Below are 115,343 nucleotides of genomic sequence, written 5' to 3'. Positions count from 1 at the left end.
GATCGCGCCCTGGCGCACGGTGATGACGGGCGCGCCGAACGTCACAGCCGAGTCGACGTCGTACGCGCCGCCGTACACCGAGTGGTGCGCGACCACGCCCTCGTCGTCACGGGACACGCCCACGGCGTCGACCGCGAGGCCCGAGCGGCTGCGTGCCGCGAACCGTGCGGCGGCTTCGCGGCCGTCGAGCGAGTTCGAGACGAGCACCGCGTCGGGCTGCACGAGCCGGGCCGCCGCCTCGAGTGCGTCGGCGGCGGGCACGGTGAGCGTGTCGCCGCCCGGGGCGAGCAGCACGCGGCCGGCGCCGAGGGCGGCCGCGTCGCGAGCGAGCGCGTCGGGGTCGGCGCCGGAGCCGGCGCCGCCGTCCCCGCCGCCGACGATGAGCGCGACGGGCGTGCCCACGGCGGCGGCGGCGCCGAGCAGCCCGGCGGAGCTCTTCGCGAGCGCCCCGGCGGGGGTCACGTCGAGCAGCACGAGGATCGAGTCGGGTGCGTGGTCGGTCATCGGGAGCTCCGTCGGTCTACGCGAGTCGGTTCTGGATCAGGAAGTCGGCGAGCTGCACGCCGGCGTCGCCGTCGTCGACGATCTTCACGCCGGCCTGCCGGGGCGGCCTGGGGGCGACGCGCAGCATGATCGAGCGGGCCGCGTCGGGGTCGTCGGCGTCGACGCCGAGGTCGGCGAGCGCGAGGGCGTCGAGCGGCTTCTTCTTGGCGGCCATGATGCCCTTGAAGGTCGCGATCCGGGCGTCGGGCAGCGCTTCGGTGATCGACGCGACGGCGGGCAGCGCGGCCGACACCCGTACGGTGGCCCCGTCGGTCGCCCGCACGCCGCGGATCTCGCCGTCGCCGATCTGGACCGAGTCGAGCCCGGTGACGTTCGGCACGTCGAGGAGTTCGGCGACCATGGCCGGCAGCACGCCGCCGACGCCGTCGGTCGACCGGTCGCCGGCGAGCACGAGGTCGAATCCGACGCGCCGGATCGCGGCGGCGAGCACCTCGGCGGTGAGCCCGAGGTCGGCGCCGAGGAGCGCGTCGTCGACCACCTGCACGGCCGAGCCGGCGCCGATCGCGAGCACCTTGCGCAGCGTGGTCGCCGCGGACGCGGGCGCCATCGTGAGCGCGACCACCTCGGTGCCCTCGTGCGCGTCGGCGTAGGCGAGGGCGACCTCGAGCGCGCGTTCGCCGATCTCGTCGAGCACCGGGTCGCTCGCGTCGCGCCGGGCGAGCCCGGTCTCGAGGTCGAGGACGCGGTCTCCGTAGGTGTCGGGCACCTCTTTCACCAGGACGACGATCTTCATCGCGGAGTTCCTTCCTTCGCGTGGGCGGTGTCGCGGGGCGCGGCGGTGTCGCGGGGCGCGCCGGTGTCGTGCTCGAGTGCCGCCGCGGCCGCGTCGAGCAGGGCGGGCACGCCGTGTTCGAGCCGCGGACCGAACGTGTCGCCGGGCCGCTGGCCGTCGAGCCAGCGGGTGCGGATCGCCTCGCAGAACACGGCGGCCTTCCACAGCGCGAGGGCTTCGTACCAGGCCAGCTCCGAGGCATCCAGCCCGGTGCGTTCCTCGTAGCGTGCGACGAGCTCGGCGCGGGTGGGGAAGCCCGGTTCGGCGGTCGCGGGGGTGAGGTCCATGACGGTGGATGCCGCGGAGTCGGCCCCGCCCGCACCGGGCTCGGTGTACGTGGCGGCGAGATAGCCGAGGTCGGCGAGCGGGTCGCCGAGGGTCGCCATCTCCCAGTCGAGGATGGCGGCGATCTCGCCGGGCGCGGCGAACATGAGGTTGCCGAGTCGGAAGTCGCCGTGCACGACCGAGGCCCGCTGCGATACGGGCAGACGCTCGGCGAGTCGGGCGGCGAGCTCGTCGACGAGCGGCAGCTCGCGGCGCGAGACGGACGGCCACAGCGAGGCGAACCGGGACACCTGCCGGGCGAGGTACCCGTCGGGGCGGCCGAGCGCCGCGACGTCGTCGTCGAGCGGCACGGCGTGCAGGTCGGCGAGCGCGTCGACCGCGGCGTACGCGGTCGCCGCTCGCGCCTCGGGCGTCTCGTACCCGGCGGGAAGCGACGTGGTGAGCACGTCGCCGTCGACGTAGTCCATCAGGTAGAACGGTACGCCGAGCACGGCATCGTCGTCGCATACGGCGAGGATGCGCGGCACCGGCACCCCGTGCGCGGCGAGCGCGGCCTGGATGCGGGCCTCGCGGAGCATGTCGTGCGTCGACGGCGGCAGCGGCGGTCGCGGGCCGCGGCGGAGCACCAGCCGCCGCCCGCCGCGGTGCAGTTCGAAGGTGACGTTCGACTGGCCGTCGCCGATGCGCCGCCAGGCGAGGGCGCCGGGGGCGACGCCGAGGTCGTCGAGGCGGCGGTCGAGCGCGTCGACCACGAGCAGGGGCGGGCGGTCGCAGGCGGATGCCTCGTCGGCGGTCTGCACGACGTCGAGGCCGTCGGGGAGCGAGGTGAGCCCGGTCATGCGCCCGCCTCGCTCGCATCGCGCGCGCCGGCGGGCACGTCGAGCCGCGGCGCGCCGGCCTCGCGCTCGCGGCGCCGCCGTGACGACGCGCGGCGGGCGATCGCCATGCGGTGGGTCTCGCTCGAGCCGTCGTAGACGCGGAACGGGCGCACCTCGTTGAGCCAGGCGATGAGGGGGAGCTCGAGGGTGACCCCGTCGCCGCCGCAGAGCTGCACGGCCCGGTCGATGACGCGGTACACGGCCTCGGCGCAGTGCACCTTCGCGATGGACGAGAGTGCGGCGCCCGCCCGCTCGTCGACGGTCAGCGCTCCGACGGCCCGGTCGATGATCGCGTCGCACGTCGCGAGGTCGATCTCGGAGTCGGCGATCAGCGTCTGCGCGATGCCGAGGTCGGCGAGCCGGCTGCCGAACAGTTCGCGCGCGCCGACCCGGTCGAGCGCGGTGTCGTGGGCTCTGCGGGCGAGCCCGAGCCAGCGCATGCAGTGGGTGAGTCGCGCGGGCGCGAGCCGCACCTGCGCGTGCCGGAACCCCTCACCCGGGGTGCCGAGCACGTCGGCGTCGGCGACGAACACGTCGTCGAGGTCGACGTGCGGGTGCCCGCCCGTGATCGCGGTCTCCATGGTGCGGATCCGGTGCCCGAGGGTGAGGCCCTCGGCGCCCATCGGCACGAGGAACATCGTCGCGGCCTCGGGCCCGAGCTCGGGGGTGCGCGCCATGACGATCGCGAAGTCGGCCTCCTCGGCGCCCGAGATGAACCGTTTGCGACCGCTGACGACCCAGCCGCCGTCGACCCGGCGGGCCGAGGCGGCCAGCGCGGCCGGGTCGGAGCCGGCGCCCGGGTGCGGCTCGGTCATCGCGAAGCACGAGCGGGTGAGCCCGGCGGCGAGCGGGGCGAGGTAGCGCTGCTGCTGGTCGTCGTCCGCGATGCGCTCGAGCAGGTACATGTTGCCCTCGTCGGGGGCCATGCAGTTGAGCACGGCCGGCCCGATCAGCGAGTAGCCGGCCTCCTGGAACACGGGCGACCACTCGGCGAGCGGCAGCCCGCCGCCGCCCAGGCGGGCGGGCACGTGCGGGGCGAAGACCCCGGCCTCGCGGGCGGCGCCGCGGAGCGCGGCGAGCACGTCGGCGGCGAGCGGTGTGCCGGCGGGCGGTTCCGCGGGGATGACCGCCTCGCGGATGAACGCACGCGTGCGCGCGCGGAGCGCGGAGGCATCCGCCCCGGCGTTCACGCCACGCCTCCCGCCGCGAGCAGGCCGCCGTCGAGCGTGAGCACCTGGCCGGTCACCCAGGCCGCCTCGTCGGAGCAGAGGTACGCGGCGGCGGCCGCGGCATCCTCGGGCTCGCCGAGCCGGCCGAGCGGGTAGCGGGCCGCGACGCCGGGCTCGTCGTGCTCGTACAGGGCGCGCGCGAAGCGGGTCTTCACGACCGCGGGTGCGAGCGCGTTGACGCGGACGCGCGGTGCCAGCTCGACCGAGAGCGTCGTCGTGAGATGCGATACGGCCGCCTTGCTCACGCCATACCAGCCGATGCCCGGCGAGGGCACCTGGCCGGTGACCGACGAGAGATTGAGCACCGCGGCGCCCGGCCGATCGCCGAGGCCGGCCGAAAGCGCCTCCTGGGTCCAGCTGAGCGTGCCGAGCACGTTCACCTCGAGCACCTTGCGCGCCGCGTCGAGGTCGAGCTCGGCCAGCGGCCCGTACAGCGGGTTGATGCCGGCGTTGTTCACCAGCACGTCGACCCCGCCGAACGCGTCGACCGCGGTGCGGATCGCGGTGCGCCGGTGCTCGGGGTCGTCGGCACGGCCGGCGACGGTGCGGATGCGCCCGGCGAGGCCGGCGGTGCCTGCGCCGTCGTCGGGCACGTCGCGCCCGCCCAGCGCCTCGCGCCCGACCAGCGCGTCGCGGGCGGCGGCGAGGCCGGCGGTGCCTGCGCCGTCGTCGGGCACGTCGCGCCCGCCCAGCGCGTCGCGCCCGCCCAGCGCGTCGCGGGCGGCGGCGAGGCCGTCCTCCGAGCGGGCGGTGAGCAGCACCCGGGCGCCCTCGTCGAGCAGTCGCGCGGCGATGGCGAGCCCGATGCCCCGGCTCGCCCCCGTCACGACGGCGACGCGGCCCGCGAACCGTGCGCCGGGTGAGCCGGCGGTCTCCGTGATGGCCATGCACGCTCCCTTGCGTTCCTAATCGAAGATAAACGATTCGTTGCGCATCCCCGGTGAAACGTGGCATCCGCATCGCAGTTTTGAATATGATATAAAAAAACTCGTCGTTCGGGTCAACTCCGAACCGAACCCCCGCAGATCGAGGAAGATCGGAATCACATGGCCGGTGTCATCGGACAGCGCGACCTCTACGAGGACGAGCACGAACAGTTCCGCGAGATCGTCGACGCGTTCGTCGAGCAGCACGCCCGACCGAACGCCGACCGCTGGGATCGCGAGGGCCGCGTCGACCGCGACCTCTTCACGAAGGCCGCCGAGGCCGGCATCCTCGGCTTCGGCATCCCCGAGGAGTACGGCGGCGGCGGCACCGACGACTTCCGCTTCAACGCGATCATGGGCGAACAGCTCGCCCGCAATCCGGTGTCGTCGGGCATGGCCGGCATCGCCCTGTCGAACGACATCGTCATCCCGTACTTCACCGACCTCACCGACGACGCGCAGAAGGCGCGCTGGCTGCCGGGCATCGCCGCGGGCGAGCTCGTCGTCGCGGTCGCGATGACCGAACCGGGCACGGGCAGCGACCTCTCAGGCATCCGCACCAGCGCGGTGCGCGACGGCGACCACTACGTCGTGAACGGCTCGAAGATCTTCATCTCGAACGGGCAGAACGCCGACCTCGTCGCCACCGCGGTGCGCACGGGCGACGACCCGCACCGCGGTCTCAGCCTGCTCGTGATCGAAGCCGACACCCCCGGGTTCACCCGCGGGCGCAACCTCGAGAAGATCGGGCTGCACGCGCAGGACACCAGCGAGCTGGTCTTCCAGAACGTGCGCGTGCCGGTCGAGAACCTGCTCGGCGCCGAGGGCACCGGCTTCGCCGCCCTCATGCGCAACCTCCCGCAGGAGCGCATCTCGATCGCCGCCGCCGCGGTCGCCTCCAGCGAGGGCGTGCTCGAGCGCACCATCGCCTACGCGAAGGAGCGGGAGGCGTTCGGCCGCCCGATCGGCTCGTTCCAGAACACCCGGTTCGAGCTCGCCGACATGGTGACCGCCACGCGCGCGAGCCGCGCCTACCTCGACCACTGCCTGCGGCTGCACAACCGCGGCGAGCTGTCGGCCGAAGACGCGGCCGCGGCGAAGTTCCTCACCACCGAGCAGTACGTCGACATCGTGAACCGGTGCCTGCAACTGCACGGCGGGTACGGCTACATGCGCGAGTACCGCATCGCGCGCGACTACGAGGACGCGCGCATCACCACCATCTACGGCGGCACGACCGAGATCATGAAAGAGATCGTCGGCCGGAGCCTCGGACTCTGAAGGGCGGAGCAACCATGACCGACGCGTACATCTACGACGCGGTGCGCACACCGCGCGGCCGCAACCGCGGCGGCGCGCTGCACGGCATCAAGCCGGTCGACCTCGTCGTCGGCCTCATCGACGCGCTGCAGGAGCGCAACCCGTCGCTCGACGCGCAGCTCATCGACGACATCGTGCTCGGCGTCGTCTCGCCGGTCGGCGAGCAGGGCGGCGACATCGCGCGCACCGCGGCCCTCGTCGCCGGGCTGCCCGAGACGGTCGCCGGCGTGCAGCTCAACCGATTCTGCGCATCGGGCCTCGAAGCGGTGAACACCGCGGCGCAGAAGGTCGCGAGCGGATTCGACCAGCTCATCCTCGCCGGCGGCGTCGAATCGATGTCGCGGGTGCCGATCGGCTCCGACGGCGGCGCGTACGCCCAGGACCCGACGACGAACTACGACCTGTACTTCGTGCCGCAGGGCATCGGCGCCGACCTGATCGCCACGATCGAGGGCTTCAGCCGCGAGGACGTGGACGCGTTCGCGGTCGAGTCGCAGCGCCGCGCCGACGAAGCATGGCGCAACGGATGGTTCGCCAAGTCGGTCGTGCCCGTGAAAGACCAGAACGGCGTGACCGTGCTCGACACCGACGAGCACCGCCGGCCGGGGTCGACCGTCGCGACGCTCGCCGAGCTGCCGCCCGCGTTCGAGCGCCCCGGCGCCGAGGCGGGTTTCGACGCGGTCGCGCTGCAGAAGTACCACCACGTCGAGCGGGTGCGCCACGTGCACACCGCCGCGAACTCGTCGGGCATCGTCGACGGCGCCGCGCTCATGCTGATCGGCAGCCCCGAGATCGGCGAACGCCTCGGGCTCGCCCCGCGCGCCCGCATCGTGTCGACCGCGGTCACCGGCTCCGACCCGACGATCATGCTCACCGGCCCGACGCCCGCGACCCGCAAGGCGCTCGAGAAGGCCGGGCTCACGGTCGACGACATCGACCTGTTCGAGCTGAACGAGGCGTTCGCGTCGGTCGTCATGAAGTGGGAGAAGGACCTCGGCATCCCCCACGAGAACGTCAACGTCAACGGCGGGGCGATCGCCCTGGGGCATCCGCTCGGCGCCACCGGCGCGATGATCCTGGGCACGCTGCTCGACGAACTCGAGCGGCGCGACCTGCGTCGCGGGCTCGCGACGCTGTGCGTCGGCGCCGGCATGGGTATCGCAACGGTCATCGAGCGGGTGTGAGGAGAACACGCATGAGCATCACGAGTGAGATCGTCGACGTGTACGCGGGCTACGCGTGGGACGTCGACGCGGACGGCATCGTCACCATCACGATGGACGACCCCGACAGTGCGGTGAACACCATGAACGCGCACTTCACCGCCGCCCTGGAGGCGACCGTCGACCGGCTCGAGGCCGAGCGCGACGCCATCGCCGGCGTCATCCTGGCGTCGGCGAAGAAGAGCTGGTTCGCCGGCGGCGACCTCAACCTGCTGCGCGCGGCCGACCCGGCGCGCTCGGCGGAGGAGACCGCGCACATCGAGCACGTCAAGTCGCTGCTGCGCCGGCTCGAACGACTGGGCAAGCCCGTCGTCGCGACCCTGAACGGCACCGCGCTCGGCGGCGGCCTCGAGGTCGCCCTCGCCGCCCATCACCGCATCGCGGCGAGCGACGTGCGCGGCGCGCAGTTCGGCGTGCCCGAGGTGTCGCTCGGGCTGCTGCCCGGCGGCGGCGGCATCACCCGCCTGGTGCGCATGCTCGGGCTGCAGAAGGCGCTCGCCGACGTCATCCTGCCGGCGACGCGGTTCCGCGCCGACGACGCGCTCGCGGTCGGCATCGTCGACGAGCTCGCGCCGCTCGCCGAGCTCGACGCCCGGGCGCGCGCCTGGATCGCCGCCAACCCCGCGCCCGTGAAGCCGTGGGACGAGAAGGGCTTCCGCCTGCCGGGCGGTGCGCCCACCTCGCCGTCGCTGGCGGGGATGCTCCCGGCCATGCCGGCACTGCTGCGCAAGCAGCTGAAGGGTGCGCCGATGCCCGCGCCGCGTGCGGCGATGGCCGCCGCGGTCGAGGGGGCGTACGTCGACTTCGAGACCGCGTCGACCATCGAGACCCGCTATCTCGTGCAGCTCATGCACGGGCAGGTGGCGAAGAACATGATCAAGGCGTTCTTCTTCGACCTGCAGCACATCAACGCGGGCGGCAGCCGCCCCGACGGCTACCCCCGGTTCACCGCGACCAAGCTCGGTGTGCTGGGCGCGGGCATGATGGGCGCGGCGATCGCGTACGTGGGCGCGAAGGCCGGCATCGAGGTCGTGCTGAAGGATGTCTCGCTGGAGGCCGCCGAACGCGGCAAGGACTACGCCCGCGCCCTCGAGGACAAGGCGCTCGCGCGCGGTGCGACCACCGCCGAGAAGTCCGAGGCGCTGCTCGCGCGCATCACGCCGACCGACGACCCCGCCGACTTCGCCGGCGTCGACATCGTGATCGAGGCGGTCTTCGAGTCGGTGCCCGTGAAGCAGGAGGTGTTCCAGCAGATCCAGGACGTGGTCTCGCCCGACGCCGTGCTCGGCTCGAACACCTCGACCCTGCCGATCACGCTGCTGAGCGAAGGGGTCTCGCGACCCGACGACTTCATCGGCATCCACTTCTTCTCGCCGGTCGACAAGATGCCGCTCGTCGAGATCGTGCGCGGGCGCAACACGAGCGACGCCGTGCTCGCGAAGACCTTCGACTTCGTGCAGCAGATCCGCAAGACCCCGATCGTCGTGAACGACGCGCGCGGATTCTTCACCTCGCGCGTGATCGGGCGGTTCATCGACGAGGCGGTCGCCGCGGTCGGCGAGGGCGTCGAGCCCGCCTCGGTCGAGCAGGCGGCGCTCCAGGCCGGATACCCCGCCGGGGCACTGCAGCTCCTCGACGAGCTGACGCTCACGCTGACCCAGAAGATCCGCAACGAGACGCGTGCGGCCGACGAGGCATCCGGAGCCGTGTGGGTGCCGCACCCGGCCGAGGCCGTCGTCGACTGGATGGTCGACGAAGCCGACCGCCCCGGCCGCCGAGCCCGCCGCGGGTTCTACGAGTACGACGCCGACGGCAGGCGGGTCGGCCTCTGGCCGGGGCTGCGCGAGCGGTTCGGCTCGGGTCGCACCGTGCTGCCGCTCGTCGACCTTCAGGAGCGGATGCTGTTCGCCGAGGCGCTCGACACCATCGCCTGCCTCGACGCGGGCGTGCTGACGAGCGTGCCCGACGCGAACATCGGCTCGATCTACGGCATCGGGTTCCCCGCCTGGACGGGCGGCGTGCTGCAGTACGTCAACCAGTACGAGGGCGGGCTGCCGGGCTTCGCAGCCCGTGCCCGCGAGCTCGCCGCCGCCTACGGCGACCGATTCCTGCCACCGGCCTCGCTCCTCGCGAAGGCCGACGCCGGCGAGACGTACGAGTAGGCCGCCATGCTGAGCACGCGATTCACTGAGGCGTTCGGCATCGAGCACCCGATCGTCCAGGGCGGCATGATGTGGGTCGGCCGCGCCGAGCTCGCCGCAGCGGTGTCCGAGGCCGGCGGCCTCGGCATGATCACCGCCCTCACCCAGCCGACGCCCGCCGACCTCGTGCAGGAGATCGAACGAGCCCGGTCGCTCACCGACAAGCCGTTCGGCGTGAACCTCACGATCCTGCCCTCGATCAACCCGCCGCCGTACGACGAGTACCGCCGCGCGATCGTCGATGCCGGCGTGACGATCGTCGAGACCGCGGGGTCGAGCCCCGAGCCGCACATGGAGATGTTCCGCGACCACGGCATCAAGGTCATCCACAAGTGCACCAGTGTGCGGCACGCGCTGAAGGCCGAACGCGTCGGCGTCACGGCGGTCTCGATCGACGGGTTCGAGTGCGCGGGGCATCCGGGCGAAGACGACGTGCCCGGGCTGGTGCTCATCCCGGCGACCGCCGACCGGCTGAGCATCCCGTTCATCGCCTCGGGCGGGTTCGGCGACGGGCGCGGACTCGCGGCCGCGCTCGTACTCGGCGCCGACGGCATCAACATGGGCTCCCGGTTCATGTGCACCGTCGAGTCACCGGTCGCGCAGGCGGTGAAGGAGCGCATCGTCGAGGCGACCGAGCTCGACACCAACCTCATCTTCCGCAGCCTGCGCAACACCGCGCGGGTCGCGAAGAACGCGGTCAGCGACGAGGTCGTCGAGATCCTCGCGAACGGCGGCGAGTTCGCCGACGTGCGCGAGCTCGTCGCGGGCGCCCGGGGCCGCACGGTGTTCGAGCAGGGCGATCTCGACGCCGGCATCTGGACGGTCGGGCTCGTGCAGGGACTCATCCACGACATCCCGACCGTCGACGAGCTCGTGCGGCGCATCGTCGAGGAGGCCGAGCGCGTGCTGCAGGTGAAGACGCTGCTGACGGTGTGAGGGGCGCCGCGGGCGCCGGGTCAGTCCGACCCGGTGCCCGCGGTGCGCCGCACCATGTCGCACGCCGTGCGCACGAGGTCGTCGAATGACCGGGTGCGGGGATTCCACCACTCGACGACCCAGTTCAGCGCGCCGAGCAGGAGCAGGCGGAACACGTTGATGTCGAGGTCGGCGCGCACTTCGCCCGACTCCTGAGCTTCGACGAGCAGGTCGCGCCACATGCGGCTGTAGAGCGCCTCTTCGGCGGCGGGCCGCACGCGCAGGTGCTCGGGCACGTGCCCGGCGTTGCGGATCGATGCGGTCGCGTAGTCCGAGATCTCGAGTTCGTAGCGCAGGTGCGCCTCGACCGCGGTGAGCAGGCGATCCATCGCGGTCGCGGTGGTCGGCATCGCCGCGATCTCGCTCTCGACGTGGGTGCGCACGCTGTTGGCGCCCGCCCACATGACCTCTTCGACGAGTTCGTCGCGCGAGCCGAAGTAGTAGTAGATCGCGGGGGCCTGCACGCCGGCCGCATCGGCCACTTCCGAGAGCCGGGTGCCGGCGTAGCCCTTGCGGGAGAGCACCGCGGCGGCCGCGTCGAGGATGCGCTCGCGCGTGCGCGCCGACTTCGATGTCGCGATCGTGGACTGCTCGTCGGCCATGCCGCTCCTCTCCCAGGGCATTCTAATCGAGATTCGAAAACATCTTGCCTCGCGCCGCGCCCGCGTCTAGCATGTGATTCGCCATTCACTTATTCCAGCTCGACGGAGAGTACGGAGACCCGGCCATGACACTGCTGCGCGACGCCCCCGACGCGGGCGAATTCACGACCCGCCGCCCCACCGACGGCACCGCCGTCGCCACCTACCGCACCGCGGGCGAGGCCGACGTCGCCGACGCCGTCCGCCGCGCCCGGGCCGGTGCCGAGTTCTGGCGCGCCGAGGGCTTCGCGGGGCGCCGGCGGCACCTGCTGCGCTGGAAGGCGGCGATCGCGAACCGCGCGGGAGAGCTGGCCGACCTCATCGCCGCCGAGACGGGCAAGCCCGGCTCCGACGCACTGCTCGAGGTGATGCTCACCCTCACCCACCTCGACTGGGCGGCCAAGCACGCCGAGGGCGTGCTGAAGCGCCGCAAGGTCAAGGCCGGCGTCATGAACTACAACCAGCACGCCAGCCTCGGCTACGAGCCGTACGGCGTCATCGGCGTGATCGGCCCGTGGAACTACCCGCTGTACACCCCGATGGGCTCGATCTCGTACGCGCTCGCCGCGGGCAACGCGGTGGTGTTCAAGCCCAGCGAGCTCACCCCGGGCCCGGCGACCTGGATCGCCGAGCGCTGGGCCGAGGCGGTCGGGCACGACGTGCTCACCGTCGTCGTCGGCGACGGTGCGACCGGTGCGGCGCTCGTCCGCGGCGGCGTCGACAAGGTCGCGTTCACCGGGTCGTCGCGCACCGCGAAACGGGTCATGGCGGCGTGCGCCGAGCGACTCGTCCCGCTGGTCGCCGAGTGCGGCGGCAAGGACGCGCTCATCGTCGCCGCCGACGCCGATCTCGACGCCGCAGCCGACTTCGTCGTGTTCGGCGGCATGGGCAACGCCGGCCAGACCTGCGTCGGCGTCGAGCGGGTGTACGTGGTCGATTCGGTGCGCGACGCGCTCGTGCAGAAGGTCGTCGAGCGCGCCGAGCGGCTGCGGGTGCGCGACGAGTCGCCGCACTACGGCCCCATGACGCTCGGTTCGCAGACCGACGTCGTCGCCGGCCACGTGCGCAGCGCCCTCGAGGCGGGCGGCCGTGCCGTGCTCGGCGGGCCCGAGAGCATCGACGGGCGCGTCATCGACCCGATCGTGCTCGTCGACGTCGACGAGCAGAGCCCTGCGGTGCAGGAGGAGACGTTCGGCCCGGTCGTCATCGTGAACACGGTGCGCTCGGTCGACGAGGCGGTCGAGCGCGCGAACGGCACGGCCTACGGCCTCGGGGCGGCGATCTTCACGAAGGATGCGCACCTCGGCCTGCGTGCGGCCGAGCGACTGCGCGCCGGCGCGGTGACGATCAACTCGGTGCTCGGCTTCGCTGCGATCCCGACGCTGTCGTTCGGCGGCGTCAAGGAGTCGGGCTTCGGTCGCATCCACGGTGCCGACGGCCTGCGCGAGTTCAGCACGGCGAAGTCGATCGCCCGTCAGACCCGGAAGGCCGCGCTCAACCTGCTGAGCTTCGACCGCTCCGAGAAGGACATGCACCTCGTCGCCCGGCTCATCCCGATGCTGCACGGCCGGGCGAAGTAGCCGGTGCCGGCCGTTCCCGCCTCACGCTCCGAGCGCGGCGTTCAGGAACGGTCGGATGCGACGGATCGCCTCGGCGGGATCTTCGCGCCGCAGCGTCACGCTGAGGTCGGCGACCACGTTGAAGCCCGCGTGCACGAGGAACTTCGCGTCGCGTGCCGAGAGCTCGGGTCGCACGCGCCGCAGCACCTCGACCCATTCGGCGACGTGGTTGCGTTGCAGCGTGCGCAGGCGGCGCTGGTCGTCGGGGTCGAGGGCGGCGACCTCGGCGGTGTAGACGTCCATCAGCTCGCGGTCGCGTACGGCGAAGCGCAGGTACGCGTTGGACAGGGTCGCCAGGGCATCGGCCGGATGCTCCCTGGCGAGTGCGTCGTCGGCGGCGGCGGCGAGCACGGCCGCCGCCTGTTCGCAGGCCGCGCGCAACAGGTCGGACTTGCCGGCGAAGTGGCGGTACACCCCCGACGGGGTCAGGTCGACCGCGCGCGCGATGTCCTCGATGGTGACCTCGTGGTAGCCGCGCTCGGCGAACAGCGAGATCGCGGCCTGCACGAGCAGATCCTTGCGGCGGCGCGGGCGCACGCCGGGCCCCTCCGCGTCGATGGGGGGCGCATCGTCGGCCGGAGCAGGATCGACCGTGAGCGACCGGCGGGCCGTGTCGGCGAGCAGCGAGCGGATCGCGCCGGTCGGCGCGGCGGTGCGGTGGGTGGTGATGGACGCGATCGCGCTGAGCGCCGCCCTCGAGGCGAGGTCGAGCAGTTCGGGGCTCGCGTCGGGCCGCAGCACCGCGAGCGGGTCGGCGACGCGGTGCCGCAGGGTGCGCAGGTCGTCGTGCAGTCGTGCCCGGTCGTCGTCGGTCAGGTACCGGCCCTCCCACCGGTAGATCCCGCCCGAGGCCCGCGAGTCGATGGTGGTGCTGATCGTTGCCGCGAGGATGTCGCCGAGTTCGCGCCGAGCGGAGGCCGGGTCGGCGTGACCCCCGGTCGCGGCTTCGTCGGTGGCCTCGACGAGCCCGTGCGCGAGGGCCAGGGCCGAGGTCGAGAACAGCACGTACTTGTTCGGGAAGTGCCGGTAGAGCGCGGGCGCCGAGATGCCGACGGCGTGCGCGACCTCCTGCATGCTCACGCCGTGGTACCCGCGCTGGGCGAAGGCGACCGCGGCCGCGGCTTCGATCTGCCGCCGGCGGTCGCGGGGCCGGCGTCGTCGCTCGGCCGGCGCCGGGGCGGGGGTCGGGGCGGGGGTCGGGGCGACATCGGCCGGTGCGTCGGTTCGCGCGGCCGCGGTGCTGTCGTCCATCACGTCAGGATATCGTCCGCCATCCGTTCGCCCGCCACGATCGAGAATGTGAATTTCGATTCACAAAACTCCGTGACATCCGCGCCTTCTCTTGGCATACTCGGAGCAGGACGCGGTGAACCCCCCTTCCGCGACCCCTGGACAACGTGTACGAAGAGGTGCCCGATGAACGACCTGTCCCACACCATCCCCGCCGCGGCGCGTCGCAACCACTGGATGAACCAGGTGCGCACCCACGCGACCATGCGGCCGGATGCCACGGCCTTCAAGTTCCAGGGCGCGGTGACGACCTGGCGCGAGACCGCCGAGCACATGGACGCCATCGCCGCCGCCCTCCAGCGGCGCGGCGTCGGCGCGGGCGACCGGGTGCTGCTGCTCACCCTGAACCACCCGCAGGTCGTCGAGTCGGTCTTCGCGATCAACGCGCTCGGCGCGATCGCCGTGCCGATCAACGTGCCCCTCGCCCCGCCCGAGATCGCCTACATCGTCGACGACGCCGATGCCGACGTGATCCTCGTCGACGCGCCGCTGCTGCCGCTGGTCGGCGCGGTGGGTCAGCTCACCGACCGGCTTCGCCGCGTCATCGTGATCGGCCCGGCCGCCGAGGGCCAGGAGACGCTCGCCGACCTGCTCGCCGAACCGGTGGGCGACTTCGTCGCGCCCGATGTGCCCGAGGATGCGACGGCGCTCATCATGTACACGTCGGGCACGACCGGTCGGCCGAAGGGCGCGATGCTCGACCACCTCAACCTGTTCTCGCAGGCGGTCACCTGCATCCGCACGAACGCGGTCGTGGACGAGTCCGACATCTCGTTCATGACCGCGCCGCTGTTCCACATCGCCGGGCTCGGGTCGATCGCGCCGAACTTCATCGTCGGCATCCCGACCGTCATCCACCCGCTCGGGGCGTTCGATCCGGTGGAACTCCTGGATGCGTACGAACGTGAGCAGGCCACGATCGTGTTCAACGTGCCGCAGCAGTGGCAGGCGATCTGCGCCGTCCCGGGCATCCACGAACGCGACCTGAAGCTGCGCATCATCAGCTGGGGTGCGGCGCCCGCGTCCGAGACGGTGCTCCGCGCCATGTCCGAGGCGTTCCCGAATGCGACGAACATCGCGGTGTTCGGTCAGACCGAGATGTCGCCCATCACCTGCGCGCTGCGCGGCGACGACTCGCTGCGCAAGCTCGGCTCGGTCGGCCGGCCCATCCCGACCGTGCAGTACCGCATCGTCGATGCCGACTTCAACGACGTGCCCCGCGGCGAGGTCGGCGAGATCGTGTACCGCGGCCCGAACCTCATGAAGGGGTACTGGCGCAAGCCCGACGAGACCGCGGCCGCGTTCGAGGGCGGCTGGTTCCACTCGGGCGACCTCGTGCGACAGGACGACGAGGGCTTCGTGTGGGTCGTCGACCGGCTGAAGGACATGATCATCTCGGGCGGCGAGAACGTGTACAGCACCGAGGTCGAGAACGTGCTGTTCGCCCACCCGAAGGTGCTCGATGTCGCCGTCTACGGCCGCGCCGACGAGCAGTGGGGCGAGGTGCCCGTCGCCGCCGTCGTGCTGAAGCCCGGCGAAGACGAGCTCACCGTCGGCGAACTGCAGGAGTGGCTCACCGGCCGCCTCGCCCGCTTCAAGCAGCCGAAGGCCGTCGTCGTGGTCGACGCCCTGCCGCGCAACGCGGCCGGCAAGGTGAACAAGGTCGCCCTGCGTCAGAACGACCTGGTGTCGACGGCCGCGTAACACGACGAGACGCGCGCGGCGTGGCATCCGAGGGGGACGGATGCCACGCCGCGTCGTTGCGCCTAGGGTCGAATCCATGACTTCCATCGACGACCGCGACGCCGCGATGAGCGAACTGCTCGGCATCCGCTCGAGCATCGACAACATCGATGCAGCGCTCATCCACCTGCTCGCCGAGCGGTTCAAGTTCACGCAGCAGGTCGGCCGCCTGAAGGCACGGCACGGGCTGCCGCCGAGCGACCCCGACCGCGAGAAGCGCCAGATCGCGCGCCTGCGCGCACTCGCCGAGGACGCGCACCTCGATCCCGCGTTCGCCGAGAAGTGGTTCAACTTCGTCGTCGCCGAGGTGATCCAGCATCACGAGGAGCTCGCCGGCGGAGCATCCGCCGCCCGCACCGAGCCGGGGGCGCCTGCGTGATCAGCCGCGAGCTCGCGGTCGCGCTGAAGCGCGCCGGTCTCGTCTGGCATCCCGAGTCGGGCGACCGCTTCCAGGTCGACCTGCCGGGCGGCGTCGAAGTCGACCTCGACGCCGACGTCTTCACCGTGAGCGAGATGACGATCGAGTCGCACCGCACATCGGCCGGCACCATCCTCGGGTTCAACGGCACGACCGAGTGGGCGCTCGACTCGCTCACCCTCGAGGACGCGGTCTGGCTGCCGCGCGAAGACCAGCTGCGCGAGCTGCTGCGCGGCACCTTCCGGTCGCTGCGCCGCCTCGACGACGCGTTCGAGGTCGAGGTCGAGATCGCGGGCGAGCGGCTGCGATACGAGCATCCGGATGCCTCGGAGGCCTACGCGATGGCGCTGCTGGAACTCGTGTCGCGGTCGCGATGAGGCGCCCGGTTCGCGGCACACTGTCAGGCAGTCAACAGGGCCGTCGCAGGTCGCCTGAATAGCCTGCTGATGTGGGGTTTCCAGACCCTACCAAGGTCGCCCCACGCGTATGGAGGCTGGGATGACCGAGGCAATCGTCCTGACGAGGGACGACAAGAAGCGCAACACGCGGGCGTGGGTGATCGCGATCGCGATCCCGCTGGCGATCGTGCTGGCCGCCCTCATGGTCTACCGGGCGTCGTTCGCGGCGTTCATGGCGACGACCGCGTCGGGCGAGAACAACTGGGCGACCGGCGACGTGCGCATCGAGAACGACATGACGGGCACCGCGGTCTTCAACGAGACCAACCTCGCTCCCGGTGCGACGGGTACGAAGACGGTCACGGTGACGTACAAGGGCTCGATCCCGACGGTCGATGTCCGCATGTACGCAGAGAACCCGACGGGAACGCAGGATCTCGCTGCGGACATCAACCTCACGATCAAGAATGAGGACGCTCAAACGGTGTTCGCAGGGACGCTCGCCACGTTCCAGCTGCGAACGACGTGGGCCGAGGCGGAGGACGGTGAGGTCGAGTTGACGACCGCATCCGGCGACACCGAGAAGTACACGATCACGTACGAGGTGGCGGAAGGCGCGCCGCAGGGCAAGACCGCGTCGGTCACGTTCGTGTGGGAAGCCCAGGGATAGTGAGCTGAGCTGAACACCGTCACGGCCAGGGCTCCGAGTCCCCGGCAGCGGACTCGGAGCCGCACGCCGATCTCGCTGCTGCCCTGGCCGTCGGTCGTGCGCATCGCGCTCAGTCGCGCGCTCGTCACCCTGGTGGCGACGCTCGCGGTCATCGCGGTCGTGCCGCAGGTTTTCGGCCTCACGGCCACGACCGTGATGAGCGATTCGATGGCGCCGGTCATCCGCGCCGGCGATGTCGCGCTCTCGCTTCCCGTCGAGCCCGATGTCATCGCGGAGGGCCAGGTCGTGCTGTTCCCGGATCCGTCGGGGGCGGACCGACTGATGCTGCACCGCGTCGCCGACATCGACGACGACGGGATGCTCCGCACGAAGGGCGACGCGAACGAGAGCGCCGATTCGACGCTCGTCGACCCGGCCGACGTCGTCGGCGTCGGCGTCATCCTCGTGCCGCTCGTGGGTCTGCCGGTCGTGTGGGCGGCCGCCGGTGCCTGGTGGCTCGTCGCACTCGTGGTCATCGTCATGGCGGTCGCGTTGCGCGGCATGGTCCGCCCGGTCGCCGAACCCGATCGGCGGAACCGCTCGCCCGTGCGGCTCGCGCTCGAGCTGACCGCGGCCGCGCTCACGGTCGTGCTGGGCGTGGTCCTGGTCTGCGCAGGAGTGGGCCGTGGTGCGTCCGCCGCCTGGACCGCGCAGACCGCGACCGGCGTCTCGACATGGGAGATGGCCCGGCCGCCCGCCGCCCCGTGCGAGATCACCGCTCTCGACTGGTCGCCTTGGGGTGGCGGGCCGGGCGGCGGAAACATGAGCTTCAACGTGAATACCTCAGGTTCCGAAGTGATTCCCGGGGGCTGGGAGCTCACCTGGTCGTTCCCGGGAGACCAGCAGATCACCGAGACCGACTGGGTCGACTCGTACACGCAAACGGGCCACGACGTCGTCTGGGTGGGTCCCGCGGAGAAACCCATTGGGCCAGGGGACTCGGCCAACGTGGGAATGCGGCTCTATTCGCAGAGCGGCGACTGGTCGCAGCCGCCTACGGACTTCAGGCTCAACGGAACCTCCTGTACGGTCGTGCACGCCGAGCCGGCCCCCTGACCCGGCACCGGAGCTCGACCCGGTGACGTCCGACGTGCTGGCGCTCGCCGTCCGAACGGATCGGTGGGCGTCATGACTGCGAACCTCGACCGCGTCGAGCATCGGCGGCGGGGCATCCGCTCCTGGGTGCTCGCGCTCGCGACCCCGCTGGCGATCCTCCTCGCCGCCTTCCTCGTGTACGCCGCCGGACGGCGAGGAGTACCTCATCGTCGAGTACCTGGTCTTCGTCTGGGAGGGCAGAACCGAGTGAGGCATCCGCACCTTCCGTGAGGATGCTTCATCCGCGTAGCGTGGGGCATGGCCGGCGGGGGCCGGTCGAACATCGACTCAGGGGGAACAATGGCCGATACCATGCGCGCCGCCGTCGTCACCGAACTCGGCGAACCGCTCGAGATCAAAGACGTCCCGATCCCGCAGCCGGGGCCGGGCGAGGCACTCGTCCGGCTCATCACGTCGGGGGTGTGCCACACCGATCTGCACGCCGCGAACGGGGACTGGCCGGTGAAGCCGAAGATCCCGCTCATTCCGGGGCACGAGGGGTACGGCGAGGTCGTCGCCGTCGGCCCCGGCACCACCGAGCTGAAGGTCGGCGACAAGGTCGGCAACGCCTGGCTGTGGACGGCTTGCGGCGTCTGCGAGTACTGCCGTACCGGGTGGGAGACGCTGTGTCCGAACCAGCAGAACGGCGGCTACTCGGTCGACGGCAGCTTCGGCGAGTACATGCTCGTCGACCAGCGGTTCGCCGCCCGCATCCCCGACGGCGTCGACGAGGTCGAGATCGGGCCGATCCTGTGCGCCGGCGTCACCGTCTACAAGGGCCTCAAGGAGACCGAGGTGAAGCCGGGCCAGTGGGTCGTCATCTCGGGGATCGGCGGGCTCGGGCACATCGCGGTGCAGTACGCGATCGCGATGGGCATGCGGGTCGCGGCCGTCGACATCGACGACGAGAAGCTCGCGCTCGCGACCAGGCACGGCGCCGAGGTGGTCGTGAACGCGGCGACGGATGACCCGATCAGTGCCGTCCAGGAGCAGATCGGGGGCGCGCACGGCGTGCTCGTCACGGCGGTGCACACCGAGGCGTTCGGGCAGGGCGTCGGCATGGCGCGTCGCGGCGGCACGGTGGTGTTCGTCGGGTTGCCTCCGGGGGAGTTCCCGGCGTCGATCTTCGATGTGGTGCTGCGTCGCATCACGATCCGCGGCTCGATCGTCGGCACCCGGCAGGATCTCGCCGAGGCGATCGACTTCTACGCCCGCGGGCTCATCCACCCGACGGTCTCGTCGGTCGAGTCGCTCGACGACATCAACGACATCTTCGAACGACTCGAGGAGGGCAAGGTCGAGGGCCGCATCGTCATGAAGTACTGAGGCGCCTCGGCGGGGTGCGACCTACCATCGGGGGATGGACGTCGCGGAGCAGGTGCAGGGGCTCGTCGCGCGTGCGGCCGCGCGTCTGCAGGCTGCGGGTGCGCGCGACGAGGCGCTCGCCTCGTTCGTTCCGGCGCGCCGCGTGCTCGGGTTTCCCAGAGCCGAGCGGATGTCCCGTGCAGGACGGGTGTGGCGACTCGGTGTGCTGCTCGTGACCGACGACGGGCGGGTGCTCGGCACGGGGCGGGTCGTCCGCGCCGAGCCCGAGGTGCGCCGCAGCGTCACCGCGAACTCGGTCGCCGAGCAGCGCGCGTACCGGGTCGCCGCGATCCGGGGCGGGTTCCGAACGGGCGAGACCGTGAACTTCGATGCGGTGCCGATCGACCTCGACGAGCTCGCGCGCTCCGGAGCATCCGGGCCGTTGGTGCTGGGCGACCGCGACCGCGATCGCGAGGTGCTCGTGCGCTGGAGCGCGACCGACCCGACGGCGCTCGCGCCCTTCGAACGCTACCTCGCGGAGCGGGTCGACCTGCTCGTGCATCCGCCGCAAGGCTCTTGACCTCACCGCGGGTCGACCGCGCTCAGCTCTCGCGCAGCACGACGACCGCCCCTGCGGGCACGACGGCGCGCCCGTCGTGACATTCGCCGGTGAGCAGGTCGGTGCCCGTCGCATCCGCCCAGCCGGGCTCGTCGCCGTGGTTGATCAGGAACAGGTACGATCGCCCGCCACCGGCTCGCCGTACCGCCTCGATGCCAGCCGAGACGTGCGCGACCGGCTCGACGCCGGTCTCGGTGAGCAGCCGGTCGAGCAGGGCGTCGAGGCCGGAGCGGTCGAGGTCGGTCGCGACGTACCAGGCGGTGCCGCCGCCGGGGACAGCGCGCCGGGTGACGACGGGCACGCCTGCGAGGTCGCCGTCCGCGGCTCGGGCGACGACCTCGGCGTCGACGACGGTGAGGTCCTCCGCCCAGCGTGTTCCGCGCCATCCGGTGTCGAGCGCGAACGACTCGCCGTCGTCGAGCGGCACGAACTCCTCGCCGCGCACCCCGAGCAGGTCGCGGAACGCGCCCGGATACCCGCCGAGGCGCACGCGGTTGTGCTCGTCGACGATGCCCGAGAACCAGGTGACGACGACCGTTCCGCCGGCACCGGCGAACTCGGCGATCCGCGCGACGTGCTCGTCGGAGACGAGGAAGAGCCCGGGCACGACGACGAGGTCGTAGTCGTCGAGCGGATGCCACGGCGTGACGATGTCGACGGTCACCGCCCGGTCGAACAGGGCGTCGTGCACGGCCCGCGCGGTGTCGGCGTAGCCGGCGCCGTTCACCGGCTTGAGCCCGCTTCGCAGCGCCCACCCCGCCTCGTCGTCGTGCAGCAGGGCGACTCGGGCGCCGGTCACGCGGGTGCCGGCCACCTCCGCAAGGCGGCCCACCTGGTCGCCGAGGGCGCGGATGTCCCGGAACCGACGTGAATCGGCGCCCGAGTGCGGCACCATCGCCGAGTGGAACTGCTCGGTGCCGAACCGCGAGGCCCGCCACTGGAAGAACAGCACGCTGTCGGAGCCGCGCGCCACATGCGCGAGCGCGTGCCGGGCGAGCTCGCCCGGCCGCTTCGCCCGGTTGATGCGATGCCAGCTCGCGGCGCTCGCCGCGTGCTCCATCAGCATCCAGGGGCCGCCGTGCGAGAGCCCGCGCATCCGGTCGCCCGCGAACGCGAGGTCCTGGTGGCGGCGAGGATCGGGCCCGTACGTGTAGTGGTCGTTCGCGACGAGGTCGACGTGCTCGGCCCAGCGAGGGTAGTCGACGACGTCGGGGCCGAGGCCGACCATGAAGTTCGTCGTCACCGGCACGTCGGGCGTGTGCCGGCGCAGTACCGCGCGCTCGGCGAGGTAGCAGTCGAGCAGCGCCTCGGACGAGAAGCGCTCGAAGTCGAGGAGCTGGCCCGGGTTGTGCGCGGTGCGCCCGCTCGGGGTCGTCACCTCTTCGATCGAGGAGTAGCGGTTGCCCCAGAACGACATGCCCCAGGCCTCGTTCACCCCCTCGACCGATCCGTACCGGTCGAGCGTCCACCGCCGGAACGCGTCGTTCGACACCGCGCAGTGGCAGCGCGCGTTGCCGCCGCCGAGTTCGTTGCCCACGTGCCACATCGCGATCGCCGGGTGACCGGCGACGTGCTCGGCGAGTGCGTCGACGAGTCGCAGCGCGTACTCGCGGTACACCGGCGACGAAGCGCAGAACCCGTTGCGGCCACCGGGCGCGAGCGGGTGGCCGAACTCGTCCTGCGGCAGAATCTCGGGGTGCAGCCGGTGCAGCCACATCGGCACCGACGCGGTGGGGGTCGCGAGATCGACCCGGATGCCTCGCTCGTGCGTCAGATCGAGCAGGCCGTCGATCCACGTGAAGTCGAAGGCGCCGTCGCGCTGCTCGTGCCGCACCCACGAGAAGACACCGAGGGTGACGAGGTTCACGCCGGCATCGCACATCAGGTCGAGGTCTTCGAGCACGGTCTCGTGCGTCCACTGCTCGGGGTTCCAGTCGCCGCCGAACGAGATGCCGGGGGTGGGCCATGCCGTCATCGGGGCTCCTGATCGTCGTCGTCCGGAGCGGGCGCCCCGATCGACGAACTTACTTCAGTGCATTAACGAAGTCCAGTTCCGACGGGCTCGGGTCGCGACGGCAGAGACCGAGGAGCGAGCTCCGACTGCAGTACCAGCGCGGCAACACCCACCGCCGCCGCGTCGGCGAGGTGGGGCGAGAGCCCGATGCGCACCCGGTGCACCGAGCGGGCGAAGAACTCCGCGTCGATGCGCTCGCGCACCCGCGCCAGGTACAGCGAGCCGGCCACCGCGAACGCCGGGCCCGCGAGCACGAGCGAGTCCAGGTCGAGCACGTTCGCGAGCGCCACCGCCTGGTCGGCGATCGCGTCGACGCTCGGCTCGAGCAGCTCGAGGGCGAGCGGGTCGCCGAGCACTGCCGCCGTCGACACCGCGGTGAAGTCGTCGAACGGGTCATCCGCCCCGTCGTCGAGCTCGAAGGCGCCTGACCGACCGGAGGCCAGCGCCGAACGGGCCGCGGCAGCGACGGCGGCCGGGCTCGCGATCGCCTCGATCGGCCGGCGCACGCCGTCGGCGCCGCGCACCGAGCCGATCTCGCCGGCGTTCGAACTCGCGCCGCGGTAGACCGCGCCGTCGAGCAGGATCCCGGCGCCGATGCCCGCGCTCATGAACAGTGTGCAGTGCGCCGCCGACCCCTCGATGGTGCCGACCCAGAAGTCGCCGAGTGCGGCCGCCGTCGCATCGTTGTCGACCACGACGGGCAGCCCCGACGCCCGTTCGAGCGCATCGCGTAACGCGACCTGCCGCCACCCGCCGAGGGTCGGGGGCGCCACGATCGCCCCCCGGTCGAGGTCGATCGGGCCGGGGGCTGCGACGCCGACGCCGAGCACCCGCGCGCGGTCGATCGCGAGCGCGTCGAGGAGGTGGTCGATCGTCGCGGCCAGGTCGGCGATCGCCGCTTCGGCGGAGGGGGCCGCGCCCGCCGCGGTCAGACGCCCGACGATCGCGCCCGAGGCGTCGACCACGACGTACGTCGTCGCCACCGCGCCGAGCTGGATGCCGAGCGCGAACCGGGCCCGCGGATCGAGCTCGATGAGCACGCGCGGTTTGCCCCCGGTGGACTCGCCGCGACCAGACTCGACGACGAGTCCTTCGTCGATGAGCTGTCGCACGACGTGCGACATCGTCGCCTGCGTGAGGCCGGTGCGATCGGCGAGCTCGACCCGGCTGATCGGACCGGCCGACCGGATGAGGTCGAGAATGAGTCCCCGGCTCGTCGCGGCCGGAGACGTGATGCGGCGGACTGCCATCTGACCCCCGGAAACGTCGCGATCAGTCTATATTCAGCAGGTCAGGCGGACAGGAGGCGACATGGGCGTCGAGCACGCGGCACGGCATCGGCCGACCATCGGCATCGTGCTGCAGCGGTCGCGCCATCGGCGCACGGAGGATCCGTTCTACACGCAGTTCGTCGAAGGGCTCGACGAGGGGTTCGCCGCCTCGGGCGCGCGGGTGCTGCTCGCCATCGCCACGACCCCCGAGGAGGAGAGCGAGCTGTACCGGCGCTGGAGTGCGTCGGGGGCCGTCGCCGGCGTCGTCGTGGTCGACCTCGTCGAGGGCGACCCGCGGGTCGAGCTGGTGCACGCGCTCGGCATGCCGGCCGTCGTGCTGGGTGAGGTCGAGGTGCCCGCCGGCGTCGCCGAGCTGAAGGTCGACAACCACGGCGAGATGCGCGAGGCGGTGCGGCATCTCGCGGCGCTCGGGCACCGGCTGATCGGCCGGGTCGCCGGGCCACCCGAACTCGTGCACAGCCGGGCGCGCACGCGCGGGTTCGATGAGGCGCTGGCCGAGCACGGCATCGCGGGTGTCGTCGAGGCATCCGACTACAGCGCCGAAGGCGGCGCCGCGGCGACCCGGCTGCTGCTGGCCGCGTCGCCGCGCCCCACCGCGATCGTCTACGACAGCGCGGCGATGGCCGTCGCCGGCCTGGAGGCGACCCTCGAGGCGGGCGTCGAGGTGCCCGGCCAAGTGTCGCTGCTCGCGTGGGACGACTCCGACCAGTGCCGGCTCGCCGACCCGCCGATGTCGGTCATGACGCGGGACACGCCGGGTCTCGGGCGAGCGGCGGCCGAAGCGCTCGCGGGGCGTCTCGCCGGGCGACCGGCCGTCGTGCGCGACGCGCTGCTCGCGCGCATCGTGACCCGCGGCACCACCGGGCCGGCCCCGACCTGAGCCGCACCCGCTCACTCGACCGCGACCGCGTGCAGCACGAACGCCTGCATCGGCCAGAGCGTCGGCGGCTGCAACCCGACGTCGACGAGCAGTGAACCCGGCAACTCGACACCGCCGGCGGAGTACCACTCGGGCGTCCAGAACCCGTGCCGGTCGGGCCCGATCTCGTTGCGCACGCGCACCCGGTACCGTCGGTCGCGGTGGAGCCCGTCGAGGCGGATGGTCTCGGGCTGCGCGTCCTCCAGCGTCGCGACGGTCGCGACGGTGAACACCGCCTCCGATCCATCGAGTGCCACCGCGCCGGTCATGCGCAGGGCCGGATCCGAGACATCCGGATGCACCGCGACGCCCGTGTGGATCAGCCCGCGCAGCTCGCGGTAGAGCCCGGCCCAGCGGGTGATCGTCGCCACCTCGTCGGCGTCGCACTCCGAGATGTCCCACTCGAAGCCGGCGGACCCCATGAGGCTCGTCGCCAGCCGGAACGACAGGTCGGTGGCGCGGCCCGAGCTGTGCGAGACCGCGGGGCCGACGTGCCCGCCGACGAGTTCGGGCGGCAGCAGCAGCTGGGTCCAGCGCTGGATGTCCTGTCGCTCGACCGGGTCGTTCGAGTCGCTCGCCCACACGCGGTCGGCCACCTGGAGGATGCCGAGATCGGTTCGCGCGCCGCCCGATGAGCAGGACTCGATCTCAAGGCCCGGATACCTCGCCTTCAGCTCGGCCATCAAGCGCCACGCGGCGAGGGTCTGCTCGTGGGTGCCGGGCCGGCCGTCGTGGACGGTGTCGACGAGATCGCGATTGTGATCCCACTTGATGAAGTCGACGCCGAGTTCGGCGACCAGCGCATCGAGCTGCCCGAGCACGTGCTCGTACGCCTCAGGACGGGCGAGGTCGAGGACGAACTGCGTCCGCCACGACAGGTGCGCGGGCGGCGGGACGTGCGCCGGGTCGTGCAGCAGCCAGTCGGGGTGCGCCCGGGCGAGGTCGGAGTCGAGGCTCACCATCTCGGGCTCGAACCAGAGCCCGAACTCCATGCCGAGCGCGTGCACGTGGTCGGCGAGCGGGCCGAGACCGTCGGGCCACACCGTGCGGTCGACGACCCAGTCGCCGAGCCCGCGGGTGTCGTCGCGGCGGTCGTGGAACCAGCCGTCGTCGAGGACGAATCGCTCGATGCCGACGCTCGCGGCGAGGGTCGCGAGTTCGGCGAGACGGGCGGGGTCGTGATCGAAGTACACGGCCTCCCACGTGTTCAGCACGAGCGGCCGCGGGTTGCTCGGGTGGTTCGGGCGAGAGCGGAGGTACGTGTGGAACCGGGCCGACAGCCCGTCGAGGCCCGCATCCGACCAGGCGAAGAAGGCGACCGGGGTCTCGTAGGCCTCGCCCGGTGCGAGACGGATCTCCTCGGGGCGCAGCAGCTCGCCCGCCCCGATCTGCGCGGTCGTGTCGTGCAGGCGGTCGGTGCGGGAGGTGACGTCCGCGCTCCAGCCGAGGTGCACCGACCAGAGTTCGCCCGATCGGTTCGCCGGCGTCGCGTCGCGCGCTGCGATGAGCACGTGCGGCGCGTCGTGACCGGTGCGGCCGCGTCGGGTCTGGCGCACGTTCGAGCCGCGCGGCATCGGCGCGGTGTGCGGCACTTTCTCACGCGTCCAGCGGCCGGCGAACTCGGTGAGCGAACGCACGCCCTTCGGCACCGGCAGGATTGCCTCGAGCCAGGCGACCGACACGACGCCCTCGCCGGTGTTGGTCAGCCGGTGGCGCACCGTCACGACGCCACCCGGCTCGATCGCCAGTCGGGTCTCGAGGGCGAGGCCGGGGCTCGACGCGCGCACCACGGCGACGTTCGCGCATGCCTCGCCGGCGAGTCCGGCCGCGCCCTCGACGTCGATCGCGTCGATCGTCCAGCGGGGGAACACCGGCCGCCCGTCTCGGGTGGCGACCAGCCCGGGGCGCCCCGACCAGCCGTCGGACTCCTGCGGCACGATCGGCACCAGCCACGCGGCATCCAGGGTTCCAGGCGCCGTCTGGCGCACCGACGCCCGCACGAGCGCGTCGACATCGGCGCCGGAGAGCGGCCCGGGGTCGGCGCCCCAGTGCACGACGGCGGGCAATCCGCTGCCCGAGGGAGCGAGGACGAGGCCGACGCCGTGCGCGCGCAGGACGGCGGTGCCGGACGAGTCGGTGGTGGTGGTCACGTGAGCTCCTGGTAGGCCGGTCGGGTGATCGGTCGGTGGCGGGGGAAGGGCACGAGCGCGTCGGCGGCATCGTCGGGGCCGAAGGCCGATTCGAGCACCGACGCAGCGGCGCCGAACGCCACGGCCTCGGTCGTCGACGTCGAGGCGGTCGCGGTCACGACGTGCAGGGCGCGGGCGAAGAACGACCGATCCAGGGCGTCGGCCACGGCGTCGCGGTAGACGGGCAGCATCCGCCCGTAGCCCGGGCCTGCGAGCACGACCGAGTCGAGGTCGAAGAGGTTCGCCAGCGTCACCGCGCCGGTCGCGATCGCTCGAGCCGAGTGCTCGATCAGCTCGTGCGCGATGCGGTTGCCGTCGGCGGCGGCATCCGTGATGAGCCGGAAGTCCGTGGCGATGGACGCCTCGGTCCCGGTGAGGCCGAGCCGCTCGCCGAGGTCGGTGTCTGCGATCGCGCGTTCGACGACGGCGTGCGGCCCCGCGATGTTGTCGAGGCATCCGCGGTTGCCGCAGGTGCAGAGCGCGCCTGCGTGGTCGATGGTGATGTGCCCGAGTTCCACGCCGTTCGACGACGAACCGCGGTACGCTCGCCCGCCCACGACGACACCGCCGCCGATGCCGCCGGCGAGGTAGACCACCGCATAGGTGGCGGTGGGCGGCATGCCCCCCGACCACAGTTCGCCGACGGCGACGGCGAGGGCGTCGTTCTCGAGCGCGACGGGCAGGCCGGTGAGGTGCTCGAGCACTCCGCAGACGTCGGTGCCCTGCCACTCGGCGTCGACGTACCCCGATCGGATCCGACGGGTACGGCGGTCCTGGGGGCCGTAGCTGCCCAGGCCGATGCCGAGAATGCGCTCGGGCGGCACGCCGACCGAGTCGACGAGGTCGGCGATCCGTTCGGCGAGCGATACCAGCGTCTCCATCGGAGACGGTCCGAAGCCGGCGCCGTCATCGCGCGCGACGACCCGGCCCGCGAGGTCGGTCAGCACGATGTGCGACCCGTGGCGGTCGAGGTGGACGCCCGCCGCGTAGCGGGCGGCAGGGTCGAGTTCGAGCAGACGTCTGGGGGTGCCGCCGCGGGACTCGGCGAGGCCCACCTCGGTGACGAGCCCCTCGTCGATGAGCCCGCGCACGATGCGCGTGATCGACGCGCCGGCCAGGCCGGTCGCGTCGGCGAGTTCGGTGCGGCTCACCGTTCCCCCCGCGCGGATGGCGCGCAGCACGAGGCTGCGCGTCGACCCGCGCTCATCGGTTCCCGCCATGGCACCTCCTCGTCCACAGGCCGTCGAACTATCTTGACGAACTTAATTTACTCACGTAAGAATGGCCCGGGGCAACCGCCCCCATCAAGGTGTCAGAGCCGATGCCTCGCTCGCACCGGCGCGACAGAAAGGACGATGATGTTCCTGCGTCACCTCGCAACACGCCGCCGCCGGGCTCTGCTCGCCGGCGCCGCCTTCGCCGCAGCGGCCACGCTCGGCCTCGCCGGCTGCACGGGATCCGCGGCCGGCTCCTCGAGCGCCGCCGACACGCTGATCGCCTACACCGGCCAGTCGGGCGACTACCAGATCAACTTCAACCCGTACGCACCGACCAACATCGGCGGTCGCGGATCGATCTACGAAGGCCTGTTCTTCATCAACAAGGCCGGCGGCGGCGAGCCCGAACCGCTGCTCGGCACCGAGTACTCGTGGAACGACGACGGCACCGTGCTGTCGATCACGCTCCGCGACGACGTGACCTGGACCGACGGCGAAGCGTTCGACGCCGACGACGTGGTGTTCACCCTCGACATGCTCCGCGAGAACGAGTCGCTCAACACGACCGGCTTCGACGGCGTCGCCGAGAAGGTCGACGACACCCATGTCACGGTCACCTGGGACCAGCCCGCGTTCATCTCCGGCCCCGATATCCTCGGCGGCGTCTGGATCGTGCCCGAGCACATCTGGAAGGACATCGACCCCGCCACGAACGTCATGGAGCAGCCCGTCGGCACCGGGCCGTTCACCCTCACGAACTTCAAGCCGCAGGCGTTCACCCTCACCGCGAACCCCGACTACTGGGGCGGCGAGCCGAAGGTGAAGAACGTGCGCTACATCTCGCTGTCGGGCAACACGGCCGGAGCCGACGCGCTCGCCGCGGGCACGATCGACTGGCAGACCGGCCCCGTGCCGAACATCGACGACGTCGCCGGCCACTACCCGGGCTACGACTCGGTGACGATCCACCAGAGCCAGATGGTGCTCGGCGCCTGCGCGAACGTCGACCTCGGCTGCACCGGCCCGCAGACCGACCCCGCGGTGCGTCAGGCGCTCTACTACGCCATGGACCGCACCCAGCTGAACTCGCTCGCGTTCACGAACACTGCCGCCGACATGTCGCCGACGTTCGCGCTGCTCGACTCGCAGTCCGACACGATCTCCGACGCGATCACCGAGCCCGTCGCACCGTCGACAGCCGACGCGGCGAAGGCCGGCGAGATCCTCGAGGCCGCCGGCTGGGCGAAGGGCGACGACGGGATCTACGCGAAGGACGGGCAGAAGCTCTCGCTCACGATCGAGACCGTCTCGGGGTGGACGGACTACATCACCGCGCTCGAGACGATCACCCAGCAGGCGAAGGACGCGGGCATCGAGGTGAACGCCGCCCAGTCGTCGTGGAACGAGTGGACCGACAAGAAGTCGAAGGGCGACTACCAGCTCGCCATCGACTCGCTCTGGCAGGGCCCGGCGAGCGACCCGTACTACGTGTATCACTACTTCTTCGAGTCCACGGCGACGGCCGCGGTCGGCGAGGCCGCCGGCAACAACTTCGCGCGTTACTCGGTGCCCGAGGTCGACGCGGCGCTCGAAGCGCTGTCCACGATCGACCCGGCGGACGCCGACGCGCGACAGCCGTACTTCGACGTGATCCAGCAGCACATCGTCGAGGACATGCCCTACATCCCGATCCTGACCGGCGGTACCACCAGCGAGTACCACGCCGACAAGTTCACCGGCTGGCCGACCGAGGACGACCTCTACGCGGTGCCCGCGGTGTGGTCGAGCCCCGACAACGCCGAGGTCTTCAAGCGCCTCGCCCCGGCCGGGGAGTGAGCATGTCGCTCCCGAGGAGGATGCAGGTCGCCCGATGAACTACGTCCTGCGCAAGCTGGGGTTCTACCTCGTCGCACTCTGGGCGGCGCTGACCCTGAACTTCATCATCCCCAGGCTGATGCCCGGCAACCCGGTCGACATCCTGCTCGCCAAGCTCCAGCAGCGCGGCGGCACGGTGACCGAGTCGACCCGGCACGCCTACTCGCTCCTCCTCGGGGGCGATACCTCGGAGCCGTTGCCGGTGCAGTACGTGCAGTACCTCGGCAACGTGTTCCGCGGCGAGCTCGGTGTCTCGGTCGCGTACTTCCCGACGCCGGTGACGACCGTGATCGGCGATTCGCTGCCGTGGACGGTCGCCCTCGTCGGCATCGCGACGATCATCGCGACGGTGATCGGCGTCGGTCTCGGCGCGTTCGTGGGCTGGCGGCCCGGCACCTGGCTCGACTCGCTCGTGCCGGCCACGACGCTGCTGGCCGCGGTGCCGTACTTCTGGCTCGCGCTCATCCTCGTGTACGTGTTCGCGACGACCCTGCACTGGTTCCCGAGCCAGGGCGGCTACGACGTGGTGCTCGACCCGGGCTGGAGCTGGGACTTCATCGCGTCCGCCGTCCAGTACGGCGTGCTGCCGGCCGCGACGATCGTGATCGCGTCGCTCGGCGGCTGGCTGCTCGGCATGCGCAACATGATGGTGTCGACCCTCTCGGAGGACTACATCGTCACCGCGGAGGCGAAGGGGCTCTCACGCGGCCGCATCCTGCGCACGTACGCGGCCCGTAACGCGGTGCTGCCGTCGATCGCCGGGTTCGCGATCTCGCTCGGCTTCGTGGTGTCGGGTTCGATCGTGACCGAGCAGGTGTTCTCATACCCCGGCATCGGATCGAAGCTGCTGTCGGCCGTGACGAGCAACGACTACGCGCTCATGCAGGGCATCTTCCTGTACATCACCCTCGCGGTGCTCGGCGCGAACCTCATCGTCGACCTGCTGTACGGCGTCATCGACCCGCGCACGCGCGCTCGGTCCTGAAGGAGGCATCGACAGATGACCAACATCCAGACGGATGCCGCGGCCGCCGTCGGCGCGGCCCCCGACCTCGACGAACTCGCGGCCGACTCGCCCCAGCGCTCCCGCTCGGCGTGGCGGTTGATGCTTCCGACGCCGACTCCGGCGCTCATCACCGGGCTCTCGCTCATCGGCGCGATCGTGCTGTTCGGGTTGCTCGGTCCGTTCTTCGTCGGCGACCCGTCGGCGATCCGCGACATCGGGATGACTCCGCCGAGCGCCGAGTTCTGGCTTGGCACCACCCAGACCGGGCAGGACGTGTTCGCCCAGCTCGCCTACGCCACCCGCGGGTCGCTCACGATCGGCTTCATCGTCGGCATCCTGGCGACGCTCATCTCCGCGGTGGTCGGCATCCTCGGCGCCTACTGGGGCGGCGTGGCCGACGAGGCGTTCTCGCTGCTGTCGAACGTGTTCCTGGTCATCCCCGGTCTGCCGCTGGTGATCGTGCTCGCCGGCTTCGTGCCGCGCGAGGCGCGGGGCCTGTGGACCATCGCCGTGGTGCTCGCGATCACCGGTTGGGCCGGTGCGGCGCGGGTCCTCCGTGCGCAGACGCTGTCGGTGCGCGCCCGCGACTACGTCGCCGCGGCCAAGGTCGCCGGGGAGCCCGCCTGGCGGGTCGTCGCGATCGAGATTCTGCCGAACCTGCTGCCGGTGCTCGCGTCGCAGTTCGTGTTCGCGGTGATCGCCGCGATCCTCGGCGAGGCGGGGCTGTCGTTCCTCGGGCTCGGCGCCTCGAACGCGTCGACCCTGGGCACGATGCTCTTCTTCGCGCAGAACGGCTTCGCACTGCCGCTCGGCGCCTGGTGGTGGTTCGTGCCGCCGGGGCTCGTGATCGCCCTGTTCGGCACCGGACTGTCGCTCGTGAACTTCTCGATCGACGAGATCATCAACCCCAAGCTCCGCAACGTCCGGCTCCACCGTCGGCGTGCGCGGGCGGCACGTCGTGCGGCTCGTCGCGGGGCATCCGCCCGCGGGGCATCCGAGCAGGCGAAGGAGCCGGCATGACCATCGCGACCTCCATCGACGACACCGCCGTCACCCGGGCCTCCGGCGGCGATGAACGCGCGGTCATCCGGGTGCGCGACCTCAGCGTGACCTACGAGGTCGAGCATCCCGTCCGCGCGGTGCGCGACGTGAGCTTCGACCTCATCCAGGGCGAGATCCTCGGCCTGGCGGGCGAGTCGGGGTGCGGCAAGACGACCCTCGCCTACGCGATCAATCGGTTGCACAAGCCGCCCGCCGTGATCTCGTCGGGGTCGATCACCTTCCACGACCGGTCCGGAACCGACATCGATCTGCTCGGCCTCGACGAGCGCTCGCTGGAGCAGTTCCGCTGGGACAAGCTGTCGATGGTGTTCCAGGGCGCGATGAACGCGCTGAACCCGGTGATCAGCATCCGGGCGCAGCTCGAGGACGTGCTCATCGCGCACCGGCCGCGGATGCGCCGCGCCGAGCGCCGGCGGCTCGCTGGTGATGTGCTCGACCGCGTCGGGGTCGGCCGCGACCGGCTCGCCTCGTTCCCGCACGAACTGTCGGGCGGCATGCGCCAGCGCGTCATGATCGCGATGGCGTTGCTGCTCGAACCGCAGGTGATGATCATGGACGAGCCGACCACGGCGCTCGACGTGGTCGTCCAGCGCGAGATCCTCCGCGAGATCGTGCGCCTGCGCGACGAACTGGACTTCGCGGTCATCTTCATCACGCACGACCTGCCGCTGCTGCTCGAGATCAGCGACCGCATCGCGGTCATGCTCGACGGCGAGATCGTCGAGCTCGACACGGCCCGCCGCATTCACGACGAGCCCCGGCACCCGTACACCAGGAAGCTGCTCGGCTCGTTCCCGAGCCTGACCGGCGACCGCGGGTCGTTCATCCGCACGGGGGCCGCGATCGACGACGGCGCATCCGCGGCATCCACCGACGAAGGGCAGGACGCACGATGACGAGCGTCGAGGTTCGCGACCTGACGAAGGTCTTCACCGTGCGAGACGGCCTGAAGCGGCGGCGGCTCACCGCAGTCGACCGGGTGTCGTTCGATCTGCGGCCCGGCCGCACCGTCGCCCTCGTCGGCGAGTCGGGCTCGGGCAAGTCGACCATCGCCCGCATGCTCGCGCGGCTCGAGAAGCCCACCTCGGGCACGATCGATGTGCGCCTCGAGGACCACACGCCCGTGCTCGGCTCGATGTACCGCCGACATGTGCAGATGGTGTTCCAGGACCCGTTCGCCTCGCTGAATCCGTTCCACACCGTCGAGCACCACATCGCCCGGCCGCTCATGCTGCACCACCGGGCGACGGGACGCGAGGCCGTGCACGAGCGGGTGCTGCACATGCTCGAGCGCGTCAATCTCGAGCCGGCGGATCGGGTCGCGGCCCGCCGACCGCACGAGCTGTCGGGCGGGCAACGCCAACGCGTCGCGATCGCGCGCGCCCTCGCGCCGGGCGCGCAGGTGCTCATCGCGGATGAGCCGGTGTCGATGCTCGACGTCTCGATCCGCCTCGGCGTGCTGAACCTGATGGCGCGCCTCCAGCGTGAGGACCACCTCGCGGTGCTGTACATCACCCACGACCTGGCGACCGCGCGGCACTTCTCCGACGAGGTGCTCGTCATGTACAAGGGCCGCATCGTCGAACGCGGCCCGAGCGACCGGGTCATCCTCGACCCGCAGCATGAGTACACGAAGCTGCTCGCCGCGGCGGCGCCCGACCCCGAACGCGCGGGCGCGCTGGTGCGCGACGGTGGTGCGCCCGACCGGTCGCGGCTCGACAACCGGGTCAGCTTCGACCACCACACCGGGCAGTGGACGAGTCTCGACGGTGCGTCCGTGCCGCCCCTCGCCGCAGCATCCTGACCGTTCGGCCGCAACGGCCGACCTCTCGTCCCACCCCATCGCACCATCGGAGGAGGATTCCCCCATGCACTCGCTCTCGCTCGACGGCGCCTGGACCGTCACCGCTCTCGGCTCGGCGGCGCGCTCGCCGATCCCGCCCGAGGTGACCGCCTCGTCGTTCCCGGGTGCCGTGCCCGGCGTCGTGCACACCGACCTCGTCGCCGCCGGCCTCATCGCCGACCCGTTCGACGGCGACCACGAGGCATCCCAGCAGTGGATCGGCGACACCGACTGGCGTTACGAGCGCACGTTCACCTGGGTCGAGCCGGGCGGCCCGGCCGCTCCCGCCGAGCGCGTCGAGCTGGTCGCGCACGGACTCGACACGGTCGCCGAGATCCGGCTGAACGGGCGGCACGTCGGCCACGTCGAGAACCAGTTCCGCACCCATCGAATCGACGTGCGCGAGCTGCTCGTCGAGGGCGAGAACACGATCACCGTCGACTTCACCGCGCCCGTGCCCGAGGCGGAACGACGCTCGCGTGCGACGGGCGGCGAGTTGCCGCACGTGAACCACCACCCGTACAACGCGCTGCGCAAGTCGGCGTCGAACTTCGGCTGGGACTGGGGCATCGACGTCGCCACGGTCGGCATCTGGAAGCCGATCGCGATCGAGGCGTGGTCGGGCGTACGCATCCTCGGCGTGCGCCCGCTCGTGGACGTCACGGGGCGCACCGGCATCTTGACGACGCACGTCGACCTCGCGCGCGGCGACGAGGGCCGCGGCGAGCCTGTCGAGGCCACCGTGATCGTCTCGCTGGCGGGCGTCGAGGCGGCGCGCGGGTCGGCGCGGGTCGCGTCATCCGGGGTCGTGGTCGTCGCGGTGCCGGACGTGCGCCGCTGGTGGCCGCTCGGGTTCGGCGAGCAGCCGTTGTACGAGGTGCGGCTCGAGGTCGCGACGACGTCGGGGCAGACGGATGCCTGGACCGGCCGGGTGGGGTTCCGCACCGTCGAGCTCGACACCTCGGCCGACGAAGTCGGCAGCCGGTTCGTGCTGCGCCTGAACGGACGCGACGTGCGGGTGCGGGGTGCGAACTGGATCCCCGACCACGCGTTCGTCACCGAAGTCGACCGTGATCGCATCGATCGCCGCATCGCCGACGCGGTCGAGGCGAACCTGAACCTGCTGCGCGTGTGGGGCGGCGGGCTCTACGAATCCGACGACTTCTACGACGCGTGCGACGAGGCCGGGATCCTGGTCTGGCAGGACGTGCTGTTCGCGTGCGCGGCGTACGCCGAAGAGAAGTGGCTCCGCTCGGAGGTCGAGGCGGAGCTGCGCGACAACGCGACGCGGCTCTCGCCGCACCCGAGCCTCGTGCTGTGGAACGGCAACAACGAGAACCTCGTCGGGTATGCCGAGTGGGGGTGGCGGGCGCGGCTCGGCGGCCGCACCTGGGGCAACGGGTACTACCGGCGTATCCTGCCCGAGCTCCTCGGCGAGCTCGATCCGACCCGGCCGTACACGCCGGGAAGCCCGTTCTCGTTCTCCGACTACCTGCACCCGAACGACGCGTCGAACGGCACGGTGCACATCTGGGACGTGTGGAACGAGCGCGACTACACGGCGTACCGCGAATGGCGGCCGCGGTTCGTCGCCGAATTCGGTTTCCAGGGTCCGCCCGCCTGGTCGACGCTCACGTCGGTCGTGCACGACCAACCGCTCGACCCCTACGGGCCCCAACTGCTCGTGCACCAGAAGGCCGACGACGGCAACGGCAAGCTCGAGCGCGGGCTCGGCCCGCACCTGCCGGTGCCTGCCGTCGTCGACGGGCGCGGCATCGAGGACTGGCACTGGGCGACGCAGCTCAACCAGGCGCACGCGGTTCAGTTCGGGCTCGAGCACTTCCGGTCGCTCGCGCCGCTGAACACGGGCGCGATCGTATGGCAGCTCAACGACGACTGGCCGGTGGTGTCGTGGGCGGCGGTCGACTTCGCCGAGCACCGCAAGCCTCTGTGGCATGCGATGCGCGCGGCCTTCCGGCCGCGGCTGGTCACGATCCAGCCCGATCAGTCAGGGGCGGATGCCTCGGATGCCTCGTCGCGGCTCGTCGCCGTGTTCCTCAACGAGACGGATGCCGCGTGGTCGGGCGAGGTACGCGCAGAGCGGATCTCGTTCGACGGCGACGTGCGCGCGGCGCACCTCGCGACGGTGGACATCGATGCGTGGGGCGTCGCGCGACTGCCGCTTCCCGAGTCGGTCACGGCGACCGGCGACCCTGCCGGGGAGGTGCTCGTGGTCACGCCCGCCGACGGCTACGACCGGGCCCTGTGGAACTTCGCCGAGGTCGTCGACCAGCGCCTCGACCCGGACGCGGTCGAGCTCGTCGCCGACGGAGCATCCATTGTGGCGACCGCGCGGTCGTACGTGCGCGACCTGACCCTGCTCGTCGACAAGGTCGACGCGGCCTGGCACGTGGATGCCGGACTGGTGACGCTGCTGCCGGGCGAGCCGGCGACGTTCACGGTGACAGCGCGGTCGCACACGTCGGAGCAGCCGGCTCCCGTCGACGCCGCACGGGTGCTCGACGCGCGGGTGGTGCGCTCCGCGAACGAGTTCGGGCGGGCGGTGCGGCGGGCCTGATCCGGATCGCCGCGATCTCCCGCAACCTCTTGACCCCCGTTCGGGGGGCGTGTCAGGATCGCGCCCAATGTGCGCCACTTCCGCGCACGGTCCGACCACACGATGGGAGACCCGAATGAGAAGAGCAAGCACGATCGCTGCCACATGCGCAGCAGCACTGGTCCTGACGGCGCTGGCGACGACGCCGGCGGGCGCGGAGACCGCAACCGAGGACGGCGAACGCGAGTTCGTCGTCCTCTTCGCCGAGGGCACCTCCGCCGAGGCGCAGGTCGCCGCGGTCGAGGCCGCCGGCGGCACCGTCGTCAGTCAGAACACCGACGTCGGCGTCGCCACGGTGACCACGACCGAGGCGGGCTTCGCCGATGCCGCCGCGGAGCAGCGCGCGATCGAGGGCACCGCCCAGAACCGCGTCATCGCCGACGTGCCCGAGGGGCGGAAGGCGAGCGGAGAGGCGCAGAAGCAGGACGCCGCCGAGCAGGACGTGCGAGCCGATGCGGGCGCCGACGCCGGCGCGACGGCGACCGAGGCGGCCGCCGACGCCGCAGCCGGCAACGGCAACGGCAAGGGAAAGGGCAGCGGCAACGGCCACGGCCACAGCCAGCCCGAGGCGCCCGCGGCCGACCCGCTCGCGTCGCTGCAGTGGGACCTGCAGGCGATCGACGCCACCGTCGACGGCTCGTACCGGTACGAGCAGGGCAAGGGCGTCCTGGTCGGCATCCTCGACACCGGCGTCGACGGATCGCACCCCGACATCGCGCCGAACTTCGACGCCGCGCACAGCCGCAACTTCACGGTCGACATCCCGGTCGACGCGAACGGCGACGTGGTCGACGGCCCGTGCGAGGAGGAGTCCGACGGCTCCTGCGAGGACCCGGCCGACGTCGACGAGAACGGACACGGCACGCACGTGGCATCCACCATCGCGTCGCCGCTGAACGGCGTCGGCATCGCGGGCGTCGCGCCCGAGGCGACGATCGTGAACCTCCGCGCCGGTCAGGACTCGGGCTACTTCTTCCTGCAGCCGTCGGTCGACGCGCTCACGTACGCCGCGAAGCTCGGCGTCGATGTCGTGAACATGAGCTACTACGTCGACCCGTGGCTGTTCAACTGCACGAGCCACCCGGCCGACTCGCCCGAGGACCAGCAGGAGCAGCGCACCATCATCACGGCGATGCAGCGGGCGCTCGACTTCGCGCGCATCAGCGGGGTCACGCTCGTGTCCGCGGCGGGCAACGGGGCGACCGATTACACGAAGCCGCTGACGGATGCCGGCAGCCCCGACTTCGCCGACGTGCCCGGTGAGATCGCCTACACCCGCGACCTGCTCGACCCGGCGTCGTGCACCTCGATGCCGTCGGAGGCGCGTGGCGTGATCTCGGTGTCGAGCACGGGGCCGTCGAGCCGCAAGGCGTACTACTCCGACTACGGCAACGGGTACATCGACGTGGCCGCCCCGGGCGGCGACGTGTACGACACGGCCGACGGCACGCGCGACTATGCGGCCGGCATCCTCGCCGCGTACCCCGCGAACGTGGCTGCGGCCGAGGGCGCGATCGACGAGAACGGCGAGGTCGTGGTGCCGTGGGCGGTGAAGAGCTGCGACGCCGAGGGCGCGAACTGCGCGTACTACCAGTACCTGCAGGGCACGTCGATGGCCTCACCGCACGCGGCGGGCGTCGCGGCGCTCATCGTCGGCAAGTACGGGGTGAAGGACTTCCTCCGCGGCGGCACCTACCTGCCCGCGGCACTCACCCAGGCCAAGCTCGAGCGGTCGGCGGTGGAGACCGCGTGCCCGGTTCCGGCGGACTTCACCTACACCCGTACGCTGCCCACCGGCCAGGTGGTCACGGCCACCCACACCTGCGAGGGCACGGCCGCGCAGAACGGGTTCTCCGGCAAGGGCGTCGTGAACGCTCTGCGTGCGATCGGGCGGTAGTCGCGCTCCGCTGAACGAGCGCACCGGATGCCTCGGGCTCGCGCCCGGGGCATCCGGTGCGTCTGCGCGGCCGGGTGGACCCGGCTCAGCGTTGCGCGTTGTTGATCGCGTCGGCCGCCAGGTTCTCGAGCAGCCGGTTGTTCCCGTCGTACGAGAATGAGCCGATCGGCTGGGTCGCGGTCGACACCATCCGGCCGAGTGGACTCGCAATCAGGGGGTGGACAGTTGGCATGCCCCCAAAACGAGGGAATCCGGGGGACGTCGTCCCGTTCCGGTCAGGACTCGGTTCGGTCGAATCCGTACACGGTGATCGACGGCAGGCTTCCGGCCGCGATGAGGTCGAGCACGTGCCGCTCGTGGTGCACGACGCGGGCGGGCAACGCGTCGAGCGCGAACCAGCGCAGCTCGTCGGCCGTCGACTCGCGGAGTTCGGGCACCCCCTGCCAGTCGCGGCATCCGAAGAAGAAGTCGACGCGCTGCTCGGTGGGCCGGTCGTCGCGACCGCGTCGGTGCATGGTGGTGAGCGGTGCGAGCGCGTCGGATGCGATCGTCACTCCGAGTTCTTCGGATGCCTCGCGCACGGCCCCGAGCGTCACCGGTTCGCCTGCCTCCACGTGACCGGCCGCCGATGCGCCCCACCAGTCGTCGTAGTAGCCGGTGTCGACCCGGTGCTGCAGCAGCACCCGCCCTTGCGGGTCGAAGAGCAGCACGTACGCGGCGGGGATCACCGCGAACCGTCCGTGGGCGGCCGCGTACGCGTCGGAGTACGCCTGCGCGGGCTCGTCGGTCATGCTGCTGCTCCGCGTCCCATGCCGTCAGTCTCCTGGCCGCGCGGGTGCGTGTCCAATCGCGCGTCGCGCCCGGCGCGCCCGATAGGGTCGCCCCATGGGCAGGGCGCGCGAGCTGCTGCACGGTCATGTGGTCGACGCGAACGACGGCATCATCGCGACCGCCGGCGTGCTCGAGGGCTTCGCGGGAGCCGGGGCATCCGAATCGACCCTGTTCGTGGCGTCGATCGCGGCGATGGTCGCGGGCGCCCTGGCGCTCGCGGGCACCAAGTACGTCGAGCAGGCCTCGGAGCGGGAGCGCCAGCTCGCACTCATCGCCGAGGAGCGGGCCGAGCTCGCCGCCCGGCCCGACGACGAGGTCGCCGAACTCGCCGCCCACTACGAGCGCAAGGGGCTCGAGCCCGATCTCGCTCGGCGGGTCGCCGAGCAGCTGAGCGCCGCCGATCCGCTCGGCGCCCAGCTCGAGACCGAGCACGGCATCCAGGAGCCGATGCGCCGCTCGGCGCCGCTCGTCGAGGCGCTCGCCGGGGCGGTCGCGTTCACGCTCGGGGCCGCCGTGCCGTTCGTGATGGTGAGCGTGTTCCCCGCCGCGCTCGAGGCGTGGGCCGTCGCGGTCGCCGCGGCGCTGTCGCTCGTCGTGACCGCGATCGTGGGCGCGCGCTCGGGCGGCACGAGCATCGTGCGCGGCGTGCTGCGCACCCTCTCGATCGGGGTCGGGACGATGGCCGTCAGCTACGTCTCCGGGCTGCTGCTGTTCTGATCATGCGGTGGTATCGCTCGGAGGCCGCGCGCGACTTCGCCGTCGCGACGAACGACGGCATCATCGCCACGGCCGGCGTGCTGCAGGGCTTCGCGGGCGCCGGAGCGACGAGCACGACGCTGCTGGTCGCCTCCCTGTCCGCGCTCGTGGCGGGGTCGGTCGCGAGCTTCGGTGCGAAGTACGCCGAGCTGGCCGCCGCGCGTGACGCCGAGCGAGCGCTGATCGCGGAGACCGAGCGCGACATCCTGGAGGACGCCTCCGACGATCTTGACGATCTCGCGGCCTACTTCGTGGAGCGCGGGGTGCCTGTGCCGACGGCGCGCGAGGTGGCCGATCACCTGCATCGGCACGACGCCGTCGGTGCGCAGCTCGAGGTCGAACACGGCATCGACGAACCGACGCCGCCGTCGCGGCCGCTGCTCGGCGGTCTGCTGAACGCGGCGGCGGTGGCCACCGGTTCGGCGCTTCCGCTGCTGATCCTGCTCGCCTACCCAGCGGCGTGGGAGAGCTGGGCGGTGTTCGTCGCCGTCCTCATCTCGCTCGCAGCCACGAGCATGCTCATCGCCCTCTCGGCGCACACCTCGGTGCCGCGCGCCCTGCGTCGCACCCTCGCCATCGGCCTCGCCACGATGGGGCTCAGCTACCTCGCGGGCCTCGTGGTGTTCTAGCCGCGTCTGCGCGCACTCGTGGTCTGCTCGCCGTGACCGGCTCGCCGGCCGTTCAGTACCCGACGACGGGGCCGAACGCGTCGGTGAGCGGGGCGCGGTTGGCGCCGCGCAGCTCGTCGACCGAGACGGTGAACGCGTCCTGCACCTCGAGCGCCTGCGACGAGGCATCCGTCACGCCGATGCGACGCACCGGGATGCCCCGGCCCTCGCACAGCCCGCGGAACTTCACGTCGTCCTCCCGGGGGACCGACACGATGACGCGGCCCGCCGACTCGCTGAACATCGCGGTCGCGAGGTCGATGCCGGCGTCCTCCATGACCTCACCGAGGAACACGCGGGCGCCGACGCCGAACCGCGACACCGCCTCGGCGAGCGCGATCGCGAGGCCGCCGTCGCTGAGGTCGTGCGCGGCGTCGACGAGGCCCTCGATCGCGGCGGCGTTGAGCAGGCCCGCGAGCGCCTGCTCGTGCGCGAGGTCGACGGCCGGCGGGCGACCGCCGAGGTGGTCGTGCACGACGCCGGCCCACGCCGAGCCGTCGAGCTCGGCGCGGGTGTCGCCGAGCAGGTAGATGTTGTGGCCGTCGTCCTGCCAGCCGCTCGGCAGGCGCCGGGCGACGTCGTCGATCACGCCGAGCACGGCGATCACGGGCGTTGGGTGGATCGGCACGTCACCGGTCTGGTTGTAGAAGCTGACGTTGCCGCCGGTGACGGGAATGCCGAGCTCGAGGCATCCGTCGCTGAGCCCTTCGACGGTCTCGGAGAACTGCCACATGACCTCGGGGTTCTCGGGGGAGCCGAAGTTGAGGCAGTCGCTCACGCCCATGGGCACGGCGCCGGTGACGGCGACGTTGCGGTACGCCTCGGCGAGGGCGAGCTTCGCGCCCTGGCGCGGGTCGAGGTACGAGTAGCGGCCGTTCGCGTCGGTCGCGACCGAGACGCCGAGGCCCGACTCCTCGTCGACGCGGATCATGCCGGCGTCATCGGGGTAGCTGAGCGCGGTGTTGCCGAGCACGTACTTGTCGTACTGGCTGGTGATCCACGCGGCATCCGCCTGGTTCGCCGAGCCGACGAGCTGGAGGAACTGGGCGCGGATCTCGTCGGGCGTCGCGGGCCGTGCAAGACGAGCCGCGGTGTCCTCGTTGAGCGCGTCGATCCAAGTGGGGTAGGCGACCGGCCGCTCGTAGACCGGGCCGTCGACGGCGACGGTGCGCGGGTCGACGTTCACGATCTCCTGGCCGTGCCACATGATGCTCAGGCGCCCGGTGTCGGTGACCTCGCCGAGCACGCTGGTCTCGACGTCCCACTTCTCGACGACCTTCAGGAAGCCGTCGAGCTTCTCGGGCCGCACGATCGCCATCATGCGCTCCTGCGACTCGCTCATCAGGATCTCTTCGGGCGTGAGCGTGGGGTCGCGCAGCAGCACGTCGTCGAGCACGATCGCCATGCCGCCGTCGCCGTTCGACGCGAGCTCGCTCGTCGCGCACGAGATGCCGGCCGCGCCGAGATCCTGGATGCCCTCGACCAGATCCTGCTGGAACAGCTCGAGGCAGCACTCGATGAGCACCTTCTCGGCGAACGGGTCGCCGACCTGCACCGCGGGCCGCTTCTTCGGTGCAGCGGTCCCTGAGCCTGTCGAAGGGGCGAACGTGTCGGACGCGAGGATGGATGCTCCGCCGATGCCGTCGCCGCCGGTGCGGGCGCCGAACAGCACGACCTTGTTGCCGGCACCCTTCGCGTTCGCGAGGTGCAGGTCTTCGTGGCGCAGCACGCCGACGGCGAGCGCGTTCACGAGCGGGTTCGCCTGGTACACCGGGTCGAACCAGGTCTCGCCGCCGATGTTCGGCAGGCCGAGACAGTTGCCGTAGAAGCTGATGCCGGCGACCACGCCGTGCACGACGCGCGCAGTGTCGGGGTGGGAGATGTCGCCGAAGCGCAGCGCGTCCATGACGGCGACCGGGCGCGCACCCATCGAGATGATGTCGCGCACGATGCCGCCGACGCCGGTCGCGGCGCCCTGGAACGGCTCGATGTAGCTCGGGTGGTTGTGCGATTCGATCTTGAACGTGACGGCCCAGCCCTCGCCGATGTCGAGCACGCCGGCGTTCTCGCCCATGCCCACCATCAGGTGCTGCTTCATCTCGGGCGTGACCTTCTTGCCGAACTGGCGCAGGTACACCTTCGAGGACTTGTACGAGCAGTGCTCGCTCCACATGACCGAGTACATCGCGAGTTCGGCGCTGGTCGGGCGGCGGCCGAGGATGTTGCGGATGCGCTCGTACTCGTCGGGCTTCAGGCCCAGGGCAGCGTAGGGCTGCTCCTTCTCGGGGGTGGCGGCAGCGACCTCGACGGTGTCGAGGGCAGGCGCGAGAACGGTGGGCTGGTCGGTCACGAGTGGCGAACTCCAGAGAGCGGCCGCGAACGGATGCCTCGCGGCGGGCGGATGCCGGACCCCCCGAGTCTACCCGGGCGCGCCGGCTCGCTTCTCGACGGGTGGTGCTCAGCGAGCTGTCAGCGCCCGTTCAGCGCGCGTTGCGCCCGCCCCGGTAGCGTTGACTCGTTGTCAATGATGCGCGTCCGGGCTCCCGGATCGCCGATCGCCGGTCCGGGTGACACCACCCGGCGGCGTCGCGGGAGGGTGAGCAGCACCATGGGCAGGGCTTCGCGGCGAGGTATCCGCAGATTCGGTCTGCGCGCGATCGTCGCAACCGGCCTCGCACTCGCGATGGTGACCGGCGGCGCGGCCGGTGCGGCGTTCGCGCTCGAGGATCCGGCGCCCGAGCCGGCTGCGGCACCGCTCGTGGCTGAGCAGCCGTCGGCGCCCGAAGACCCGGCGATGCCTGAAGCACCCGAGGGCGACGCCGCTCCCGCCGCCCCCGAACTGCCCGAGCACATCTTCGTGTCGTACCAGGGGCCGCAGGTGCAGACCCCCGCACAAGCCGAGCCGCTCGCCGTCGAGGTCGGAGGCATCGGCACGGGCACCGCCAACGTCTGGTGGCCCGAGGTCGAGGGTGCCGAGCAGTACGTCATCACGACCACCGACGGAACCGTTGAGATCACGCAGCCCGCCACCTACGGCGGCTTCGCCCGCCTGACCGGGCTCGCCCGCGACACCGACTACACCGTGCAGGTCGACGTGCTCGACGCCGACGAACTGGTGCTGACGACGGGAACCCGGTCGTTCCGCACCCTGGCCTCGTTCGAGCTGCGCGGCGTCGCGACCGGGCCGACCACGGTGCGCTTGACCTGGGCGCCGCCGCTCGTCGACGACGAGACCTGGATCGGGGGCGACAATTGGGCCGCTCCGCTGCCGGCGGGTGCGACCGAGTTCACCGACCACTCGGTGCTGCCCGGCCAGACGTTCTCGTACGCGTTGCTCGGCGAGCGCGTCGAGGTGACGCCCGAGGTCGCCTCGATCGCACCCACCGTCACGGGCACGACGCCGACGAGCGCGAACTTCACGTGGCCGGCCGTCTACGGCGGATCGGTGGGTGTCGGCGGACACGTACCGCGCACGGTCACGTACACGGTGTTCGTCGACGGCGTGCAGGTCGGCGAGACGAACTCGCTCACGCTCGACGTCGGCGGGCTCGCCACCGCCGGGCACCGCATGACGATCGAGGCGAGCGTGATCGCGAATCGCTTCATCGACGACGAGTTCGAAGAGAACGTGCGGGTCGTCATCGCGCGCGGGGCCGTGGACTTCTCGACGGTGCCTCCCGCGCCCGCGCCCGCGCCCGTGCCGGCGGCGCCGAAGGCATCGGCGGGCGGGGCGCTCGCCAGGACCGGCGCCGACCCGCTGCCGCTCGTGATCGCGGGCGTCGCGCTCCTCACCGGCGGCGTGCTGGCCGCGGTCGGGGCATCCGTTCGTCCGGCCCGAGCCGCTGGGCGGAATCGCGGGCCGCGCGGGTAGCGGTCACGAAATTCCGCAATGCGTGACGAAATTCCGTTACTCGATCGCCGACTCGAGTTCGACGCGACCCATCGGCGGTGTGCTGGTGCGCCGCCCGCCCAGGTGACCGCCGCCCAGGTCCACGGGCCGACGATCGCGAACGCCGCGTCCAGCGACAGGTACCGCACGAGCCGAGCCTATTCCGCGGACTCACGGCTGGGGCGGGTAGCCTGCTTCAGTGAACGAGCCCCAGGCACGTGACCTCGTCGAGGCGCACATCGCGACGATCCCCGACTTCCCCGAGCCCGGAATCCTCTTCCGCGACCTCACCCCGGTGTTCGCCGACGGGCCGGCGTTCCACACCCTCTCGGAGTCGCTGACCGCGCCGTTCGACGGCGAATTCGACGTGCTCGCGGGGCTCGAGGCGCGCGGGTTCCTGCTCGCGGCGGCCGCGTCGGCGCTCTGCGGCAAGGGCGTGCTCACCGTGCGCAAGGCCGGCAAGCTGCCGCGCCCCGTGCTGCGCGAGGAGTACGCGCTCGAGTACGGCACGGCCGCGCTCGAGGTGCACGAGGGCGAACTGCCGCCGGGCACCCGCGTGCTCATCGTCGACGACGTGCTCGCGACGGGCGGCACGGTCGCGGCATCCGTTCGGCTGATCGAGCGGGCCGGATGGCACGTGGCCGGCGTCTCGGTCGCGGTCGAGCTGGCCGACCTCGGCGGGCGCGCCGCGCTCGCGCGCGAGTTCGGCGACGGGCTTCGGGTGTACAACCTGCTTCGCTACTGACTTCGTACGGCACGCCTGCCGCACCGCGGCCAGGAGTGCCCGCATCGCGCGGGTCGCGCGCTCCGGTCGAGTGGCATCCGCGCGTCTGAAGTGCAGGAGTCTGGGTGCAGGAGTCTGAAGTGCAGGAGTCTGGGACCTCTCCGCCCGACTACGGGGGTGTCAGGTCCCAGACTCCTGCACAGCGGAGAAGCAGCCGCGCGACCGCGCTGGGCGCTGCGCCCTACGCGACCGGAGCCGCCGCCTGCTCCCGCGCCCGCAGGTCCTTCCGCAGGATCTTCCCCGACGAACTCTTCGGGATCGCCTCGATGAACTCCACCCGGCGCACCTTCTCGTGCGGAGCGACGTGGGCGGCGACGTGCGCCATGACCTCGGATGCGTCGAGCGAAGCCCCCGACTGCACGACGACGAACGCCTTCGGAATCTCCTGGCCGTCGTCGTCGTGCACGCCGATCACCGCGGCATCCGCGATCGCCGGGTGCTCCAGCAGCACGGCCTCGAGCACGGCCGGCGCGACCTGGTAGCCCTTGTACTTGATGAGCTCCTTCAGTCGGTCGACGATGCGGAACAGGCCCTCGTCGTTCATGGTCGCGATGTCGCCGGTGTGGAGCCAACCGTCGGCGTCGAGCATGGCGGCCGTGGCATCCGGGTTGTTGAGATAGCCCTGCATGACCTGGGGACCGCGGATCAGCAGCTCGCCCGGCTCGCTCCAGCTATCGGTGCCGTCGGTGATGGGCACGTCGGCCCCGGTCTCCGGGTCGACGACGCGCGCCTCGGTGTTCGCGAGGAGGATCCCGACGCTCGACCGGTCGATGTCGGTGCGGTCGACCGGGATGGCGTGCGTCACCGGGCTGGTCTCGGTCATGCCGTAGCCCTGGCAGACGGTGCAGCCGAGGCGTGCTGCGACGGCTTCGGCGAGTGCGCCGTCGAGCGGCGCGGCCCCCGAGAACACGACCTCGACGCTCGAGAGGTCGTATCGGTCGACGATCGGATGCTTCGCGAGCGCCACCGCGATCGGCGGCGCGATGAACACCCAGGTCGCCCGGTGCTCGCTGATCACGCGCAGGAATTCGACGAGGTCGAACTTCGGCATGGTGACGAGCGCCGCGCGTCGGTCGAGGGCGAAGTTGAGCAGCACGGTCATGCCGTAGATGTGGAAGAACGGCAGCACCGCGAGTACGCGGTCGCCCGCGGCGAGCGAGATGTTCGCCGAGCACTGGGAGACGTTCGCGACGAGGTTGCGATGCGTGAGCATGACGCCCTTCGGTCGCCCGGTGGTGCCCGACGAGTACGGCAGCACCGCGAGATGGGTGGCGGGGTCGAAGCTCACCTCGGGTGCCGGGCGCCCCTCGCCGAGCAGTTGCGCGAGCGACGGATGCCCCGCACCGACGCCGTCCGCTGCGGCTTCGCCGACCCCGTCGAGCACGATGAGCTGCGAGGCGGGGATGCCGACCCGGGCCGCGGCGGCCTCGGCCTGCGGCAGCATCGGCGACACCGTGATGAGCCAGTGCGCCCCGGCGTCGCGGAGCTGGTTCTCGATCTCGTCGGGCGTGTAGAGCGAGTTGATCGTGGTGACCGTGGCGCCGGCGCGCAGCAGCCCGTGGAACACGGTCGCGAACGCGGGCACGTTCGGGCAGAGCACGCCGACCACGTCGTCGACGCCGACGCCGCGAGCGGCCAACGCGCCCGCGAAGAGGTCCACGTGGGCGATGAGCTGCCGGTAGCTGGTGGTGGCACCGCTGGTGCCGTCGATGAGGGCGATTTCGTCGAGCTGCTGCTCGTCGAGGCCGGTGAACAGGAAGTCGTAGATCGACGCGTCGGGAATCTCGACGTCGGGCAACGGGCTGTGGGCCATCTGATCTCCTTTGATCGGGCGTGCGCACCATCATGCTTCACGGCGCGTCCGATGGGTAGTCCGGATGCCCCGCACCGCCGTCGTTGTCGTGAATTCCTCGTTGTTTTGAGCAAATCAAAATAACCTGCTAAGTTCGTCGACATGACGACGGAAACCGCACGCGAGCACACCGCCGAACGGCTCCGTTCGGCCGGGCTCAAGGTGACGGCGCCCCGCGTCGCGGTGCTCGAAGCGCTGGCCGGCCACGGTCATCTCGACGCGCACTCCGTGCACGAGCGCATCGTCGCCGAACTCCCCGGCACGTCGATCCAGTCGGTCTACAACGTGCTCGACGCGCTCCACGGCGCGGGACTCCTCCGCCGCATCGAGCCCGCCGGGTCGCCTGCGCTCTACGAGAGCCGCATCGGCGACAACCACCATCACCTCGTCTGCACGCGCTGCCACGCGATCGCCGACGTCGACTGCGTGGTGGGGCAACCCCCGTGTCTCGCGCCGAACACCACGAACGGCTTCACGATCCACACGGCCGAGGTCACCTTCTGGGGCCTCTGCGCCGACTGCAGGCCCACCGTCACGGACAGCACGGGCCTCGAGGCATCCGCCGAGCTCGAAGCATCCGCCGAGCTCGAAGCATCCGCCTGACCCCGGCCTGACGAGCCGGCCCGGCCGGGACATCCCGGCCCACTGAACGACCGCCGCACCACGGCGGTACTCGGCGTGCCCGCGCGCCACCCACCCAACCGAAGAAAGAGGACGCATGACGGAATCGACGCAGCAGTTCACGACCACGCAGACCGGAACGCCGGTCGCGAGCGACGCGCATTCCCTCACGGTGGGCGCCGACGGCGCCACCGTGCTGCACGACCGCTACCTGGTCGAGAAGCTGGCGCAGTTCAACCGCGAGCGGATCCCCGAGCGCATCGTGCACGCCAAGGGCGGCGGCGCGTTCGGCGAACTGGTCGTCACCGGGGATGTCTCGGCCTACACGCGTGCCGCGGTGTTCCAGCCGGGCGCGACGAGCGAGACGCTGCTGCGCTTCTCGTCGGTCGCCGGCGAGCTGGGTTCGCCCGACACCTGGCGCGATGTGCGCGGCTTCGCCCTGAAGTTCTACACGACCGAGGGCAACCTCGACATCGTCGGCAACAACACGCCGGTGTTCTTCATCCGCGACGCGATCAAGTTCCCCGACTTCATCCACTCGCAGAAGCGACTGCCGGGCTCGGGCCTGCGCAACTCCGACATGCAGTGGGACTTCTGGACGCTCTCGCCCGAGTCGGCGCACCAGGTGACGTACCTCATGGGCGACCGCGGCCTGCCGCGTTCGTGGCGTCACGTGAACGGCTACGGCTCGCACACCTACCAGTGGATCAACGCCGCGGGCGAGCGGTTCTGGGTGAAGTACCACTTCATCGCGCGCCAGGGCGTCGAGACGATCGAAGCGGGCGAGGCCGAGGCGATCGCCGGTGCCGACGCCGACTTCTACCGCCGCGACCTGTACGAGGCGATCGAGCGCGGCGACTATCCGACCTGGGACGTGAAGGTCCAGATCATGCCGTACGACGAGGCGAAGACGTACCGCTTCAACCCGTTCGACCTCACCAAGGTGTGGCCGCACGCCGACTACCCGCTCGTCGAGGTCGGCCACTTCACGCTGAACCGCAACCCGCAGAACCACTTCGCCGAGATCGAGCAGGCCGCCTTCTCGCCGGCGAACCAGGTGCCGGGCACCGACATCAGCCCCGACAAGATGCTGATGGCCCGCGTGTTCAGCTACCCCGACGCGCAGCGCTACCGGGTCGGCACGAACTACAACCAGCTGCCCGTGAACGCGCCGCACGCCGCGCCGGTGCACAACTACTCGCAGGACGGCGCGCAGCGCCACCACTTCAACGCGCCTTCGACGCCCGTGTACGCGCCGAACAGCTTCGGAGGCCCGCACGCCGACCCGGCGCGTGCGGCCGAGGGCTCGTGGGAGCACGACGGCGAACTGGTGCGCGCGGCGGCGACGCTGCACGCCGAGGACTCCGACTTCGGTCAGGCGGGCACCCTCTACCGCGAGGTGTTCTCCGACGAGTCGAAGGCGCGCTTCCTCGCGACCCTGACCGGTCAGGCGCGGGCGATCTCGATCGAGGAGATCCGCGAGCGGTTCTTCCAGTACTGGACGAACGTCGACGCCGGGCTGGGTGCCTCGCTGCGGGCGGCGTACGCGGCCGAGCCGGTTGCGGATGTCCCGCAGCAGCCCGAGGCCGGCGAGCCCGAGCCCGACGAGGTGCACGCGGCGTAGCCGTACGGCGCGCCCGGCTCCCCCTCGGCGCCGGGCAGCGGATGCTCCGTGCGTGTGGCAGCACGGCGGGGCATCCGTGCCCGTCCTCGTTCCCGGCGTGGCAGCGCCGGGGGCGGGAACGCGTGATGCCGGGGTGGCAGCCCCGGCATCACCGAACCATCGAACCGACCCTTGAGAAGGAAGAGATCATGAACAACGGAACCATCCCAGCGTACGCGCCCACCGCTCGCGAGCACGTCGACCGGGCGGTCGACGCCCGCGTCGTCGCCGAGGTGGAAGCGGCATTCCCCGCCGCCACCCACCCCCTCGGCGGTGCATACGTCTCGCTCGGGGCATCCGTCGCGGTCGCCGCGGTCGCCGCGCCCGGCGGCGCGTACGTGACGGGCGTCGCCCCGCGCGGCATGGGCGGCTACGTCTCGGGCGTGCCCGCTCCCGCAGTGCCGGGTCGCTACACCGACGCGGCCTGACCGTCCCGCGCCGCGAGGGCTCGCACCTCGCGGCGCGGGCCTCATCGGGTCGGGCCTCATCGGGTCGGGCCTCCGGGTCGGGCCTCCGGGTCGGGCCTCATCGGTCGGGCCTCATCGGTCGGGTCTGGTCGGTCGGGTCTGGTCGGTCGGGTCTGGTCGGTCGGGTCTGGTCGTGGCGGGACGGGTCGGCGTAGCATTGGGCCGTGCTGCTGCGGACGCGCGGCGGATGCCGCGCGAGGAAGGACAGCGATGCGATCGTCCGTGCCCATCCCGGGGAATCCGTGGCCGCACGACATGGTCATCGCGGTCGACGACGATCCGCACCAGCTCGTCGAGCTGCTGTGGATGCGCGAGGCGTGGGGGCTCGAAGGCATCCTCGAGCCGGGGGCGCTCGAGCCGGGCATCCTCGAGCCGGGCGCGCTCAGGCCGGGCCCGCTCGAGCCGGGCGCGCCGGATGCCCCGCCGCGACTCGCCGACCCGCCCGAACGGCCGGCGGGCGCCGACCTGCCGCCGGCGCACGTGCGCGAGCGGGCCGCCGACGCCTGGGCCGGGATGTGGGCCGACGCCCTCGGCCATGCCGGCGCCATCCGCGACCCCGGCATCTTCGCGGCGCTGGGCGACACGGCCGACGGCTCACCGGAGCGCCGCAGCCTGCTCGCGAGCCTCGTCGGGCCGAGCTGGCGGGACGAGCTGGGCGAGGCCGTTCCCGACCTCGGGCCCGCGTTCCAGGCCTGGAACCATCGCGCGTTCGAGCGCCGCGTGACCCGCACCGTCCCGGCCTACGACGAGGCGCCAGAGTACCGAGCGCTGGTCGTGCTGATCCAGGCCTGGCGCGCGGGGCTCACGAAGATCGTCACGATCCCGTGCGTGGGCGAGTTCACCCGGCGCATCGGCGAGCACGTGCTGCTCATGACGGATGCCACCCGGCAGGATCCCGACCGGTACTTCGACGCCCTCGGCCGGTTCGACGCGCTCGCGGCATCCTGACCGGCCGCGTCCGTCGGCGCGCACCGTTCAGTCGGCGCGCACCGTGAGGAAGTGGTCGATCACGTAGTCGGCGATCGACATCGACGAGGTCGCGGCCGGCGAGGGCGCGTTGCGCAGCAGGGTCACCGGGCCGACCTGGTCGACCGCGAAGTCGTCGAGCAGTGCGCCGTCGCGCCCCCACGCCTGTGCGCGCACGCCCGCGGCGGTCTTCGCCACGAGGTCGCGGCTGCGCAGTTCGGGGACGAACCGGCGCGCCTTGCGGAACCAGCGGGTCTTCAGCAGCGACGCGCTGATCTCGTCGACGCCCATCCGCCAGTGCTGCTTCGCGAGCGACGGTGCGCCGGGCCAGGTCAGCGACTCCCAGGTGTCCTTCGGCGAGATCGCGAGCCAGCGGTACCCCTCGCGCGCGAGCGCGGGCACGGCGTTCGGGCCGACATGGATGTCGTCGTACACGCCGCGGGTGAAGTGCACGCCGAGGAACGGGAATCGCGGGTCGGGCACCGGGTAGATCATGCCGTTCACGAGGTCGTTGCGTTCGGGCGCGAGCGACCAGTACTCGCCGCGGAACGGCAGGATCTTCGGTGACGGGTCGGCGCCGACGAGCTTCGCGACCACGTCCGACTGCAGGCCGGCGCACGCGATCACCCGGTCGAACACCTGCTCCGAGACCGCGGTGCGCACCCGCACCCGGCCGGCTTCGACGGTCATCGCGACGACCTCCTGGCCGAGCAGGATGCTCCCGCCTCCGGCGCGGACGTCCTGCGCCATCGCCTCGGTGATCGCGGCGTAGTCGACGACCGCGGTCTGCGGCGAGTGCACCGCCGCGACGCCCGCGACGTGCGGCTCGATCTCGCGGAGCTCGGCGACCTCGTCGATGCGCCGCAGGTCGGGCACGCCGTTCGCGATCGAGCGGCGCTCGATCTCGGCGAGGGCGGGCAGCTCGGACTCGTCGATCGCGACGACGAGCTTGCCGACCTCGCGGTAGGGGAGCTTCTTCTCCGCGCAGAACTCGCGGATCGCGACCCGGCCGAGCGCGCACAGCTCGGCCTTCAGCGAACCCGGCTTGTAGTAGAGCCCGGCGTGCACGACGCCCGAGTTGTGGCCGGTCTGGTGCGCGGCGAGGCGGTGCTCCTTCTCGAACACCGTGACCTCGCCGAGGCCGCGCAACGTGAGCGCACGCGCGAGCGCGATGCCGACGATCCCGCCGCCGATGATGGCGATGCGCGCTGCGCCGAGGGGGTCCGTCATCGTGCTCCTCACCGCCGTGGTCGTGTCCCGGCTCCCGGCGAGTGTAGACCGATCCGGTGCGTCGAGGGCGCCGGCGTGGCATCCGCTCGGCGCGGGCGCAGGTTCGCGCGCTCGTCCGGGGCATCCGCTTGCCCGGCGCATCCGCTCGTCCGTGGCATCCGCTCGCCCGTGGCATCCGCTCGTCCGGAGCATCCGCTCGTCCGCCCGGAGCGCTCCGCTCCGCCCGAGCGGGCCTGAACGCCCGCTGTCAACCCGCTGAGCGCGCTTTGCGGCGCCTTCGCGGGTTCGCAAGGCTGGGCGGATGTCCCCGACCTGGCAGTCCTGGCTCTCGTTCGCCGTCGCCGTCCTCGTGGTGGTCGCGGCCGTGCTCGTCGTCTCCGCACTGGTGTCGCTGATCGTGCGCGCGATCGCGCGCCGGCGCGAGTGGGCGGCGATCCTCATCGACCGCACGCGGTGGCCGTTCCGTGTGTTCCTGCTGGTCCTCGGCCTGTGGATCTCGGTGGGCGTGGCGTTCCCCGAGGACGAGTGGCGGCCGGCCGTCGACCACCTCTTCCTCATCGGGCTCATCGCAGCGGGAGCCTGGCTCGTCGCGCAGGGGTTCCTCTTCCTGACGGACCTCGGCATGCGCCGCTACCGCATCGACGTCGCCGACAACCGGCTCGCGCGGCGCTCGCGAACGCAATTGCAGATCATGCGCCGGCTCGTCGTCGTCGCGATCGTGGTGATCGCGATCGGGGTCATCCTGTTCACCTTCGACTCGGTGCGCGCGCTCGGCGCGTCGGTGCTCGCCTCGGCGGGGATCGTGTCGATCATCGCCGGCCTCGCCGCGCAATCGGTGCTCGGCAATCTGTTCGCGGGGGTGCAGCTCGCGTTCAGCGATGCCATCCGCGTCGACGACGTGGTCGTCGTCGAGGGCGAGTGGGGTCGCATCGAGGAGATCACGCTCAACTACGTGGTCGTCGGGCTGTGGGACGAGCGTCGGCTCGTGCTGCCGTGCACGTACTTCACGACGAAGCCGTTCCAGAACTGGACGCGCACGACCAGCCAGCTCCTCGGCTCCGTGGAGTTCGACCTCGACTGGCGGGTGTCGCCCGGCGCGATGCGCGAGCACCTCGACGCGATCCTCGCGCGCACCGACCTCTGGGACGGCCGGGCGAAGGTGCTGCAGGTCACCGATGCGGTCGGCGGGTTCGTGCGCGTGCGCGTCCTCGTGACCGCCGTCGATGCGCCCACGCTGTTCGATCTGCGGTGCTATGTCCGTGAGGAGCTGGTGCACTGGGTGCAGCGGTCGCAGCCCGACGCGGAACCGGCGCAGCGAGTGCTGGTGCGCGGCGGCGCGGGTGCCGGGGGCGCGGGGGCGGGCGCGGCGGAAGCGGGCGCTGCGGAAGCGGGCGTGGCGGACTCGGGCGAGGCGGGCGCGGGCGAGGCGGCTCGCGCGACCGGTGCGGGGCCGGGCCGAGCGGATGCCTCGGGCCGGCGCCGCCCGCAGGACGGCTCGTCGGAGGTCGACGCGGGCGGTGAGGAGCGCCACGGCGACGGCGACCGCTCCGGTCTGTTCACCGGCACGCCCGAGGCCGAGGAACGGGCGCAGCAGTTCACGCAGGCGGTGCCGATCGTGCGGCCGCCCGATGATGGCGGGCCGGCCGGCGGCGAGTCCGCCGGTGACGGGCCGGCCCGCGACGGGCTCGCCGGCGACAGGCCCGCCCGCGACGGGGTCGCCGGCGAGCGCGGCGACGATGGGCGGTGACCCCCGTTCTGGGACATGAGGATCCCTCGCGAGTGGACCGCCGCGATCGATAGACTCCGGCCGTGCACGCGTGGACTCGCGTCGCGTACGCGCTGGGGGTGGCGTGCGCATCGGTCGTCCTGGCGGGATGCGGAGCATCTCCCGACCGGGCGGCGATGTCCAGCGCGCCGGGTTCGCCGTCCGCCGAGCCGGAGCCGGCCTGGCTCACGTTCTCGACCGCCGACGGGCTCGCCTCGTGGCAGCTCCCCGCCGACTGGACCGTGCTGCCGCCAGGCCCCGATCCCGACGGCCAGGGCACGATGGCGTACGAGATCCTGAACGCCGACGGGGAGTCCCGGCTCTCGTACGCGCACAAGATATGGGGGATCGGCGGGCCGGGCTGCGACCCCTCCTCGATGCCGACCTACCCGTACGCGCGGCTCGACGAGACGGCGATGACGATCCCGCCCGACTCGCTCGGGGTCGCCCCGACCGTCGCATTCGAGACCCTCGACCAGGGCGATCACGTCGTCGCAGGGCTCGGCAGCACGGTCGCCCCGACCGCCGGCCGGGAGGCCTGCGACAACTCGATCGATCACCTCGTCTTCGAGCCCGGCGAGGTCGGCGCGGTCAGCTTCTCGGCGCACTTCGAGCACGCGTCGGTGCCGTCGTCGCTGGAGTTCGCGGACCTCGACGAGGCGCGCGCGTACCGGGAATCCGACGAGTACCGCACGATCGTGCGCATCATCTCGTCGCTGTCGTTCGACCCGATCGACCCGTCGGCGCCGGCCGCGACGGCGATGCCCGACGTCCCGACCGTGGAGAGCTCGCCGCTCGCCGGCGACTACGTCGTCGCAGCGCGGCCCGACGACTGCGGGACCTTCCCGCTGACCGGGCAGATCCTCACCGTGTCGGGCGCCGAGGCGAGCCTGACCACGCCGGGTCAGGTGCTGCACGGCACGCTCACCCGGATCAGCACGGTGTGGGAGGTGCACGTCGAGGCCGACGACGGCATGACGGTGGTCGTGCTCGACGGCAACGTCGTCGACGGCTCGTTCGTCGGCAGCGGCGCCTCGAGCGGCGTATTCGGGAGTGGAGACGTCGGCTGGTTCTGCGCGATCCGGTCGTTCACCGCGTCGCCTGCGGCGCCCGCGACCGGCCGACCTCCGACGGATGTTTCCTGCTCCGCTGACCAGCTCGGGGCGGTGCAGGCCCTGCTCGGCGCGGGCACCTCGATCGACCCGTCGGCGCAGTTCTGCGATCGCGACTGGATGGTGCTGGGCGTCATCGGGAGTTCGGGCGACGAGCACACGACGCGATTGCATCTGGTCGCGGGATCATGGGCCGTGGCCGCCTGGGAGGACGCCTGCGCGTTCGAGTTCTTCGACCTCGCCGATCCGTCGCTGGGTCCGCAGATGACCGACCCGTACCACGGTCCGTTGCCGCAGGCGCTCGTGCCGCCGGGATGCTTCTCGAACTGAGTCGGTGAGGGACTGCCGGTGGCGGATGTTGCGGGCGGCGCTACGCCTCGACGAGCGCGCGCTTGACGACGCTCGTGAAGAAGGTGAGTCCGTCGACGCCCGAGCGCATCGCAGCGGCCGTGTCGGGGCCGAAGCCCGGTTCGACGGCGTGCTCGGGGTGCGGCATGAGGCCCACCACGTTGCCACGGGCGTTCGTGATGCCGGCGATGTCGCGCAGCGACCCGTTCGGGTTCACATCGACGTAGCGGAACACCACTCGGCCTTCGCCCTCGAGCCGGTCGAGCGTGTCCTCCGAGGCGATGAACCCGCCCTCGCCGTTCTTCAGCGGGATGGTGATCTGCTGGTCGGTTTCGAACCCGCTCGTCCATGCGGTGTCGGCGTTCTCGACGCGCAGCACCTGGTCGCGGCAGACGAACGAGCCGTGGTCGTTGCGGATCAGCCCGCCCTCGAGCAGGTGCGCCTCGACGAGCATCTGGAAGCCGTTGCAGATGCCGAGCACCGGCATGCCGGCGTTCGCAGCGTCGACGACTTCGGTCATGATCGGGCTGAGCGAGGCGATGGCACCGCAGCGGAGGTAGTCGCCGTAGCTGAACCCGCCGGGCAGGATCAGTGCATCGACGCCCTCGAGGTCGTGCGAACCGTGCCACAGCGCGACGGGCTCGGCGCCGGCGAGGCGCACCGCGCGCTGCGCGTCGCGGTCGTCGAGGGAACCCGGGAAGGTGACGACGCCGACGCGCATCAGTGGGTCTCTCCGGCAGGGGCGCCGAAGCCCTCGGACAGTGCGCCGTCGCGGTCGGAGGCCGATGCGTCGATCGCCTGCTCGGCGAGCTCGGCGTTCGACTGCTCGTAGTGGATCGCCACCACGTCTTCGATCACCGAGTTGGACAGCACCTGCTCGGCGAGCTGCTGCACCTCGGCCTTGAGCGCGTCGTCGACCGGGCCGTCGACGGTCAGCTCGAACCGCTTGCCGATGCGCACCCCCGAGAACGCGGTGTGGCCGGTGCGGCTCAGGGCGCCGGCGACGGCCTTCCCCTGGGGGTCCAGCAGTTCGGCCTTGGGCATCACGTCGACGACGATGGTGGGCACCTGGAGATCTCCGTCCGGTGTCGGGAGTGTGGGGATGCCTCGATTGTAGCGGGCGCACATCGGAGACTCCGGGGCGGTGCCGTGGGCGTGGGCGTGGGCCGGAAGGGGGCGTGCGCGTGGCGTGCGCGTGGCGTGCGCGTGGCGTGCACGTCAGCCGGAAGCGTGGTCGGCAAGGTGCGTGCTCGCGCGCGCGGTCGCGCCGCCGCTGCGGTCGCGCGGGTCGAGATGTCGGCTGCGCTCAGAACGGCGGCGGATCGGACTGGTCCGGTGAGCCGGCGCGCGCCGGGGGCCCACCGGGCGGGGAGCCGGGATGCAACCGCGGCTGGGCCGCGCCGTGCGGCCCGTCGTCAGGCCCACTGGGCGGAACACCGTGCGGAACACTGTGCGGACGACCGCTCGACCCTCGCTCGATGCTGACGGCGGGCACGGTGGTGTGTCGGCGGCCCGACGGGGATCGCCACTCGAGTGCGCCGTCGCCGATCGCCCGCACCGACCACGACGACTCGTGCTTGAGATGGTGATGCGCCGAGCAGAGGTGGGCGAGGTTGTCGTGCGCGGTGCGGCCGCCGTCGACCCAGGCAACGGTGTGATCGAGATCGCAGCCGCGCGCCGACCGGTTGCAGCCGGGGAATCGGCAGGTCTCATCGCGCAACCGCACCCAGGTGGCGAGCTCTGCCGGTGGACGATACGACCGCCGATCGACGTCGAGCACCGCGCCGGTGACCGGGTGGGTCAGGATGCGCGTGAACGACGGGGCGTGCGTCGCGAGCCGACGGGCGGTGTCGGCGTCGATCGGCCCGTACCCGTCGAGCGTCGCCGGTTCGTCGCGCGCGCCGAGCAGTGTGAGCACGGGCACCGTCACGGCGACCGTCGGCGCGATCGACCGGCCCGTGACGCCACCGTCGGTGCGGCCATCGATCAACAGGTCGCGGAACGCGTCGGCACGCCGCTGGTCGAGTGTGCGAGAGGTGTCGGAACCTCGTGGACCGGCGACGATCGAAGGCGCGGTGGCACCGGCGCTCCGGGTACCCGAGGCGACCGCATCGACCGACGAGCTGCGCTCGGGCGAGCCGCTGCCGGCCTCGACTGAGGCGACCCGGCTCGGGTCGCATGCCGCCGCGAACCGGGTGAGTCGGTCGTGGATGAGCAGCGCCTCGGTGGCAGGCAGGAACGCGTGCAACCACGCCATGCCGTCGCGCGCGGGCTCGAGTTCGATGCGCCGCTCGGCGAGCGCCGCCCGATGCCGATCGTGCAGCGTCTCGGCCGTGAGTTGTTCGCGCAGGCGCCGGGCCCGTCGTCGCAGCGTCGCCGCCGTCATGGTGCCGGCCAGCGCCGAGATCTCGTGGTCGAACCGTGCGAGCGCCTCGGGGGCGAGGCCGTCGCTCTGATCGATCGCGACTCGCGCGTGAGCGAGGCTGAACTCGCCGCGGCGCATGCCCTCGAAGGTCTCGGGCAGTCGCTCGGCCAGCGCCCAGCCCTCGTCGGCGAGCCGGGCGACGGTCTGCTCGGGCAGATGCATCGCCGTGGCGAGCTCGGCGATGATCGAGCGGCGGGCGATCTCGCGCCGTCGGGTCGACGACAGGCGCGGAGACGTGAACGCGACCTCGGCTCGCGCGGCGACCTCGATCGCCAGCCGGATCAGGTCGAGCTGCATCGCCTGATGCATCGCCTCGACGCGCGCCGCATGCACCACGGTGTCGACGAGCGCGCCGAGCGAGTCTTGCGCGATCGCGTACGGCGATCGCTCGTCTGGCGTTGCCGGCACAGCGCTGTCGGGCCTGGTGAGGAGCGCTGCCGTCGACATGCCCTCAGCCTACCGAGATTCGAAGATATGTTCGAGACTTCTCCACAGGGTGTTGGAGCGCCCGGCTGGATCCGGCAGGGTGGCGTGATCCGACCGCGCGAGAGGAACGACGAGCGATGCCCACTACGAACCCATGGCTGAACGGACCGTCACCCGACGGGGTCGCGCCGCGCGACCTGCTCGAGGACCGCATCTTGAACCTGCTCTCGACGCAGAACATGGCCGTCGTCGCAACGGTCGCGCGCGATGGATCTCCGGCGGCGACACCGGTGCGGTTCTCGAGCCTCGGATTCGAGATCATGTACTCGAGCTGGAACGCGTCGCCGAAGTCGCGCAACCTGCGCCGGGATCCGCGAGTGTCGGCGGGCATCTTCGCGCCGCTCGTCGGACAGGCGAGCAGCCGCGGCGCCCAGCTCTTCGGCACCGCACGCACGCTCGAGCACGACGATCCCGACGCGCGGCCGTACTGGGAGGCGTTCCGCTGGCAGTCCGATCACGTCGAACGAGGTCGGCGACTCGACCAACCCCCGACCGACCCGCTCACGATCATCACCCCGCAGCGCATCGTCTACACCGAGCACTGGTTGCGCAAGCACGGATACCGCCCCAGGCAGATCTGGCGCGCGGAGTAGATACGCGCTGAGCGGGCCGCGCTGCGCAGCGTGCGAGGCACCGACACGCGAGGACGCGAACGTGCGCCTGCCTCAGCGGCGCGAGATCCCCCGGATGATGAGCACGACGCCCGCGAGCGCCGCGGCGCCGACCGCGATGACGAGCGCCGGGTTCTCGCGATACTTCGCCTTGACGTAGCCCACGCCGTCCTCGGCGAGTTCGCGCCCGCGCTCGGTGAGCGTCTCGGCCTGCTCCTGCACGGACTCGAGGAGGTCGGCGCCGGCGTCGCGCGCCTGCGAGGCCGCCGACTTCAGGTTGTCCGAGGCATCCGAGGCCGCATCCCTGGCCGCGTCGATCGTCCCCTCGACGGTTTCGCGTGCGCCTCCGGCAGCATCCGCGGCCTGGTCGGCGACATGCTTCGCGGCATCCGCGGTCGTGTCGGCGGCGTGCGCCACCGCGCCGCTCGCGGCGCTCGCGGCGTCCGCGACCTGCCCTGCCGCGGCTTCGGCGGCGTCCTTCGCGGCGCCCGCCACGCCGGCCACCGCGTCGTCGCCTCGCTTCGCTGCATCCGTCATGGTGCCTCCTGTCGGCTGAGTGGAGGCCATCGTAGGCACGCATCCAGCCGGGCCGCCCGGAAGCGGCGCGGGGTTGATCGCCGTGGACGGGGGTGCTAGCGGGGTGGGGTGGAGGTGGCGGGGGCCGGGTATCGCGGGCGGGCAGCGGAGGGTCTCGATACGGTCGCTGCGCTCGCCACTCGACCAGCGCGACCAGCGGGACCAGCGGCGGCCAGCGGCGGCCAGCGGCGGCCAGCGGGCCTCGGCGGCGGCCAGCGCGCGCCACCGGGCACCAGCGGCCAGCGGAACCAGCCGCCGTCCTACCCCAGGCCCGCCCGCTCGGCGATCACCTCGCGCAGGCATTCGCGCGTGGCATCCAGGCCGCGGTGCACCTCCTCGAAGCTCGTCGAGAGGGGCGCCAGGCCGATGCGCAGCCCGCCGGGGTCGCGATAGTCGGGGATCACGTCGCGCTGCCAGAGTCGGGCGGTCACCTCGCGCATCGCGTCGTGGTGGAGCGTCACGTGCCCACCGCGCTCGGCGGGGTCGATCGGCGAGGCGAGCGTCACTCCGAGCGGCGCGAGCCAGGCGTCGGCCAGTTCGATCGCGAACGTCGTGAGCGCGACCGACTTCGCGCGCACCGCGGTGATGCCGGCTTCCTCGATCATCGCGAGCGTCTCGTCCATCGGCAGCATCGCGAGGATCGGCGACGTGCCCGACAGGAACCGGCGGATGCCGGGCACCGGCTCGTACCGCGGCCCCATCGCGAACTGGTCGGCCGCCCCGAACCAGCCCTGGATCGGCTGCGCGAGCGCACGCTGCAGGTCGTCGCGCACGTAGGCGAATGCGGGCGACCCGGGTCCGCCGTTCAGGTACTTGTAGGTGCAGCCGACCGCGAGGTCGAACTCCCAGGCGTCGGCACGCACGGGCACCGATCCGGCTGAGTGGCAGAGATCCCACAGGATGAGCGCACCCGCTTCGTGGGCGATGCGGGTCAGCTCGGCGGCATCCGCCAGGTACGCCGAACGGTAGGCGACGTGCGAGACGACGACGAGCGCGGTCTGTCGGCCCACCGCGGCGCGCAACTGGGCGGGGGTGACCCCGCGTGCGGTGTCGACGTCGATCCACCGCACCGTGAGGCCGCGCTCGCGCGCGATGCCCTCGAGCACGTATCGGTCGGTCGGGAAGTTGTCGGTGTCGATCACGATCTCGCGACGTTCGGGATGCCGCGCCACCTGTGCGTCGACGGCCGCTCGTGCGAGCTTGTACAGCAGCACCGTGGTGGAGTCGCCGATCACGGTCTGCCCGGCCTTCGCCTCGATCACGGCGCGGCCGATGCGGTCGCCGATCTCGAGCGGCAGCTGCAGCCACGACTCGTCCCAGCCGCGGATGAGCCGGCCGCCCCAGTCGTGCTCCATGAACCGTTGCATCCGCTCGATCGCGGCGATCGGCGGCCGCCCGAGCGAGTTGCCGTCGAAGTAGACGAGCGGGCTGTCGGTGCCGTGGAACCGCTTGCGATAGTGCGCGAGCCCGTCGGCGCGGTCCATGCGACGGGCGTAGGCCAGGTGCGGATCGAGGGTCATGCGGTCACGTCTCGGTCGAGGGGAGCAGAGGAGGCGGAGATGGGGTCGGATGCTCCGCCGACGGCGATGGCGACGCCGACGGCGATGGCGGAGGCGTCGAGCTCTTCGGCGGGCACCACCCGCGCCGTCGCCAGCCACGCCGGCACCTCGTCGAGCGAGGCGGGCGGCGGCCCGGGTACGAAGGTCGCCACGCCCTCGACGGCGCCGACGCGCGGCCACGGGTCGATGAGGGCGGCGATCAGATCGGATGCCTCGAGGCCGGCCCGCACGAGCGCGGCGAGCTCGTCGGGGTTCACGCCGATGGGCTGTTCGCCGTTGCCGAGATCGGTGCCGTAGAGCACGTCGCCGCCGGCGGCGCGGAACCGCGCGAGGTTGTCGACGGCTCGCGTGAAGTCGGGCGTCGTCTCGCCGTACCCCTGCACGAACAGCGTCGAGATCCAGCGTTGGCCCTGCGCGACGGCCCGGGCGATGAGCTCGTCGTCGACGTGCTCGGTGAACGGGGTGTGCGCCATCGCATCGGCTCCGGCCTCGATCGCGAGCCGCGACATCCCGGCGCCTTCGACGTGCGCGACGACCGGCATGCCGTGCGCGCGCGCCGCGCGCACGATCGCCGCGAGCGTCGCCGGGTCGAGCACGGGCCCGGCGTCCGCGTTCAGCACGACCTTCACCACGGATGCCCCGAACGAATGCAGTTCCGAGATCGCCGTCTCGGCGGGCGAGGGCAGCGCCGAGCGCGACCCGTCGACGGGTTCGATCTCGCGCACCGACCCGGCGGCGGCCCACGGCCGGTCGAGCGGGTACCCGCCGCGGGCCGTGAGGAACGGTCCGGCGAAGTCGACCCGGGGCATCCCGCGGTCGCGCAGCGGATCGACCAGCGCGAGCGGCGCGCCGAGGTCGACCACGGCCGAGACGCCCCCTTCGACGAGTCGCGCCAAGCCGTCGGCGGGACTCGAGCCGGCCAGCATGAGGTGCACGTGGTGGTCGACGAGCGGCGGCAGCGCCGTGCCGACCTCGCCCGGGTGGTCGCCGTTCAGCGAGCGCCGCGCGGGGCGGGCGAACGGGCCGAGTGCGATCGGGGCGGGACGTGGCATCCGATCACTCCGGAAGCTCGGTGCGGACGGCGAACAGTTCGGGGAAGAAGGTGAGCTCGAGCGCGCGCTTCAGGAACGGCGACCCGCTCGACCCGCCGGTGCCGCGCTTGGAGCCGATGATGCGCTCGACCGTCTTCAGGTGCCGGAACCGCCAGAGCTGCACGTCGTCCTCGAGGTCGACGAGCTCTTCGCAGGTCTCGTACGCGGCCCAGTGCTCGTCGGTGTGCGCGTAGATCTCGGCGAAGACGGGCACCAGATCGGCGCGGAAGGTCCACGCCGTCGTCACGTCGCGGTCGAGGATGTCGGCCGGGATCGGGTACCCGGCGCGCGCCAGCAGCCGCAGGAACTCGTCGTACAGGCTCGGCCGTTCGAGCGCCTCGCGCACGATCGCCTGCGCCGCGGGGTCGGCGTCGAACACCTGCAGCATCTTCGCGTTCTTGTTGCCGAGCACGAACTCGACCGCGCGGTACTGGTACGACTGGAACCCGCTCGCGTTGCCGAGCACGCCGCGGAACTGCGCGTACTCGGCGGGGGTCAGCGTCGCGAGCACCGACCACTGCTCGGTGAGGGTCTTCAGGATGTGCTTGACGCGCGCCAGGCATTTCAGCGCGGGCGCGAGCTCATCGTCGGCGAGGTGGTCGCACGCCGCGCGCAGCTCGTGCAGCAGCAGCTTCAGCCACAGCTCGGTGGTCTGGTGCTGGATGATGAACAGCAGCTCGTCGTGGTGCTCGGGGTCGGAGATCGGCCGCTGCGCGGCCAGCAGCGTGTCGAGGTCGAGGTACCCGCCATAGCTCATGCGGTCGCGGAAGTCGGTGACGACGGATGCCTCGATGGGGCGCGTGTTGTCGGCGACGGGAGCGTCGGCGCCTGGTGAGTCGGTGACCACACCGCAAGCCTACGCGGCGCATGAAACGGAGACCTAAGGCCCTCCGTTTCACGGTCGCCGAGGCGGTACGCTCGGAGAGTGAGCTCAGCAACATCCAACCGCCGCGACGCGCGGCGGAACCACGCTCGCCTCATCGAAGAGGCCAAGCGACTCTTCACCGAGCGCGGTATCGATGCCCCCCTCGACGAGCTCGCCGCCCGGGCCGGCGTCGGCGCCGGCACCGTGTACCGGCACTTCGCCAACCGCGATGCGCTCATCCGCGAGCTCTACGACAGTGCGATCGCGATGTTCCACGACCTCGGACCCGAGATCGTGGACGCACCGACCGGCTGGGAGGCGATCGAACTGTTCCTCGAGCGTCTCGGCGCCTGGGTCGCCGACACGCCGTACCTGCCGGCGCTCATGCGACGGGTCGCCGAGCTCGACCCCGACTACCGCCCGGGGCTCGAATTCGAGTCGATCATCGACGGCATCATCGAACGGGCGATCGCCGAGGGGTCGTTGCGCCCCGACGTCACCTCGGTCGACCTGAACATCCTCACGAACATGCTCGGCTCGCTCGGGCAATTCGGCGGTGCGACCCTGTCGTACCAGCCGCGCCAGCTGCGCATCATCCTCGACGGGCTGCGCGCGCGACCGGGCCTCGCGCCGCTGCCCGGAGCCGTGCCCGACTTCGGCGAGTTCCACGACGCCGCGCATCGGCGCGACCTGCCGTAGACGTTCCGCGGGCCGCGGTCGCACCCGCTGGCGCGGCCGTGCCGGCGGGCGCGGTCGCACCCGCTGGCGCGGCCGTGCCGACGGGGTTCACGCCGAGGCTGCGCGCACCTCGACCAGGTTCGCCCACGGGTCGTCGAACGCGAGCGTGCGACCGTCGTCGCGGGTCGCGACCTCGTAGTGCCGCATCCGCTCGCCGAGCGCGCCCAGGTCGTCCGCGGTGGGCACGACGATCTCGACCTTGCCGAGGCCGAGCGCGAGCTGCCGGCGCCCCGCTCCCCGGCTGTTCCAGGTGTTCATCGCCATGTGGTGGTGGTAGCCGCCCGCCGACACGAACAGCGCCTGCCCACCGAGCTCGGCCGTCGTCTCGAAGCCGAGCCGGCGCACGTAGAACTCGCGCGCGCTCGCCACGTCGCCGACCGACAGATGCACATGCCCGACCACCGCGGAACCCAGTCGGTCGCCGCTGGTCGCGGCATCCGCACCGGCCTCGCCGAGATGCTCGGCCAGGTAGCCGTTCGGATCGAGGAAGATCGTCGCCATCTCGATCTGGCCGTGCACCCAGCTCCAGGTCGACCGATCCCGGTCGAAGTACAGCTCGACGCCGTTGCCCTCGGGATCGGTGAAGTAGAACGCCTCGCTGACCAGGTGGTCGGCGCTGCCGGTGAACGTGCCCGGGTAGCGGCTCGCCACCGAGAGGATGGCGGTCGCGAGCGCCTGCCGCGTGTCGAACAGGATGGCGGTGTGGAACAGGCCCGCCTCTCGCGGTGCCGCGTGGCGCAGCTCGGGGGCGTGCTCGAGGATCACGATCGGCGTCGTGCCGCGCCCGAGCACGGCGGTCGGTCCGTCGTGGCGCAGCAGGTCGAGGGTGACGCCGTCGCGGTAGTAGCGGATCATGGCGTCGAGGTCGGCGACCCGCAGGGTCACCGCGCCCATACCGGTGTCCGCGGCGAGCAGATCGCGCTCGGTCGGCTGGTTAGTTGTCATCACAACCATTATCAACGGATGCCACGGCCGGGCTATTCCGCGAGCTCCACCGTCGCGCTCAGGCCGCGCTCAGGCCGCGCCGAGCCGCTCGAGCAGCTCCCGATAGCGCGCGGCCGTCTGCTCGACGATCTCGTGCGGCAGGGTCGGCGGATGCCCCGTGGCATCCCGGTCCCAGTTCGCCGCCAGCCAGTTGCGCACGATCTGCTTGTCGAAGCTCGCCATGCGCAGCTCGGGCTCGGTCTCGGTGCGGTACGCCTCGAGATCCCAGTAGCGGCTCGAATCGCTGGTGAGCACCTCGTCGGCGAGCGTCACGATGCCGGTGTCGCGGTCGGCGCCGAACTCGAACTTCGTGTCGGCCAGGATGAGGCCGCGCGCCTCGGCGACCGTCTGCGCGCGGGTGAAGACGTCGAGCGAGAGCTCGCGGAGCTGCGCCGCCACCGTCTCCCCGACGAGCTCGACCGTGCGCTCGTACGAGATGTTCTCGTCGTGCTCGCCGAGTGGCGCCTTCCACGCGGGCGTGTAGATCGGCTCGGGCAGCCGATCGCCGTTCCGCAGGCCGGCGGGCAGCTCGAGGCCGCCGATCGCACCCGTCTCGACGTACTCGGCGTAGCCGCTGCCGGTGAGCGAGCCGCGCACCACGCACTCGATCGGGAACATGTCGAGCGTGCGGCACAGCGTCGCCCGGTCGGCGAGGTCGGCCGGCACCGGCGGAAGGTCCGAGAAACGGTCGTCGAGCGGGTACGCGAGGTGATTCGGCACGTCGGGCAGCTGCTCGAACCACCAGCGGGTCAGCTGCGTCAGCATCGCGCCCTTGCCCGGGATCGCCGGCTCGAGCACGTGATCGAACGCGCTCACCCGGTCGCTCGCGACCACGAGCACGACCGGCGAGCGGTGCAGCGGGTCGCCCGTCCAGGTGTCGTCGTCGTCGAGCACCGCGGTCGGCACGTAGAGGTCGCGCACCTTGCCCGAGTAGACGTGGGTCCAACCGGTGGGAGCGGTGTCGGTCATCTCGCGTCCTCTCAGTTCGCGACGCGCGCCGCGATATCGGTGCGGAACTGCCCGCCCTCGAGCCGGATGCGCCCCAGCGCGTCGTACGCACGGGCACGCGCATCGGCGAAGTCGGCGCCGGCCGCGACGACGCTGAGGACTCGCCCGCCGGTCGCGACGAGGGGCGGAGCATCCGGACCGTGCGCGTCGCCGTCGGCGACCGCCGTCGCCGCGTGCGCGATGTGGACGCCCGCGACCTGCTCAGCCTCCGCGAGGCCGGTGATCGGGCGACCCGTGATCGGCGCCTCGGGGTACCCCTCGCTCGCGAGCACCACCGTGATCGCCGCATCGGCCGAGAACTCGGGTCGGGGCAGCGTACCGAGCTCGCCGCGCGCCGCCGCCAGCAGCAGCTGCGAGAGCGGGGTGATCAGGCGCGGCAGCACGACCTGGGTCTCGGGGTCGCCGAAGCGCGCATTGAACTCGATCACCCGGATGCCCTTCGGCGTCAGGATGAGGCCCGCGTACAGCAGGCCGATGAACGGCGTGCCCTCGGACTCGAGCTGCGCGATCGTGGGCTTCGCGATCGTCGCGAGCACCTCGTCGACGAACGCCTCCTCGCTGCCGAACGTGCCGCCGCGCCCGTCGGGATGCTCGGCCAGCCACGGCAGCGGCGAGTACGCGCCCATGCCGCCCGTGTTCGGGCCGGCGTCGCCGTCGAGCAGCCGCTTGAAGTCCTGAGCGGGCGAGAGCGGCAGCACGTCGTCGCCGTCGCTGATGAAGAACAGCGACACCTCCTGCCCCTCGAGGAACTCCTCGATGAGCACCGACCCCTGCTGCAGATAGTGGGTGGTGTGCGCGAGAGCCGCATCGCGGTCGGACGTCACGAGCACGCCCTTGCCCGCGGCGAGCCCGTCGGCCTTCACCACGTACGGGGCGCCGAACTCGTCGAGCGCGCGCTCGGCCTCGGCGAGGGTGCCGGCCCGGGTGGCGCGGCCGGTGGGCACGCCCGCGGCATCCATCACCCGCTTCGCGAAGGCCTTCGAACCCTCGAGCTGCGCCGCCTGCTTGCCCGGACCGAACACCGGGATGCCGCGCGTGCGCAGCGGCTCGGCGACGCCCGCGACGAGCGGCGCCTCGGGGCCGACGACGACCAGGTCGACGTTGTTGTCGACCGCGTAGTCGGCGACCACGACGCCGTCGGTCGGGTCGAGCTTGATGGTCGTCACCGAGCCGCGCTCGGGCGAGACGGCGGATGCCGCGATGCCCGCATTGCCGGGCGCGGCGATGATCTCGTGGCCGGCGCCCTCATCGAGGAGCCGCAGGATGATGGCATGCTCGCGCGCACCGGAGCCGAGGACGAGGATTCGCACCGGACAAGGGTACCCGAGCGCGCTGGCGCGCCCCGGGGAGTGCGCGGGTCGGCCGGCGCATGCGTTGCCGCTGCGCCACTTCGGCGGCGTCTGCGCCAGGCGGGGTGGCGCGGTGGTCGTGCAGGTGGCGCAGAGCGGGAGGTGGGCGCGGGTTCCGCCGGCTCGGGTTCTGCAGGTGCGCCCCCGGCTGGTGCCACGGGCTCGCCGGCCCTGCCGACGCATCCCCTGCGCCGTGGCACAGGCTCGCCGGTGCTGCCGGCGCATCCCCTGCCGCTGCGCCACTTCGGCACCCTGTGCGCCAGCCGGGGTGGCGCGGTGGTCGTGGAGGTGGCGCAGAGCGGGAGGTGGGCGCGGGCGGGCGAGGGTTCTGCCGGCTCGGGTTCCCCCGGCTGGTGCCACGGGCTCGCCGGTGCTGTCGACGCATCCCCTGCGCCGTGCCACTGGTGCGCCGGCCCTGCCGGCGCATGCGTTGCCGCTGCGCCACTTCGGCGGGGTCTGCGCCAGGAGGGGTGGCGCAGTGGTCGTGCAGGTGGCGCAGAGCGGGAGGTGGGCGTCGGCGGGCGCGGGTTCTGCCGGCACGACCGGCCGTGCCTGCGCGCCCCGGCTGGTGCCACGGGCTCGCCGGGGCTGCCGGCGCATCCCCTGCCGCTGCGCCACTTCGGCGCTCTCTGCGCCAGCCGGGGTGGCGCAGAGGGCGTGCAGGTGGCGCAGAGCGGGAGGCCGGCGCGGTGGAGGTGGGCGCGGGCGGGCGCGGGCGGGCGGGCGTGGGCGGAGGTGGGCGCGGGCGGGCGTGCGTGGGCGCGGGCGGGCGCGGGCGTGGACGGGGGCCGACCCGAGGGCGGCGGAGAGCGGGGGACCGGATCGCGAGTGGGCACCCGGGTCGGGGCAGAGAAGTGCGAGCATGAGGGCATGGCACGGGCGAGGATCGGGGACATCGAGGGCCGCGACGCGGTCGCCGCATGGCGGGCGGGCGAGGCATCCGGGTCGTCGGTCGAGCGGGCGACGCTCGCGCTCGCCGTGCGGTACACGTTGCAGGTGCTCGCCGAGGTGCATCCCGGCGGCAGCGTCGAGGTGCGGGTGCCGCCGTTCGGCGCGGTGCAGTGCGTCGAGGGGCCCCGGCACACGCGCGGCACACCGCCGAACGTGATCGAGACGGATGCCGCGACCTGGCTGTCGCTCGCGACCGGCGCGTTCGCGTGGGACGAGGCCCGCGCGACCGGCCGGGTGCACGCCTCGGGTCAGCGCGCCGACCTCACGGGGCGGGTACCGGTGATCGACCTGCGCTGAGCGCGCGCCGGTCGGGCGTCCCATGCCCGGATCGTCGAGTGCGCTGGGTCACGAGGGTCTCGACACGGGTCGTCGCGTCGCGTCGGCGCTCGTCGAGCAGCGGAGGGCGGACGCCTCAGCGCACCGGCAGCACGAGCGGCGCGCCGGTGCGGGGATGCGGCACCACGTCGACCGGTTGCCCGTAGACCTGCTCGATGCGGTCGGCGGTGAGCACCTCGACCGGGGTTCCGGTCGCCGCGACCCGGCCGCCGGCGAGCAGCGTGAGGCGGTCGGCGTAGGCGGCGGCCAGGTTCAGGTCGTGCAGCACGACGACGACGGTGTCGCCGGCCTGAGCGCGGGCGCGGGCGAGGCGCAGCACATCCTCCTGGTGCTTCAGGTCGAGCGCCGCGGTCGGCTCGTCGAGCAGCAGGACGGGTGCGCGCTGGGCGAGGACGCGAGCGAGCGCGGCGCGGGCCCGCTCGCCGCCCGACAGCGACGGCACGCGACGGTCGGCGAGATGGGTGACATCCGTCTGGAGCATCGAGTCCGCGATCGCGACGGGATCGTCGGATGCCTCGGGCGAACGCGCCCACGGCCGCCGGCCCATCTCGACGACCTGGGCGACCGTGAACGGGAAGAACACGTCGTGCTGCTGCGTGAGCACGGCACGGGCGCGCGCGAGCTCGCGCAGCGGCCAGTCGGCGAGCGAGCGCTCGTGCAGGGTCGCCGTTCCGACGGTCGCCCGACGGTCGCCGGCGAGCACGCCGAGCAGGGTCGACTTGCCGGCTCCGTTCGGCCCGATCAGAGCGTGCAGCTCGCCCGCGTGCGCGGCGAAGTCGACGCCGTGCAGCAGGGTCGCGCCGTCGATGCTCACCCCGAGGCCGGAGGCGGCGAGCACGGGCGCGGCGAGCACGGGCGCGGCCGGTGTGGGCGCGGCAGGCGCGGGCGCGGCAGGCGCGGGCGCGGCCGGCGTGGGCGCGGCAGGCGCAGCTACGGGCGCATCGGCGAGCAGCACCGCGCGCTCGCGTGCATCCGTGGCATCCGTGGTCATGCCCAGCCTCCCGCCCGCTTGCGGGTGCGGCGCAGCAGCCAGAAGAAGAACGGGCCGCCGACCAGCGAGGTGAGCATGCCGATCGGCAGGTCGGCCATCGGCACCGCGGTGCGCGCGACGAGGTCGGCGGCGAGCAGCAGCACGGCACCGCCGAGCACGCTCGTGATCAGCAGCGGCCGGTGGGCCGGGCCGATCACCATGCGCATCAGATGGGGGACGATCAGCCCCACGAACGAGATGATGCCGGCGAATGCGACCGCCGCGCAGACGAGCACCGCGACCACGACGATGGAGACCACCCGCACGAGTTCGACGTTCACACCGAGGTGACGCGCGCCGCGCTCGCCGAGCGAGAACAGGTCGAGCGTGCGAGCGAGCACGAGCGCCGCGACCACGCCGACCGCGATGAGCGGCAGCACCACCCACACCTGCGTCCAGCGCGAGCCGTTCAGCGAGCCGAGTTGCCAGAACACGATCTGCTCGCGCGACGCGGTGTCGCCGAGGAAGGTGAGGAACGCGAGGGCGCCGCCGGCGAACGCGTTGACCGCGATGCCGGTCAGCACGAGCGTGACGACCTCGGTCTTGCCGCCCGCGCGACTGGTCAGGTAGACGACGAGCGTCGTCGCGAGGCCGGCGACGAACGCCGCCACCGGGATCGTCCACTCGCCGAGCGCCGCCCAGCCGAGCACGATCGCCGCGGCCGCGCCGAGCGCCGCACCGCTCGAGACGCCGACCACGCCGGGCTCGGCGAGCGGGTTCGCGAACACCGCCTGCATGAGGGTGCCCGCGGCCGCGAGTGCGGCGCCGATCAGGATCGCCATCGCGATGCGCGGGAACCGGATGGTCCACAGCGCCGCGTCGGCGTTCGGCATCGCCTCGGTGGGCGCGGGCAGGCCCATGCCGCGGAGGATCGCGTTCCAGACTTCGCCGGGCGGGATCTGCAACTGTCCGGCGCAGGCGGCGACGAGGGCGAGGGCGACGAGGGCGACCGCGAGCCCGGTGATCAGCCAGGCCCGGCGGGCGACGGATGCTTCGGAGCGACGGACGGGCGACTCGGGGTCGGGCGCGGGCAGGACGGGGTTCGGGGGTCTGCCGGCGTCCGCCGGAGCGGCGGGCTCGGTTCGCACGTCATGCCCGAGGCTCACTCGGATGCCTCGCCGATCATGCCCGACTGGGCCGGTGCGTAGACGGCACGGGCGAGAGCTTCGAGCACGTCGGCGGTGCGGGGTCCGAAGCTGAGGACCTGCGTGTCGTCCATGTCGACGAATCGGCGGTGCTGCCCGGCGGGCGTGCTCGCCAGCGCGGGCACGGCCTCGAGCAGTCCGTCGATGCCGCCGACCGACTCGAGGCCCTTCGTCATGAGCAGCACGACGTCGGGTTCGGCCTGCACGAGGGCTTCGGCGGTGACCGGGCGCATGCCCTGCCAGCCGATCTCGCCGGCGACGTCGATGCCGCCGAGGGCGGTGATGAGCGAATCCGCGCCCGACTCCTCGCCGAACAGGTAGTAGACCCCGGCGCTGCCGCGCACGTACAGGAAGATCATGCGGGGGCGCTCGGCCGGGTCATCCGGTGCGAGCTCGTCGATCTCGCCGGTGACCTGCGCGATCTCGTCGTGGACGCGGTCGTTCAGCCGTTCGCCCTGCTCGGGCACCCCGAGTGCGGTCGCAACCTGGTCGATCACGGTGTCGATCGTGTCGAGGTTGCGCTCGGACTCGGTGATGACGACCGGGATGCCGGCGTCGCGCAGCTGCTCGATGACGGCCGACGGCCCGAGCGTGGTGTCGGTGATGACGACGCTCGGGTCGAGCGCGAGGATCGGTTCGGCCGCGAGGGTGTGGCCGCTCTGCGTCACGACGGGCAGGTCGGATGCCTCGGGGAACCCCGTCGACGCGTCGCGGCCGACGACCCGGTCGCCGAGTCCGAGACCGAACACGGTCGCCGCGAGCGCGCCCGACACGTCGAGCGCGAGGATGCGGGAGGCGTCGGTGACGGTGACCTCGCGGCCGTCGGCGTCGGTGAGGGTCACGGGCAGATCGGGCGTCGGTTCGTCGAGGGCGATCACCCGCGCGTCGGCGAGGCACGCGGTCGAGGGGCCGGTCGCTTCGCGCGGGTGCGTGTCGGCGGCGAGGTCGGCGAGCGGGACATCGGATGCCACGCACTGCTGTGCTGCGCCCGAGCCGGCCGATTCCCCTCCTGGCGCGGCAGGCGCGCAGCCGACGAGCAGGGCGACGACCAGCGCGGAGGCGGTGGCCGCGGTCAGCCGGTGCAGGTGTCGGGTCATGGGGTGGGTCCGGAATCAGGTGCGGGAGCGGGGCGGATGCGACATCCGCGCAGGATCGAATGAGGTAAGCCTAACCTCATATTTGACAGGAGAGGATGCCCCGCCGTAGCGTGGGCGGCAGCACTGAGCTAAGGCTAACCTTACCGCCTGCTCGAGGCCTCCCCCCTCGCCCGCCCGTCCCGATCGGGCGAGCACACGCCTGCTCGAACCCGCTGGAGAACCGAGTCGTGAAGACACCGTCCGTCCTGAATCCGCGCCCCTCCGGGCGCCTCACCGCGGGCGGCATGCGTCGCCTGCTCGCCGGCCTCGTCGCCGCGGCGCTCGCCGCGGGCGGCGGCTTCATCGCCGCCGCTCCCGCCGCCGCCGACACGACCGGGCCCGCGGTCGTCGTCACCGACGCGCCCCGCGAGGGCGGCACGGTGACCGTGACCGGCACCGGCTTCGCAGCGGACGCCACCGGCGTATACGTCGGCATCGGCCCGGCGTCGGCCGCGAGCTTCTACACCGCCGGCATCGGCGAGGCGGACACCGTGTGGGTCGCCACCGGGCTGGAGGCCTCGGCGACGCGGGCTCCGATGGCGGAGGACGGGTCGTTCACCGTGCAGCTCACCGTGCCGCCGGCGGAATCGGGCGACCTGGCGGTCTTCACGTCGAAGGCGCACGGCCGCGGCTTCGCCGACCCGTCGCAGAACACGACGACCTCGGTGGTCTACGCGGCCGAGGAGCCCGGTACGGGCGAACCCGGCGACGGCGACCCCGGCGAGGGCGACCCCGGCGAGGGCGACCCGGGCGAGGGCGAACCGGCACCGACGGCGCCGGTCCTGACGCTCTCGAAGTCGACCGATCTCGCCGCCGAGGGCGAGACGGTCACGGTCACGGGGCGCAACTACAACCCGAATCAGCCGATCTACGTGGCGCTGTGCACCGACATCCCGCTCGAACAGCTCTCGTTCGCGTTCATCTCCGCCGGGTGCACCGCGGGCGCCAAGCAGGTGACCGCGAACCCGACCACGCCGACGCAGGTGAAGTTCGAGGCCGACGGCTCGTTCACGACCGAGTTCCAGGTCACCTCGAAGGGCGAGTCGACCGCGGTCTACACGCTGGCCAACCACACCGCGCCCGCCGACCGCACCCAGGACGCGAAGGTCACCGTCACGTTCGCCAAGCCCAAGCCCACGCTCACCCTCTCGAAGTCGACCGACCTCGCCGAGGGCGAGACGGTCACGGTCACGGGGCGCAACTACAACCCGGCGCAGTCGATGTACCTGACGCTGTGCTCGGACGTCCCGCTGGAGCAGGTGTCGTTCGCGTTCATCTCGGCAGGCTGCACGGCGGGCGCGAAGCTGATCTCGCCGAACCCGACCCGCCCGACCCAGGTGAAGCTCGAGGCGGACGGCTCGTTCACGACCGAACTGTCGATCACGTCGAAGGGCGAGACGACCGCGGTCTACACGATCGCCGACCACACCGCGCAAGCCGACCGCACCCAGGACGCGAAGGTCACCGTCACGTTCGCAGCGGACGAGACCGACCCCGGCACGGATCCGGGCACCGACCCCGGCGCACCCGCCCCGAAGCTCGTCGTCTCGCCGTCGGCGAAGGTCGACGCGACGACCGCGAACGTGTTCACGATCACCGGCACCGGGTACACCGGCCCCGGCGCGCAGCTCGGAGCGTACGTGCTCCTCGGCGAAGCATCCGTCTGGGATGGATCCGGCCCCCTGCCGGGCGACGGCTGGATCGCCCAGGCCTGGGTGACCCCCGCGCAGATCCACGACGGTGCGTTCTCGACGACCATCAGCGTGCCCGCCGGACGCCTCGCCCCGGCGACGTCCTACGTCGTCGCGAGCTCGGCCGCGCACGCGCTGTCGGCCACCGACCGCTCGCTCGACGCGTTCGCTTCGATCACGACGGCCCCGGCCGGCACCACGACGCCGACCGACCCGGGCACCACGCCGACCACGCCGCCGGTCGTCAACCCGCCCGTGACCCGCAGCGGGTCGCTCACCTGGGGCGTGCACTCGGGCTTCGCCGACTACATCGTGGGCCAGATCGCCCACGGCACCATCTCGGTGCAGGGCGGCGCGACCGCGGCAGGCGGCGTGTTCCGCTTCGGCCAGGCCGGCGGCACGTTCAGCCCGATCACCGGGCTCGGCTCCGCCGACTACGCCGGCACCGTGCGGTTCACCGGGCACGGCGGAGCACTCGACGTGTCGCTGTCGAACCCGACCCTGCGCGTCACGAGCGCCGCGTCGGGCGTGCTCGAAGTGACCGCGAACGGTTCCCGCGTCGACTTCGCGACGGTCGACCTCGGCCGCGCCGCGCGCTCGACGGTCGACGGGGCGACGGTCTTCACCGGCGCGCCCGTCACGCTCACCGCCGCCGGCGCGTCCGTGTTCGCCGGCTACTACGGTGCCGGCGAACGACTCGACCCGATCACCGCCGTGATCGGCACCCCCGGCGCGGCGCCCGCGGGCAGCACCGGCACCGTGGCATCCGCACCGGCGGCCGCGGCGCAGACCGGGCGCGACATCCCCGCGACCCCGCCCGCGACGAGCGGCATCGAACTCGACGCGCCCACCTACGCGAAGCTCATCGGCGGCGAGGTCGTCACGATCTCGGTCGGCGGCTTCGAACCGGGCGAAACCGGCATCGCGGTCGTCGTGTACTCGACGCCGACCGTGCTCGCCCGCGACCTCGCGGCCGACGCCGACGGCGTGGCCACGTGGACCGGTTCGCTGCCCGCCTCACTCGAGGCGGGGCAGCACACGCTGACCTTCCAGGGCTCAGTCGCGCGCGGCATCGTGATCACCGTGCCGCAGAAGCAGGCGGCAGGGGTGTGCCGGGTGGATGCCGCGACCCTCGTGTGGGGCTTCAAGCAGAGCTTCCTCGCGTACGTCGAGGGCGGCATCGCGAACGGCGGGTGGCAGACGTCGGGCGCCGTCACCGAGCAGGGGGCCGTGTTCTCCTGGACGGGCGGCAACGGCGACCTCCGGCCCGCATCCGGCGGCGGCATCGGAACCGGCGTGATCGGCTTCGACGGCGCGGTCGAGTTCACCGGCCACGACGGCGCGCTCGACACGACGATCGCGAACCCGCGGATCGAGCTGTCGGCCGACGGCGCCTACCTGCTGCTCGACGTCACCGGCACCACGCAGGCCGGCGAGCCGGTCGACGTCACGGGGGTGCGGTTCGCCGAGCTCGATCTCGGCGCGGCCGAGATCGCATCGACGGATGCCTCGCTGCAGGCGTCGTCCGTGCCCGCGACCCTGACCGAGGAGGGAACCGCCGCATTCGGCACCTACCCCGCCGGTGAGGAACTCGACCCCGTGTCGTTCACGGTGCCGCTTACGGCCGGATGCGGCGAGATCGCGGCCACGCCCGAGGCGACCGCCGAGGCGGAGCCCGTGACGGGCGGCGGCGACAGCGCCGCCGCGGAGGCGGTCGTCGAGCCCGCCGACGGCACCTGGGTGTGGTGGGCCGGCGGGGCGCTGCTGATCGTGGCCGTGGGGGCGGTCGCGTTCGTGCTGATCCGCCGTCGTACCGTGCGGGCCGAGTAGCCCGGCACGCCCACCGCGCGACAGGGGCCCTCCGGCTGCAACGGCCGGCGGGCCCCTGTCGTGTCCCGGGTGCCGGTCGTGTCGCGGGTGCCGGTCGTGCCCCGGGTGCCGGTCGTGCCCCGGGTGCCGGCGCGTGCGGTGGGTGCTGTCGCGTGCGGTGGGTGTCGGCGCGGGCAGCTGGGTGCGGTCGCGGGCGGCGGGTGCGGTCGTGTTCGGTGGGAGAATGGACGGGTGAGCGACGAGCAGCCGAACGATTCGAGCCGGCCGACCGACCCCGAGGCGGCTGAGGCCCAGACGACCGAGGCCCAGGCGGCCGAGGTCGCGGGGCTCGAGGTCGAAGCGCTCGACGCCGACAGGCCCGAGGTCGTCGCGGTCGAGACCGAGGTGACCGACGAGACCGTCGAGGTGCGCCGGGCTCCGCGGTACGGCGCGTTCCTGCTCGCGGGCGGCGTCCTCGGCGCGATCGTCGCGTTGATCCTCACGTTCGCGTTCCCCGAGAACGACCAGTTCGACCGCGGACAGGTGTTCGGATTCCTGCTGCTCGCACTCGGCGTGATCGGCGTCGGCGTCGGCGCGCTCGCAGCACTGGTCGTCGACCGCTCGCTCTCCCGTCGCAGCGGCCGCGCCATCGTCGAGCACGAAGCGACGCACCGCATCGACTGAGCGCGCTGGGCTCGTGCCCTCCAATCCCGCCGCTGCGCCACTTCGGCGCCTTCCGCGCCACCTCGGCTGGCGCAGTCGGCGCCGAACTGGTGCAGCGCCGCGCCGGAGCGGGTGAGCATGCGACCATGGCTCGTGCCCTCTCGGAGTGAGCGTCCCGAGTTCCGGCCCGGCGGCGTGCGCGACGTCGCGGGCGGCATCCTCGCGCTGTCGATCGCGACGTTCCTCGCCATCACCACCGAGCTGCTGCCGGTCGGGCTGCTGCCGCTCATCGGCGACGAACTCGGGGTGTCCGAGGGCGTCACCGGGCTCCTCGTCACGGTGTACGCGTTCATGGTGGCCGCCCTCGCGCTGCCGCTCACCCTGCTCACCGCGCGCGTGCCCCGCAAAGCACTGCTGCTCGCGACCCTCGTCGCCTACGCGGTGAGCAACGCGCTCGGCGCGATCGCACCCGACTTCGCACTGCTCGCCGTCGCACGGGCGATCGGCGGGCTCGCGCACGCGCTGTTCTTCTCGGTGAGCATCGGCTACGGGGCCCGCCTCGTGCGGCCCGAGTTCACCGGGCGCGCGCTCGCCCTCGTGACGGCAGGCGCATCGGCGGGGTTCGTGCTCGGCGTCCCGCTCTCCACCGCGCTCGGCACCGCCGCAGGGTGGCGGGCGTCGTTCTGGATGCTCGCCGCCGGATGCGCGCTCACCGTGCTCGTGGTCGCTGCCCTGCTGCCGCCGGTGCCGGGCGGCGGTCTGTCGCACGGCGGGATCGGCCGGGCGTCGCGGCGCACCCGCCTCGGCATCGTCGTCGGCGTGAACACCGTCGTCTACCTCGGCCAGTACACCGTGTACACCTACATCGCGGTGCTGTTGCTGGCATCGGGGCTGCCGCTGCCCGCGCTCGGTCCGGCGCTCCTCGGCCTCGGCGCCCTCGGGCTGCTCGGCATCTGGTTCGCCGCGGCCACGCTCGACCGCCGGCCGCGAGCCGCCACGATCCTCGCCTTGGTCGCCATCGTGGCTGCGCTGGCCGTGCTCGGCTGGGCGTTCCCGGCCCTCGCCGGAGTGCTCGTCTCCGCCGCCGTCTGGAGCGCCGCGTTCGGCGGCATGGCGTCGATGATGCAGACGGCAGCGATCCGCACGGGCGGCGCGAGCCCCGACATCGTCGGAGCGCTCGTGAACGCCAGCGCGAACATCGGCATCGGGGTCGGCGCCGCGCTCGGAGCCGGCGTGCTCGCGTGGCCGGGGCTCGAGTGGCTGCCGTTCGCAGGCGCCGTCCTCGTGCTCGTCGGCACGATCGCGGTGCTCGTCGCGCGCGGCGCGTTCCCCGCACGCGCCCCCGGCGCGCCGTCGACCGACCAGCCCGCGCCGTAGCCCGCCCACGAGGCATCCGTCTCACCATCGCCGGTGCGCCACCTCGCCGTCTTCCGCGCCACTTCGGGTGGGGCGGACGGCGCCGAAGTGGCGAAGAGCGGGCGCGCGCCGCTCTCATCGCCCTTGCCACGACCGCGCGTTCCGGGGCGATGGCAGCAGCTTGATCACCTCGCACCCGTTGACGCATCCGATTGCCCTCGTCCTGACCGAAATCGCCGACAGTTCCGTGATGTGTCGCGCGACAGGCGCTTGCCCCTATACGCCCCAGTGTGGTTGGTTGGAGCGATCCCTCGTTTGGGGGTCATTCGATATCGATGGAGCTATGAATGACCTGGAGACGAAACTTCACGATCGCTGCGATCGCGGCGGTGCTCACCACGAGCACGATGTCGGCAGCCGCTGCCCAACCAACCAACCAACCAACTGATCGAGTGATCGCAGCCCTCCAGGCGCAAGGTCTCGTGTCGTCGCAAGATCAAGTCCGGACGCCTTCGTCGGAGAGCACCGAGCCATCCGCTGCCGCCGTCCGTCCTGGAACCGGTTTGAGCTTGGGAGCCGTATCAATCCGACCGGTCAGCAACACCCCTGGTAGGCAAGTGTCTCAACAGGTGGTGGTCTACGACGCCGACGAGAGCTATGGCTTCGCAATGACCAGCAAGGGAGAACATGCAACCGCGAATGCCGGCTTTGCGGTCGTACTCGACGGGAAAGCGCCGACCGAGTATTCCTACACTGTGACCGTCGACGGTGGCCCTGCGATTCTGAGCCTTGACGAGACCGGGCGTGTCACGGTTAAGAACGCCGACGGATCGGTCGCAAACGTCATCGGAGCTGCGTGGGCCGTCGATGACGCTGGGAATCAAGTACCCACCCGCTACGAGGTCGACGGAAGCACCTTGACTCAGCACGTCAACCACGCCGGCGCCCAGTACCCGGTGGTCGCCGACCCTGCCCTCGAATGCGATGGTGTGTTCTGCACCATCATGTACACCCGGTCTGAGACGAAGACGATTGCCTCATCGTTGACGACGGCCGCCACCCTGCTCGCGGCCGGCTGCACCGCACTTGGCGGCGCCATCGCCGGGGTGGTCTGCGGGGTGGGCGCCTCATACGCAGTGGACCAGGCAAACGCCGCACTGAACGCCGGGAAATGCGTCGGCCTCCGCGCGCTCATCTACGTTCCGATATCGACGACGCATATCGTCCATGAACCCTGCCGCAGCTAAGGAGGGGCGATGTCGACTCTTGACGAACTCTCGCGTCCGATCGTGCCTGAGATCGGCGCCCCACTCTCTACGCTGACGGGCCTCCTCGCCGTCGCTACCGCCGTCGCGGCGTTCTCGCAAGGCTGGGAGTTTGCCGCGGCGCTTCCGGTGCTGATGCTCGTGCTGGTCCTCGTGCTCGTGTTGGCACTGCCCGCGTGGAACCGTCGAGAGCGTGCCAAGCACGGCCCAACAAACCGAAGAGTCGCCGCCGCGATCGTTGCGGTTGCAGTGATTGTGCCGTTGGTGGCGTTGGTGGTCGCAGCGATCGAGCCGCAACTGCAGTGGTTGCTCTACGTGGCCCTGGTCGTGAACATCGGCCTCACGATCGGGTCGGTGATCGCAGCAGTACGCGGATCAGAGAACAGATCGACGGAAACATGATCGATTCGGATTCGAGTTCATCGTGAGGTGGGGCCGGCCAAGGCGAGCAATTCTCGGGTCGGCCCCATATCTGCACGCAATCGGCCGTTCACCGCAGCGGACGGCGGTGCTGCGCACACTCTCCCGATGGACCAGTGCCTCGACCCACCAGGCAAGTCGTGGGAACCGGGCGTGTCTTGGTCGCAATGGCCCAGAAGGAACGACCCGTACCCGTTCAGTGGTGCGGAGCCGCGGACCTCAGCCGCCGAGCATCCGCTCAGCTGAGCTGCGTGCGCTCCACCCACTCGAGGTACTCCTCGGTGACCGTGCCCGTGACGTAGTCGCCCGTGAAGCACGACAGGTCGAGTTCGGTGATCGAGGTGCCCTCGGTGATGGCCGCCTGCAGGTCGGCGACCTCCTGGTAGATCATGTGGTCGGCACCGAGCTCGGTGGCGATCTCGGGGATCTTGCGCCCGTGCGCGATGAGCTCGCGCCGCGACGGCATGTTGATGCCGTACACGTGCGGGAACCGCACCGGGGGAGCCGCCGACGTGAACGTCACCTTGTTGGCCCCCGCGTCCCGCGCCATCTGCACGATCTGCTGCGACGTGGTGCCGCGCACGATCGAGTCGTCGACGATGAGCACGTTCTTGCCCTTGAACTCGGTGCCCATCGCGTTCAGCTTCTGGCGCACCGACTGCTTGCGCTGCGCCTGCCCGGGCATGATGAACGTGCGGCCGACATAGCGGTTCTTGTAGAAGCCCTCGCGGTACTCGATGCCGAGCTTCTGCGCGACGTTCATCGCCGAGGGCCGCGACGAGTCGGGGATCGGCATGACCACGTCGATGTCGCCGAGGGGCATGTGGGTCGCGATGGTGTTCGCGAGCCGGTCGCCCATCCGCAGGCGCGCCTCGTACACCGAGATGCCGTTCATCACCGAGTCGGGGCGGGCGAGGTAGACGTACTCGAACGAGCAGGGGATGAGCCGCGGATCGCGCGCGCACTGGCGCGTGAACAGCTCGCCGTCGAGTGAGATGAAGATCGCCTCGCCGGGCGCGACGTCGCGCACGATCTCGTAGTCGCCGTTCTCGAGCACGAGCGACTCGGATGCCACGATCCACTCGGGCTTCCCGGCATCCGTGTACCGACGACCCAGGATGAGCGGCCGGATGCCGAACGGATCGCGGAACGCGAGCAGCCCGTAGCCGGCGATGAGGGAGATCACCGCGTACGAGCCCTCGACCCGCTCGTGCACCTGCGTGACCGCGTCGAAGACCTGGTCGGGGTCGAGCTCCATGCCCTTGATCTGGCCCTGCAGCTCGGTGGCGAGCACGTTCAGCAGCATCTCGGTGTCGCTCGTCGAGTTGACGTGCCGGCGGTCGATCGAGAACAGGTCGCTCGACAGTTCGCGTGTGTTCGTGAGGTTGCCGTTGTGCACGAGGATGATGCCATAGGGCGCGTTCACGTAGAACGGCTGCGCCTCCTCTTCGCGCTCGGCGGCGCCCTTGGTTGTGTACCGCACATGGCCGAGGCCGATGTTGCCGATCAGCGAGCGCATGTCGCGGGTGCGGAACGCCTCGCGCACCTGCCCGCGCGCCTTCGCCATGTGGAAGACGGGGCCGTCGGCGGTCGCGATGCCGGTCGAGTCCTGACCCCGGTGCTGGAGGAGGAGGAGGCTGTCGTAGATCTGCTGGTTGACCGGTTCGGTGGAGACGATGCCGACGATGCCGCACATGCGAGCGATGGCTCCTCGAGGTGGGGGTTCAGGGCGTCCGATTGGACGTTCCATCCTCCCATATGCGCGCGTGTGAGCCGGCTGGGTGCCGCCTGCTGCGCACCTGAGCGTTCGGGTGCGCAGCGGGGGGCGATCGGATGCCTCGGGGCCGGTGCGTCAGGCGGCGCGCAGCTTCGGCCGCCAGCCGCGGGTCGCGACGGCGAGCTCGTTCCACGCGTTGATCGAGACGAGCAGGGCGAGCAGCGCGGCGAGTTCGTCATCGGTGAACTGCGCGGATGCCTCGTGCCACACGTCGTCCGGCACGTGCGTCTCGCTCAGCCGCGTGACGGCGTCGGTGAGGGCGAACGCCGCCCGTTCGCGGGCGGTGAAGAAGTTCGACTCCTCCCAGACCGCGACCGCGAACAGGCGCTGGTCGTGTTCGCCGCGCTCCAGCGCGTCGCGCGAGTGCAGGTCGACGCAGTAGGAGCATCCGTTCAGCTGTGAGGCGCGCAGGCGCACGAGCTCTCGGATGAGCGGTTCGATGCCGGCGCGGTCGGCCTCGGCGACGGCGGCGTCGTCGAGTGCGCTCACCGCGCGGGAGAAGGCGGGGGCGACGCCGTCGAAGTCGAGGCGGCGTCGCGGCGCGATGGGGGAGGCGGGGTCGGTTCGGGTGTCGGTCGGATCGGTGGTGATGGTCATATCCGCGACGCTACGCAGCGCCCGCGGCGCTGGTAATGTCCATTCGCATGGCGACCGAGTGGGCCAATTCAGGATTGGATCTGCACCTCGCGCTCGACCCGCGCCGCAAGGCCGCCTCGCTCGAGGAGGCGCTGCGTACGGCCGTGCGCGACGGCCGCCTCGTGCCCGGTACCCGGTTGCCGCCGAGCCGCACCCTCGCGACGGATCTCGGCATCGCGCGCAACAGCGTCGCCGAGGTCTTCGGGCGGCTCGTCGGCGAGGGATGGCTCGAGGCCCGCGTCGGCGCCGGAACCTGGGTGCGCGAGCGCCCGACGCCGGTGCCGGCGGATCCGGTGGACCGGTCGACGCGGTTCGACCTCGACCTGCGCGGCGGCCTCCCCGACGGGTCGGCGTTCCCGCGATCGGCCTGGGTCGACGCGATGCGCCGGGCACTCGCGGATGCTCCGACCGACGCGCTCGGCTACGGCGCCCCGGCGGGCGTGCTCGTGCTGCGGGAGCGGCTCGCCGAGTACCTCGCACGGACGCGCGGCGTGCGCACGACCGCCGACGAGGTGATCGTGACGCACGGCTTCGGCGGGCTGCTCGGACTCGTCGCGCGTGCGCTCGTCGCCCGCGGGGCGCGCCGCGTCGCGGTCGAGGCGTACGGGCATGTCTCGCACCGCGCCATCCTCGAGGCTGCCGGGCTCGAACTCGTCTCGCTGCCGATCGACGCCGAGGGCGCGCGCACCGACCTGCTCGGCGCTGCTGCTGCCGCCGCCGGCGGCGCGGGCGCCCCTGCCGTCCCGAGCGTCGATGCGGTGCTGCTCACTCCCGCGCACCAGTTCCCGACGGGCGTGCCGCTGTCGCGGCGTCGCCGCGAGCTGCTCGCCGACTGGTGCCGGCGCACCGGCGGCATCGTCATCGAGGACGACTACGACGGCGAGTTCCGGTTCGACGGCCGCAGCATCGGTGCGTTCCAGCCGTTCGCGCCCGACCGCACCGTGTACGGCGGCACCGCGTCGAAGGCGCTGTCCCCCGCGCTCGGCCTGGGCTGGGGCGTGGTGCCGCGCGCACTGCGCGACGAGGTGCTCGAGACGCGGCGTCGCACCGGGTCGGCCACCGACGCGCTGTCGCAACTCGCCCTCGCCGCGCTCATCGCGGCCGGCGGCTACGACCGGAGCGTGCGCGCGCTGCGCGGTCGGTACCGGGCGCGGCGCGAACGGTTCGAGACGCTCGTCGCGCAGCACCTGCCCGACGCCCGCGTGGTCGGCCTCGCCGCGGGCATCCAGTGCCTGCTCGAACTGCCGCCCGGCGTCGACGAAGCCGCGGCCGTCGCCGAGGCATCCGCGCGGGGCCTGCGCATCGTGGGGCTGGCCGAGTACGCGGCCGACGCGGAGACGCCGTCGACCGCCGCGGCCCGCCCGCCCGCGCTCGTCGTCGGCATCGGCGCGCCGCCCGAGCACCGTTTCGAGCAGGCCGTCGCGGTCGTCTTCGCGGCCGTCGACGCCGCACGGCGGGGCCGAGTCGGGCCGTAGGCGGTCAGTACTCCGACGGCTTCGCGAGCACGGCCATGGTGCAGCGCGATACGCAGACGAGCTTGCCGTTCTCGTCGGTGATGCGGATGTCCCACACCTGCGTCGTGCGCCCCCGCGAGAGCGGGCGCGCCTCGCCGAACACCCAGCCGTCGGCGACGGGACGCACATGGTTCGCGTTGATCTCCATGCCGACGCAGTAGTACTGCGCCGGGTCGACGGTGAAGCTCGCGCCCCAGCTCGCGAGCGTCTCGGCGAAGGCGACGGATGCTCCGCCGTGCAGCACCCCGCCGGGCTGGCGCGTGCGCCCGTCGACGGGCATGCGGCCCTTCAGCGAGTCATCCGTCGCCTCGATCATCTCGATGCCGAGCGCGCGGATCGCGGTGTCGGTGCTGCGGGACATCGCCCACGCGATGTCGGGTTCGTCGAACCAGATGCTCATCGCACGAGTCTCGCACCCCTCCTCGCACGTTGCAGGCACGCTGTTCAGTTCGAGGCAACGCGGTCGCCGCCGCGAACTGAAGAACGTGCCTGTGCCGCGCAGACACAGGCGGCGGTGGTGGCGGTCGGTGGTGGTGGCGGCAGAGGTGGTGGCAGCGGTGGTGGCGGCAGCGGCAGTGGCGGCGGCTCAGGCCAGCTCGGCGATGATCGGGTGGATGGCGTCGTCGAACGCCGCGGCGTCGGCGCGCAGCGTGTCGGTGACGGCGACGGTCATGCTGCCGATCCACCAGACACCCGACACGGTGAGCGGCATCACCTCGACGTTCAGCTCGAACGAGTGCGCGCGGCGCCCGACCTCGCGCTCGTGCTCGGCGATCGAACCGGCGTACGCGCGGTACGAATCGCCGCGGCGCGTCGCCGCCGCCTGCCGGTACCCCGAGTGCGCCCAATCGGCCCAGGCGCGCGCCGCCTCGGCGTGCGGCACGATCGCGCGCATCAGATCCTCGGCGCCGCTCACGGGCAGCGCGACATCCGTGTCGTACTCGGCGACCAGCTCGAGCGGAACCGGCGATGGATGCGCCTCGGGCTCGACCGTCATCGCCCACCACTCGCGCCACTGGCGTTCGAGGCGATCCTGTCCGTCGACCGCCAGCCGGTCGCCGATCGCGCCGATGTCGCGCAGCCGCGGCAGTTCGACCGGCGACGCGATCGACAGCACCTCGCGCAGGTAGAGCGCGAGCAGCACCGCGCGAGTCGCATTCTCGCGAATCACCCACGATGGCCCGCCCCCCGCGTGCATACCGGAATTCTACGTCCCCCCACCCCCGCACCCCCGGTACGCAATTCAGGTCGGGAGGCGTGTCGCGGTGGCCTGACACGGCGTGCCGGGGCGACACGCCGTGCGCGAACCTGAATTCGGTACGGGTGCAGGTGCAGGTGCAGGTGCAGGTGCAGGTGCGGGTGCAGGTGCAGGTGCAGGTGCAGGTGCGGGGGAGGGGGCCGGCGGGGCGGCGGGTACCCTTGACGGGTGAGCGCGAACTCGTCCTACGCCGCAGCCGGAGTCGACACCGCTGCCGGCGACCTCGCCGTCGAACTCATGAAGGAGGCGGTCGGGCGAACGCACGGCCCCAGCGTCCTCGGCGGCGTCGGCGGCTTCGCCGGCCTGTTCGACCTCTCGTTCGCGAAGGACTACACGCGGCCGCTGCTCGCGACCTCGACCGACGGCGTCGGCACGAAGATCGCGATCGCGCAGGCGCTCGACCTGCACGACACCATCGGCCAGGATCTCGTCGGCATGGTCGTCGACGACATCGTCGTGGTCGGCGCGAAGCCGCTGTTCATGACCGACTACATCGCGTGCGGCCGGGTCGTGCCCGAGCGCATCGCGGCGATCGTCACCGGCATCGCGCGCGCGTGCGAAGCGACCGGCACCGCGCTCGTCGGCGGCGAGACCGCCGAGCACCCGGGCCTCATGGGCGTCGACGACTACGACGTCGCGGGTGCCGCGGTCGGCATCGTCGAGGCCGACCGGGCGCTCGGCGCCGAGCGGGTCGCCGAGGGCGACGCGGTCATCGCGATCGCTTCGAGCGGCCTGCACTCGAACGGGTTCTCGCTGGTCAGGCACATCCTGCGCGCAGCGGGGCTGGGCTACACGGATGCCGCGGCAGAGCTCGGCACCACCTGGGGGGAGGCCCTGCTCGAGCCGACCAGGCTGTACTCGGGCCCGCTCGTGAAGCTCCTCGAAGGTCCGCACGGGGCGGCCGTGCACGCGCTGTCGCACGTCACCGGCGGCGGCATCGCGGCGAACCTCGCGCGCGTGCTGCCCCGCGGTTCGCGCGCCGAGGTCGACCGGTCGACGTGGTCGCCGCAGCCGGTGTTCCGGGTGCTGAACGACCTGGCCGGTACGACGCTCGAGTCGACCGAGGGCACCTGGAATCTCGGCATCGGGTTCTTCGCGGTCGTCGCCGGCTCCGAGGCATCCGCGGTGATCGCGGAGCTCGACGCGCTCGGGCTGCCCGCCTGGCAGGTCGGCACGGTGTCGGTCGGCGATCTCGCGGCGCCGGTCGGCGAAGGCTGGGAGCAGGGTGCCAAGGGCGTCGACGGCGGCGCGGTGCGCCTGGTCGGGAGCTACGCGGAGTAGGCGATGCGGGCGGCGGTCTCGCTCGGGCTTCCGGGCACCACGGATGCCTCGCTGCTGCGCGCACTGGCGCCCCGCCTCGAACGACTCGGGTTCCACGCGCTGTGGCTGAACGACATCCCGCGGGGCGACTCGCTGGCCGGGCTGCGCGAGGTCGCCGACGTGACCGGCCGGCTCGGGCTCGCGACCGGGGTGATCCCGCTCGACCGCAGGTCCGCCGACACGCTCGACCTCGCGGGGCTGCCGGTCGACCGACTGGTGCTCGGCATCGGGTCGGGCGGATCGCGGCATCCGGTGACGCTGGTGCGCGAGGGCATCGCGACGTTGCGCGAACGCACGACCGTCCCGCTCATCGTGGGAGCCCTCGGCCCCCGGATGCGCCGCCTCGCGGCGACCGACGGCGACGGCGCGCTGCTGACCTGGCTCACCGCGCCTGCGGCGGCCGCGGCGGTGCACGAGCTGCGGGCGGAGGCCGAGGCATCCGATCGCAGCGGCTCGCCCCACCCGACGCGCGCCGTGCTGTACACGCGCACGATCGTCGACGAGGCGGCGCGACCGGCGCTCGCAGCCGAGGCCGACCGCTACGCGTCGTACCCGAACTACGCGGCGAACTTCGCGCGGCTGGGAATCCGCGCGATCGACGCGACCGTGTCCGACGCCGGCGCGCTGCACGAGCTCGACGCGGTGGACGAGATCGTGCTGCGCGCGATCACGCCGAACGCCACCCTCGCCGAACTCGAACGGTTCGCCGAGACCACCGCGAACTGGGCGTCCGCACCGGCGTGAGCCGGCAGCCGGGCTCAGGCATCACGCTCGGGCATCGCGCTCGGCCAGCAGTTCGTCGATGCGCCGGCGAACCGGCTGGGTCTCCGGTCTGGTGGCGAGCGCGTCCCGCACGGTCGCCAGCGCCGCCGCACCGCCGGATGCGTCGAGTTCGGCGATCGCTTCGACGACGGCGATGCCGTCCCGCGCCGCGAGGTCGGGATGCGTGACGAGGTGGTCGGTCAGCAGCGGCAGCGCGGCGGCCGAACCGCTGGCGCCGAGCGCCTCGGCGGCGGCCCGACGGGCGGCAGCGCGTCGGGGCTCGACGCGTGCCAGCTGCGCGGCGAGGCGGGGGACCGCGTCGTCGGCGCGCAGCTCGGCGAAGCGGCAGAGCAGTTCGGGCACGACCTGGGCGAAGACGTCGGGGTCGACCGAGCCGAGTTCGGTCGCCGATGGCGGGTGCGCGACGAGGTCGACGAACTCGTCGACGGCGTCGGCGTCGATCGACCCCAACCATTCGTCGGTGCGACGTTCCTGTTCGTCGAGCGAGCCCAGCGGCCCGAGCGGGCCCGCCAGCTCGCGCCCGTGCGCCACGATCTCGTCACGAATCACGAGCACCTCCTTCTCGATCACGCGTCGGTTGGCGATCCCGGTGTCACTGCTCGATCACGAGTTCGTACACCGTGCGCGTGATCTCCGCTCCGACCCAGTATCCGATGCCGCCGGCCACCAGCGCACCCGCTCCGTGAGCCGCCCACGCCCACGGGCCCGCCACGTCGGCCGGCGCCCACATCGCCGAGAACGCGGCGGCGCCCGCGGTGGCGCCCGCCCACCCGCCGACGGACTCGAACACCGCCTTCTGGCGGTCTTGCGCGTAGTAGATCTTGATGATGTCGGCCGCGACGGCCACCACGATCATCACGCGCCCGCCGACGCGCAGCACGGTGCGCACCCGCCCGGCCCACTTCAGTGAGGAGGCGGCGGCTTCGGCGGCCTCGACGAGCACGGGCTCCGCTTTCAGGCCCTGGGCCTCGAGTTGCGCGATGACCGCCTGAGGGCCGCCCCGGAGCTTGATCTTCGCGGGGTCGGCGACCACGAGGAACTTGCCGTTGCCCGACGTGGAGAACCGGCTGTTCTGCAGCACCACTTCGCCGACCTTCGATGAGGATGCTGCGACCCGCTGCCCGACGCGATCCCACATCCTGGCCTCCGCGAACTTGTCACGGAATCCGTTCGTGCGCTCGAGCTGCTTCAGGAGCCGTGACGAGAGCGGCTTCTCGGGCGGAATGCGGTGGCGCCGACGGAACTCGGCCTCGGCTTCGACCTTCGTCGCCTCGCGTTCCGCAGTGAAGATCTCGAGCAGATCGGCCTCGTGGAAGGTGAGGCTGCCTTTGGTCGGACCGAGCTGCGCCGAGACGTTCACGGTCTTGTCGCTTCCGATCCCGACGTACGGGTTGCCCTCGGTGACGAACCACGAGGCGCCGCCCTTGCCGAGCTCGGGACGGAAGGGCGGTTCGCCCTTCGAGTAGTTCTCGAGGATCTTCACCGCGACCTCGGGGGTCACCGCGGTCTCGCCGGCGGTGCCCGCCGCCGGAGGGCTGCCGAACGCGGTCATCCCCCAGCCGCCGATGCCGCCGGCGCGACGACCGAGCTCGTCCTCGACGAGGGTGAGGCGCCGGGGGTCGCCGTCGAGGGCGCGGGCGTACTCGCTGCCGAGTTCTTCGTCGGACAGCGACGGGATGAGCTCCAACGGGACGAGCGGCGCCCAGGCGGGGTCGAGGAATCTGCCGATGTCGTTCAGCTGGTCGAGCGGCACGGTCGCGGATGCATCGGGATGTCGCGTGAGGAAGGCGGCCGCCGGCGCACCCGAGCGCTTGTGCGTGTGCGCGTCGAAGGCGAGACGCAACCGGGGCAGGTTCACTCCGGTGGCGCGATCGAGGTTCGCCCGCAGCAGTTCGGTGCGCCCGCTTCCGGAGAGGCGGAACAGCGTGTTGAGCAGGTCGGGCATCGACAGCCCGTTCAGAAGTCGGAACGCTGTCGGGAAATCGCCGACACCCGCGACCGGGTCGGCCTTGTCGAGGGCGTCGATGATCTGCTGCTCGACCGGCTGGCGTTGCACGACCGGCATCGCGACCACCGATGCGTTCCCGGCCGTCGCCTGCAACTGCGCGATCAGGGCCGGTGTGACGGCGCCGAACGGCACCGTCCGGCTGGTCTGAGCGGCCGGAATCGGCGACGCGGGAGCCGAGACGCGCCCCGGTCCGACGGGTCGCTCAGGGCGACGCTCGAGGCGCGGTCGTTCCATGACTGCACTCTCGGCTTCAGCGTGGCACGCTGCAACCGAAGCTGAGCCGATGAACGGCCATGCGGAGCTGCCCTTTCGGGCGACGTCAGCGCTGGGGGCTGTCTCCGGGGACGTACGAGTCGTCCTCGGCATACTCCGACCACTTCGACGCTTCGTCGTCGTAGTGATCGTGCTGCGAGTTGGTGAGCTCGCGCTCAAGCGCACTGTAATCGGTCTCGGGGCTGAAGTACTTCAGCTCACGAGCCACCTTCGTGTGCTTGGCTTTCTGACGGCCGCGCCCCATGCGTGACCCCCTTACGACTTCAGGCCGAGTGGAATGATCATCACTCGGCTCGCACTGATAGAAACTGTTTTCCCTCAGGGGAGTTTAGCACTCACGGCCCGTGGCCCCGGCCCGTCGGCGGCGGTCTCGTCGCGCGCCGTCGCGGGGTCGGCATGCACTGCGCGCACCCAGCCGGACGTGATGGGATGGTGGGGTGATGTCCGTGCCCGAACGCGTGAGAGTCGCGGTGATCGGAGCCGGCCAGGCCGGCCTGTCGGTCGCCTTCTACCTGCGACGGTTCGAGCTGGTCGCCGACGAGGATTTCGTGGTCCTCGATCGTGCGCCGGGGCCGGGCGGGGCGTGGCAGCACCGATGGTCCGCGCTGAAGCTCGGCACCGCGCACCGTGTGAACGACCTGCCCGGAATGGCCGAACTCGGCCTCTCGTTCGACACCGCCGACCGTTCGCTGCCCGCGCGCGAGGTCGTCGCCGACTACTACGGGCGATTCGAGGAGCACTTCCAGCTGAACGTGCACCGGCCCGTCGGGGTGCGGCGGGTCTCGAACGAGGGCGCCGACCTGCTCGTGGAGTACGAGGACCTCTCGCCCCAGCCCGTCGAAGAGCAGCGGGTGCGCGGCTTCTTCGGCCGGCGCCGCCGCACGTTCGAACAGCCGGGGCGACCGGTCGTGCCGACCAGCCAGCTGCGCGCGAGCTTCGTGGTGAACGCGACCGGCACGTGGGGGTCGCCGTTCGTGCCCTACTACCCCGGCATGACCGACTTCCGCGGCCGGCACCTGCACACCTCCGACTACGTCGACGCCGAGGACTTCCGCGACCAGCACGTCGTGATCGTCGGCGGCGGCACCTCGGCGATCGGGTTCATGCTCGAACTCGAGCACGTCGCGGCCGGGCTCAGCTGGGTGAGCCGACGCCCGATCGACTGGCTCGACCGGCAGGAGCTCGACCTCGAAGGCGCGTCGGCCGCGGTCGCGAAGCAGGACGAGGCCGCCCGGTCGGGTCGCGCCCTGCCGTCGGTGGTCAGCGGCACGGGCGTGCCGAAGAGCCGACGCATCGCCGCGGGCATCGAGCGCGGGCTGCTCGTCGCACGCCCCATGTTCGAGCGCATCGAGGCCGATCACGTCGTGTTCGCCGACGGGTCGACGGCGCGGGCCGATGCGATCATCTGGGCCACGGGGTTCCGCCCCGAGCTGCGGCACCTCGCCCCGCTGCGGCTGCGCGAGAAGTCGGGCGGTGTGACGGTCGGGCAGGGTGCCGCGTGGAGCGATCCACGGGTGTTCCTCGCCGGCTACGGGCCGCAGGCGTCGACGGTGGGCGCCGCCCGTGCCGGCCGCATGATCGCGCGCCAGATCATGGCGATGCTCTGATCCTTCCCGGCGGCGGCCCGGCACGAGCGGCGGCCCGGCCCAGCGGCGCCCCGGTCCGGGCCGCGGCCCGCCCGAGCGGCGCCCCGGCCGTCGAGCGGGAGACCGCTTGGGCCGCCGGCTCGGTGCTCAGCGCCCGATGAGCTGCTGCACCTCGGCGCGCACCTCGTCGAGGCGGCGGCGCAGCAGGGCGACCGCCTCGTCGGCGCCCCGGCCGCGGCTCACGGCGGTGCGCACATCGGTGCGCACCCGCTGACGGAACTCGTTCAGCAGCAGGTCGGCCTCGTGCACCGCGCGCCCGGAGTCGACGGGCGACGAGGTGGTGCCCGCGCTGCCGGCGCCCGCGGGCGTCGCGGCGCCCCGCTTCGCCGCGCGCTTGGCCTCGCGGGCCGCGCTGGCGAGTTCGGCGCGCAGCGACCGCATCGCGTCGTCGACCTCGGCGCGCACGCCGGCGGCGAGTCGGCGCACCGAGTCGGTGACCTCGTCTTCGATGGCGTCGAGTTCGCTGCGGCGCGCGTCGAGTTCGGCGCGGCCGGCCGGGGTGATCTCGTAGACGGTCTTGCGGCCGTCGGCGAGCTTGCTGACGAGCCCCTCCTCTTCGAGCTTCGAGAGACGGGGGTAGATGGTGCCGGCGCTCGGCGAGTACGTGCCGCCGAACCGGTCGCTGAGCGCCTGGATGAGCTCGTATCCGTGCCGGGGGTGCTCGTCGAGCAGTGCCAGCAGGTAGAGCCGCAGGCTGCCGTGGGCGAAGACGGGCGGGGTCATGCGTCGCCCTCGGCGGCGGTCGTGGCATCCGTGGCCTGCTGCGCCGGCTCGCGGCGCATGACCGAGATGTCGCCCGACACGCTGTTCGCCCCGAGGTCGAGCCAGCGGCCCGCCAGTTCGCCGGTGGTGCGCTCGAAGCCCTTGCCGAGCATGCCCTTGAACTCGGTGTCGTCGATCAGCACGGTGCCGCTCACGGTGTTGACCCGGTAGCGGGCGCCCGAACCGGGCGCGAACCGCACTGTCAGGTTGCCGGTGACCGAGTTGGTGTCGATGCGCGACGGCGTGCCGTGGGCGTCGACGATGAGGGCGCCTGAGACGGTGTCGGCGTTGAATCCGACGATGTCGCCCGAGACGATGACGTCGCCCGACACCGAGTGCGCCGTGACGCGGCCGGTGTGGTTGCCCGCCGAGACCTCGCCCGACACGGTCGACAGTTCGATGTCGCCGACGTGGTTGTCGACCACGACGTCGCCCGAGACGGTGTTGAACTTGGCGTCGCCGTCGAACCCCGAGACGAGCGCGTCGCCCGACACGATGCCGAGCTTCAGCAGCACGTGGCGGGGGGCGAGGATCGAGACCTCGGCCCGCGCGTTGCCGCGCCACTGCTTGAAGACGTCGATGAAGTTGTCCCACCGCAGCTGCGGGTGGTCGATCTCGAGGGCGTCGCCGTCGATCGAGACCGAGATCTCCTTGCCGGTCACACCCGAGATCTCGACGCGTGCGCCCGGCTCGTCGTGGGCGATGAGGTCGAGCTTGCCGCCGATCAGGCTCACCTTGAGCTTGCGGACGAGCTCGAGGTCGATCACCCGGGAATCGCCGGGTGCGATGACCCACTTCTCGATGGTCATGGAGGTGCTCCTCAGATCTGGATGAGTCGCGATATATCGCGTTTCTGGTGAACACGATATATCGCGACTTGCGCAGATGCAAGCACGAATCGGATGCTCCGCCTTGACCTTGACGCAACGTCAACCTCTACCGTGAGGGCATGGACTGGTCGATACAGGAGGTCGCCCGCCTCGCGGGCACGACGAGCCGCACCCTGCGGCACTACGACGACCTCGGCCTGCTGCCGCCGAGCCGCGTCGGCGCGAACGGCTACCGCTACTACGACCGGGCCGCGCTCGTGCGACTGCAGCGCATCCTGCTGCTGCGCGACCTCGGCCTGGGCCTGCCCGCGATCGCCGACGTGCTCGACGGGCAGCGGTCGGAGGTGCGGGCGCTCGCCGGGCACCTGGAGTGGCTGCGGCAGGAGCGCGAGCGGCTGGCGCGGCAGATCGCGTCGGTCGAGAAGACCATGCACGCACTGGAAGGAGATGAGCAGATCATGGCTCATGAGATGTTCGACGGGTTCGACCACACGCAGTATCGCGAGGAGGTCGAGCAGCGCTGGGGCGCCGACGCGTATGCGCGCAGCGACCGCTGGTGGCGCGGGCTCGGCGCCGACGGGCAGCGCGAGTGGAAGGCCGGGGCGGAGGCGCTCGGGCGCGACTGGATCGCCGCCGCCGAGTCGAGCGTCGCGCCCGACAGCGAGACCGCGCAGGCGCTCGCCGCACGGCACGTCGAGTGGCTGCGGGGCATCCCGGGCACCCCGGCCGCGATGCCGGGCGGCGACCTGAAGGGGTACGTGGTCGGGCTCGGCGAGATGTACGTCGCCGACGAGCGGTTCGCGGCGAACTACGGCGGCGAGGCCGGGGCGACGTTCGTGCGCGATGCACTGCGGGTGTACGCCGAGGCGAACCTCTAGCGGCTACTCGACGCCCGGGGCCGCGGAGGGCTGGATGCGCCGTCGCGGCGCCGGCCGCGAGGCATCCGCTCGCTTGATCGTGAAGCGGGGGATGGTCCACCCGCAGAGCGGGCCGATCGTCGCGGCGAAGAGCACCGTGCCGATGCCGACGATGCCGCCGAGCATCCAGCCGATCGCGAGCACGGTCACCTCGATCGCCGTGCGCACGATCCAGATCTTCAGGCCGGTGCGCCGGTGCAGACCCGTCATGAGCCCGTCGCGCGGGCCGGGGCCGAACTGGGCGCCGATGTAGAGCCCGGTGGCGATCGCGAGCACCACGATGCCCGCGGGCAGCAGCAGCGCTCGCACCCACACGTCGAGGTGCGGCGGGATGAGCCACAGGCCGACGTCGGCCGACGGGCCGACCAGCAGTGCGTTCATCAGGGTGCCGAAGCCGGGCATCTGCCGGATCGGGATCCACAGCAGCAGCACGATGCCGCTCACGATCACCGTGATGGCCCCGAAGCTGAGTCCGGTCTGCTTCGCGATGCCCTGGGTGAGCACGTCCCACGGCGAGGCGCCGAGCTCGCCGCGCACGATCAGCGCGATGCCGATGCCGTACAGGAACAGGCCGACGAAGAGCTGCACGAGACGGCGGGTCAGGATCGGGGCGGGATCGCGGAACGACGGAAGGCGGCGCATGAGAGACATCCAATTCGAAGATTGGCCTTTCAGCAACAGGCCAATTCTCCTAAAGTGGCTCGCATGGCTCAGTCGACTCTGACCGCCCGCGCCCTCGACACCCTGCTCGGCGACTGGCGCGGCGCCGACCCGGCGAGCGCCTACCGGGCGCTCGCCGAACGGCTGCGGCTGCTCGTGCTCGACGGGCGCATCCCCGTCGAGACCCGGCTGCCCGCCGAGCGCGACCTCGCCGACCGCCTCGACCTCAGCCGCACCACCGTGACGAACGCCTACCGGCTGCTGCGCGAGCAGGGGTACCTGCACAGCGTGCGCGGCTCGGGCAGCGTCGCGCGGTTGCCGGGGGCGCCCACGTTCCTGCCGGCCCCGCCCTCGGCCGAATACCTCGACCTCTCGAAGGCCGCACCGCCGGCACTGCCGTGGCTCGGCGAGATCGCGCGCGCCGCCGCCGACGACCTGCCGCGCCAGCTCGGCGACTCGGGATTCGACCCCATCGGCCTGCCCGAACTGCGCGCCGCCCTCGCCGACCGGTACACCGCGCGCGGGCTGCCGACCTCGCCCGAGCAGATCATGGTGACCATCGGCGCGCAGCACGCCATCGCGCTCATCGCCCGCACCGTGGTCGGTCGGGGCGACCGCGCCGTGATCGAAGCGCCGACGTATCCGCACGCATACGAGGCGCTGCGCATGGCGGGCGCCCGGCTCGTGCCAGTGCCGGTGCAGCCGCAGGAATCGGGCGAGGCCGACGACGAGGCCGCCGCGCTCGGCCGCGCGTTCGGGTACGCCAACCCGACGATCGCGTACCTCATGCCCGACTTCCAGAACCCGACCGGGCGCACCATGCCGGCCGGCGCGCGCGAGCTCGTGCTCGACGCCGCGGCACGGCAGGGGACCCTCGTCATCGCCGACGAGACCACCGCCGAGCTCGACATCGACCGCAGCGATCCGCCGCTGCCGTTCGCCGCGTACGGCCCGGCCGTGCTCATCGGCTCGCTCGGCAAGACCGTGTGGGGCGGGCTGCGCATCGGGTGGATCCGCGCCGAGCGGCCGCTGATCCGCCGGCTCGTCGCCGCGCGCGCGCCCGGCGACCTGGGCACCCCGATCCTCGAGCAGCTCATGGCGGCGCGGCTCGTCGAACGCATGGACGAGGTGCTCGAGCATCGCCGCGAGCAGCTGCGCGTCGGCCGCGACCGGCTCGAGGCGGCGCTCGCCGAGTCGATCCCCGAGTGGCACGTGCCGCACGTCGACGGCGGCATCGCGACCTGGGTGCAGCTCGGTGCGCCGGTGAGCTCGCAGCTCGCGCTCGCGGCGCGCACGCAACGGCTCGTCGTCGCGGCCGGCCCCCGGTTCGGCATCGACGGGGCGTTCGAGCGGTTCCTGCGGCTGCCGATCTGCCTGACCCCCGACCAGGTGGATGCCTCGGTGCGCGGGCTCGCCGCTGCCTGGCAGTCGCTCGGATCGGTACCGGCGACGGCCGAGCCCGGGCTGCTGGCCGAGGTGGTGTGACGCGGGAGCCCGTGCCATCGGGCACCGCGGCATCCGTTCATCTTCGAGGACGCATCCGTTCACCGACGTGACATCCGAGCGTCGCGTGCGCTCGCCAGCGTGGGCGTGACCCGCAACCGCCCCCGTATCGGAGTGTGCCCATGTCACGTCCCCTGTCCATCGCCGCGCTCGCCGTGGCCTCGATCATCGCGGCCGGAGCGGCCGGCGCGGCCGCAGCGCCGGCGCTCGCAGCCGACGGCGAGCCCGAGGCATCCGTCGCGCCCTTCGCCCGAACCGCCACCTACCCGGTGTTCCAGAACGTGCCCGACGGGGTCGACCCGGCCGAGGCGACCGTCGCCGAGATCTCGACCATCACCGACGACGGCACGGTCGTCTACACCGACGCGCTCGGCAAGCGCATCGGGTTCGTCGACGTGACCGACCCGTCGAACCCGGTCGGCGCCGGCACCGTCGAGCTCGCCGAACTCGGCCACGCCGACGATCAGCCCACCTCGGTCGCGGCGTACGGCGACTTCGTGCTCGTCGTCATCGACGAGACCGGCGGCGAGTTCACCGCGCCGAAGGGCCGACTCGACGTGCTGCGCGCGAGCGACCGCACCGTGGTGCGCTCGATCGACCTGGGCGGTCAGCCCGACTCGATCGCCATCTCGAAGGACGGCGCGTACGCCGCCATCGCGATCGAGAACCAGCGCGACGAGGAGCTCGCGCCCGAGGGCGGCGACGAGGGCGACCTGCCGCAGCTGCCCGGCGGGTTCGTGCAGGTGCTGGGGCTCGGCGGCGACGGCAGCGACCCGGCCGACCCGGCGACGTGGACGCTCGACGCGGTCTCGTTCCTGAACGACGACGGCACGCCGATCGACGTGATCGCCGCGGCCGGCCTCGACACCCCCGAAGACCCCGAGCCCGAGTACGTCGCGATCAACTCGCGCAACGAGCTCGCGGTGACGCTGCAGGAGAACAACGGCATCGCGATCATCGACCTCGCCACCCGCGAGGTGACCCGCGCGTTCTCGGCGGGCTCGGTCGCCGTGTCGGGCATCGACGTGAAGAAGGACGCGCGGATCGACCTCACCGGGTCGATCCCGGCGACGCCGCGCGAACCCGACGCGATCGCCTGGATCGGCGACGACCGGCTCGCCACCGCGAACGAGGGCGACTGGAAGGGCGGCACCCGCGGCTGGACGGTGTTCGACGCCGCCGACGGCGATGTCGTCTGGGACGCGGGCAACACGTTCGAGCGCCTCGCCGTGCAGCACGGCCTCGCGAACAACGACCGCGCCGCGAAGAAGGGCAGCGAGCCCGAGGGGCTGGCGGTCGCCGAGTTCGACGGCACGCCGTACGCGTTCGTCGCGAGCGAGCGCAGCAACTTCATCGCGGTCTACGACGTGAGCGACCCGGCGGCGCCCGCGTTCGTGCAGGTGCTGTTCTCGACGAACGGGCCCGAGGGCATCCTGCCCGTGCCCGGCCGCGACCTGCTGGTCGTGTCGAGCGAGACGGATGACTCGTCGGTCAACGTGCGCGCATCGGTCAACGTGTACGTGTTCGGTGAGGCGCCCGCCGGCACCATCGCGCAGCCGAGCATCGTCTCGGGCGTCGACGCGTCGAGCGCCGACGGTGCGCCGATCGGCTGGCAGGCGCTCGGCGCGCTGGCCGGCAACCCGACCGACGCCACGCACGTCTGGGCCGCGAGCGACGTCGCCGTCGCGCCGAGCACGGTGTACTCGATCGACGTGAGCCGCACGCCGGCGGTCGTCGACCGCGCCATCCGCATCTCGGACGAGCAGGGCGCATCCGTCGCGCTCGACATCGAGGGCCTCGCGGTCGACGGCGACGGCGGGTTCTGGCTCGCGCTCGAGGGGGCGACCGGGGCCGCGAACCAGCTCGTGCACACCGACGGCCTGGGCCTCATCGACCGGCGGGTCGACCTGCCGGCCGACGTCACCGCGCACATCGGCAAGTGGGGCCTCGAAGGCGTCACCGTCACCGGGTCGGGCGCTGACGCGCAGCTCTGGGTCGCGATCCAGCGCCCGCTCTGGACCGACCCGGCGAACGCCGCGGCCGGCACGGTCGACGGCGATGACGTGACCCGCATCGGCCGGTACGACCTGGCCGGCGGCGAGTGGAGCTGGTACGGGTACCGCCTCGAGCACACCTCGGTCGCGGGCGACTGGCTCGGCCTCTCGGAGATCACCGCGATCGACGACGACACGTTCGCGCTCATCGAGCGCGACAAGCTGAACGGGCCGGCTGCGGCCGTCAAGCGCGTCACCACGGTCGACCTCCCCGCGGGCGCGGGGGCGACGGATGCCTCGCTCGCGGCCGGCGGCACGCTGCCGATCCTCGAGAAGCGCACCGCGATCGACGTGCTGCCCGCGCTGCGCGCGACCCATGGCTGGACGCAGGAGAAGCTCGAGGGCTTCGCCATCGCCGCCGACGGACAGCTCTACGCGGTCACCGACAACGACGGACTGGCGGATGCCACGGGCGAGACGGTGTTCCTGCGGCTGGGCGACGCCGACGCGGTGTTCGGCGGCGGCACCGGCGAGGAGCCCGGTGGGGAGGAGCCGGGCGGCGAGGAGCCGGGTCAGCCCGACGGCCCGTCGATCACGCTCGGCGCGTCGACCGTCGTCGCCGGCGGCACCGTGGTGGTCTCGGGCACGGGCTTCGAGCCCGGGGCATCCGTTCGCTTCGAACTGCGCAGCGAGCCGGTCGCACTCGGTGCTGCGACGGCCGCTGCCGACGGCACGCTGTCGTTCACCGCGACCATCCCGGCCGCGACCCCGGCGGGCGCGCACACGCTCGTCGCGATCCTGCCCGACGGCACCGAGGTGTCGGCCGCGCTCACCGTGACGGCGGCCGCGGCACCCGTCGGAAGCGCAACCGGGGCGAGCGGCGATCTCGCCAGCACGGGCGTCGAGTTCGGCTGGGCGCTCGGGCTCGCCGGCCTCGTCCTCGCGGCCGGCGGTGCGGCCGCGGTCGTGGGCACGCGCCGCCGCCGGCAGGCCGCCTAGCAGCCACGCAGCTCGCCGGTCGAGGAGCGCTTCGCGAAGCACTCCTCGACCGGCGCTGACGCGCGCGCCGACTCAGATGAGCGAGATCTTCAGGCTCGCGATGCGGTTGCCCTCGAGCTCGAAGCCGTAGCGGAACGACAGCGGGCTCTGCGGGTAGTCGCCGTGGGCCTTCGCGATGAGCTCGACCTCGGAGCCGTAGGACTCCTCGTGCAGCAGCTCGATGCGGGTGGCCGGCGTCGCCTCGAACCAGCGGCGGATCGCCGACCGGCCCTCGTGCGTCTCGTTCGCGTCGTCGACGCAGCCGTCGGCGACGAAGAGCGCGGCGAGGGCCTCGGCATCGTGGGCGTCGAGCGCCTCGATCGCGGCGGCCACCACCGGGTGGGTGGATGATGCGCTGCCGGTGTGCATGGTCAGTCCTCTCTGCTCGCGTCCGACGCGAGCGCTCGGGCGATCTCCTCCTCGAGGAGGGAGATGTTGATCTGGGTTGCGGCGTGGACTCCGGCGCCGAGGGCCATCGGGACGAGCGCCTTCAGGTCGGCGACGTTCCCGACCGCCCACACGCCCTTGACGCTGGTCCGCCCCGAGTCGTCGGTGGCGACGACCGTGCCCATGGGCGTCTGCTGGGTGTCGCAGCCGAGGTGCGACAGGAGGGCGTCGACCGGCCGCGGGCGTGCGCCGACGAACAGTCGATCGACGCGGTGCTCGCCCTCGGCGGTGGATACGCTGACCGCGCCGAGGCGTCCGCTCACCTCGGTCGCGGGCGGAGCGACACGGATGCCTCGCATCGCGAACGCCCGCAGCTCGGCCTTGGGGATCCCCGCCTCGACGGCCCCGAAGACGGTCAGGTCTTCGGTCCACTGCCGGAGCAGCTGCGCCTGGTTGCGGCTCATCGGCGACGTCGCGATCACGCCGAGCGGCCGATCGCGCACCTCCCAGCCGTCGCAGTACGGGCACGCGACCGCACTCGTTCCCCACATGGCCTCGAGGCCGGGGATGGCGGGCAGCTCGTCGACCAGCCCGGTGGCGACCACGACCCGGCGCACGAGCACCTCGTGCGCGCCGCGCAGCAGGAATCCCCCCGCGACGCGCTCGACCGCCGACACCTCGCCCTCGGCGAACTCGACGCCGTACCCCCGGGCCTCGGCTCGGCCGCGCGCGAGCAGTTCCAGCGGCGGCCTGCCGTCGTGTCCGAGCACGCCGTGCATATGCGGTGCGAACCGGTTGCGCGGCCGCCCCGAATCGATCACGACGACCGAGCGCCGAGCACGGCCCAGCATCAGGGCCGCGCTCAGGCCGGCGGCCCCGCCGCCGACGATCCCGACGTCGAAGGATCGCGGGGCGGAGCCGCTGCCGGTGGGCTGAGTCCGAATCGGTGATGGCGCCGTCATCCAGCCACCGCCAGCTCCGACGCGGCCGGCACGGTCGTGCGTGCGGCCTCGTCGATCAGGTCGGCGACGGCCTCGGGCTGCGAGACGGTCACGCCGTGCGAGGCGTGGATCTCGACGGTGTGCGAGTTCGCCCGCTCGGACATGAACCGCATCGAGTCGGCGGGGATCGCGAGGTCCTCGAGGGTCACGAGGCTCCACGACTCGACGTGCTTCCATCCGGCGTTCGTCACGGCATCCGAAAGCGCGTTCGCGGTGATGGGCCGCTGGGTCGCGGCCATGAGCGCGGTCGTCTGCTCGGGCACATCGGCGGCGAAGACGCGACGGAACTCGTCCTGCTCGATGGAGAGGTCGGTGCCCGTGCCGTCGGCGGTGGGGACCGGCACCTCGCGCAGCGCCGGCCCGAGCTCGCCGCCCGGGAACTTCGCCGCCAGCTCGCCGGTGCTCTCGCCGACATCGAGCTGGAAGCTGGCGATGAAGACGAGGGCGCGCACATCTGCCGTGCCGTCGACGGCCTCGCTGAGGACGCTGCCGCCGTACGAGTGCCCGGCGAGCACGATCGGCCCGTCGACGCTCTCGAGCACGCTTCGCAGGTAGGCCGCGTCGGGCTGCAGTCCGCGCAGCGGGTTGGCGACGGCGATCACGGGGTAGCCGTTGCGGTGCAGGCGCTCGATCACGCCGTTCCAGCTCGACGAGTCGGCGAACGCGCCGTGCACCAGCACGACGGTCGGCTTCGCGGTGTTCGTGGTCATCGGAGTTTCCTTTCGATTCGTCCCGACGGGTTCCCATCGGGGCCGAGCGGGAGCGGGAGTGCTCCGGGCTCGATGGGTGTAACGAACATTGCTCGCAATATATTGCATATCAATTCGAGCGATTCGGATTCGGGACGATTGGCGTGCGGATGTGGAGATGCCCGCTTGCCCGGGTGCTCGGTTGACGTCGCCGCCCAGGTGTGCGAGATATATTGCATGCCGATCCCAGCGCACGTCCCACCCGTCGATCGCACCCTGCTGCGCGACGACGTCTTCGTGCGGCTTCGCGATGCGATCATCGACGGCACACTCGAGCCGGGTGAGCAGCTCAAAGACGGTGACCTCGCCGCCTGGCTCGGCGTCAGTCGCACGCCGGTGCGCGAGGCGCTGCTCCGGCTCGCGCAGGCGGGGCTCGTCGTCGCTCAGCCCGGGCGGTCGACGACCGTGAGCACGCTCGACCTGCGCACCGCGCGCGACGCGCGCGACGTGGTCGCCGCGATGCACGAGCTCGCCGTGCGCGAGGCGGCACGGAGCCTCACCTCCGATGACCTGACGGCGATGCGCGAAGCGAACGCCCGGTTCGCGGCGGCGATCGAGGCCGGCGACGTCGACGCGGCGCTCCGTGCCGACGACGACCTGCACGCCGTGCCCGTCGCGGTCGGCGGCAATCGCGCGCTCGCGACGGTGCTCGATCAGTTCACGCCGGTCGTGCGGCGCGCGGAGCGGATGCGGTTCACCACGCTCGGCGGCGCCGACTCGGTCGGTCGCCACGAGACGCTGATCCGCCTGTGCGAGCAGGGTGATGCCGAAGGCGCGGCATCCGTCGCCTTCGATACCTGGCACAGCCTGCCCGCGTCCTGAGCGGCAAGACTCTCGACACGCGATGCCTCCCGAGGCATCCGTTGTCATTCATCAACCATTCACAGCGGGCCGTGACCTGACGACTGCGAGAATCGACCCCATGCATCTGCTGGCGAAGCTGTCCATGAAGAACCGCGCCCTCATCGCGCTCGTGACGGTCGTGGTGGCGATCTTCGGGGGCATCTCGCTCACCAGCCTGAAGCAGGAGCTCGCGCCGTCGATCGAGTTCCCGCAGCTGTCGATCGTGACGGCCTACCCGGGTGCGTCCCCCGACATCGTGAACACGGATGTCTCCACGCCCATCGAGACCGCGATCCAGGGCATCACGGGGCTCGAGTCGACGTCCACGACCAGCTCGACGGGCGTCTCGCGAGTGACGGCGAGCTTCACCTACGGCACCGACCTCGCCTTCGCCGAGCAGAAGCTGCTGTCGGCGGTGAACCGCATCTCGGGCCAGCTGCCCGACGACGTCGACCCGCAGGTCATCGCGCTCTCGCTCAGCGACCTGCCGGTCATCGCGGTCGCCGTCACCGGCGCCGACGACGTCAGCGCCCTCTCCGACGAGATCAGCCGCACCACCCTCGGCGAGATCAACGACATCGACGGCGTGCGCGAGGCGACCCTCGTCGGCGACGTCGGCCAGCGCGTCACCATCACGCCCGACCAGGCGAAGCTCGCGTCCTACGGCCTCACGCAGCAGGCCATCCGCGACGCGCTGTCGCAGAACGGCCTGCTCGTTCCGGCCGGCACCATCACCGAGGACGACACGACCTTCGCCGTGCAGACCGGCACCAAGCTCGGCAGCATCGACGACATCGCCGGGCTGCCCGTGCTCGGCGGCACCGCGCCCGCGGCACCGCCCGCCGGTGACGCGACGACCGACGGCGACGCGACAGGCGGCGGCGACGCGACGGGCGGCGGCGACGCGACGGGCGGCTTCGGTGGCGAGGCATCCGCTCAGCTCCCCGGCGCAGCGGCCGCGACCGTGCCGGTCGCGCTCACCATCGCGGATGTCGCGACCGTCGAACTCACCGACAACCCCGTGACGAGCGTCTCGCGCGTCGACGGCGAGCCCGCCCTCACGATCTCGGTCACGAAGCTGCCGAGCGCGAACACCGTCGAGGTGTCGAACGCCGTCAAGGACCTGCTGCCCGACCTCGAGTCGTCGCTCGACACCACGAACTCGGGCGCGACCTTCACCGTCGTGTTCGACCAGGCGCCCTACATCGAGCAGTCGATCGAGTCGCTCGCGACCGAGGGCCTGCTCGGCCTCGCGTTCGCGGTCATCGTGATCCTGCTGTTCCTGCTGTCGGTGCGGGCGACCATCGTCACCGCGATCTCGATCCCGACGTCGGTGCTCATCACGTTCATCGGCCTGCAGGTCGCCGACTACACGCTGAACATCCTCACGCTCGGCGCGCTCACCATCGCCATCGGACGCGTCGTCGACGACTCGATCGTGGTCATCGAGAACATCAAGCGGCACCTCGTCGCCGGCGTCGACAAGTCGTCGACCATCGTGCACGCGGTGCGCGAAGTGGCCGGCGCGATCACCGCGTCGACCATCACCACCGTCGCGGTGTTCCTGCCGATCGCGCTCGTCGAGGGCGTGACGGGCGAGCTGTTCCGACCGTTCTCGCTCACCGTCACGATCGCGCTGCTCGCGTCCCTGCTGGTGTCGCTCACCATCGTGCCGGTGCTCGCGTACTGGTTCCTGAAGCCCGCGACCCTTCGACCGGCTCAGGGGCCGGAAGCCGCAGCTGCTGCGGCCGCGGCGGCGTTCGTCGACGAGACGGAGCCGACCACCGGGGCATCCGGGGCGGTGGAAGCGGGCCGTGCTTCGACCGGTTCAGCGCGCGATCCGCAGCCGCCCGCCGACGAGCTCGAGCACCCCTCGCGCCTGCAGCGCGGCTACCTGCCGATCATCGAGTGGACGCTCAAGCACAGCGTCTCGACGCTGCTCATCGCCGTGCTCGTGCTCGGCGGCACCCTCGCGCTGGTGCCGTTCATGAAGACGAACTTCCTCGGCTCGTCGGGGCAGAACACGTTCCAGGTCACGCAGGAGCTGCCCGTCGGCACCAGCCTCGACGCGATGGACGCCGCCTCGCAGCAGGTCGAGCAGGTGCTGCTCGACACCGAGGGCATCGAGACCGTGCAGACCTCGATCGGATCGGGCGGGCGCGGCCTCGCGGCCGTGTTCGGCGGCGGCAGTGCAACCGTCACCTACTCGGTCACGACAGACGAGTCGGCCGACCAGGACGCACTGCAGGCCGAGGTGCGCGACGAGCTCGCCGACATCGACGACGCCGGCGAGATCACGCTCGCCGCATCGAGCGGGTTCGGCGCCTCGAACGACATCGAGGTCGACATCACCGCCTCGAACGCCGAGGACCTGCAGGCCGCGACCGACGCCGTCGTCGACGAGCTGCGGGGCTCCGACGCGCTCAGCCAGGTGACGTCGAACCTCGCCGAGGCCCGCCCGTACATCGCCGTCGAGGTCGACCGCACCGCCGCCGCGGCGGCCGGATTCAGCGAGGTCGCGCTCGGCGGATACGTGTCGGCCGCGATGCAGCCGCAGACCGCCGGTTCGGTCGTCATCGACGAGAAGACGCTGACCATCTACCTCGCCGCAGACAACCCGCCGACCACGGTCGACGAGCTCAGCGCCCTCGAGATCCCGACCAGGACCGGCCCGGTTCGGCTCGACTCGCTCGCGACCGTCGGCGTCGTCGACGGCCCGGCGACGGTCACCACCGTGCAAGGGCTGCGCAGCGCGACCGTCACCGCGACCCCCGCGGGCGACGACCTCGGCACCGCCAACGCCGCGGTCACCGCCGCGGTCGCCGAGGCCGACCTGCCCGCCGGCACCTCGGCGTCGCTCGGCGGCGTCACCGCCGACCAGGGCGACGCGTTCTCGCAGCTCGGACTCGCGCTGCTCGCGGCGATCCTCATCGTCTACATCGTGATGGTCGCGACGTTCCGCTCGCTGCTGCAGCCGTTGCTGCTGCTCGTCTCGGTGCCGTTCGCGGCGACCGGCGCGATCGCGCTGCAGGTGGTCACGGGCATCCCGCTCGGCGTCGCATCCCTCGTCGGCGTGCTGATGCTCATCGGCATCGTCGTGACGAACGCGATCGTGCTGGTCGACCTGGTCAACCAGTACCGCGATCGCGGCATGACCGTGCGCGATGCGCTGCTGCACGGAGCATCCCGTCGTCTGCGCCCAATCCTGATGACCGCGCTCGCGACGATCTTCGCGCTGCTGCCCATGGCGCTCGGCATCACCGGGCACTCGGGCTTCATCTCGCAGCCGCTCGCGCTCGTCGTGATCGGCGGCCTCGTGTCGTCGACGCTGCTCACGCTCATCGTGCTGCCGACCCTCTACCACCTGGTCGAGGGCGCGCGCGAGCGGCGCAAGCTGCGCAAGCAGGCCGTCGCCACCGTCGAGTAGCCGGCCGTCGAGTTCCCGTTCGAGGAACCGTGTTCAGTCGCAGGCACCGAATCCGATGCCTTGCCCTGAACACGGTGCCTCGAACGTGACGGCGACCCGGCGGGGCATCCGTTCAGCGAACGTTCACCCGCCGGACGCGGCGGGGCAAGCCTCGCGGCCGACCCCGTTCCTAGGGTCGAGGCATGGTCGAGACCGCGACGTCACCCGTGTCGCAGCGCGTGCGCGTCGCGCTGCTCGACCGCATCGTGCGCGGCGAGTGGGCCGCCGGCACGCCGCTGCCGAGCGAGGCGTCGCTGTGCCGTGAGTTCGGCACGTCCCGGGGCACCGTGCGCCGCGCGCTCGCCGGCCTGCGGGCCGACGGCGTGGTCGTCGGCGGTCGCGGGCGGCCGCCCGTGGTGGGCAAGGTCGTGCCCGCCCAGTCGCTCGACACGCTGCGGTCGTTCACCGAATGGGCGCGCGGCGAAGGCCGGGTGCCCGGGCAGCGCACCCTCGTACTCGAGCGGCGCAGCGCCGACTCGGCGACCGCGGGGCTGCTCGGACTCGACGAGGGCGCGACCGTCGTCGCCCTCGTACGGGTGCGCACGCTGGAGGAGGTGCCGGTGATGCTCGAACGGTCGACGTTCATCCCCGAGGTCGGGCGGCACCTGTTCGGGTTCGACACCGACACCGGGTCGGTGTTCGCCGAACTCGCCCGGCAGGGCGTCGCGCTCACGTCGGCGCGGCACACGATCGACGCGGTCGGGGCGAACCGGCTCGACTCCGAGGCGCTGCGGGTGCCGATGGGCGCGCCGCTGCTGCGCGAACGACGACGGTCGTCGGATGTTTCGGGCCGGCCGGTGGAGGTCGCCGACGACCGATTCCGGCCCGAGCAGTTCAGCTTCCGCGTCGACAACGCGGCGGGGTAGGCGGCGCGCCGGCCGCGGCAGGTGCATGTGCCTGCACCCGCGCGTGTGCCTGTCACCCACCGCGCGGATCAGGAAATCCGTCGCGACACGCCGGTGAGGGGGTCACGCGGGTCGGCGTGTCGGCTCGGAATTCCTGATCCGCTCGAAGAGGGAGGAGGGAAGAGGGACGAGGGAGGGTGCAGCGGGCGGGCGGGTCCGTCAGCGGAGGGCGCGCACGGATGCCTCGGGGCGCAGGTCGAGGCGACGCAGCAGCTGTGCGTTCAGCGCGACGACCACGGTCGACAGACTCATCAGGATCGCGCCGACCGACATCGGCATCACGAACCCGATCGGCGCGAGCACGCCCGCCGCGAGCGGGACGGACAGCAGGTTGTATCCGGCGGCCCACCACAGGTTCTGCGTCATCTTGCGGTAGGTCGCGTGCGACAGTTCGATGACCGAGAGCACCGACCTCGGGTCGCTCGACGCGAGCACCACGCCCGCCGACGCGATCGCCACGTCGGTGCCCGCGCCGATCGCGATGCCGACGTCGGCCTGCGCGAGCGCGGGTGCGTCGTTCACCCCGTCGCCGACCATCGCGACGGTCAGCCCCTCGGACTGGAGCTCCTGCACCTTCGCCGACTTGTCCTCGGGGCGCACGCCCGCGAACACGCGGTCGATGCCGAGCTCGGCCGCGACCGAGCGGGCGACCGGCTCGGCGTCGCCCGTGATCATCACGACCAGCACGCCGAGCGCGTGCAGTGCGTCGACCGCCTCGCGCGACTCGGGCCGGATCTCGTCGGCCAGCGCGATCGCCCCCGCCACGACGTCGCCGACGATGACGTGCAGCACGGTCGCTCCGGCCGCCGACCACGGCTCGGAGACGGGCAGCGGGTCGGTGCCGCGACCGGCCAGCATCGACGGGCCGCCGACGAACACCGGCACGCCCGCGATGATCGCACTCACCCCGAGCCCCGGGGCGGCCTCGAACGACTCGGCGGCCGGGATGTCGATGCCTCGGGCTTCGGCGTACGCGACGATGGCGCGGGCGAGCGGATGCTCCGAGTCGCGCTCGACCGCGGCCGCCACCGCGATGACGCCGTCGAGGTCGAACTCGGGCGCGGACGCGGCATCCGTCACCGCGGGCTCGCCCTTCGTGAGGGTGCCGGTCTTGTCGAAGAGCACCGCACCGACGGTGCGCATGGTCTCGAGTGCGAGACGGTCGGTGACGAGCACGCCGCCCTTCGCCGCGCGCTCGGTCGCGATCTGCACGACGAGCGGGATCGCCAGGCCCAGCGCGTGCGGGCACGCGATGACGAGCACCGTGATCGTGCGCACGACGGCGTCGTCCGGGCTGCCGAGCAGGGTCCACGCGATCGCGGTGAGCACGGCCGCGCCGAGCGCGAACCAGAACAGCCAGCCCGCGGCGCGGTCGGCGAGGCGCTGCGCGCGCGACGTCGACGACTGCGCCTGCGCGACGAGCCGCTGGATGCCGGCGAGCGCGGTGTCGTCTCCGACGGCGGCCACCCGCACGCGCAGCGCGGTGTCGGTGGCGACGGTGCCCGCGACGACCCGGTCGCCGGGGCCCCGAGTGACGGGGCGGGACTCGCCGGTGATCATCGATTCGTCGACTGCGGCCGTCCCGTCGACGACGTCGCCGTCGGCGGGCACCCGGCCGCCGGGTCGCACGACCACGAGGTCGCCGACCCGCAGGTCGGCGGGCGAGACGAGCTCGGTGCGCGCCTGGTTCCCTGAGCCGGTCGAAGGGGCCGTCGTCCAGGAGTGGTTCGCGTCGACGGGTCCCGCTTGGACGGGGCCTGCTTCGACGGGGTTCGCTTCGACAGGCTCAGCGGGCTTGGTGGGGAGCGACTGGTTCGCTTCGACGGGGTTCGCTTCGACAGGCTCAGCGAGCTTGGTGGGGACCTGGTTCGCTTCGACGGGCTCAGCGGGCTTGGTGGGGAGCACCCGCTCCGCCTCGTCGGGCAGCAGGGCGGCGAGCGCGTCGAGCGCACTGGAGGCCTGCGCGATCGAGCGCATCTCGATCCAGTGGCCGAGCAGCATGATCACGATGAGGAGGGCGAGTTCCCACCAGAAGTCGAGGTGGTGGTCGAGGATGCGGAGACTCGCGCCGAGCGATGCGAGATACGCGACCGTGATCGCGAGTCCGATGAGCAGCATCATGCCGGGCGTGCGGGCTTTCAACTCGCTCCACGCACCGGTGAGGAACGGGCGACCGCCCCAGACGTACATCACGGTGCCGAGCACGGGGGAGATCCACGGGACGACGGCGTTGTCGGGCAGCCGGTAGCCGAGGATGTCGGCGAACATGGGGCTGAACACGATCGTCGGCACCGCGATGACGAGCATGATCCAGAACAGCCGGCGGAACTGCCCGACGTGATCGCCGTGCCCGACGTGCCCGGCGTGCATGTCGTGTCCGTGTTCCGCCGGGCGAGGAGCACCCGGCGGAGTCGGACGCGTCTCGAGACCACCGTGACCGTGCCCCTCATGCTCGTGCGTCATATGGTTCATGCTGGCGTCCTCCGGGATTCAAGCTATACCCCTAGGGGGTATTTGCTGCAACTCCGACCCCCGCGCATCCATTCCCGACCGCGAGCAGGATGACAGACTGGGCGGGTGACCGATCAGGGGGATCCGTCCATCGCCCGCTCGGATCCGTCGCTGACGGATGCCGCCGACGTCGCGCGAGCACTCGCGGTCGACCCCGAGACCGGCCTCACCGCCGCCGAGGCCGCCCGCCGGCTCGCCGAACACGGCCCCAACGAGCTGCGGTCGACGAAGAAGAACCCGCTCTGGCGGCGCATCCTCGCCCAGTTCACCGACCCGCTGATCATCCTGCTGCTCGTCGCCGTCGCGATCTCGGTCGTCGCGTGGATCGTCGAGGGCGCGCACGGCTGGCCGATCGACGCCGTCGTAATCGGCGCGATCATCATCCTCAACGCGGTGCTCGGCCTCGTGCAGGAGGCCCGCGCCGAACAGGCCGTCGCCGCGCTCTCGGTGATGACGCAGGCCCAGTCGACCGTGCTGCGCGACGGTGAACTCCGCACCGTGGCATCCGCGGAACTCGTGCCCGGCGACCTCCTCGTCCTCGGCGAGGGCGACCAGGTCGGCGCCGACGGCCGCCTGCTGCGGGCCAGCGCGCTGCGGATCGCCGAGGCATCCCTCACCGGCGAGAGCGAAGCGGTCGAGAAGTCCGCGACGACCCTGCCCGAGCCGGTGCCGCTCGGCGACCGGCTCGACATGGTCTACAAGGGCACCGCGGTCGCGCGCGGCACCGGGCGTGCGATCGTCACCGAGACCGGCATGGCGACCCAGATGGGCGCCATCGCCACGATGCTCGACGAGACCCGCGAGGAGGCGACCCCCCTGCAGCAGGAGGTCGGCCGCATCGGGCGCCTGCTCGGGCGGATCGTGATCGTGATCGCCATCGTCGTCATGCTCACGATCACGCTCATCGAGGGCATCCGCACGCCGGCCGACTTCGTGACCATCCTGCTGCTCGGCGTCTCGCTCGCGGTCGCCGCGGTGCCCGAGGGGCTGCCCGCGATCATGTCGGTCGTGCTCGCCCTCGGCGTGCAGCGGATGGCCAAGCAGCATGCCGTCGTGAAACAGCTCTCGAGCGTCGAGACGCTCGGCTCGGCGTCGGTGATCTGCACCGACAAGACCGGCACCCTCACCACCAACCAGATGACCATCGAGCGCATCGTGACCGCGAGCGGCACGGTCGACCTGAGCGGCGCCGGGTACGCGCCCATCGGGCGGGCGGCCGTGAACGGCGAGCCGCTCGAACCCGGCGCGCTGCGCACCGAAGCCCAGATCGTGCTCGGCGCCGGTTCGCTCGCGAACGACGCGCAACTCGCCGAACACGAGGGCGTCTGGGAGATCGAGGGCGACCCGACCGAAGCCGCGTTCCTCGTCGCCGCGCACAAGCTCGACGGCACCGTCGAGGCCACCGAGCAGTACGGCCGTATCGGCGACGTGCCGTTCAGCTCCGAACGCAAGATGATGTCGACCGTGCACCGCCGCGCCGACGGCACCGCGGTCGTGCTGTCGAAGGGCGCACCCGACGTGCTGCTCGAGCGCTGCACGGGCGTGCGGGTCGGCGACGCGGTCGTGCCGCTCACCCCCGAGCGCAAGGCGGCCGCGCTCGCCGATATCGAGGCGCTCTCGCAGGCGGCGTACCGCACGCTCGGCGTCGCCTACCGGGAGGCGCCCGAGTTCGGTGCGACGGGTCCGACGGGCGGTTCGGGTGCCTCGGATGCGACGGGCGGTTCGGGTGTCTCGGATGCGACGGGCGGATCGGGTGTCTCGGATGCGGCGGGCGAGTCGGATGCGACGGGCGCGCGCGCCGGCGGAGCATCCGGCCCGATCGTCGAACCCGACGAATCGCACGAGCGCGACCTCGTCTACGCCGGGGCCGTCGGCATCATCGACCCGCCCCGCCCCGAGGTGCCGCCCGCGATCACCGAGGCGCACCGTGCGGGCGTGCGGGTCATCATGATCACCGGCGATCACCCCGCGACCGCGGCGCGCATCGCCGCCGACCTCGGGATCGTCGAACCGGGGCAGGCGGCGGCGCTCACCGGCACCCAGCTCGACGCGCTCGACGACGAGGCGTTCGCGCAGGCCGTGCGCGACGTCTCGGTGTTCGCGCGGGTCGCGCCCGAGCACAAGCTGCGCATCGTCGACGCCCTGCAGGACGACGGGCTCGTCGTCGCCATGACCGGCGACGGGGTGAACGACGCGCCTGCGCTGAAGTCGGCCGACATCGGCATCGCGATGGGCATCACCGGCACCGAGGTCACGAAGGAGGCGGCGAACATGGTGCTCGCCGACGACGACTTCGCGACGATCGTCGAGGCGGTGCGCGAGGGCCGGGTGATCTTCGACAACATCCGCAAGTTCCTGCGCTACCTGCTCTACTCGAACATGGGCGAGGTGCTCACGGTGTTCTTCGGCGTCGTCTTCGCGGGCGTGCTCGGGCTGTCGGATGCCTCGAACGAATCGATCGTGCTGCCGCTGCTGGCCACGCAGATCCTCTGGATCAACCTCGTCACCGACTCGGCGCCCGCGCTCGCGATGGGCGTCGACCCCGAGATCGACGACGTGATGGCGCGACCTCCGCGCGGCATGCACGAGCGCGCGATCGACGGACGGATGTGGGTCGGCATCGTCACGACCGGCGTGACCATGGCGGTGGTCACGCTCGTGACGCTCGACCTGTTCCTGCCCGGCGGGCTCATCCCCGGCGAGACGGGCACGGTCGACGTCGCACGCACCGCAGGGTTCACCGTGCTCGTGTTCATGGCGCTGCTCACCGCGTTCGTCGCGCGATCGGCGACGCGCAGCGCGTTCCACGGCCTGTTCTCGAATCGGTGGCTGGTGGGGGCGTTCGTGCTGGGCGTCGTGCTGCAGGTGCTCGTGGTGACGTGGGCGCCGCTGCAGGTGGCGTTCGGCACCGCGGCGCTCGACGGCGCGCACTGGCTCTGGTGCGCGGTCGCCGCCACGTCGGTGCTGTGGGTCGATGAGATCCGCAAGGCGTTCGTGCGCGCGACCGATCGGCGGCGGGCGGCGAGCGGGATCCCCGCCGTCCGGGATGCCGGACGCCGGGTCGCGGGCGACGGCGGCTCGCGGCATCCGTCGTCGCTACCGTGAACGCATGGCCGAACTCGCGCACGATCCGAACTGGCCGCGGGCGGGCGGCTGGCCCGCGCTGCGACCGGATGCGACGGGCCACGAGACATCCGTCGATCTCGCGATCCTCGGGGTGCCCGCGTGGCGCACGTCGCTCTCGCCGACCGGTGCGCACGCGACGCCCGCGGCGATCCGCGAGGCGCTGCGCCGGTACAGCCCCGCGCTCGTCGGCGGGGCCGCGGCGCTCGACCTGGGCGCGGCGCTCGATCTGGGCGCGGCGCTCGCGTTCGCCGACGCCGGCGACATCGACGAACCCGACGGACCCGACGGCGAGGCGCGGACGCGCGCGGAGGTCTCGCGGGTGCTCTCGGCCGCACGCGTGCTGGTCGCGCTCGGCGGCGACAACTCGATCACGGTGCCGGTCGCGCTGGGCGCTGGGCCGGGCGCGCTCGACCGCGCCGGACTCGTGACCATCGACGCGCACTACGACCTGCGCGACGGTGTGTCGAACGGGTCGCCCGTGCGCCGGCTCATCGAAGCCGGACTCGACCCCGCCCGCATCGTGCAGATCGGCATCGCCGACTTCGCGAACTCGGCCGAGTACGCCCGGCGTGCGCGCGACCTCGGCATCACGGTGGTGCACCGCGACGATCTGCACGGGCGGGCGCCGGCCGACGTGATGGCCGAGGCGCTCGCGATCGCCGGTGCGGCCGGCGGGCCGGTGCATCTCGATATCGACGTCGACGCCTGCGACCGATCGGTCGCGCCCGGGTGCCCCGCGTCGCTGCCCGGCGGACTCGCCGCGTGGGAGCTGCGCGCACTCGTGCGCGCCGCAGCCCGCGACCCGCGCGTGCGCACCGTCGACGTCGCCGAAGTGGATGCCACGGCCGACGCCCCCGACGGCCGCACCGTGCGGCTCGCCGCGCTGTGCGTGCTCGAGGTGGCGGCGGGCCTCGCGCTGCGGAGTTCGTGACGGCGGTCGCGCACCCCTCCCGCCGTGGAGGGAGGGGCGGCGGGAGAGCGGCGGAGGAGGGGGCGGCGGCGTAGCGTGGGGCTCGTGAAGACGCTGTTCATCGTGCGGCACGCCAAGAGCGACTGGGGCGACCCGGCGCTCGACGACCACGACCGGCCGCTCAACGCGCGCGGACGCCACGACGCGCCCGCGATGGGGCGCCGGCTCGCCGCGCGCGGCGTGACGCCCGACCTCATCCTCTCCAGCACCGCGCTGCGCGCCCGCACCACGGCCGCCGCGCTCGCCGAAGCGTTCGACCTCGAGCCCGGGGCATCCGTGCTGCTCGATGCCTCCCTGTACGCGGCGAGCGTGTCGCACCTGATCGAGACCGTCCGCGGATTCGACGACGCGGTCGGCGCGGCGATGCTCGTAGGGCACAACCCCGAGTCATCCGGTCTCGTGCACCGCCTGACGGGCGAGGCGATCGACCTGCCGACCTGCGCGGTCGCCGAGGTCGCGTTCGCGCTCGACCGCTGGGCCGACGTGTCGGCGGGCGGGCTCGCCGGGGCGTCGTATCCGGGCACGCTCGTGCGGCTCGACACCCCGAAAGACTGAGCTGGGGCTCCCGGTGACGGTTCCGCCTCACTAGGGTGAGCAGCGGGCGAGGGGAGCGATCATGTCGTTCATCACGAGGGGATTCTCGGGACGCGGACGCGAGGGGCGCGACCCGCGCCTGCCACCCGGGCAGACGCTCGTCGAGGACTTCCCGGTGCTCTCGGCCGGCCCGACGCCCGACGTCGACACCGCCGACTGGCAGTTCACCATCCGCACCGAATCGGGCGCCGATACCACCTGGACGTGGGACGAGTTCATGGCGCTGCCGATCGAGGACGTCTCGACCGACATCCACTGCGTCACGCACTGGTCGAAGCTCGGCACGAGCTGGCGCGGTGTCTCGCTCGACACCCTGTTCGAGGCGGTCGAGACCGACTACGAGTTCGCGATGGCGCACAGCTACGGCGGCTACACCACGAACGTTCCGCTCGAGGATCTGCTCGACGGCAAGGCGTGGGTCGCGTTCGAGTTCGACGGCGAACCGCTCGAGCCCGAGCACGGCGGCCCGGCCCGCCTCCTCGTGCCGCACCTCTACTTCTGGAAGAGCGCGAAGTGGGTGCGCGGGCTCGTCATGATGCCCGACGACGACCCCGGCTTCTGGGAGCAGAACGGGTACCACCTCCGGGGCGACCCCTGGAAGGAGGAACGGTACTGGTGAGGCGTCTGCCCCGCAGCGGCTGGCACTCCGCCACCGTCGCATCGGTGCGCCCCGAGACGGCGCAGGCGGCGCGCATCGAGCTCGACGTCGACGGCTGGCCAGGCAACGCCGCCGGGCAGCACCTCGACGTGCGACTCACCGCACCCGACGGGTACAGCGCGACCCGGTCGTACTCGATCGCCTCATCGGGCCCGTCGACGCGGGTCGTGCTCGCGGTCGACCGGGTGCCGGGCGGCGAGGTGTCGCCGTTCCTCGTCGACGAGCTCCGCGCGGGCGATCAGGTCGAGGTGAACGGCCCGCTCGGGCGGTTCTTCGTCTGGGAGGCGCCGGGCTCGGATGATGCGGATGACCCGGATGTCTCGGATGCCTCGGTGTCGTCTGGTCCGGCTGCCTCGCGGCCGGTCCAGCTCATCGGCGGCGGGTCGGGCATCGTGCCGCTGTACGCGATGGCGCACGCCCACGCCGAGGCCGGCGATGACACCGAGTTCCGGCTGCTGTACTCGGTGCGCACGCCCGACGACAGGTTCTTCGCGCCCGAACTCGAGCGGCTCGCGAAGATCGGTGCCGACCGTGCCGGAGGCATCCGGATCGACCTGATCTATACCCGCCGCGCGCCCGAGGCGCACCCGCGCGCGCCCATGCGACTCACCCGCGACGAGGTCGACCGGCTCGTCGTCCCCGCCGACCGTACGCCGCGTATCTTCGTGTGCGGATCGACGGGGTTCGCCGAGCTCGTGGCCTCCTGGCTGCTCGATCTGGGGCACGACGCACGATCGATCCGCATCGAGCGATTCGGAGGCACCTGATGTCTGAACACCACGCACCGCACGTCGACGGCAACGCGCTCGCCGGCCCGCTCGCCGAGCTCTTCGCGTTCGACGTGACCGACGCGATGGCGCGCTGCGCCGAGTGCGGCACCGTCGACGAGGTCGCCCGAGCGATGGTCTATCGCAGCGCCGTCGGCACGGTCGTGCGGTGCGCGGCCTGCGACGAGGTGCTCGCGACCCTCGTCGAGAGCGACGACCGCATGTGGTTCAGCATGCGGGGCATGAGTGCGCTCGAGGTGCGGCGGCGCTGAGCCCGCCGCGTCATGACATCGAGTTTCACCGCGATTCCATCTGCGACCAGCGTTCGCGTTCCACCCTTCTCAGTCGGGCACGGCTGCGGTAGGCAAGAGTCAGCCCAGTTTCGACAACCGTTGTCACACGCTGGGAATGGAGCATCATGAAGACCAGGAGAAGGCCCTACCCTCTCGCCGTTGCATCCGCCATCTTGGCAATTGGGCTCGCTGTGACGGCGTCTACGCCCGCAGTTGCGGCGGAAACTCGCTGGTACAACGGAAAGACCTCTCCGGACACCAAGTACACCGAGGGCACGGTCTATCAGAGCAGGGATGGGATCAGAGCCGGCTTCACCGAGACGACACCGTCGGGCCTTATCAAACTCGAAGTGTGGTTCGGCGGGTACACCACTTCCGCATGGGATTACCAGGTCTCGATCGGGGGTCCCCGAACCTACGAAAAGGGGGCTCTTCGGTGGACTTCCCCGGCAGTCGGCTCCAGCGAAAAGATCGACAGTGTTCCGCTCTCAGGTCGCGTCGGGTAGGGGACCACGGCTGAGGCGGTTCGCCATGGCCGCGCTGGGCGCGACCGGGCTGTCCCTTCTCATGGTGGGGTGCACGTCTTCGGGTTCGCCGGAGACATTCACCCGCGAAGCGGAACAGCGTTCGTACCGTTGCGTCGAGAGTGTTCGACCAGGTGGCGTCCCCGGGTGTGGTGGGGTTTCCGGCAGGGCTCGCGGTGTCGTAGACGCTGGTGAGCCATCGTGCGATGGTCAGTGAGTACCGATCAAAGTCACTCACAGGAAGACACAAACGCACGATGGCTCTAGACCAGTCTGCCCTCCTCGAGCTCCTCGGGGAACTGCAGTCCACCGATGTCAGCGACCGGATCCGGCTCGCGACGCAGAAGCTCTACCAGGAGCTGATCGACGCGGAAGCGACTGCGTTCATCGGCGCCGCGTCCTACGAGCGCTCGGAGGGGCGTGTCGCGGTCCGTAACGGGTCGCGTCCGCGGACGCTGACCACCACGGCCGGGGATCTGGATCTGCGGATCCCGAAGCTGCGACAGGGGTCGTTCTTCCCGTCGCTGCTGGAGCGGCGCCGCCGGGTCGATCAGGCGCTGTTCGCGGTCGTGATGGAGGCTTACGTCCACGGTGTCTCGACCCGGAAGGTCGACGACCTCGTCAAGGCGCTCGGCGCCGATTCGGGGATCTCCAAGTCCGAGGTGTCTCGCATCTGCCAGGACCTCGACGAGGACGTCGCCGCGTTCCGCGAACGGCCGCTGGACGCCCAGGACTACCCGTATGTGTTCGTCGATGCGACCTACTGCAAGGCCCGTGTCGGTCGTCAGGTTGTCTCGCAGGCGATCGTCGTGGCGATCGGCGTCGCCGCAGACGGCACCCGGCAAGTCCTCGGCTTCGACGTCGGCGATACGGAGTCCGAGCCGTTCTGGACGGCGTTCTTCCGGTCGTTGAAGGCCCGCGGTCTCGGCGGAGTGCGCCTGGTGATCTCCGACGCCCACTCCGGGCTGATCAAAGCCATCCAGGTCGCGTTCCAAGGCGTCTCGTGGCAGCGCTGCCGGGTTCACTTCATGCGCAACGTCCTG

97 protein-coding genes and 1 pseudogene (2 of these 98 running past the window's edge) are annotated in these 115,343 nt (G+C 71.9%); 56 read left to right on the top strand and 42 right to left on the bottom strand.

From position 1 onward, the window contains the following. The 5 genes in view from MTO99_RS12825 to MTO99_RS12805 are tightly spaced (at most 16 nt apart) and all read right to left on the bottom strand, a layout consistent with a single transcriptional unit that may run on beyond the window. Positions 1–504: the 5' portion of an electron transfer flavoprotein subunit alpha/FixB family protein gene (locus MTO99_RS12825; RefSeq protein ID WP_243554037.1), read on the bottom strand. It extends 498 nt beyond the left edge of the window; only the first 504 of its 1,002 coding nucleotides appear in the window; its start codon is at positions 502–504; the stop codon falls past the left edge of the window. A 16-nt stretch (positions 505–520) separates the two neighbouring features. After that, positions 521–1,297, bottom strand: a complete 777-nt coding sequence (locus MTO99_RS12820; protein ID WP_243554036.1) for an electron transfer flavoprotein subunit beta/FixA family protein — start codon at positions 1,295–1,297, stop codon at positions 521–523. Beyond that, positions 1,294–2,460, bottom strand: coding sequence for a phosphotransferase family protein (locus MTO99_RS12815; RefSeq protein WP_243554035.1), 1,167 nt, complete (start codon positions 2,458–2,460; stop codon positions 1,294–1,296). The genes MTO99_RS12820 and MTO99_RS12815 overlap by 4 nt, the downstream gene beginning before the upstream one ends. Beyond that, entirely contained in the window at positions 2,457–3,689 is a 1,233-nt protein-coding gene (locus MTO99_RS12810) for an acyl-CoA dehydrogenase family protein (RefSeq protein WP_243554034.1), read from the bottom strand. Before MTO99_RS12810 ends, MTO99_RS12815 begins: the two co-directional genes overlap by 4 nt. Further along, positions 3,686–4,615, bottom strand: a complete 930-nt coding sequence (locus MTO99_RS12805) for an SDR family oxidoreductase (RefSeq protein ID WP_243554033.1) — start codon at positions 4,613–4,615, stop codon at positions 3,686–3,688. Before MTO99_RS12805 ends, MTO99_RS12810 begins: the two co-directional genes overlap by 4 nt. 159 nt (positions 4,616–4,774) lie before the next feature. Here MTO99_RS12805 and MTO99_RS12800 point away from each other — a divergent pair, with 159 nt between their 5' ends. The 4 genes from MTO99_RS12800 to MTO99_RS12785 are packed head-to-tail and all read left to right on the top strand — an operon-like array spanning position 4,775 to position 10,334. Further along, complete coding sequence (locus tag MTO99_RS12800; protein WP_243554032.1) at positions 4,775–5,935, top strand: acyl-CoA dehydrogenase family protein; 1,161 nt, start codon at positions 4,775–4,777, stop codon at positions 5,933–5,935. A 14-nt stretch (positions 5,936–5,949) separates the two neighbouring features. Continuing rightward, entirely contained in the window at positions 5,950–7,158 is a 1,209-nt protein-coding gene (locus MTO99_RS12795; protein ID WP_243554031.1) for an acetyl-CoA C-acetyltransferase, read from the top strand. A gap of 11 nt (positions 7,159–7,169) precedes the next feature. Continuing rightward, positions 7,170–9,359 carry a 3-hydroxyacyl-CoA dehydrogenase NAD-binding domain-containing protein gene (locus MTO99_RS12790; protein ID WP_243554030.1) on the top strand — a complete coding sequence of 730 codons (2,190 nt, stop codon included), beginning with the start codon at positions 7,170–7,172 and terminating at the stop codon, positions 9,357–9,359. 6 nt (positions 9,360–9,365) lie between these two features. After that, complete coding sequence (locus MTO99_RS12785) at positions 9,366–10,334, top strand: NAD(P)H-dependent flavin oxidoreductase (RefSeq protein WP_243554029.1); 969 nt, start codon at positions 9,366–9,368, stop codon at positions 10,332–10,334. Between the two features lie 20 nt (positions 10,335–10,354). Here MTO99_RS12785 and MTO99_RS12780 read toward each other — a convergent pair whose 3' ends face one another. Then, positions 10,355–10,975, bottom strand: coding sequence for a TetR/AcrR family transcriptional regulator (locus MTO99_RS12780; protein ID WP_243554028.1), 621 nt, complete (start codon positions 10,973–10,975; stop codon positions 10,355–10,357). Between the two features lie 125 nt (positions 10,976–11,100). On the opposite strand from MTO99_RS12780, the gene MTO99_RS12775 reads away from it, so the two are divergent. Then, positions 11,101–12,594 (top strand): aldehyde dehydrogenase family protein, encoded by a 1,494-nt coding sequence (locus MTO99_RS12775; RefSeq protein ID WP_243554027.1) that lies wholly within the window; start codon positions 11,101–11,103, stop codon positions 12,592–12,594. Between the two features lie 21 nt (positions 12,595–12,615). Here MTO99_RS12775 and MTO99_RS12770 read toward each other — a convergent pair whose 3' ends face one another. Further along, positions 12,616–13,884: a TetR/AcrR family transcriptional regulator gene (locus tag MTO99_RS12770; protein ID WP_243554026.1), complete on the bottom strand. Its 1,269-nt coding sequence runs from the start codon at positions 13,882–13,884 to the stop codon at positions 12,616–12,618. A 165-nt stretch (positions 13,885–14,049) separates the two neighbouring features. On the opposite strand from MTO99_RS12770, the gene MTO99_RS12765 reads away from it, so the two are divergent. The 7 genes from MTO99_RS12765 (at position 14,050) to MTO99_RS12735 (ending at position 20,171) form a co-directional block, all read left to right on the top strand. Continuing rightward, positions 14,050–15,627 carry a long-chain-fatty-acid--CoA ligase gene (locus MTO99_RS12765; protein ID WP_243554025.1) on the top strand — a complete coding sequence of 526 codons (1,578 nt, stop codon included), beginning with the start codon at positions 14,050–14,052 and terminating at the stop codon, positions 15,625–15,627. Positions 15,628–15,703: 76 nt separating this feature from the next. After that, positions 15,704–16,045 (top strand): chorismate mutase, encoded by a 342-nt coding sequence (locus MTO99_RS12760; protein WP_243554024.1) that lies wholly within the window; start codon positions 15,704–15,706, stop codon positions 16,043–16,045. Then, the gene (locus MTO99_RS12755) at positions 16,042–16,461 is read left to right on the top strand and encodes a pilus assembly protein CpaE (RefSeq protein WP_149160786.1); all 420 of its coding nucleotides are present in this window, start codon (positions 16,042–16,044) and stop codon (positions 16,459–16,461) included. The genes MTO99_RS12760 and MTO99_RS12755 overlap by 4 nt, the downstream gene beginning before the upstream one ends. 121 nt (positions 16,462–16,582) lie before the next feature. Beyond that, positions 16,583–17,152 (top strand): hypothetical protein, encoded by a 570-nt coding sequence (locus tag MTO99_RS12750; protein WP_243554023.1) that lies wholly within the window; start codon positions 16,583–16,585, stop codon positions 17,150–17,152. A 96-nt stretch (positions 17,153–17,248) separates the two neighbouring features. Beyond that, positions 17,249–18,247 (top strand): signal peptidase I, encoded by a 999-nt coding sequence (locus MTO99_RS12745; RefSeq protein ID WP_243554022.1) that lies wholly within the window; start codon positions 17,249–17,251, stop codon positions 18,245–18,247. 339 nt (positions 18,248–18,586) lie between these two features. Next, complete coding sequence (gene adhP / locus MTO99_RS12740; RefSeq protein WP_243554021.1) at positions 18,587–19,612, top strand: alcohol dehydrogenase AdhP; 1,026 nt, start codon at positions 18,587–18,589, stop codon at positions 19,610–19,612. A 34-nt stretch (positions 19,613–19,646) separates the two neighbouring features. Continuing rightward, complete coding sequence (locus MTO99_RS12735; protein WP_243554020.1) at positions 19,647–20,171, top strand: hypothetical protein; 525 nt, start codon at positions 19,647–19,649, stop codon at positions 20,169–20,171. 22 nt (positions 20,172–20,193) lie between these two features. Here the strand turns inward: MTO99_RS12735 and MTO99_RS12730 are convergent, their stop codons facing one another. Both MTO99_RS12730 and MTO99_RS12725 read right to left on the bottom strand, forming a co-directional pair. Next, the gene (locus MTO99_RS12730; RefSeq protein ID WP_243554019.1) at positions 20,194–22,185 is read right to left on the bottom strand and encodes a beta-galactosidase; all 1,992 of its coding nucleotides are present in this window, start codon (positions 22,183–22,185) and stop codon (positions 20,194–20,196) included. 62 nt (positions 22,186–22,247) lie between these two features. Continuing rightward, a complete protein-coding gene (locus MTO99_RS12725) occupies positions 22,248–23,474 on the bottom strand; it encodes an ROK family transcriptional regulator (protein ID WP_243554018.1) in 1,227 nt (408 codons plus the stop codon). A 61-nt stretch (positions 23,475–23,535) separates the two neighbouring features. Between MTO99_RS12725 and MTO99_RS12720 the strand changes: the two genes are divergently transcribed. Next, positions 23,536–24,396 (top strand): LacI family DNA-binding transcriptional regulator, encoded by an 861-nt coding sequence (locus MTO99_RS12720; RefSeq protein ID WP_243554017.1) that lies wholly within the window; start codon positions 23,536–23,538, stop codon positions 24,394–24,396. A gap of 11 nt (positions 24,397–24,407) precedes the next feature. On the opposite strand, the gene MTO99_RS12715 is transcribed toward MTO99_RS12720, so the two are convergent. Together MTO99_RS12715 and MTO99_RS12710 are read right to left on the bottom strand one after the other, a co-directional pair. Next, a complete protein-coding gene (locus MTO99_RS12715) occupies positions 24,408–26,585 on the bottom strand; it encodes an alpha-galactosidase (protein ID WP_243554016.1) in 2,178 nt (725 codons plus the stop codon). Next, complete coding sequence (locus tag MTO99_RS12710) at positions 26,582–27,844, bottom strand: ROK family transcriptional regulator (protein WP_243554015.1); 1,263 nt, start codon at positions 27,842–27,844, stop codon at positions 26,582–26,584. The genes MTO99_RS12715 and MTO99_RS12710 overlap by 4 nt, the downstream gene beginning before the upstream one ends. 135 nt (positions 27,845–27,979) lie before the next feature. Here MTO99_RS12710 and MTO99_RS12705 point away from each other — a divergent pair, with 135 nt between their 5' ends. From MTO99_RS12705 to MTO99_RS12675, 7 genes are all read left to right on the top strand, one after another. After that, positions 27,980–29,677: an ABC transporter substrate-binding protein gene (locus MTO99_RS12705; RefSeq protein WP_243554014.1), complete on the top strand. Its 1,698-nt coding sequence runs from the start codon at positions 27,980–27,982 to the stop codon at positions 29,675–29,677. Positions 29,678–29,711: 34 nt separating this feature from the next. Beyond that, positions 29,712–30,701 (top strand): ABC transporter permease, encoded by a 990-nt coding sequence (locus MTO99_RS12700; protein ID WP_243554013.1) that lies wholly within the window; start codon positions 29,712–29,714, stop codon positions 30,699–30,701. Between the two features lie 15 nt (positions 30,702–30,716). After that, positions 30,717–31,742, top strand: a complete 1,026-nt coding sequence (locus tag MTO99_RS12695; protein WP_243554012.1) for an ABC transporter permease — start codon at positions 30,717–30,719, stop codon at positions 31,740–31,742. Continuing rightward, entirely contained in the window at positions 31,739–32,680 is a 942-nt protein-coding gene (locus MTO99_RS12690) for an ABC transporter ATP-binding protein (protein WP_243554011.1), read from the top strand. Before MTO99_RS12695 ends, MTO99_RS12690 begins: the two co-directional genes overlap by 4 nt. After that, a complete protein-coding gene (locus MTO99_RS12685; protein ID WP_243554010.1) occupies positions 32,677–33,588 on the top strand; it encodes an ABC transporter ATP-binding protein in 912 nt (303 codons plus the stop codon). The genes MTO99_RS12690 and MTO99_RS12685 overlap by 4 nt, the downstream gene beginning before the upstream one ends. 64 nt (positions 33,589–33,652) lie before the next feature. Beyond that, positions 33,653–36,205, top strand: a complete 2,553-nt coding sequence (locus MTO99_RS12680; protein ID WP_243554009.1) for a glycoside hydrolase family 2 protein — start codon at positions 33,653–33,655, stop codon at positions 36,203–36,205. A gap of 115 nt (positions 36,206–36,320) precedes the next feature. Beyond that, on the top strand, positions 36,321–38,141 hold the full coding sequence (locus MTO99_RS12675) for a S8 family serine peptidase (RefSeq protein ID WP_243554008.1): 1,821 nt from the start codon (positions 36,321–36,323) through the stop codon (positions 38,139–38,141). Between the two features lie 275 nt (positions 38,142–38,416). Here the strand turns inward: MTO99_RS12675 and MTO99_RS12670 are convergent, their stop codons facing one another. Continuing rightward, complete coding sequence (locus MTO99_RS12670) at positions 38,417–38,932, bottom strand: NUDIX domain-containing protein (protein WP_243554007.1); 516 nt, start codon at positions 38,930–38,932, stop codon at positions 38,417–38,419. Positions 38,933–39,026: 94 nt separating this feature from the next. On the opposite strand from MTO99_RS12670, the gene MTO99_RS12665 reads away from it, so the two are divergent. Both MTO99_RS12665 and MTO99_RS12660 read left to right on the top strand, forming a co-directional pair. Next, positions 39,027–39,689 carry a VIT1/CCC1 transporter family protein gene (locus MTO99_RS12665; RefSeq protein ID WP_243554006.1) on the top strand — a complete coding sequence of 221 codons (663 nt, stop codon included), beginning with the start codon at positions 39,027–39,029 and terminating at the stop codon, positions 39,687–39,689. A 2-nt stretch (positions 39,690–39,691) separates the two neighbouring features. Continuing rightward, a complete protein-coding gene (locus tag MTO99_RS12660; protein WP_243554005.1) occupies positions 39,692–40,357 on the top strand; it encodes a VIT1/CCC1 transporter family protein in 666 nt (221 codons plus the stop codon). A gap of 52 nt (positions 40,358–40,409) precedes the next feature. On the opposite strand, the gene purL is transcribed toward MTO99_RS12660, so the two are convergent. Continuing rightward, positions 40,410–42,746, bottom strand: a complete 2,337-nt coding sequence (purL, locus tag MTO99_RS12655; RefSeq protein WP_243554004.1) for a phosphoribosylformylglycinamidine synthase subunit PurL — start codon at positions 42,744–42,746, stop codon at positions 40,410–40,412. Positions 42,747–43,004: 258 nt separating this feature from the next. Between purL and MTO99_RS12650 the strand changes: the two genes are divergently transcribed. Together MTO99_RS12650 and MTO99_RS12645 are read left to right on the top strand one after the other, a co-directional pair. Further along, positions 43,005–44,267, top strand: a complete 1,263-nt coding sequence (locus MTO99_RS12650) for a hypothetical protein (protein WP_243554003.1) — start codon at positions 43,005–43,007, stop codon at positions 44,265–44,267. Positions 44,268–44,484: 217 nt separating this feature from the next. Further along, positions 44,485–45,030, top strand: a complete 546-nt coding sequence (locus MTO99_RS12645) for an adenine phosphoribosyltransferase (RefSeq protein ID WP_243554002.1) — start codon at positions 44,485–44,487, stop codon at positions 45,028–45,030. 220 nt (positions 45,031–45,250) lie between these two features. Here MTO99_RS12645 and MTO99_RS12640 read toward each other — a convergent pair whose 3' ends face one another. Next, positions 45,251–46,882, bottom strand: a complete 1,632-nt coding sequence (locus MTO99_RS12640) for an AMP-binding protein (RefSeq protein ID WP_243554001.1) — start codon at positions 46,880–46,882, stop codon at positions 45,251–45,253. Positions 46,883–47,023: 141 nt separating this feature from the next. Here MTO99_RS12640 and MTO99_RS12635 point away from each other — a divergent pair, with 141 nt between their 5' ends. The 4 genes from MTO99_RS12635 to MTO99_RS12620 all read left to right on the top strand — a co-directional run bounded on the left by MTO99_RS12635 (position 47,024) and on the right by MTO99_RS12620 (position 50,620). Continuing rightward, positions 47,024–47,524, top strand: a complete 501-nt coding sequence (locus tag MTO99_RS12635) for a Fur family transcriptional regulator (protein ID WP_243554000.1) — start codon at positions 47,024–47,026, stop codon at positions 47,522–47,524. Between the two features lie 115 nt (positions 47,525–47,639). Next, entirely contained in the window at positions 47,640–49,166 is a 1,527-nt protein-coding gene (locus MTO99_RS12630; RefSeq protein WP_243553999.1) for a catalase, read from the top strand. A 188-nt stretch (positions 49,167–49,354) separates the two neighbouring features. Next, complete coding sequence (locus MTO99_RS12625; protein ID WP_243553998.1) at positions 49,355–49,633, top strand: hypothetical protein; 279 nt, start codon at positions 49,355–49,357, stop codon at positions 49,631–49,633. 249 nt (positions 49,634–49,882) lie between these two features. Further along, positions 49,883–50,620, top strand: a complete 738-nt coding sequence (locus MTO99_RS12620; protein WP_243553997.1) for a hypothetical protein — start codon at positions 49,883–49,885, stop codon at positions 50,618–50,620. A 27-nt stretch (positions 50,621–50,647) separates the two neighbouring features. Here MTO99_RS12620 and lhgO read toward each other — a convergent pair whose 3' ends face one another. Beyond that, entirely contained in the window at positions 50,648–51,868 is a 1,221-nt protein-coding gene (lhgO, locus tag MTO99_RS12615; RefSeq protein ID WP_243553995.1) for an L-2-hydroxyglutarate oxidase, read from the bottom strand. A 301-nt stretch (positions 51,869–52,169) separates the two neighbouring features. Between lhgO and MTO99_RS12610 the strand changes: the two genes are divergently transcribed. Further along, positions 52,170–53,615 carry a mechanosensitive ion channel family protein gene (locus tag MTO99_RS12610; protein ID WP_243553993.1) on the top strand — a complete coding sequence of 482 codons (1,446 nt, stop codon included), beginning with the start codon at positions 52,170–52,172 and terminating at the stop codon, positions 53,613–53,615. Positions 53,616–53,677: 62 nt separating this feature from the next. Next, positions 53,678–55,075, top strand: coding sequence for a hypothetical protein (locus tag MTO99_RS12605; RefSeq protein ID WP_243553991.1), 1,398 nt, complete (start codon positions 53,678–53,680; stop codon positions 55,073–55,075). A 40-nt stretch (positions 55,076–55,115) separates the two neighbouring features. On the opposite strand, the gene purQ is transcribed toward MTO99_RS12605, so the two are convergent. From purQ to MTO99_RS12590, 3 genes and pseudogenes are all read right to left on the bottom strand, one after another. Continuing rightward, the gene (gene purQ / locus MTO99_RS12600; RefSeq protein ID WP_243553989.1) at positions 55,116–55,814 is read right to left on the bottom strand and encodes a phosphoribosylformylglycinamidine synthase subunit PurQ; all 699 of its coding nucleotides are present in this window, start codon (positions 55,812–55,814) and stop codon (positions 55,116–55,118) included. A 113-nt stretch (positions 55,815–55,927) separates the two neighbouring features. After that, positions 55,928–56,161 (bottom strand): annotated as a pseudogene (purS, locus tag MTO99_RS12595) (phosphoribosylformylglycinamidine synthase subunit PurS); the annotation flags it as partial. A gap of 238 nt (positions 56,162–56,399) precedes the next feature. Then, on the bottom strand, positions 56,400–57,965 hold the full coding sequence (locus tag MTO99_RS12590) for an HNH endonuclease signature motif containing protein (protein WP_243553987.1): 1,566 nt from the start codon (positions 57,963–57,965) through the stop codon (positions 56,400–56,402). Between the two features lie 116 nt (positions 57,966–58,081). On the opposite strand from MTO99_RS12590, the gene MTO99_RS12585 reads away from it, so the two are divergent. Continuing rightward, the gene (locus MTO99_RS12585; protein ID WP_243553986.1) at positions 58,082–58,597 is read left to right on the top strand and encodes a pyridoxamine 5'-phosphate oxidase family protein; all 516 of its coding nucleotides are present in this window, start codon (positions 58,082–58,084) and stop codon (positions 58,595–58,597) included. Between the two features lie 72 nt (positions 58,598–58,669). Here the strand turns inward: MTO99_RS12585 and MTO99_RS12580 are convergent, their stop codons facing one another. The 4 genes from MTO99_RS12580 to kynA form a co-directional block, all read right to left on the bottom strand. Continuing rightward, the gene (locus tag MTO99_RS12580; protein WP_243553985.1) at positions 58,670–59,152 is read right to left on the bottom strand and encodes a hypothetical protein; all 483 of its coding nucleotides are present in this window, start codon (positions 59,150–59,152) and stop codon (positions 58,670–58,672) included. Positions 59,153–59,451: 299 nt separating this feature from the next. Next, positions 59,452–60,711 (bottom strand): kynureninase, encoded by a 1,260-nt coding sequence (locus MTO99_RS12575; RefSeq protein WP_243553984.1) that lies wholly within the window; start codon positions 60,709–60,711, stop codon positions 59,452–59,454. After that, a complete protein-coding gene (locus MTO99_RS12570; protein ID WP_243553983.1) occupies positions 60,708–61,802 on the bottom strand; it encodes an amidohydrolase family protein in 1,095 nt (364 codons plus the stop codon). The genes MTO99_RS12575 and MTO99_RS12570 overlap by 4 nt, the downstream gene beginning before the upstream one ends. 4 nt (positions 61,803–61,806) lie before the next feature. Then, on the bottom strand, positions 61,807–62,688 hold the full coding sequence (gene kynA / locus MTO99_RS12565) for a tryptophan 2,3-dioxygenase (RefSeq protein WP_256461013.1): 882 nt from the start codon (positions 62,686–62,688) through the stop codon (positions 61,807–61,809). Between the two features lie 78 nt (positions 62,689–62,766). Between kynA and MTO99_RS12560 the strand changes: the two genes are divergently transcribed. Then, on the top strand, positions 62,767–63,405 hold the full coding sequence (locus MTO99_RS12560; protein WP_243553982.1) for a TetR/AcrR family transcriptional regulator: 639 nt from the start codon (positions 62,767–62,769) through the stop codon (positions 63,403–63,405). 87 nt (positions 63,406–63,492) lie between these two features. On the opposite strand, the gene MTO99_RS12555 is transcribed toward MTO99_RS12560, so the two are convergent. From MTO99_RS12555 to purD, 3 genes are all read right to left on the bottom strand, one after another. After that, entirely contained in the window at positions 63,493–64,389 is an 897-nt protein-coding gene (locus MTO99_RS12555; RefSeq protein ID WP_243553981.1) for a VOC family protein, read from the bottom strand. A gap of 69 nt (positions 64,390–64,458) precedes the next feature. After that, positions 64,459–65,397, bottom strand: a complete 939-nt coding sequence (locus MTO99_RS12550) for a phosphoribosylaminoimidazolesuccinocarboxamide synthase (protein ID WP_243553980.1) — start codon at positions 65,395–65,397, stop codon at positions 64,459–64,461. An 11-nt stretch (positions 65,398–65,408) separates the two neighbouring features. Next, complete coding sequence (gene purD, locus MTO99_RS12545) at positions 65,409–66,746, bottom strand: phosphoribosylamine--glycine ligase (RefSeq protein ID WP_243553979.1); 1,338 nt, start codon at positions 66,744–66,746, stop codon at positions 65,409–65,411. Between the two features lie 909 nt (positions 66,747–67,655). On the opposite strand from purD, the gene MTO99_RS12540 reads away from it, so the two are divergent. Then, positions 67,656–68,033 carry a sterol carrier family protein gene (locus tag MTO99_RS12540; RefSeq protein WP_243553978.1) on the top strand — a complete coding sequence of 126 codons (378 nt, stop codon included), beginning with the start codon at positions 67,656–67,658 and terminating at the stop codon, positions 68,031–68,033. A gap of 115 nt (positions 68,034–68,148) precedes the next feature. Here MTO99_RS12540 and MTO99_RS12535 read toward each other — a convergent pair whose 3' ends face one another. The 3 genes from MTO99_RS12535 to MTO99_RS12525 all read right to left on the bottom strand — a co-directional run bounded on the left by MTO99_RS12535 (position 68,149) and on the right by MTO99_RS12525 (position 71,344). After that, entirely contained in the window at positions 68,149–69,063 is a 915-nt protein-coding gene (locus MTO99_RS12535) for a heme ABC transporter ATP-binding protein (RefSeq protein WP_243553977.1), read from the bottom strand. Then, complete coding sequence (locus MTO99_RS12530; protein WP_435520826.1) at positions 69,060–70,136, bottom strand: FecCD family ABC transporter permease; 1,077 nt, start codon at positions 70,134–70,136, stop codon at positions 69,060–69,062. Before MTO99_RS12530 ends, MTO99_RS12535 begins: the two co-directional genes overlap by 4 nt. Positions 70,137–70,204: 68 nt before the next feature. Then, a complete protein-coding gene (locus tag MTO99_RS12525) occupies positions 70,205–71,344 on the bottom strand; it encodes a heme/hemin ABC transporter substrate-binding protein (RefSeq protein ID WP_243553976.1) in 1,140 nt (379 codons plus the stop codon). Between the two features lie 227 nt (positions 71,345–71,571). Between MTO99_RS12525 and MTO99_RS12520 the strand changes: the two genes are divergently transcribed. From MTO99_RS12520 to MTO99_RS12500, 5 genes are all read left to right on the top strand, one after another. Beyond that, positions 71,572–74,904, top strand: coding sequence for an HtaA domain-containing protein (locus tag MTO99_RS12520; RefSeq protein ID WP_243553975.1), 3,333 nt, complete (start codon positions 71,572–71,574; stop codon positions 74,902–74,904). A 231-nt stretch (positions 74,905–75,135) separates the two neighbouring features. Beyond that, entirely contained in the window at positions 75,136–75,567 is a 432-nt protein-coding gene (locus MTO99_RS12515) for a hypothetical protein (RefSeq protein ID WP_243553974.1), read from the top strand. Positions 75,568–75,699: 132 nt separating this feature from the next. Then, positions 75,700–76,923 (top strand): MFS transporter, encoded by a 1,224-nt coding sequence (locus MTO99_RS12510; RefSeq protein WP_243553973.1) that lies wholly within the window; start codon positions 75,700–75,702, stop codon positions 76,921–76,923. A gap of 611 nt (positions 76,924–77,534) precedes the next feature. Beyond that, a complete protein-coding gene (locus MTO99_RS12505) occupies positions 77,535–78,149 on the top strand; it encodes a hypothetical protein (RefSeq protein WP_243553972.1) in 615 nt (204 codons plus the stop codon). A 9-nt stretch (positions 78,150–78,158) separates the two neighbouring features. Continuing rightward, complete coding sequence (locus MTO99_RS12500) at positions 78,159–78,569, top strand: hypothetical protein (RefSeq protein ID WP_243553971.1); 411 nt, start codon at positions 78,159–78,161, stop codon at positions 78,567–78,569. 256 nt (positions 78,570–78,825) lie between these two features. Here MTO99_RS12500 and purF read toward each other — a convergent pair whose 3' ends face one another. Together purF and MTO99_RS12490 are read right to left on the bottom strand one after the other, a co-directional pair. Beyond that, positions 78,826–80,283, bottom strand: coding sequence for an amidophosphoribosyltransferase (gene purF / locus MTO99_RS12495; protein ID WP_243553970.1), 1,458 nt, complete (start codon positions 80,281–80,283; stop codon positions 78,826–78,828). Positions 80,284–80,439: 156 nt separating this feature from the next. Further along, the gene (locus tag MTO99_RS12490; RefSeq protein WP_243553969.1) at positions 80,440–80,961 is read right to left on the bottom strand and encodes a carboxymuconolactone decarboxylase family protein; all 522 of its coding nucleotides are present in this window, start codon (positions 80,959–80,961) and stop codon (positions 80,440–80,442) included. A gap of 74 nt (positions 80,962–81,035) precedes the next feature. On the opposite strand from MTO99_RS12490, the gene MTO99_RS12485 reads away from it, so the two are divergent. Next, the gene (locus MTO99_RS12485) at positions 81,036–82,475 is read left to right on the top strand and encodes an aminotransferase-like domain-containing protein (RefSeq protein ID WP_243553968.1); all 1,440 of its coding nucleotides are present in this window, start codon (positions 81,036–81,038) and stop codon (positions 82,473–82,475) included. Positions 82,476–82,479: 4 nt separating this feature from the next. Here MTO99_RS12485 and MTO99_RS12480 read toward each other — a convergent pair whose 3' ends face one another. Further along, positions 82,480–82,914: a PaaI family thioesterase gene (locus MTO99_RS12480; protein WP_243553967.1), complete on the bottom strand. Its 435-nt coding sequence runs from the start codon at positions 82,912–82,914 to the stop codon at positions 82,480–82,482. Between the two features lie 186 nt (positions 82,915–83,100). Then, positions 83,101–83,712, bottom strand: coding sequence for a zinc-binding alcohol dehydrogenase (locus MTO99_RS12475; RefSeq protein ID WP_243553966.1), 612 nt, complete (start codon positions 83,710–83,712; stop codon positions 83,101–83,103). A gap of 228 nt (positions 83,713–83,940) precedes the next feature. Between MTO99_RS12475 and purM the strand changes: the two genes are divergently transcribed. Together purM and MTO99_RS12465 are read left to right on the top strand one after the other, a co-directional pair. After that, positions 83,941–85,053: a phosphoribosylformylglycinamidine cyclo-ligase gene (purM, locus tag MTO99_RS12470; protein WP_243553965.1), complete on the top strand. Its 1,113-nt coding sequence runs from the start codon at positions 83,941–83,943 to the stop codon at positions 85,051–85,053. Positions 85,054–85,056: 3 nt separating this feature from the next. After that, positions 85,057–85,836, top strand: a complete 780-nt coding sequence (locus MTO99_RS12465) for an LLM class flavin-dependent oxidoreductase (RefSeq protein ID WP_243553964.1) — start codon at positions 85,057–85,059, stop codon at positions 85,834–85,836. Positions 85,837–85,857: 21 nt separating this feature from the next. On the opposite strand, the gene MTO99_RS12460 is transcribed toward MTO99_RS12465, so the two are convergent. The 3 genes from MTO99_RS12460 to MTO99_RS12450 all read right to left on the bottom strand — a co-directional run bounded on the left by MTO99_RS12460 (position 85,858) and on the right by MTO99_RS12450 (position 88,400). Further along, the gene (locus tag MTO99_RS12460; RefSeq protein WP_243553963.1) at positions 85,858–86,424 is read right to left on the bottom strand and encodes a hypothetical protein; all 567 of its coding nucleotides are present in this window, start codon (positions 86,422–86,424) and stop codon (positions 85,858–85,860) included. Positions 86,425–86,467: 43 nt separating this feature from the next. Beyond that, the gene (locus tag MTO99_RS12455; protein ID WP_243553962.1) at positions 86,468–88,117 is read right to left on the bottom strand and encodes a hypothetical protein; all 1,650 of its coding nucleotides are present in this window, start codon (positions 88,115–88,117) and stop codon (positions 86,468–86,470) included. Between the two features lie 85 nt (positions 88,118–88,202). Further along, on the bottom strand, positions 88,203–88,400 hold the full coding sequence (locus tag MTO99_RS12450) for a DUF3073 domain-containing protein (RefSeq protein ID WP_149160823.1): 198 nt from the start codon (positions 88,398–88,400) through the stop codon (positions 88,203–88,205). Positions 88,401–88,596: 196 nt separating this feature from the next. Between MTO99_RS12450 and MTO99_RS12445 the strand changes: the two genes are divergently transcribed. Then, complete coding sequence (locus MTO99_RS12445; RefSeq protein ID WP_243553961.1) at positions 88,597–89,763, top strand: NAD(P)-binding domain-containing protein; 1,167 nt, start codon at positions 88,597–88,599, stop codon at positions 89,761–89,763. Between the two features lie 126 nt (positions 89,764–89,889). On the opposite strand, the gene MTO99_RS12440 is transcribed toward MTO99_RS12445, so the two are convergent. Both MTO99_RS12440 and MTO99_RS12435 read right to left on the bottom strand, forming a co-directional pair. After that, positions 89,890–90,525: a PadR family transcriptional regulator gene (locus tag MTO99_RS12440; protein ID WP_243553960.1), complete on the bottom strand. Its 636-nt coding sequence runs from the start codon at positions 90,523–90,525 to the stop codon at positions 89,890–89,892. Beyond that, a complete protein-coding gene (locus MTO99_RS12435; protein WP_243553959.1) occupies positions 90,522–91,373 on the bottom strand; it encodes a DUF4097 family beta strand repeat-containing protein in 852 nt (283 codons plus the stop codon). The genes MTO99_RS12440 and MTO99_RS12435 overlap by 4 nt, the downstream gene beginning before the upstream one ends. Positions 91,374–91,513: 140 nt before the next feature. Between MTO99_RS12435 and MTO99_RS12430 the strand changes: the two genes are divergently transcribed. Then, positions 91,514–92,272 (top strand): MerR family transcriptional regulator, encoded by a 759-nt coding sequence (locus MTO99_RS12430; RefSeq protein ID WP_243553958.1) that lies wholly within the window; start codon positions 91,514–91,516, stop codon positions 92,270–92,272. Positions 92,273–92,275: 3 nt separating this feature from the next. On the opposite strand, the gene yczE is transcribed toward MTO99_RS12430, so the two are convergent. After that, the gene (yczE, locus tag MTO99_RS12425) at positions 92,276–92,953 is read right to left on the bottom strand and encodes a membrane protein YczE (protein ID WP_243553957.1); all 678 of its coding nucleotides are present in this window, start codon (positions 92,951–92,953) and stop codon (positions 92,276–92,278) included. 63 nt (positions 92,954–93,016) lie between these two features. Between yczE and yczR the strand changes: the two genes are divergently transcribed. Together yczR and MTO99_RS12415 are read left to right on the top strand one after the other, a co-directional pair. Beyond that, positions 93,017–94,456, top strand: coding sequence for a MocR-like transcription factor YczR (yczR, locus tag MTO99_RS12420; RefSeq protein WP_243553956.1), 1,440 nt, complete (start codon positions 93,017–93,019; stop codon positions 94,454–94,456). 140 nt (positions 94,457–94,596) lie between these two features. Next, positions 94,597–97,467, top strand: coding sequence for an esterase-like activity of phytase family protein (locus tag MTO99_RS12415; RefSeq protein WP_243553955.1), 2,871 nt, complete (start codon positions 94,597–94,599; stop codon positions 97,465–97,467). A 72-nt stretch (positions 97,468–97,539) separates the two neighbouring features. Here MTO99_RS12415 and MTO99_RS12410 read toward each other — a convergent pair whose 3' ends face one another. The 3 genes from MTO99_RS12410 to MTO99_RS12400 are packed head-to-tail and all read right to left on the bottom strand — an operon-like array spanning position 97,540 to position 99,604. Next, on the bottom strand, positions 97,540–97,875 hold the full coding sequence (locus tag MTO99_RS12410; RefSeq protein WP_243553954.1) for a nuclear transport factor 2 family protein: 336 nt from the start codon (positions 97,873–97,875) through the stop codon (positions 97,540–97,542). 2 nt (positions 97,876–97,877) lie between these two features. Then, positions 97,878–98,855: an NAD(P)/FAD-dependent oxidoreductase gene (locus MTO99_RS12405; RefSeq protein ID WP_256461012.1), complete on the bottom strand. Its 978-nt coding sequence runs from the start codon at positions 98,853–98,855 to the stop codon at positions 97,878–97,880. After that, a complete protein-coding gene (locus MTO99_RS12400) occupies positions 98,852–99,604 on the bottom strand; it encodes an alpha/beta fold hydrolase (protein WP_243553952.1) in 753 nt (250 codons plus the stop codon). The genes MTO99_RS12405 and MTO99_RS12400 overlap by 4 nt, the downstream gene beginning before the upstream one ends. Before the next feature lie 216 nt (positions 99,605–99,820). Here MTO99_RS12400 and MTO99_RS12395 point away from each other — a divergent pair, with 216 nt between their 5' ends. From MTO99_RS12395 to MTO99_RS12385, 3 genes are all read left to right on the top strand, one after another. Next, a complete protein-coding gene (locus MTO99_RS12395; RefSeq protein ID WP_243559082.1) occupies positions 99,821–100,465 on the top strand; it encodes a GntR family transcriptional regulator in 645 nt (214 codons plus the stop codon). A gap of 100 nt (positions 100,466–100,565) precedes the next feature. Further along, the gene (locus tag MTO99_RS12390) at positions 100,566–103,913 is read left to right on the top strand and encodes an efflux RND transporter permease subunit (RefSeq protein WP_243553951.1); all 3,348 of its coding nucleotides are present in this window, start codon (positions 100,566–100,568) and stop codon (positions 103,911–103,913) included. Positions 103,914–104,095: 182 nt separating this feature from the next. Next, positions 104,096–104,818: a GntR family transcriptional regulator gene (locus MTO99_RS12385; protein WP_243553950.1), complete on the top strand. Its 723-nt coding sequence runs from the start codon at positions 104,096–104,098 to the stop codon at positions 104,816–104,818. 198 nt (positions 104,819–105,016) lie between these two features. Here the strand turns inward: MTO99_RS12385 and MTO99_RS12380 are convergent, their stop codons facing one another. Further along, positions 105,017–107,329, bottom strand: a complete 2,313-nt coding sequence (locus MTO99_RS12380) for a copper-translocating P-type ATPase (protein WP_435520755.1) — start codon at positions 107,327–107,329, stop codon at positions 105,017–105,019. Between the two features lie 105 nt (positions 107,330–107,434). On the opposite strand from MTO99_RS12380, the gene MTO99_RS12375 reads away from it, so the two are divergent. From MTO99_RS12375 to MTO99_RS12340, 8 genes are all read left to right on the top strand, one after another. After that, positions 107,435–110,473: a cation-translocating P-type ATPase gene (locus MTO99_RS12375; RefSeq protein WP_243553948.1), complete on the top strand. Its 3,039-nt coding sequence runs from the start codon at positions 107,435–107,437 to the stop codon at positions 110,471–110,473. 4 nt (positions 110,474–110,477) lie between these two features. Then, positions 110,478–111,425 (top strand): arginase family protein, encoded by a 948-nt coding sequence (locus MTO99_RS12370; protein ID WP_243553947.1) that lies wholly within the window; start codon positions 110,478–110,480, stop codon positions 111,423–111,425. 84 nt (positions 111,426–111,509) lie between these two features. After that, a complete protein-coding gene (locus MTO99_RS12365) occupies positions 111,510–112,019 on the top strand; it encodes a SixA phosphatase family protein (protein WP_243553946.1) in 510 nt (169 codons plus the stop codon). A gap of 61 nt (positions 112,020–112,080) precedes the next feature. Further along, on the top strand, positions 112,081–112,677 hold the full coding sequence (locus MTO99_RS12360) for a sulfite oxidase-like oxidoreductase (protein ID WP_243553945.1): 597 nt from the start codon (positions 112,081–112,083) through the stop codon (positions 112,675–112,677). Continuing rightward, positions 112,674–113,483, top strand: coding sequence for an FAD-binding oxidoreductase (locus MTO99_RS12355; protein ID WP_243553944.1), 810 nt, complete (start codon positions 112,674–112,676; stop codon positions 113,481–113,483). Before MTO99_RS12360 ends, MTO99_RS12355 begins: the two co-directional genes overlap by 4 nt. Then, entirely contained in the window at positions 113,483–113,755 is a 273-nt protein-coding gene (locus MTO99_RS12350; protein ID WP_243553943.1) for a DUF6510 family protein, read from the top strand. Before MTO99_RS12355 ends, MTO99_RS12350 begins: the two co-directional genes overlap by 1 nt. Before the next feature lie 146 nt (positions 113,756–113,901). Continuing rightward, positions 113,902–114,282 (top strand): hypothetical protein, encoded by a 381-nt coding sequence (locus MTO99_RS12345; protein ID WP_243553942.1) that lies wholly within the window; start codon positions 113,902–113,904, stop codon positions 114,280–114,282. A 275-nt stretch (positions 114,283–114,557) separates the two neighbouring features. Next, a protein-coding gene (locus MTO99_RS12340; protein ID WP_243553941.1) for an IS256 family transposase crosses the window boundary here: on the top strand, positions 114,558–115,343 show its 5' portion. The gene runs 441 nt beyond the window's last position; the window shows 786 of its 1,227 coding nt (coding positions 1–786); it begins with the start codon at positions 114,558–114,560; its stop codon lies off the right edge, out of view.

The organism is Agromyces larvae, assembly GCF_022811705.1.
Classification (GTDB): Bacteria; Actinomycetota; Actinomycetes; order Actinomycetales; family Microbacteriaceae; genus Agromyces; species Agromyces larvae.
The sequence above is the reverse complement of the archived record's forward strand: the minus strand, read 5'-3'. Positions and strand labels throughout refer to the sequence as shown.

Coding starts and splice junctions, on each gene's coding strand:
- MTO99_RS12820 (WP_243554036.1), bottom strand. CDS start 1,297: ATGAAGATCGTCGTCCTGGTGAAAGAGGTGCCCGACACCTACGGAGAC.
- MTO99_RS12815 (WP_243554035.1), bottom strand. CDS start 2,460: ATGACCGGGCTCACCTCGCTCCCCGACGGCCTCGACGTCGTGCAGACC.
- MTO99_RS12805 (WP_243554033.1), bottom strand. CDS start 4,615: ATGGCCATCACGGAGACCGCCGGCTCACCCGGCGCACGGTTCGCGGGC.
- MTO99_RS12800 (WP_243554032.1), top strand. CDS start 4,775: ATGGCCGGTGTCATCGGACAGCGCGACCTCTACGAGGACGAGCACGAA.
- MTO99_RS12795 (WP_243554031.1), top strand. CDS start 5,950: ATGACCGACGCGTACATCTACGACGCGGTGCGCACACCGCGCGGCCGC.
- MTO99_RS12790 (WP_243554030.1), top strand. CDS start 7,170: ATGAGCATCACGAGTGAGATCGTCGACGTGTACGCGGGCTACGCGTGG.
- MTO99_RS12785 (WP_243554029.1), top strand. CDS start 9,366: ATGCTGAGCACGCGATTCACTGAGGCGTTCGGCATCGAGCACCCGATC.
- MTO99_RS12780 (WP_243554028.1), bottom strand. CDS start 10,975: ATGGCCGACGAGCAGTCCACGATCGCGACATCGAAGTCGGCGCGCACG.
- MTO99_RS12775 (WP_243554027.1), top strand. CDS start 11,101: ATGACACTGCTGCGCGACGCCCCCGACGCGGGCGAATTCACGACCCGC.
- MTO99_RS12770 (WP_243554026.1), bottom strand. CDS start 13,884: ATGGACGACAGCACCGCGGCCGCGCGAACCGACGCACCGGCCGATGTC.
- MTO99_RS12765 (WP_243554025.1), top strand. CDS start 14,050: ATGAACGACCTGTCCCACACCATCCCCGCCGCGGCGCGTCGCAACCAC.
- MTO99_RS12760 (WP_243554024.1), top strand. CDS start 15,704: ATGACTTCCATCGACGACCGCGACGCCGCGATGAGCGAACTGCTCGGC.
- MTO99_RS12750 (WP_243554023.1), top strand. CDS start 16,583: ATGACCGAGGCAATCGTCCTGACGAGGGACGACAAGAAGCGCAACACG.
- adhP (WP_243554021.1), top strand. CDS start 18,587: ATGGCCGATACCATGCGCGCCGCCGTCGTCACCGAACTCGGCGAACCG.
- MTO99_RS12735 (WP_243554020.1), top strand. CDS start 19,647: ATGGACGTCGCGGAGCAGGTGCAGGGGCTCGTCGCGCGTGCGGCCGCG.
- MTO99_RS12730 (WP_243554019.1), bottom strand. CDS start 22,185: ATGACGGCATGGCCCACCCCCGGCATCTCGTTCGGCGGCGACTGGAAC.
- MTO99_RS12725 (WP_243554018.1), bottom strand. CDS start 23,474: ATGGCAGTCCGCCGCATCACGTCTCCGGCCGCGACGAGCCGGGGACTC.
- MTO99_RS12720 (WP_243554017.1), top strand. CDS start 23,536: ATGGGCGTCGAGCACGCGGCACGGCATCGGCCGACCATCGGCATCGTG.
- MTO99_RS12710 (WP_243554015.1), bottom strand. CDS start 27,844: ATGGCGGGAACCGATGAGCGCGGGTCGACGCGCAGCCTCGTGCTGCGC.
- MTO99_RS12705 (WP_243554014.1), top strand. CDS start 27,980: ATGATGTTCCTGCGTCACCTCGCAACACGCCGCCGCCGGGCTCTGCTC.
- MTO99_RS12700 (WP_243554013.1), top strand. CDS start 29,712: ATGAACTACGTCCTGCGCAAGCTGGGGTTCTACCTCGTCGCACTCTGG.
- MTO99_RS12695 (WP_243554012.1), top strand. CDS start 30,717: ATGACCAACATCCAGACGGATGCCGCGGCCGCCGTCGGCGCGGCCCCC.
- MTO99_RS12690 (WP_243554011.1), top strand. CDS start 31,739: ATGACCATCGCGACCTCCATCGACGACACCGCCGTCACCCGGGCCTCC.
- MTO99_RS12685 (WP_243554010.1), top strand. CDS start 32,677: ATGACGAGCGTCGAGGTTCGCGACCTGACGAAGGTCTTCACCGTGCGA.
- MTO99_RS12680 (WP_243554009.1), top strand. CDS start 33,653: ATGCACTCGCTCTCGCTCGACGGCGCCTGGACCGTCACCGCTCTCGGC.
- MTO99_RS12675 (WP_243554008.1), top strand. CDS start 36,321: ATGAGAAGAGCAAGCACGATCGCTGCCACATGCGCAGCAGCACTGGTC.
- MTO99_RS12670 (WP_243554007.1), bottom strand. CDS start 38,932: ATGACCGACGAGCCCGCGCAGGCGTACTCCGACGCGTACGCGGCCGCC.
- MTO99_RS12665 (WP_243554006.1), top strand. CDS start 39,027: ATGGGCAGGGCGCGCGAGCTGCTGCACGGTCATGTGGTCGACGCGAAC.
- MTO99_RS12660 (WP_243554005.1), top strand. CDS start 39,692: ATGCGGTGGTATCGCTCGGAGGCCGCGCGCGACTTCGCCGTCGCGACG.
- MTO99_RS12650 (WP_243554003.1), top strand. CDS start 43,005: ATGGGCAGGGCTTCGCGGCGAGGTATCCGCAGATTCGGTCTGCGCGCG.
- MTO99_RS12640 (WP_243554001.1), bottom strand. CDS start 46,882: ATGGCCCACAGCCCGTTGCCCGACGTCGAGATTCCCGACGCGTCGATC.
- MTO99_RS12635 (WP_243554000.1), top strand. CDS start 47,024: ATGACGACGGAAACCGCACGCGAGCACACCGCCGAACGGCTCCGTTCG.
- MTO99_RS12630 (WP_243553999.1), top strand. CDS start 47,640: ATGACGGAATCGACGCAGCAGTTCACGACCACGCAGACCGGAACGCCG.
- MTO99_RS12625 (WP_243553998.1), top strand. CDS start 49,355: ATGAACAACGGAACCATCCCAGCGTACGCGCCCACCGCTCGCGAGCAC.
- MTO99_RS12620 (WP_243553997.1), top strand. CDS start 49,883: ATGCGATCGTCCGTGCCCATCCCGGGGAATCCGTGGCCGCACGACATG.
- lhgO (WP_243553995.1), bottom strand. CDS start 51,868: ATGACGGACCCCCTCGGCGCAGCGCGCATCGCCATCATCGGCGGCGGG.
- MTO99_RS12610 (WP_243553993.1), top strand. CDS start 52,170: ATGTCCCCGACCTGGCAGTCCTGGCTCTCGTTCGCCGTCGCCGTCCTC.
- purQ (WP_243553989.1), bottom strand. CDS start 55,814: ATGCGCGTCGGCGTCGTCACCTTCCCGGGTTCCCTCGACGACCGCGAC.
- MTO99_RS12590 (WP_243553987.1), bottom strand. CDS start 57,965: ATGTCGACGGCAGCGCTCCTCACCAGGCCCGACAGCGCTGTGCCGGCA.
- MTO99_RS12585 (WP_243553986.1), top strand. CDS start 58,082: ATGCCCACTACGAACCCATGGCTGAACGGACCGTCACCCGACGGGGTC.
- MTO99_RS12580 (WP_243553985.1), bottom strand. CDS start 59,152: ATGACGGATGCAGCGAAGCGAGGCGACGACGCGGTGGCCGGCGTGGCG.
- MTO99_RS12575 (WP_243553984.1), bottom strand. CDS start 60,711: ATGACCCTCGATCCGCACCTGGCCTACGCCCGTCGCATGGACCGCGCC.
- MTO99_RS12570 (WP_243553983.1), bottom strand. CDS start 61,802: ATGCCACGTCCCGCCCCGATCGCACTCGGCCCGTTCGCCCGCCCCGCG.
- MTO99_RS12555 (WP_243553981.1), bottom strand. CDS start 64,389: ATGACAACTAACCAGCCGACCGAGCGCGATCTGCTCGCCGCGGACACC.
- MTO99_RS12550 (WP_243553980.1), bottom strand. CDS start 65,397: ATGACCGACACCGCTCCCACCGGTTGGACCCACGTCTACTCGGGCAAG.
- MTO99_RS12540 (WP_243553978.1), top strand. CDS start 67,656: ATGGCACGGGCGAGGATCGGGGACATCGAGGGCCGCGACGCGGTCGCC.
- MTO99_RS12535 (WP_243553977.1), bottom strand. CDS start 69,063: ATGACCACGGATGCCACGGATGCACGCGAGCGCGCGGTGCTGCTCGCC.
- MTO99_RS12525 (WP_243553976.1), bottom strand. CDS start 71,344: ATGACCCGACACCTGCACCGGCTGACCGCGGCCACCGCCTCCGCGCTG.
- MTO99_RS12500 (WP_243553971.1), top strand. CDS start 78,159: ATGTCGACTCTTGACGAACTCTCGCGTCCGATCGTGCCTGAGATCGGC.
- purF (WP_243553970.1), bottom strand. CDS start 80,283: ATGTGCGGCATCGTCGGCATCGTCTCCACCGAACCGGTCAACCAGCAG.
- MTO99_RS12490 (WP_243553969.1), bottom strand. CDS start 80,961: ATGACCATCACCACCGATCCGACCGACACCCGAACCGACCCCGCCTCC.
- MTO99_RS12480 (WP_243553967.1), bottom strand. CDS start 82,914: ATGAGCATCTGGTTCGACGAACCCGACATCGCGTGGGCGATGTCCCGC.
- MTO99_RS12475 (WP_243553966.1), bottom strand. CDS start 83,712: ATGCACGCGGGGGGCGGGCCATCGTGGGTGATTCGCGAGAATGCGACT.
- MTO99_RS12465 (WP_243553964.1), top strand. CDS start 85,057: ATGCGGGCGGCGGTCTCGCTCGGGCTTCCGGGCACCACGGATGCCTCG.
- MTO99_RS12455 (WP_243553962.1), bottom strand. CDS start 88,117: ATGGAACGACCGCGCCTCGAGCGTCGCCCTGAGCGACCCGTCGGACCG.
- MTO99_RS12450 (WP_149160823.1), bottom strand. CDS start 88,400: ATGGGGCGCGGCCGTCAGAAAGCCAAGCACACGAAGGTGGCTCGTGAG.
- MTO99_RS12445 (WP_243553961.1), top strand. CDS start 88,597: ATGTCCGTGCCCGAACGCGTGAGAGTCGCGGTGATCGGAGCCGGCCAG.
- MTO99_RS12440 (WP_243553960.1), bottom strand. CDS start 90,525: ATGACCCCGCCCGTCTTCGCCCACGGCAGCCTGCGGCTCTACCTGCTG.
- MTO99_RS12435 (WP_243553959.1), bottom strand. CDS start 91,373: ATGACCATCGAGAAGTGGGTCATCGCACCCGGCGATTCCCGGGTGATC.
- MTO99_RS12430 (WP_243553958.1), top strand. CDS start 91,514: ATGGACTGGTCGATACAGGAGGTCGCCCGCCTCGCGGGCACGACGAGC.
- yczE (WP_243553957.1), bottom strand. CDS start 92,953: ATGCGCCGCCTTCCGTCGTTCCGCGATCCCGCCCCGATCCTGACCCGC.
- yczR (WP_243553956.1), top strand. CDS start 93,017: ATGGCTCAGTCGACTCTGACCGCCCGCGCCCTCGACACCCTGCTCGGC.
- MTO99_RS12415 (WP_243553955.1), top strand. CDS start 94,597: ATGTCACGTCCCCTGTCCATCGCCGCGCTCGCCGTGGCCTCGATCATC.
- MTO99_RS12410 (WP_243553954.1), bottom strand. CDS start 97,875: ATGCACACCGGCAGCGCATCATCCACCCACCCGGTGGTGGCCGCCGCG.
- MTO99_RS12405 (WP_256461012.1), bottom strand. CDS start 98,855: ATGACGGCGCCATCACCGATTCGGACTCAGCCCACCGGCAGCGGCTCC.
- MTO99_RS12400 (WP_243553952.1), bottom strand. CDS start 99,604: ATGACCACGAACACCGCGAAGCCGACCGTCGTGCTGGTGCACGGCGCG.
- MTO99_RS12395 (WP_243559082.1), top strand. CDS start 99,821: ATGCCGATCCCAGCGCACGTCCCACCCGTCGATCGCACCCTGCTGCGC.
- MTO99_RS12390 (WP_243553951.1), top strand. CDS start 100,566: ATGCATCTGCTGGCGAAGCTGTCCATGAAGAACCGCGCCCTCATCGCG.
- MTO99_RS12385 (WP_243553950.1), top strand. CDS start 104,096: ATGGTCGAGACCGCGACGTCACCCGTGTCGCAGCGCGTGCGCGTCGCG.
- MTO99_RS12380 (WP_435520755.1), bottom strand. CDS start 107,329: ATGAACCATATGACGCACGAGCATGAGGGGCACGGTCACGGTGGTCTC.
- MTO99_RS12370 (WP_243553947.1), top strand. CDS start 110,478: ATGGCCGAACTCGCGCACGATCCGAACTGGCCGCGGGCGGGCGGCTGG.
- MTO99_RS12360 (WP_243553945.1), top strand. CDS start 112,081: ATGTCGTTCATCACGAGGGGATTCTCGGGACGCGGACGCGAGGGGCGC.
- MTO99_RS12350 (WP_243553943.1), top strand. CDS start 113,483: ATGTCTGAACACCACGCACCGCACGTCGACGGCAACGCGCTCGCCGGC.
- MTO99_RS12345 (WP_243553942.1), top strand. CDS start 113,902: ATGAAGACCAGGAGAAGGCCCTACCCTCTCGCCGTTGCATCCGCCATC.